Annotated in this window: 103 protein-coding genes and 1 tRNA gene (1 of these 104 running past the window's edge); 52 read left to right on the plus strand and 52 right to left on the minus strand. The window is 70.5% G+C overall.

Going from position 1 to position 111,637, the window contains the following annotated elements:
• The 7 genes from glyA to MKK52_RS25880 all read right to left on the minus strand — a co-directional run.
• Nucleotides 1-626 carry the start of a serine hydroxymethyltransferase gene (gene glyA, locus MKK52_RS25850; RefSeq protein WP_243959396.1) on the minus strand. 679 nt of this gene lie to the left of the window's left edge, so 626 of the gene's 1,305 nt are visible here — the first part of the coding sequence; it begins with the start codon at nucleotides 624-626; the stop codon falls past the left edge of the window.
• A gap of 138 nt (nucleotides 627-764) precedes the next feature.
• Nucleotides 765-1,550 (minus strand): DUF937 domain-containing protein, encoded by a 786-nt coding sequence (locus MKK52_RS25855; RefSeq protein WP_243959398.1) that lies wholly within the window; start codon nucleotides 1,548-1,550, stop codon nucleotides 765-767.
• A 43-nt stretch (nucleotides 1,551-1,593) separates the two neighbouring features.
• A complete protein-coding gene (locus MKK52_RS25860) occupies nucleotides 1,594-3,048 on the minus strand; it encodes an MATE family efflux transporter (RefSeq protein ID WP_243959400.1) in 1,455 nt (484 codons plus the stop codon).
• A complete protein-coding gene (locus MKK52_RS25865; protein ID WP_243959402.1) occupies nucleotides 3,041-5,053 on the minus strand; it encodes a monovalent cation:proton antiporter-2 (CPA2) family protein in 2,013 nt (670 codons plus the stop codon). Before MKK52_RS25865 ends, MKK52_RS25860 begins: the two co-directional genes overlap by 8 nt.
• An 89-nt stretch (nucleotides 5,054-5,142) precedes the next feature.
• Nucleotides 5,143-5,733: a GNAT family N-acetyltransferase gene (locus tag MKK52_RS25870; protein ID WP_243959404.1), complete on the minus strand. Its 591-nt coding sequence runs from the start codon at nucleotides 5,731-5,733 to the stop codon at nucleotides 5,143-5,145.
• Complete coding sequence (locus MKK52_RS25875) at nucleotides 5,733-8,075, minus strand: Orn/Lys/Arg decarboxylase N-terminal domain-containing protein (RefSeq protein WP_243959406.1); 2,343 nt, start codon at nucleotides 8,073-8,075, stop codon at nucleotides 5,733-5,735. The genes MKK52_RS25870 and MKK52_RS25875 overlap by 1 nt, the downstream gene beginning before the upstream one ends.
• Before the next feature lie 87 nt (nucleotides 8,076-8,162).
• Complete coding sequence (locus tag MKK52_RS25880; protein ID WP_243959408.1) at nucleotides 8,163-9,722, minus strand: formyl transferase; 1,560 nt, start codon at nucleotides 9,720-9,722, stop codon at nucleotides 8,163-8,165.
• Nucleotides 9,723-10,129: 407 nt separating this feature from the next.
• Between MKK52_RS25880 and ispH the strand changes: the two genes are divergently transcribed.
• From ispH to rnhA, 3 genes are all read left to right on the plus strand, one after another.
• Nucleotides 10,130-11,137: a 4-hydroxy-3-methylbut-2-enyl diphosphate reductase gene (gene ispH / locus MKK52_RS25885; RefSeq protein ID WP_243959410.1), complete on the plus strand. Its 1,008-nt coding sequence runs from the start codon at nucleotides 10,130-10,132 to the stop codon at nucleotides 11,135-11,137.
• Nucleotides 11,138-11,342: 205 nt separating this feature from the next.
• Nucleotides 11,343-12,308, plus strand: a complete 966-nt coding sequence (gene thrB / locus MKK52_RS25890; protein ID WP_243959413.1) for a homoserine kinase — start codon at nucleotides 11,343-11,345, stop codon at nucleotides 12,306-12,308.
• Entirely contained in the window at nucleotides 12,305-12,754 is a 450-nt protein-coding gene (gene rnhA, locus MKK52_RS25895) for a ribonuclease HI (protein ID WP_243959415.1), read from the plus strand. The genes thrB and rnhA overlap by 4 nt, the downstream gene beginning before the upstream one ends.
• 6 nt (nucleotides 12,755-12,760) lie before the next feature.
• On the opposite strand, the gene MKK52_RS25900 is transcribed toward rnhA, so the two are convergent.
• The 8 genes from MKK52_RS25900 to MKK52_RS25935 form a co-directional block, all read right to left on the minus strand.
• Nucleotides 12,761-13,039 (minus strand): type II toxin-antitoxin system RelE/ParE family toxin, encoded by a 279-nt coding sequence (locus MKK52_RS25900; RefSeq protein ID WP_243959417.1) that lies wholly within the window; start codon nucleotides 13,037-13,039, stop codon nucleotides 12,761-12,763.
• Nucleotides 13,036-13,323, minus strand: a complete 288-nt coding sequence (locus tag MKK52_RS25905; protein ID WP_243959419.1) for a CopG family ribbon-helix-helix protein — start codon at nucleotides 13,321-13,323, stop codon at nucleotides 13,036-13,038. The genes MKK52_RS25900 and MKK52_RS25905 overlap by 4 nt, the downstream gene beginning before the upstream one ends.
• Nucleotides 13,324-13,389: 66 nt before the next feature.
• Nucleotides 13,390-14,913 carry a glucose-6-phosphate dehydrogenase gene (zwf, locus tag MKK52_RS25910; protein WP_243959421.1) on the minus strand — a complete coding sequence of 508 codons (1,524 nt, stop codon included), beginning with the start codon at nucleotides 14,911-14,913 and terminating at the stop codon, nucleotides 13,390-13,392.
• 70 nt (nucleotides 14,914-14,983) lie between these two features.
• Nucleotides 14,984-16,501, minus strand: a complete 1,518-nt coding sequence (locus MKK52_RS25915) for an efflux transporter outer membrane subunit (protein ID WP_243959422.1) — start codon at nucleotides 16,499-16,501, stop codon at nucleotides 14,984-14,986.
• Nucleotides 16,502-16,503: 2 nt separating this feature from the next.
• The gene (locus MKK52_RS25920) at nucleotides 16,504-19,944 is read right to left on the minus strand and encodes an efflux RND transporter permease subunit (protein WP_243959424.1); all 3,441 of its coding nucleotides are present in this window, start codon (nucleotides 19,942-19,944) and stop codon (nucleotides 16,504-16,506) included.
• Between the two features lie 10 nt (nucleotides 19,945-19,954).
• Nucleotides 19,955-23,077, minus strand: coding sequence for an MdtB/MuxB family multidrug efflux RND transporter permease subunit (locus MKK52_RS25925; protein WP_243959426.1), 3,123 nt, complete (start codon nucleotides 23,075-23,077; stop codon nucleotides 19,955-19,957).
• Nucleotides 23,078-23,089: 12 nt separating this feature from the next.
• Nucleotides 23,090-24,469, minus strand: a complete 1,380-nt coding sequence (locus MKK52_RS25930; protein WP_243959429.1) for an MdtA/MuxA family multidrug efflux RND transporter periplasmic adaptor subunit — start codon at nucleotides 24,467-24,469, stop codon at nucleotides 23,090-23,092.
• Between the two features lie 133 nt (nucleotides 24,470-24,602).
• A complete protein-coding gene (locus tag MKK52_RS25935) occupies nucleotides 24,603-24,767 on the minus strand; it encodes a hypothetical protein (protein WP_243959815.1) in 165 nt (54 codons plus the stop codon).
• Between the two features lie 277 nt (nucleotides 24,768-25,044).
• Here MKK52_RS25935 and MKK52_RS25940 point away from each other — a divergent pair, with 277 nt between their 5' ends.
• From MKK52_RS25940 to MKK52_RS25955, 4 genes are all read left to right on the plus strand, one after another.
• Nucleotides 25,045-26,199 carry an aminotransferase gene (locus MKK52_RS25940; RefSeq protein ID WP_243959431.1) on the plus strand — a complete coding sequence of 385 codons (1,155 nt, stop codon included), beginning with the start codon at nucleotides 25,045-25,047 and terminating at the stop codon, nucleotides 26,197-26,199.
• 48 nt (nucleotides 26,200-26,247) lie between these two features.
• Nucleotides 26,248-26,724 (plus strand): DUF4112 domain-containing protein, encoded by a 477-nt coding sequence (locus tag MKK52_RS25945; RefSeq protein WP_409564742.1) that lies wholly within the window; start codon nucleotides 26,248-26,250, stop codon nucleotides 26,722-26,724.
• A 43-nt stretch (nucleotides 26,725-26,767) separates the two neighbouring features.
• Nucleotides 26,768-27,907, plus strand: a complete 1,140-nt coding sequence (locus tag MKK52_RS25950) for an ABC transporter permease (RefSeq protein ID WP_243959435.1) — start codon at nucleotides 26,768-26,770, stop codon at nucleotides 27,905-27,907.
• A 403-nt stretch (nucleotides 27,908-28,310) separates the two neighbouring features.
• On the plus strand, nucleotides 28,311-28,853 hold the full coding sequence (locus tag MKK52_RS25955) for a MucR family transcriptional regulator (RefSeq protein WP_243959437.1): 543 nt from the start codon (nucleotides 28,311-28,313) through the stop codon (nucleotides 28,851-28,853).
• A gap of 79 nt (nucleotides 28,854-28,932) precedes the next feature.
• On the opposite strand, the gene MKK52_RS25960 is transcribed toward MKK52_RS25955, so the two are convergent.
• Nucleotides 28,933-30,366 carry an FAD-linked oxidase C-terminal domain-containing protein gene (locus MKK52_RS25960; protein ID WP_243959439.1) on the minus strand — a complete coding sequence of 478 codons (1,434 nt, stop codon included), beginning with the start codon at nucleotides 30,364-30,366 and terminating at the stop codon, nucleotides 28,933-28,935.
• A 144-nt stretch (nucleotides 30,367-30,510) separates the two neighbouring features.
• Here MKK52_RS25960 and MKK52_RS25965 point away from each other — a divergent pair, with 144 nt between their 5' ends.
• Nucleotides 30,511-31,539: an SIS domain-containing protein gene (locus tag MKK52_RS25965; RefSeq protein WP_243959440.1), complete on the plus strand. Its 1,029-nt coding sequence runs from the start codon at nucleotides 30,511-30,513 to the stop codon at nucleotides 31,537-31,539.
• A gap of 6 nt (nucleotides 31,540-31,545) precedes the next feature.
• On the opposite strand, the gene MKK52_RS25970 is transcribed toward MKK52_RS25965, so the two are convergent.
• The 3 genes from MKK52_RS25970 to MKK52_RS25980 form a co-directional block, all read right to left on the minus strand.
• Complete coding sequence (locus MKK52_RS25970) at nucleotides 31,546-32,262, minus strand: SHOCT domain-containing protein (RefSeq protein ID WP_243959776.1); 717 nt, start codon at nucleotides 32,260-32,262, stop codon at nucleotides 31,546-31,548.
• An 83-nt stretch (nucleotides 32,263-32,345) separates the two neighbouring features.
• A complete protein-coding gene (locus MKK52_RS25975; protein WP_409564743.1) occupies nucleotides 32,346-32,948 on the minus strand; it encodes a nitroreductase family protein in 603 nt (200 codons plus the stop codon).
• A gap of 61 nt (nucleotides 32,949-33,009) precedes the next feature.
• Complete coding sequence (locus MKK52_RS25980; protein ID WP_409564744.1) at nucleotides 33,010-33,285, minus strand: GcrA family cell cycle regulator; 276 nt, start codon at nucleotides 33,283-33,285, stop codon at nucleotides 33,010-33,012.
• A 308-nt stretch (nucleotides 33,286-33,593) separates the two neighbouring features.
• Between MKK52_RS25980 and sseA the strand changes: the two genes are divergently transcribed.
• Both sseA and MKK52_RS25990 read left to right on the plus strand, forming a co-directional pair.
• Nucleotides 33,594-34,436 carry a 3-mercaptopyruvate sulfurtransferase gene (gene sseA, locus MKK52_RS25985; protein ID WP_243959446.1) on the plus strand — a complete coding sequence of 281 codons (843 nt, stop codon included), beginning with the start codon at nucleotides 33,594-33,596 and terminating at the stop codon, nucleotides 34,434-34,436.
• A 180-nt stretch (nucleotides 34,437-34,616) separates the two neighbouring features.
• A complete protein-coding gene (locus MKK52_RS25990) occupies nucleotides 34,617-35,573 on the plus strand; it encodes a nucleotidyltransferase and HEPN domain-containing protein (protein ID WP_243959448.1) in 957 nt (318 codons plus the stop codon).
• Nucleotides 35,574-35,667: 94 nt separating this feature from the next.
• Here MKK52_RS25990 and MKK52_RS25995 read toward each other — a convergent pair whose 3' ends face one another.
• The 4 genes from MKK52_RS25995 to MKK52_RS26010 are packed head-to-tail and all read right to left on the minus strand — an operon-like array spanning nucleotide 35,668 to nucleotide 38,831.
• A complete protein-coding gene (locus tag MKK52_RS25995) occupies nucleotides 35,668-36,492 on the minus strand; it encodes an FTR1 family protein (protein WP_243959450.1) in 825 nt (274 codons plus the stop codon).
• A gap of 34 nt (nucleotides 36,493-36,526) precedes the next feature.
• A complete protein-coding gene (locus MKK52_RS26000; protein ID WP_243959453.1) occupies nucleotides 36,527-37,930 on the minus strand; it encodes a 4Fe-4S binding protein in 1,404 nt (467 codons plus the stop codon).
• Entirely contained in the window at nucleotides 37,927-38,268 is a 342-nt protein-coding gene (locus MKK52_RS26005) for a cupredoxin domain-containing protein (RefSeq protein ID WP_243959455.1), read from the minus strand. Before MKK52_RS26005 ends, MKK52_RS26000 begins: the two co-directional genes overlap by 4 nt.
• Nucleotides 38,269-38,273: 5 nt before the next feature.
• Nucleotides 38,274-38,831 carry an iron transporter gene (locus MKK52_RS26010; protein WP_313898780.1) on the minus strand — a complete coding sequence of 186 codons (558 nt, stop codon included), beginning with the start codon at nucleotides 38,829-38,831 and terminating at the stop codon, nucleotides 38,274-38,276.
• 415 nt (nucleotides 38,832-39,246) lie between these two features.
• On the opposite strand from MKK52_RS26010, the gene MKK52_RS26015 reads away from it, so the two are divergent.
• Entirely contained in the window at nucleotides 39,247-41,283 is a 2,037-nt protein-coding gene (locus MKK52_RS26015) for a carbohydrate porin (RefSeq protein ID WP_243959778.1), read from the plus strand.
• A gap of 87 nt (nucleotides 41,284-41,370) precedes the next feature.
• Nucleotides 41,371-41,622 (plus strand): AbrB/MazE/SpoVT family DNA-binding domain-containing protein, encoded by a 252-nt coding sequence (locus tag MKK52_RS26020; RefSeq protein WP_243959456.1) that lies wholly within the window; start codon nucleotides 41,371-41,373, stop codon nucleotides 41,620-41,622.
• A 137-nt stretch (nucleotides 41,623-41,759) separates the two neighbouring features.
• On the opposite strand, the gene lipB is transcribed toward MKK52_RS26020, so the two are convergent.
• Nucleotides 41,760-42,473, minus strand: a complete 714-nt coding sequence (gene lipB / locus MKK52_RS26025) for a lipoyl(octanoyl) transferase LipB (RefSeq protein ID WP_243959458.1) — start codon at nucleotides 42,471-42,473, stop codon at nucleotides 41,760-41,762.
• Nucleotides 42,474-42,541: 68 nt separating this feature from the next.
• On the opposite strand from lipB, the gene MKK52_RS26030 reads away from it, so the two are divergent.
• The 4 genes from MKK52_RS26030 to MKK52_RS26045 all read left to right on the plus strand — a co-directional run bounded on the left by MKK52_RS26030 (nucleotide 42,542) and on the right by MKK52_RS26045 (nucleotide 45,167).
• Nucleotides 42,542-42,844, plus strand: a complete 303-nt coding sequence (locus tag MKK52_RS26030) for a FliM/FliN family flagellar motor switch protein (protein WP_243959780.1) — start codon at nucleotides 42,542-42,544, stop codon at nucleotides 42,842-42,844.
• Between the two features lie 128 nt (nucleotides 42,845-42,972).
• Nucleotides 42,973-43,057 (plus strand) — tRNA-Leu (locus MKK52_RS26035).
• A 396-nt stretch (nucleotides 43,058-43,453) separates the two neighbouring features.
• Complete coding sequence (locus MKK52_RS26040) at nucleotides 43,454-43,951, plus strand: hypothetical protein (RefSeq protein WP_243959460.1); 498 nt, start codon at nucleotides 43,454-43,456, stop codon at nucleotides 43,949-43,951.
• A 19-nt stretch (nucleotides 43,952-43,970) separates the two neighbouring features.
• Nucleotides 43,971-45,167 (plus strand): pyridoxal phosphate-dependent aminotransferase, encoded by a 1,197-nt coding sequence (locus tag MKK52_RS26045; protein ID WP_243959462.1) that lies wholly within the window; start codon nucleotides 43,971-43,973, stop codon nucleotides 45,165-45,167.
• 6 nt (nucleotides 45,168-45,173) lie between these two features.
• On the opposite strand, the gene MKK52_RS26050 is transcribed toward MKK52_RS26045, so the two are convergent.
• Nucleotides 45,174-45,656: a hypothetical protein gene (locus MKK52_RS26050; RefSeq protein ID WP_243959464.1), complete on the minus strand. Its 483-nt coding sequence runs from the start codon at nucleotides 45,654-45,656 to the stop codon at nucleotides 45,174-45,176.
• 90 nt (nucleotides 45,657-45,746) lie between these two features.
• Entirely contained in the window at nucleotides 45,747-48,353 is a 2,607-nt protein-coding gene (locus tag MKK52_RS26055) for a DNA translocase FtsK (RefSeq protein ID WP_243959466.1), read from the minus strand.
• Between the two features lie 154 nt (nucleotides 48,354-48,507).
• Between MKK52_RS26055 and mtnA the strand changes: the two genes are divergently transcribed.
• Together mtnA and MKK52_RS26065 are read left to right on the plus strand one after the other, a co-directional pair.
• Nucleotides 48,508-49,605, plus strand: coding sequence for an S-methyl-5-thioribose-1-phosphate isomerase (gene mtnA, locus MKK52_RS26060; RefSeq protein WP_243959468.1), 1,098 nt, complete (start codon nucleotides 48,508-48,510; stop codon nucleotides 49,603-49,605).
• An 84-nt stretch (nucleotides 49,606-49,689) separates the two neighbouring features.
• The gene (locus tag MKK52_RS26065) at nucleotides 49,690-50,025 is read left to right on the plus strand and encodes a DUF3140 domain-containing protein (protein WP_243959470.1); all 336 of its coding nucleotides are present in this window, start codon (nucleotides 49,690-49,692) and stop codon (nucleotides 50,023-50,025) included.
• A gap of 19 nt (nucleotides 50,026-50,044) precedes the next feature.
• On the opposite strand, the gene MKK52_RS26070 is transcribed toward MKK52_RS26065, so the two are convergent.
• From MKK52_RS26070 to MKK52_RS26085, 4 genes are all read right to left on the minus strand, one after another.
• On the minus strand, nucleotides 50,045-50,407 hold the full coding sequence (locus MKK52_RS26070; RefSeq protein ID WP_243959472.1) for a hypothetical protein: 363 nt from the start codon (nucleotides 50,405-50,407) through the stop codon (nucleotides 50,045-50,047).
• A gap of 65 nt (nucleotides 50,408-50,472) precedes the next feature.
• Nucleotides 50,473-50,685 carry a hypothetical protein gene (locus MKK52_RS26075; RefSeq protein ID WP_243959474.1) on the minus strand — a complete coding sequence of 71 codons (213 nt, stop codon included), beginning with the start codon at nucleotides 50,683-50,685 and terminating at the stop codon, nucleotides 50,473-50,475.
• Between the two features lie 146 nt (nucleotides 50,686-50,831).
• Nucleotides 50,832-52,049: an LL-diaminopimelate aminotransferase gene (locus tag MKK52_RS26080; protein ID WP_243959476.1), complete on the minus strand. Its 1,218-nt coding sequence runs from the start codon at nucleotides 52,047-52,049 to the stop codon at nucleotides 50,832-50,834.
• 99 nt (nucleotides 52,050-52,148) lie between these two features.
• Nucleotides 52,149-52,529 carry a hypothetical protein gene (locus tag MKK52_RS26085; protein ID WP_243959478.1) on the minus strand — a complete coding sequence of 127 codons (381 nt, stop codon included), beginning with the start codon at nucleotides 52,527-52,529 and terminating at the stop codon, nucleotides 52,149-52,151.
• A gap of 256 nt (nucleotides 52,530-52,785) precedes the next feature.
• Between MKK52_RS26085 and MKK52_RS26090 the strand changes: the two genes are divergently transcribed.
• The 3 genes from MKK52_RS26090 to bioB are packed head-to-tail and all read left to right on the plus strand — an operon-like array spanning nucleotide 52,786 to nucleotide 56,463.
• Nucleotides 52,786-54,522 (plus strand): PHA/PHB synthase family protein, encoded by a 1,737-nt coding sequence (locus MKK52_RS26090; RefSeq protein ID WP_243959782.1) that lies wholly within the window; start codon nucleotides 52,786-52,788, stop codon nucleotides 54,520-54,522.
• Nucleotides 54,523-54,557: 35 nt separating this feature from the next.
• Entirely contained in the window at nucleotides 54,558-55,433 is an 876-nt protein-coding gene (locus MKK52_RS26095) for a fumarylacetoacetate hydrolase family protein (RefSeq protein ID WP_243959479.1), read from the plus strand.
• A gap of 31 nt (nucleotides 55,434-55,464) precedes the next feature.
• Nucleotides 55,465-56,463, plus strand: a complete 999-nt coding sequence (gene bioB / locus MKK52_RS26100) for a biotin synthase BioB (RefSeq protein ID WP_243959481.1) — start codon at nucleotides 55,465-55,467, stop codon at nucleotides 56,461-56,463.
• Between the two features lie 13 nt (nucleotides 56,464-56,476).
• Here the strand turns inward: bioB and MKK52_RS26105 are convergent, their stop codons facing one another.
• From MKK52_RS26105 to mnmA, 4 genes are all read right to left on the minus strand, one after another.
• Nucleotides 56,477-57,886, minus strand: coding sequence for a sensor histidine kinase (locus MKK52_RS26105; RefSeq protein ID WP_243959483.1), 1,410 nt, complete (start codon nucleotides 57,884-57,886; stop codon nucleotides 56,477-56,479).
• A 182-nt stretch (nucleotides 57,887-58,068) separates the two neighbouring features.
• Nucleotides 58,069-58,845, minus strand: a complete 777-nt coding sequence (locus MKK52_RS26110; RefSeq protein ID WP_243959484.1) for a TVP38/TMEM64 family protein — start codon at nucleotides 58,843-58,845, stop codon at nucleotides 58,069-58,071.
• The gene (locus MKK52_RS26115) at nucleotides 58,842-59,495 is read right to left on the minus strand and encodes a class I SAM-dependent methyltransferase (RefSeq protein ID WP_243959486.1); all 654 of its coding nucleotides are present in this window, start codon (nucleotides 59,493-59,495) and stop codon (nucleotides 58,842-58,844) included. Before MKK52_RS26115 ends, MKK52_RS26110 begins: the two co-directional genes overlap by 4 nt.
• Nucleotides 59,496-59,525: 30 nt before the next feature.
• Nucleotides 59,526-60,677 (minus strand): tRNA 2-thiouridine(34) synthase MnmA, encoded by a 1,152-nt coding sequence (mnmA, locus tag MKK52_RS26120; RefSeq protein ID WP_243959488.1) that lies wholly within the window; start codon nucleotides 60,675-60,677, stop codon nucleotides 59,526-59,528.
• A gap of 242 nt (nucleotides 60,678-60,919) precedes the next feature.
• Between mnmA and MKK52_RS27040 the strand changes: the two genes are divergently transcribed.
• The 8 genes from MKK52_RS27040 (at nucleotide 60,920) to MKK52_RS26165 (ending at nucleotide 68,526) form a co-directional block, all read left to right on the plus strand.
• Nucleotides 60,920-62,137: a flagellar hook-length control protein FliK gene (locus MKK52_RS27040; protein ID WP_279598026.1), complete on the plus strand. Its 1,218-nt coding sequence runs from the start codon at nucleotides 60,920-60,922 to the stop codon at nucleotides 62,135-62,137.
• A 13-nt stretch (nucleotides 62,138-62,150) separates the two neighbouring features.
• A complete protein-coding gene (locus MKK52_RS26135) occupies nucleotides 62,151-62,840 on the plus strand; it encodes a flagellar hook assembly protein FlgD (RefSeq protein WP_243959490.1) in 690 nt (229 codons plus the stop codon).
• Between the two features lie 91 nt (nucleotides 62,841-62,931).
• On the plus strand, nucleotides 62,932-63,207 hold the full coding sequence (locus tag MKK52_RS26140) for a DUF1153 domain-containing protein (protein ID WP_238204121.1): 276 nt from the start codon (nucleotides 62,932-62,934) through the stop codon (nucleotides 63,205-63,207).
• A gap of 204 nt (nucleotides 63,208-63,411) precedes the next feature.
• Nucleotides 63,412-65,067 (plus strand): flagellar basal-body MS-ring/collar protein FliF, encoded by a 1,656-nt coding sequence (fliF, locus tag MKK52_RS26145; protein ID WP_243959492.1) that lies wholly within the window; start codon nucleotides 63,412-63,414, stop codon nucleotides 65,065-65,067.
• Nucleotides 65,068-65,084: 17 nt separating this feature from the next.
• Nucleotides 65,085-66,128, plus strand: coding sequence for a flagellar motor switch protein FliG (locus MKK52_RS26150; RefSeq protein ID WP_243959494.1), 1,044 nt, complete (start codon nucleotides 65,085-65,087; stop codon nucleotides 66,126-66,128).
• On the plus strand, nucleotides 66,125-66,730 hold the full coding sequence (locus MKK52_RS26155) for a FliH/SctL family protein (protein ID WP_243959496.1): 606 nt from the start codon (nucleotides 66,125-66,127) through the stop codon (nucleotides 66,728-66,730). The genes MKK52_RS26150 and MKK52_RS26155 overlap by 4 nt, the downstream gene beginning before the upstream one ends.
• Nucleotides 66,731-66,742: 12 nt before the next feature.
• On the plus strand, nucleotides 66,743-67,075 hold the full coding sequence (fliN, locus tag MKK52_RS26160) for a flagellar motor switch protein FliN (RefSeq protein WP_243959498.1): 333 nt from the start codon (nucleotides 66,743-66,745) through the stop codon (nucleotides 67,073-67,075).
• Between the two features lie 89 nt (nucleotides 67,076-67,164).
• A complete protein-coding gene (locus MKK52_RS26165) occupies nucleotides 67,165-68,526 on the plus strand; it encodes a sigma-54 interaction domain-containing protein (protein ID WP_243959500.1) in 1,362 nt (453 codons plus the stop codon).
• A 10-nt stretch (nucleotides 68,527-68,536) separates the two neighbouring features.
• Here the strand turns inward: MKK52_RS26165 and MKK52_RS26170 are convergent, their stop codons facing one another.
• Nucleotides 68,537-68,821 (minus strand): hypothetical protein, encoded by a 285-nt coding sequence (locus MKK52_RS26170; RefSeq protein ID WP_243959786.1) that lies wholly within the window; start codon nucleotides 68,819-68,821, stop codon nucleotides 68,537-68,539.
• An 83-nt stretch (nucleotides 68,822-68,904) separates the two neighbouring features.
• Nucleotides 68,905-70,221 (minus strand): capsule biosynthesis protein, encoded by a 1,317-nt coding sequence (locus tag MKK52_RS26175; RefSeq protein WP_243959502.1) that lies wholly within the window; start codon nucleotides 70,219-70,221, stop codon nucleotides 68,905-68,907.
• A gap of 177 nt (nucleotides 70,222-70,398) precedes the next feature.
• Between MKK52_RS26175 and MKK52_RS26180 the strand changes: the two genes are divergently transcribed.
• From MKK52_RS26180 to MKK52_RS26205, 6 genes are all read left to right on the plus strand, one after another.
• Nucleotides 70,399-70,809, plus strand: a complete 411-nt coding sequence (locus MKK52_RS26180; protein WP_243959504.1) for a hypothetical protein — start codon at nucleotides 70,399-70,401, stop codon at nucleotides 70,807-70,809.
• A gap of 26 nt (nucleotides 70,810-70,835) precedes the next feature.
• Nucleotides 70,836-71,894: a lysylphosphatidylglycerol synthase domain-containing protein gene (locus MKK52_RS26185; RefSeq protein ID WP_243959506.1), complete on the plus strand. Its 1,059-nt coding sequence runs from the start codon at nucleotides 70,836-70,838 to the stop codon at nucleotides 71,892-71,894.
• Entirely contained in the window at nucleotides 71,894-72,616 is a 723-nt protein-coding gene (gene fliP / locus MKK52_RS26190) for a flagellar type III secretion system pore protein FliP (RefSeq protein ID WP_243959508.1), read from the plus strand. The genes MKK52_RS26185 and fliP overlap by 1 nt, the downstream gene beginning before the upstream one ends.
• Before the next feature lie 108 nt (nucleotides 72,617-72,724).
• Nucleotides 72,725-73,270, plus strand: coding sequence for a TadE/TadG family type IV pilus assembly protein (locus tag MKK52_RS26195; RefSeq protein WP_243959510.1), 546 nt, complete (start codon nucleotides 72,725-72,727; stop codon nucleotides 73,268-73,270).
• Nucleotides 73,270-74,016: a TadE/TadG family type IV pilus assembly protein gene (locus MKK52_RS26200; RefSeq protein WP_243959511.1), complete on the plus strand. Its 747-nt coding sequence runs from the start codon at nucleotides 73,270-73,272 to the stop codon at nucleotides 74,014-74,016. Before MKK52_RS26195 ends, MKK52_RS26200 begins: the two co-directional genes overlap by 1 nt.
• On the plus strand, nucleotides 74,001-75,437 hold the full coding sequence (locus tag MKK52_RS26205) for a TadE/TadG family type IV pilus assembly protein (RefSeq protein ID WP_243959514.1): 1,437 nt from the start codon (nucleotides 74,001-74,003) through the stop codon (nucleotides 75,435-75,437). Before MKK52_RS26200 ends, MKK52_RS26205 begins: the two co-directional genes overlap by 16 nt.
• A 10-nt stretch (nucleotides 75,438-75,447) precedes the next feature.
• On the opposite strand, the gene MKK52_RS26210 is transcribed toward MKK52_RS26205, so the two are convergent.
• Together MKK52_RS26210 and MKK52_RS26215 are read right to left on the minus strand one after the other, a co-directional pair.
• The gene (locus tag MKK52_RS26210) at nucleotides 75,448-78,807 is read right to left on the minus strand and encodes a hypothetical protein (protein ID WP_279598027.1); all 3,360 of its coding nucleotides are present in this window, start codon (nucleotides 78,805-78,807) and stop codon (nucleotides 75,448-75,450) included.
• 93 nt (nucleotides 78,808-78,900) lie between these two features.
• On the minus strand, nucleotides 78,901-79,578 hold the full coding sequence (locus MKK52_RS26215; protein ID WP_243959518.1) for an invasion associated locus B family protein: 678 nt from the start codon (nucleotides 79,576-79,578) through the stop codon (nucleotides 78,901-78,903).
• 586 nt (nucleotides 79,579-80,164) lie between these two features.
• On the opposite strand from MKK52_RS26215, the gene MKK52_RS26220 reads away from it, so the two are divergent.
• A complete protein-coding gene (locus MKK52_RS26220; protein ID WP_243959520.1) occupies nucleotides 80,165-81,610 on the plus strand; it encodes a homospermidine synthase in 1,446 nt (481 codons plus the stop codon).
• A 38-nt stretch (nucleotides 81,611-81,648) separates the two neighbouring features.
• Here MKK52_RS26220 and MKK52_RS26225 read toward each other — a convergent pair whose 3' ends face one another.
• Nucleotides 81,649-82,491: a metallophosphoesterase gene (locus MKK52_RS26225; protein WP_243959522.1), complete on the minus strand. Its 843-nt coding sequence runs from the start codon at nucleotides 82,489-82,491 to the stop codon at nucleotides 81,649-81,651.
• 8 nt (nucleotides 82,492-82,499) lie between these two features.
• Nucleotides 82,500-83,102 carry a cation transporter gene (locus MKK52_RS26230; protein WP_243959524.1) on the minus strand — a complete coding sequence of 201 codons (603 nt, stop codon included), beginning with the start codon at nucleotides 83,100-83,102 and terminating at the stop codon, nucleotides 82,500-82,502.
• A 202-nt stretch (nucleotides 83,103-83,304) separates the two neighbouring features.
• Between MKK52_RS26230 and croR the strand changes: the two genes are divergently transcribed.
• The 6 genes from croR to MKK52_RS26260 all read left to right on the plus strand — a co-directional run bounded on the left by croR (nucleotide 83,305) and on the right by MKK52_RS26260 (nucleotide 88,986).
• Nucleotides 83,305-83,793 carry a 3-hydroxybutyryl-CoA dehydratase gene (gene croR / locus MKK52_RS26235; RefSeq protein WP_243959526.1) on the plus strand — a complete coding sequence of 163 codons (489 nt, stop codon included), beginning with the start codon at nucleotides 83,305-83,307 and terminating at the stop codon, nucleotides 83,791-83,793.
• A 62-nt stretch (nucleotides 83,794-83,855) separates the two neighbouring features.
• Complete coding sequence (locus MKK52_RS26240) at nucleotides 83,856-84,623, plus strand: TrmH family RNA methyltransferase (protein WP_243959788.1); 768 nt, start codon at nucleotides 83,856-83,858, stop codon at nucleotides 84,621-84,623.
• A 136-nt stretch (nucleotides 84,624-84,759) separates the two neighbouring features.
• Complete coding sequence (gene crtI, locus MKK52_RS26245; protein ID WP_243959790.1) at nucleotides 84,760-86,349, plus strand: phytoene desaturase family protein; 1,590 nt, start codon at nucleotides 84,760-84,762, stop codon at nucleotides 86,347-86,349.
• Nucleotides 86,346-86,783: a DUF2141 domain-containing protein gene (locus MKK52_RS26250; protein WP_243959528.1), complete on the plus strand. Its 438-nt coding sequence runs from the start codon at nucleotides 86,346-86,348 to the stop codon at nucleotides 86,781-86,783. Before crtI ends, MKK52_RS26250 begins: the two co-directional genes overlap by 4 nt.
• Nucleotides 86,784-86,788: 5 nt before the next feature.
• Nucleotides 86,789-87,781 (plus strand): ABC transporter ATP-binding protein, encoded by a 993-nt coding sequence (locus tag MKK52_RS26255; RefSeq protein ID WP_243959532.1) that lies wholly within the window; start codon nucleotides 86,789-86,791, stop codon nucleotides 87,779-87,781.
• Nucleotides 87,778-88,986: an ABC transporter permease gene (locus tag MKK52_RS26260; protein WP_243959534.1), complete on the plus strand. Its 1,209-nt coding sequence runs from the start codon at nucleotides 87,778-87,780 to the stop codon at nucleotides 88,984-88,986. The genes MKK52_RS26255 and MKK52_RS26260 overlap by 4 nt, the downstream gene beginning before the upstream one ends.
• 5 nt (nucleotides 88,987-88,991) lie before the next feature.
• Here MKK52_RS26260 and MKK52_RS26265 read toward each other — a convergent pair whose 3' ends face one another.
• Nucleotides 88,992-90,671, minus strand: a complete 1,680-nt coding sequence (locus tag MKK52_RS26265; protein ID WP_243959536.1) for a methyl-accepting chemotaxis protein — start codon at nucleotides 90,669-90,671, stop codon at nucleotides 88,992-88,994.
• A gap of 382 nt (nucleotides 90,672-91,053) precedes the next feature.
• Here MKK52_RS26265 and MKK52_RS26270 point away from each other — a divergent pair, with 382 nt between their 5' ends.
• The 3 genes from MKK52_RS26270 (at nucleotide 91,054) to MKK52_RS26280 (ending at nucleotide 94,549) form a co-directional block, all read left to right on the plus strand.
• A complete protein-coding gene (locus MKK52_RS26270; protein WP_243959538.1) occupies nucleotides 91,054-92,595 on the plus strand; it encodes a phytoene desaturase family protein in 1,542 nt (513 codons plus the stop codon).
• A 77-nt stretch (nucleotides 92,596-92,672) separates the two neighbouring features.
• Entirely contained in the window at nucleotides 92,673-93,416 is a 744-nt protein-coding gene (locus MKK52_RS26275) for a lysophospholipid acyltransferase family protein (protein ID WP_243959792.1), read from the plus strand.
• Between the two features lie 8 nt (nucleotides 93,417-93,424).
• A complete protein-coding gene (locus MKK52_RS26280; RefSeq protein WP_243959540.1) occupies nucleotides 93,425-94,549 on the plus strand; it encodes a glycosyltransferase family 2 protein in 1,125 nt (374 codons plus the stop codon).
• Here the strand turns inward: MKK52_RS26280 and cutA are convergent.
• Nucleotides 94,528-94,860 carry a divalent-cation tolerance protein CutA gene (cutA, locus tag MKK52_RS26285; protein WP_243959542.1) on the minus strand — a complete coding sequence of 111 codons (333 nt, stop codon included), beginning with the start codon at nucleotides 94,858-94,860 and terminating at the stop codon, nucleotides 94,528-94,530. The two genes, MKK52_RS26280 and cutA, sit on opposite strands and share 22 nt — an antisense overlap.
• Nucleotides 94,861-94,989: 129 nt before the next feature.
• Between cutA and MKK52_RS26290 the strand changes: the two genes are divergently transcribed.
• On the plus strand, nucleotides 94,990-95,754 hold the full coding sequence (locus MKK52_RS26290) for an NAD kinase (RefSeq protein ID WP_243959544.1): 765 nt from the start codon (nucleotides 94,990-94,992) through the stop codon (nucleotides 95,752-95,754).
• Here MKK52_RS26290 and MKK52_RS26295 read toward each other — a convergent pair.
• From MKK52_RS26295 to dnaK, 3 genes are all read right to left on the minus strand, one after another.
• The gene (locus MKK52_RS26295; RefSeq protein ID WP_409564745.1) at nucleotides 95,751-96,404 is read right to left on the minus strand and encodes a class I SAM-dependent methyltransferase; all 654 of its coding nucleotides are present in this window, start codon (nucleotides 96,402-96,404) and stop codon (nucleotides 95,751-95,753) included. The two genes, MKK52_RS26290 and MKK52_RS26295, sit on opposite strands and share 4 nt — an antisense overlap.
• 130 nt (nucleotides 96,405-96,534) lie before the next feature.
• On the minus strand, nucleotides 96,535-97,686 hold the full coding sequence (gene dnaJ, locus MKK52_RS26300) for a molecular chaperone DnaJ (RefSeq protein ID WP_243959547.1): 1,152 nt from the start codon (nucleotides 97,684-97,686) through the stop codon (nucleotides 96,535-96,537).
• 122 nt (nucleotides 97,687-97,808) lie between these two features.
• Nucleotides 97,809-99,731, minus strand: coding sequence for a molecular chaperone DnaK (dnaK, locus tag MKK52_RS26305; protein WP_243959549.1), 1,923 nt, complete (start codon nucleotides 99,729-99,731; stop codon nucleotides 97,809-97,811).
• 402 nt (nucleotides 99,732-100,133) lie between these two features.
• Here dnaK and MKK52_RS26310 point away from each other — a divergent pair, with 402 nt between their 5' ends.
• Entirely contained in the window at nucleotides 100,134-101,129 is a 996-nt protein-coding gene (locus MKK52_RS26310; protein WP_243959551.1) for a hypothetical protein, read from the plus strand.
• Between the two features lie 20 nt (nucleotides 101,130-101,149).
• On the opposite strand, the gene MKK52_RS26315 is transcribed toward MKK52_RS26310, so the two are convergent.
• Nucleotides 101,150-101,770 carry a YqgE/AlgH family protein gene (locus MKK52_RS26315; RefSeq protein WP_243959553.1) on the minus strand — a complete coding sequence of 207 codons (621 nt, stop codon included), beginning with the start codon at nucleotides 101,768-101,770 and terminating at the stop codon, nucleotides 101,150-101,152.
• A 159-nt stretch (nucleotides 101,771-101,929) separates the two neighbouring features.
• On the opposite strand from MKK52_RS26315, the gene MKK52_RS26320 reads away from it, so the two are divergent.
• The 4 genes from MKK52_RS26320 to MKK52_RS26335 all read left to right on the plus strand — a co-directional run bounded on the left by MKK52_RS26320 (nucleotide 101,930) and on the right by MKK52_RS26335 (nucleotide 103,796).
• On the plus strand, nucleotides 101,930-102,409 hold the full coding sequence (locus tag MKK52_RS26320; RefSeq protein WP_243959555.1) for a peroxiredoxin: 480 nt from the start codon (nucleotides 101,930-101,932) through the stop codon (nucleotides 102,407-102,409).
• Between the two features lie 90 nt (nucleotides 102,410-102,499).
• Complete coding sequence (locus tag MKK52_RS26325; RefSeq protein WP_243959557.1) at nucleotides 102,500-103,141, plus strand: DedA family protein; 642 nt, start codon at nucleotides 102,500-102,502, stop codon at nucleotides 103,139-103,141.
• 77 nt (nucleotides 103,142-103,218) lie between these two features.
• Nucleotides 103,219-103,449 carry a DUF4926 domain-containing protein gene (locus MKK52_RS26330; protein ID WP_243959558.1) on the plus strand — a complete coding sequence of 77 codons (231 nt, stop codon included), beginning with the start codon at nucleotides 103,219-103,221 and terminating at the stop codon, nucleotides 103,447-103,449.
• A gap of 32 nt (nucleotides 103,450-103,481) precedes the next feature.
• Nucleotides 103,482-103,796 (plus strand): DUF6883 domain-containing protein, encoded by a 315-nt coding sequence (locus tag MKK52_RS26335; protein WP_243959560.1) that lies wholly within the window; start codon nucleotides 103,482-103,484, stop codon nucleotides 103,794-103,796.
• Here the strand turns inward: MKK52_RS26335 and MKK52_RS26340 are convergent.
• Nucleotides 103,771-104,574: a restriction endonuclease gene (locus tag MKK52_RS26340; protein WP_243959796.1), complete on the minus strand. Its 804-nt coding sequence runs from the start codon at nucleotides 104,572-104,574 to the stop codon at nucleotides 103,771-103,773. The genes MKK52_RS26335 and MKK52_RS26340 overlap by 26 nt on opposite strands.
• Nucleotides 104,575-104,686: 112 nt before the next feature.
• On the opposite strand from MKK52_RS26340, the gene MKK52_RS26345 reads away from it, so the two are divergent.
• On the plus strand, nucleotides 104,687-107,401 hold the full coding sequence (locus tag MKK52_RS26345; protein WP_243959562.1) for a bifunctional acetate--CoA ligase family protein/GNAT family N-acetyltransferase: 2,715 nt from the start codon (nucleotides 104,687-104,689) through the stop codon (nucleotides 107,399-107,401).
• 12 nt (nucleotides 107,402-107,413) lie between these two features.
• On the opposite strand, the gene MKK52_RS26350 is transcribed toward MKK52_RS26345, so the two are convergent.
• The 5 genes from MKK52_RS26350 to MKK52_RS26370 form a co-directional block, all read right to left on the minus strand.
• Nucleotides 107,414-107,815, minus strand: coding sequence for a type II toxin-antitoxin system VapC family toxin (locus tag MKK52_RS26350; protein ID WP_243959565.1), 402 nt, complete (start codon nucleotides 107,813-107,815; stop codon nucleotides 107,414-107,416).
• The gene (locus tag MKK52_RS26355; RefSeq protein ID WP_243959567.1) at nucleotides 107,799-108,047 is read right to left on the minus strand and encodes an AbrB/MazE/SpoVT family DNA-binding domain-containing protein; all 249 of its coding nucleotides are present in this window, start codon (nucleotides 108,045-108,047) and stop codon (nucleotides 107,799-107,801) included. The genes MKK52_RS26350 and MKK52_RS26355 overlap by 17 nt, the downstream gene beginning before the upstream one ends.
• A 111-nt stretch (nucleotides 108,048-108,158) precedes the next feature.
• Nucleotides 108,159-108,692: a Dps family protein gene (locus MKK52_RS26360; RefSeq protein WP_243959569.1), complete on the minus strand. Its 534-nt coding sequence runs from the start codon at nucleotides 108,690-108,692 to the stop codon at nucleotides 108,159-108,161.
• Between the two features lie 136 nt (nucleotides 108,693-108,828).
• Nucleotides 108,829-110,337 (minus strand): murein L,D-transpeptidase, encoded by a 1,509-nt coding sequence (locus MKK52_RS26365; protein ID WP_243959571.1) that lies wholly within the window; start codon nucleotides 110,335-110,337, stop codon nucleotides 108,829-108,831.
• Between the two features lie 88 nt (nucleotides 110,338-110,425).
• Nucleotides 110,426-111,604: an endo-1,4-beta-xylanase gene (locus MKK52_RS26370; protein WP_243959574.1), complete on the minus strand. Its 1,179-nt coding sequence runs from the start codon at nucleotides 111,602-111,604 to the stop codon at nucleotides 110,426-110,428.
• Between the last annotated feature and the right edge of the window lie 33 nt (nucleotides 111,605-111,637).

Raw genomic sequence — 111,637 nt, forward strand, 5'->3', positions numbered from 1 at the left:
TAGGCGCCGACGGAATCGGCGATCTCACGGAACTTGGCGAAGTCCCAATGGCGCGGGTAGCCCGAGCCGCCGGCGATGATCACCTTCGGCTTGTGCTCCTGCGCGAGCTGGGCGACCTGCTCCATGTCGATGCGCTGGTCTTCCCGGCGCACGGTGTAGGAGACCGGCTTGAACCACTTGCCGGAGACGTTCGGCGGGGCGCCGTGCGTCAGGTGGCCGCCGGCCGCGAGATCGAGGCCGAGGAAGGTGTCGCCCGGCTGCATGAGGGCGAGGAACACGCCCTGGTTGGCCTGGGAGCCCGAGTTCGGCTGCACGTTGGCGAAGCCGCAATCGAACAGGCGCTTGGCGCGCTCGATGGCGAGGTCTTCGGCGATGTCCACGAACTGGCAGCCACCGTAGTAGCGACGGCCCGGATAGCCCTCGGCGTACTTGTTGGTGAGCACCGACCCCTGCGCTTCCAGCACCGCGCGGGACACGATGTTCTCGGACGCGATCAGCTCGATCTCGTGCTGCTGCCGGCCGAGTTCCTGCTCGACGGCGCGGGCGATCTCGGGATCGGCCTCCGTCAGCGGGGCGGCGAAGAAGCTGTTCGAGAAGTGCTTGTCTGCGGCGGTCCCGGCGCTCATGGCGTGCCTCTGTTCTGATTGGGTGCCGGGCCGTGGCGCGGCCGGGCGGCGTTTCTCACAGGAGTCCTACACGCCGGGCCGGGTGAGGCCAAGCGCAGGCATTTTTCGGAACGGCTGAGAAAAATTGAAAACGGGGCCTCAGCTGCCCTCGCCGGGCCGTCCCCGGCGGGGCCGCGACGCCGGCTTTTCACGGGGGCTCGCGCCGGGGATCGGGCCGGGGGCGGCCTCCTCCGGCGCCTGACCCGCGGCGGGCCAGAACGCCTCGAACAATTGCTGCATCGCCTTGAGATTCTGTTCCTGAACCTCCGCGCCGGTGCGCAGCATCTGGCTGATGACGTCGGCGCCGGGGCTCTCGCCCTGCGGCGGGCGGGGCGCCTCCACCTGCGGGGCGGGCCTCGGCGGCGGCGGGGGCGTCGGCGCGGGGGCGGCGGCCGGGGGCGTCATGAAGGCGCGGGCCATGTCCGACCACAGGGACACGAAGGCCATCGGCGCGGGCGTCGCCGCGGCGGCGGGCGCCGGCTTGCGGGACGCCTCCGCCTGAGGCTGGTTGAGTAGGACATGGACGATGCTCGCCACCACGGCGCCGGCCATCATCGGGAGCATCTGCCGCAGCACCTGCGACCCCACGCCGCTCGCGGTGGAAGCCTGCTGCAGCACCGCCTGCATCAATTGCGCGGACCCGAACATCTGGCCTAGGGCGTCGAGGCCCAGCGGCATCGCGGTGCGGGCCGTCTCCGGCGCGGAGAACATCCGCGCGAAGCCCGTCGGGTCGAGGCCGGCGCCGCGCTGGAGGCCGAGGGTCAGGGCCGGCATCAGCGCCTCGAAGGCACGCTGGGTCTGCTCGACCGTCAGGCCGAATTGCCGCGCCATCGCCTGCATCTCGGGTCCGCCGGCGGCCTGGACCATATCGAGGGGAGTGAACATGGGTCCTCGGTGTCCGCACGGCCCTGCGGCCCGTCGGGTCCGCTCATCTGTGCGGGGTATCGTGACCCGCCCCGGGCGGAAACGCCAGTTCCCCGGTGACAATCCCTGTCGATCCCGCGCCGGCGCGTGCGGTATTCGACCGTTCGGCGAGGCGGGCGACCGTGCGGCGGGCGAGGAGGAGCCCGGCCACGCCGAACACGAGGGAGCCGATGCCCATCCCCGCCACGATGCCGCGCGTGCCGAACAGGGCGCTGCCGAGATAGGCCGGCGGCACGGTGCCGAGCGTCGCCCGGCCCCAGTTGAGGAGCGACGAGCGCAGGGGGAAGCCGAGATTGTTGAAGGCCGCGTTCCCCAGGAAGAGCAGCCCGTTGAAGAACCAGATCGCCCCGCCGACGAGGCAGAAGAACGCGAACAGCTCCGCCGCGTCGCCCTTCAGCCCGAACAGCCCGGCCAGCGGCCAGCGCAGGGCGATGAGCAGCAGCCACACGGTGGCGGCGTAGACCAGCGTCGCCTTCACACAGGAGTGCAGGGTCTCGCCCATCCGGTCGAAGCGGGACGCCCCCCAGTTCTGCGCCAGGATCGGCCCGATGGCCCCCGACAGGGCGAAGAGCCCGCCGAAGGCCACGGGCGTCAGCCGGTCGATCACCGCCGCCGCCGCGATGGCATCCGACCCGTAGCCGGCGAAGAGATGCGTCAGGAAGGCGCTCGCCACCGAGGGGGCGAGGTTGGTCAGCACCGCCGGCCCGGCGATGGTCGCCATGCCGGGGGCGTCGGCGACGACCTCCGCCACGCGGGGCCGCCGCAGCAGGCCGTGGCGGGCGAGTGCCCGCCAGCCGATGACGACGAAGGTCGCGCGGGCGACGCAGACGGTGATCGCCGCGCCCTCGACGCCGAGCCCGGCCCCGAAGATCAGCAGCGGATCGAGGAAGGCGGTGACGATGGCCCCGCCGAGCGTCACCCACATGGCCCGCAGCGCGTCGCCCTGCGCCCGCAGCAGGCCGGTGAACAGCATGCCGAGGCCGAGGAGCACGTTCGACGGCAGGGTGATCGTGAGGAACAGGTGGGCGACGCGCAGCGCCTCGCCCTTTGCGCCGACGAGGCCGAGGAGCTGGCCCGCGAAGGGCAGCATCAGGGCCGCGAGCAGCCCCGAGACCAGCACGCCGATGGTCATGGAGGAGGCCGCGAGCCGCCGCGCGAGGGCCCGGTCGCCCGCGCCGAGCGCCCGCCCGACCTGCGCGCCGGCGGCGATCATCAGGCCGATGTTCACGGCGGTGGCGAAGAACTGCACCACGGAGGCGAGGCCCACCGCCGCCGTCAGGGCCGGGTCTCCCAGGCGCGAGACGTAGAGGAGGGACATCAGGTCCACGACGAAGATCGCCATCAGCCCCACCGAGCCGGTGGCGCTCATGACGAGGACGTGGCGCATGATCGAGCCGGCGACGAAGCGCCCCTGCTCCGAATGGCCCGCGCCCCTGGGCACGGGCAGTCCGTCAGCCATCGCGTCGGCCGCCTTCCGTCTCGAGTTCAGGTTCGCCCAGGCCCTCGTCGTCGTGACGGTCGTCCTGGGCTTCGTCCTGAACCTCGTCGGGCTCGTTTGGTTCGGCGACGGGCTTGGCGAGAACGCGCTCGGCGGCATCCCGCCGGTCCTGGCCGAGGAGATCGCGGGTCTGCGCGTTGAGGGCGCGGGCGGGGCGCACGGGCTGGGTCAGCGGCTCGGGCCGGACCTCCCCCGCTTCGGTGCCGCCGAGCCAGGTCGCGCCCTCGGGCAGGGCGCCGGCCTGTTGCAGCACGAGGCGGGCGATGTCGCGCTTGCGCACGTCCTCGGCCCGCGCGGCGGCGGCCTCGGCGGAGAGGCCGAGCCCTTCGAGCGCCGCCCAGCCGAAGGCCAGGGCCGATTCGGAGGTCTCGCGGATCTGGTAATCGACGTCGCGGTTCATCAGCTCGACCGCGTGCAGGCGGTCGTAGGCGCGCACGAAGGTCCGCACCGAGACGAATTCCTCGTGGACGATGTCCACGATCTTCAGCGCCGCCTCGCGGTCGTCCACGCAGATGCAGACGAGTTCGGCCTTGCCGATGCCGGCCGCGCGCAGCACGTCGAGGCGGGTGCCGTCGCCGTAATAGATGCGGAAGCCGAAGCGCGTGGCCGCGCGCAGCTGCGCCACGTCCTTGTCGATGACGGTGACGGGCACGCCCTCCGCGAGCAGCACCTGGGTCAGGATCTGCCCGAACCGGCCGAAGCCGATCACCAGCACCCGCGCGTCGGCGGCGCCCTCGGTGAGTTCGGTGGGGGAGTCCTCCGCCGCCGCCTGCGCCTCCCGCGAGAGCCGGGCGTCGATCAGCCGGTCGAGGCCCTTGGCCATGATCGGCCCGATCAGCATGGTCAGCGCCGCCAGCGCCACGGCGAAGCGCGTCGCGGTGGGGCCGGTGAGGCCGAGGTCGGCCGCCTGCGGCAGGAGCACGAAGGCGAATTCGCCGGCCGGCGCCAGCACCGCCGCGCCGCGCAGCGCACTCAGCGTATCCGAGCCGAACAGCCGGAACAGCCCTGCGACGAGGGCGACCTTCACGAGGATTGCCGCGAAGGTCGCGCCGAACAGGGCGGGCCAGACGGTCTTCACGAGGCCGCCGTCGATGGACATGCCGACGCTCATGAAGAACAGGCCAAGCAGCATCCCGCGGAACGGCTCGATGTCGGCTTCCAGCTGGTGGCGGAAGTTCGACTCGGCGAGCAGGATGCCGGCGAGGAAGGCGCCCATGGCCATGGAGAGGCCGACCTTCTCCATCAGCATCGCCGTGCCGAGCACCACGAGGAGGGCCGCCGCCGTCATCACCTCGCGGGCGCCGCTTGCCGCGAGCAGGCGGAAGAACGGGTTCAGGCCGTAGCGCCCCACGAGCACGGCGGCGGCGATGGCCGCCAGCACCCGCCCCGTGGAAAGGGCCGCCTCGCCGAGCCACGGCCCGCCCGTCCCATGCCCGGCCGAGGCCGCGAGTGGCATCAGCGCGAGGATGCCGACGACGCTGAGATCCTGGAACAGCAGCACCGCGAAGGCGCGCGAGCCATAGGGGCTGCCGAGGTCGCCCCGCTCCTCCAGGAGTTGCAGCGCCACCGCCGTGGCGGAGAGGGCGAGCGCGATGCCCACCACCGCCGCCGCCCCGAGGGGCTGGCCGGCAAGGACGCCCGCGCCGCCGAGCACGAGGGAACACAGCACGAGCTGCGCCGCGCCGAGACCGAAGATGTCCCGCCGCATGGAGACGAGCTGCGACAGGTGCAGTTCGAGCCCGACGATGAACAGCAGCAGCACCACGCCGATCTCGGCGACGCTGGCGGCGGTCTCCGGCTCGGCGATGAGCGACAGGCCGGAGGGCCCGATCAGCACGCCCGCCACGAGATAGCCGAGCACGGCGCTCTGCCCGAGCCAGCGGAACACCGGCACGCCGACGACGGCCGCGGCCAGGAAGGTCAGGACCGGGGGCAGAAAGCTCGCGTGTTCGGCGGGGGTCGCCATGCCGTTCCGAAGGAGACTTCAGAGAAGGGTGTCATCGCTTAACGCGGCCGGCCGGGGGAAGCGAGCGTGGCCGCGTGCCGTTCGACACGCTAGACGCCGCCCTGGGGTGGCACGGGCGCCACCACCCGCGGCTGCGGCTGGTCCTCCGCGCCGGTGCCCAGCGCGCATTGCACCATCACGCTGTCGGTCCACCGGCCGTACTTGTAGCCGACGAAGGGCAGGTAGCCGACGCGGCGGAAGCCGCAGGTCTCGTGCAGCCGCAGGCTCGCCTCGTTGGCGGCGTCGATGTAGCCGATCATCTGCCGGTAGCCCCCCGCCGCGCAGGCCTCGATCAGCGCCGGCAGCAGGCGCCGGCCGATGCCCGCGTTCAGGTGGGCGTGATGCACGTAGATCGAGTGCTTCAGCGTGTAGCGATAGGCGGGGCGCTTGCGGAACGGGACGGCGTAGGCATAGCCCGCCACCTCCCCGTTCCGTTCCGCCACGAGATGCGGCAGGCGCTTCTTGCGCATGGTCTTGCGGCGGCGCTTCAGGTCGTCGGGCAGCAGGCGCTCCTCCTCGAAGTCGCCCGCATCCCCGACCCCCTTGGCGATGTGGTGCTCGTAGATCGCGATCATCGCCGCCACGTCCGCATCGGAGGACGGCCGGATCACGATCTCCGGGCAGGGCTCGCCCGGCCCCATCAGGCGCCCTCGCGCAGGACGTAGGTGTGGAAGCGGATGCGCCCGTCCGGATCGACCTCGCGGTAGACGCCCTGGATCTCGGCCTCGAAGCCGGGGAACAGGTTGGCGGAGGCCTCGAACATCTTGAAGTAGTCGAGCATGGGCTTGGCCCGCTCGTCCAGGCGCTCGCCCGGCAGCACCGTGCCGATGCCCGGCGGGTAGACCAGCATCAGCGTCGTGGCGATCCGCCCCTCGGCTTCCGCGATGGGCACGTAATCGACCTTGTTGCGGGTCAGCATCTGCGAGGCGCGCTTCGGGGGCATCACCATCTCGGGCAGGTGCTGCAGCATGAACTGCTTGCGCTGGAGCGCGGAGGTGCCGTGCTCCCGGTGGAAGGTGTGGAAGTCCGCGCAGAGGTCGCGCAGGCGCACGCCCCGGTAGCGGTTCGGCCGGCGCTTCACGAATTCCGGCATGGCCTCCTCCAGGAGCACGTTGTCGTCGTGCAGCCGCTTGAAGGCGACGAGCCCCGAGATCAGCGTGCCGGCCTTGGACGATTCGACGCCCGGGGTCAGCAGGAAGAGCAGCGAGTTCAGATCGTTCTTCTCGGCGACGATCCGGTTCTCACGCAGGTATTGCGCCACGATGGGCGCGGGCACGCCGTGCTCGGCATAGGCGCCGGTCTTCCGGTCGAAGCCGGGGGTCAGCACCGTCAGCTTGTTCGGGTCGGTGATGGCGTAGCCCGGCGCGACATGGGTGAAGCCGTGCCACGCGGCGCCGGGCGCCAGCTCCCAGAAGCGGGCATCGGAGGCGAGCTGGTCTGTCGGCACGCTCTCCCAGGTCTGCTCGCCGTCCGGGCCGTTCACCCGGTCGGGCACGAAGGGGTCGAAGAACCAGCGGCGTGCGGGGTCGGCCTCGTTCTCCTCGAACTCGCGGCGGATGGCGCGGACCTTCTTGCGCCACTCGATGCCGAGCCGGATCGTGTCGTCCCACAGGATCATGCCCGAGCGGCCCTTCATCATCTGCGCGCCGACATCGAGCGAGGCGAAGAGCGGGTAGAAGGGCGAAGTCGAGGCGTGGACGAGGAAGCTCTCGTTGAGCCGCTTGTGCTCCACCCGGCGGGTCTGGCCGCGGATGTGGCTGTCCTTGGTGTGGATCTGCGAGGCCTGGCTGAAGCTCGCGAGCTGCTTGTGGGTCGATTGCGTGGCGACGATGCCCGGCGAGGTCTCGTCGAGCCCGGTCAGCCCCATGGCGTAGCGGCCTTGGAACAGAGGGTGGAACTTCATGAAGCCCGCCCAGGCCTCGTCGAACAGGATGTAGTCGCAGAGGTGGCCGATCTTCTGCACGATCATCCGCGCGTCGTAGATCGTGCCGTCGTAGGTGCATTGTTCGATCACCGCGACCCGGAACGGCCGCTCCCGGCGCCACGCCTCCCGGTCGGTCACGAGGGGGTTGGTGCGGATTTTTTCCCGAATCCGCCCTTCGTCCAGGGCCTCATGGCAGATCGGGCCGATCAGACCGAAGGCGTTGCGGTCGGTCTCCAAAAAGATCGGGATGCCGCCGCCGAGGAACAGGGCGCCGTGATGGGCGGCCTTGTGGTTGTTGCGGTCGAACAGGACGAGGTCGTCCTCGGCCACCAGGGACGAGAGCACGATCTTGTTGGAGGCCGAGGTGCCGTTGAGGACGAAGTAGGTCTTCTCCGCCCCGAAGATCGCGGCGGCCTCCTTCTGCGCCCTGAGGGCGGGGCCCTCGTGGGTCAGCAGGTCGCCGAGGTCGAGGACCGAGTTGTCGAGGTCGTCGCGAAAGATCGCCTCGCCCAGATGCTCCACGAAGATGCGGCCGATGGGCGAGCGGTTGTAGAAGATGCCGCCGTTATGGCCGGGGCAGGTCCAGAGCTGGTTGCCCTTCTCCGCGTAATCGACCAGCGCGCCAAAGAAGGGGGTCTTCAGCGTCTCGGCATATTGCGTCACCCGGCTGACGAGGCCGCGCGCGATGAATTCCGGCGTCTCCTCCGCGAGGAAGATGTAGCCGTCGATGAAGTCCAGCAACTCGACGGGGATGTCTTCCAGGCGCTTACGGCGGACCATGATGACGATGGGCATTTCGAGGCCGCGTCGGCGCATCATGTCGATGAGCGCGGCGGCCTTGCCGTCGAGCCCGCGCTTGCCCCAATCGACCACGAGGCAGCCCACCGCCGCGTCGGTCTGCACGGCGATGGCCGCGTCCTCGACGCGCCGGGCGCGCACGACCTCGAAGCCCCGCTGCTCGACCGCCGCCACGATCTGGTTGACGCGCGCGCCCTCGAGATCGTCCGGGTCGAAGGCCGGGGTGCACATCAGAACGGTAAAGCGGCGGTGGAAATCCATGCCGGGGCCCCTTTGGCGGAGAGTTCGCCCCGTGCCTTGTCGGACGCTCTGTGACCGTTCGATGACGAAACCGGTCCGACGCGGCGTTCAGCCCCTCCGAAGCCGCATCGGCGGGCGGCGGGAGCCGTCGATGAACTCCAATCCCCCGGCGGCGCTGTACATGTGCATGCGCGAGCCCGGCCAATCGGAGCCGGCGGCGAGCCGCGCCTCGACGCGCTGGGCATAGCCGTCCTCGTCGAGCCGTAGGATCCGCGCGAGGCCGAGCGCCGCGCCGTAGCCGCCCCGGCAATCCTGCACCGGGCGGATCAGCGCCCCGTCGCGCAGGACGATGGGCCCGGCAGGCCGCGCCGAGGCCACGTCGATCAGGACGGGGTTGCGGGGATGGGCGGTCCACGGCCCTCGGAAGTCCGCCGCGTGCCAGAGATGCAGCGAATCGGAGAACGAGCCGCCCCCCTCCCGCACGGTGGCGAAGAGCCACCAGCGCCCGCCATGCCGCAGGAGTGTCGCGTCGCTCGCGACCACGCCCTCGACCAGCACCGCCTCGTGGGCCCAGCCGCCGGGGAACTGCGTCGCCCGGTACAGGTCGATCGTCGCCGACCGGCTCGATTCGGGGATCATCCAGACCTCGCCCCCCGCCTCGAACACGAAGGGGTAGGAGAGGTGCGTGTCGCGCTCCAGAACCGGCTCCGGTCGCCCGACCGGCCCGCGCGGGCCGAAGCGCAAAGCCGAGATCACCCCCTTGCCGCGGCTATAGTCGAACTCCTCCATGAACAGCGTCACCGACCCGTTGCGGGCGATGGCGACGGGGTCGGCATAGAAGCGGCGCCCGTCGTCGGGCAGGTCGGTCCAGCCGCCGGGCGGGTGGCGGCGCAGGTCGATCAGGTCCGGCCCCTGCGTGCGGCGCCAGCCGACCCGCCAGCGCTCCCCGTGGAAGCACAGGCCGTAGAGCCGCCGGGCGATCCGCCGGCCGAGATTCTCCGCCGCCCGGCGCCGGACGGTCCACCCGGCGATGTCGAAGGCGCCCGCCGGGACGAGGGGCGCCAGCGCCCCCTCCGGCAGGTCGCGGGAGGCGCCCCCCGAGAGGGCCGCCTCGATGAGGGTGATGGTGCGGGCGAGGTAATCCTCGAAGGCGACGAGCATCACCGTCTGGGACTCGGCGCCGAGCCGCCCGGCGGCCACCGCCGCGCCCTGTCCGTCGCGCAGGGCCGCCACGGGGATGCGCCCCGCGAACAGCGAGGCGAGCAGCCCCGCCTCGCCCGGCACGCCATCGACGTCGAGGCGCCAGACCGCCCCGCCCTCGCCCGCCGGGCCGTCGCCGCTGAGGTCGATGACGAGGTCGGGCGCGCCCGCCTCCGCCGCCTCGTAGGGCGCGAGCGCCACGGGCGCGGCGGGGGTGGAGAGCCCCGGCCGGGGCAGGCCGTGGATCGTCGCCTCCAGGCGGAACAGCAATTCGGCGTTGGCGGGCAGGATGGGCGTCGTGCCCTCGACGGCCTCGATGCTGAGCCGGCAATCCTCCCGCTGGGCGAGGCGTTCGAGCAAGCGCAGGTGCCAGCCGCGCAGGGCGGCCCGGTCGAGCCGCACGCGCACGGCGCGGGCCGGCCGGGCCGGGATCGCGGGACGGGGCCCTGCGACCAGGACATGCGGCATGGCGGCCGTCATCGACACGCGATGCGGCGGGACACGCGGTCCGCCCTCTTCTTCTGCACGTACCGGCGAGAAACCGGACGCCTTCTCCCAATCATCGCAACCGGTCCCGGCCGCCTAGACTTGCGCTCGCCAAGACCTTCTGCGGCCGCATCGGTCCTGTCCGATGACACTATTGTGTATTCCTTGGCCGCGGTCCACCGGACGCGGACGGTGCCGGGGGGCGCAGACTGCCGGGATAACGGGGATACTGGCCCAATCCGATGACGATTCAGGCGGTTTATCCAAGCACGGCGTGGCAGAACAGGCCGCGGCAAACCAGTAACAGGGCGCGTCTCCGGCCGCGTTCCTGCCCGGTTCGCGAGCCATGACCGTTGACAGGATAGCCCTGCCCTCGCCACATCCATCCTATGAACGCCGAACCTACAACTCCCGCGTCCGGCCAAGCCGCCACCCAGGCGGCCAAGCCCCCGCTCGACATCCTCCTCTGCGCCCCGCGCGGCTTCTGCGCCGGCGTGGTGCGCGCCATCGACGTGGTCGAGCGGGCGCTCGCCATCCACGGCCCGCCCGTCTACGTCCGCCACGAGATCGTCCACAACAAGTATGTGGTCGAGAGTCTGAAGCGGAAGGGCGCCGTGTTCGTGCGCGAGCTCGACGAGGTGCCGGACGGGGACGCCCCGGTGATCTTCTCGGCCCACGGCGTCGCCAAGACGGTGCCGGCCAACGCCGATTCGCGCGGGCTCACCACCATCGACGCCACCTGCCCGCTGGTGACGAAGGTCCACCGCGAGGCGGAGATCCACCACAAGCGCGGGCGCCACGTGCTGCTCGTCGGCCATTCCGGGCACCCGGAGGTGGTGGGCACGATGGGCCAGTTGCCCAAGGGCTCGATCACCCTGGTCGAGGACGTCGACCAGATCGAGGCCCTGACGCCGGTCGATCCCGACAACCTCGCCTGGGTGACGCAGACCACCCTCTCGGTGGACGACACCCGCCACGTGGTCGAGGCCCTGAAGCGGAAGTTCCCGACCATCACCGGGCCGCACAAGGACGACATCTGCTACGCCACGACCAACCGCCAGGAAGCGGTGAAGCACGTGGCGCCGCTGGTGGACGCGCTGATCGTCGTCGGCTCCTCGAACTCCTCGAACTCGCAGCGCCTGCGCGAGGTCGCCGAGCGCGTTGGCTGCCCGATCACCCGGCTCCTGAACCGGGCCGAGGAGATCGACTGGCCGGCCTTCGAGGGCATCACCAAGCTCGGCCTCACGGCCGGCGCCTCGGCCCCCGAGGTGCTGGTGGAAGAGATCATCGACGCCTTCGCCGCCCGCTACGACGTGACGGTGGATACGGTCTCGACGGTGGTCGAGGACATGGTGTTCCCCCTGCCGCGCGAATTGCGCAGCGAGGCTGCCGAGTAGGCGGCCTCCGGGCCGCCGCCGGCGGCCCTTTTCCATCCTTGCCCTCATCCTGAGGTGCCCGCGCCCCGCGGGCCTCGAAGGAGCGCTCCAGGATCCGCAGCGATCCCTGGATCCCTCCTTCGAGGCCGCTTGCGCGGCGCCTCAGGATGAGGTGTGTGTCGGGGGACCCCGACTTCCTGACCGATCCCGAACCCGAGCGCACGACGTGGCCGTCTACACCGAGGTATCCGACGCGGCGCTCAGTGCGTTCCTGGCGGCCTACGACATCGGCACCCTGCTCTCCTGCAAGGGCATCGCGGAGGGGGTCGAGAACTCGAACTACTTCCTGCACACGACCGGCGGGTCGTTCATCCTCACCCTCTACGAGAAGCGCGTGCGGGAGGAGGACCTGCCGTTCTTCGTCGGGCTGATGGAGCATCTGGCAAGCCGCGGCCTCGCCTGCCCGCAGCCGATCCGCGACCGGAGCGGCACCGCCCTCGGGCGCCTGTGCGGGCGGCCTGCCGCCCTCGTCAGCTTCCTCGAAGGCGTCTCCCTGTCCTCGCCGGGACCGGAGCATTGCCGCGAGGTCGGCGTGGCGCTCGCCCGCCTGCACGCGGCCGGCCGAGACTTCCCGATGGTGCGGGAGAACAGCCTCTCCGTCGCCTCCTGGCGCCCGCTCTTTGCGCAGGCCGGCGATCAGGCCGATTCCGTCTCCCCCGGCCTCGCCGCGCGCACCCGCGACGACCTCGCCGTGCTGGAAGCCGCTTGGCCGAAGGATCTGCCGCGCGGCGTGATCCATGCCGACCTGTTCACGGACAACGTGTTCTTCATCGGCGACGACCTGTCGGGTCTGATCGACTTCTACTTCGCCTGCACCGACGCCTTCGCCTACGACCTCGCGGTCTGCCTGAACGCGTGGTGCTTCGATGCCCAGGGCCACTTCCACCGGGACATGGCGACGGCGATGATTGCCGGCTACGAATCCGAGCGTCCCCTGGAGGCCGCCGAGGTCGAGGCGCTGCCCGTCCTGTGCCGGGGCGCAGCCCTGCGCTTCATGCTGACCCGTCTGGTGGATTGGCTGAACGTGCCGCCGGGCGCGCTGGTGAAGCCGAAGGACCCACGCGAGTACGACCGGCGGCTCACCTTCCACCGGCAGGCCACCAGCGCGGCCGATTACGGGCGCGCGGCATGAGCGAGGACGGCAAGGTCAAGATCTACACGGACGGCGCCTGCTCTGGGAATCCGGGGCCGGGGGGCTGGGGCGCGATCCTCATCTTCGGCGAGACCCGCAAAGAGATCTCCGGCGGGGAGGCGCACACCACCAACAACCGGATGGAACTGCTCGCGGCCATCGAGGCCCTGGAGGCGTTGAAGCGACCCTGCCGGGTCGACCTGTTCACCGACTCCCAGTATCTGCGCCAAGGCGTGACCGCCTGGATCCACAATTGGAAGGCGCGCGGCTGGCGCACCGCCGACAAGAAGCCGGTGAAGAACGAGGACCTCTGGCGCCGCGTCGATGCCGCCCGCGAGCGCCACGAGGTGGAGTGGCACTGGGTGAAGGGCCACGCGAGCGATCCGTTGAACAACCGGGTCGACGCCCTGGCCGTAGCGGCCATGGCGCCGTTCAAGCGGCGGTAGAGTTTCTCACGGGGGCCATCGCCGCGCGGTATGCAGCACACGGAGAATGGTCACGGCATTGTCCGCCTGCTCATAGACAAGGATGTAGCGGCGGTGGACCACGAGTTCGCGTGTGCCGCCAACACGGCCAAGCCGTCCGATGCCGGGATGGGCCACGAGCGTTCCTGCACGCTCCGCGAAGAGGCCATCGAGGGCGATCGCCGCCTGAGGGTCATCACCTTCGACGTGATCGTAGATGGCTTCTCTGTCCCGGAGCGCCTCAGGCGTCCAGAACAGATGCCTCATTCGGTGCCGCCGAGCCGTCGCCGCGTCGCCTCACGTTTCGCGGCGAAATGCGCCTCGACCTCGGCGCTGGGGATGAGCCGGCCGGCACGGGCCGAAGCCAGCCCGTCCCGGACCTGATTGCGGAACCACGCATCGTCCTCGGCAGCCTCGCGCTGACGCTGAACGTAATCCCGCATGAGATCCCGCAAGACCTGAGCGTCCGACCGGTCGTCCGCCGCCGTGGCACGGACGAACTCGTCCCTAAGGGTCTCATCGACCTCGAATGTGACGACGGCCTCGCCCACGGCATCCGCTCCCGGCTTCGAATCCCGTCATCATATCATGCTGGCCGGGGCTCGTGGAACGAAGCCTCAATCCGTCGTCCCGTCGATTCTGAGCCAGTGGCGGCCGTCGCGGGCCAGCAGGTCGTCGGCCTCCTTCGGGCCGGCGCTGCCGGCGGCGTAGGGGGCAGGGTTCGCCTGCGGCCAGCCCTTGAGCAGCGGGTCCACCGCCGCCCAGCCCGCCTCGATGTTGTCGGCCCGCTGGAACAGCGTCGCGTCGCCGATCATGCAATCGTAGAGCAGGGTCTCGTAGCCCACGTTCGGTGTGTTCGCGAAGAAGTCGTCGTACTTGAACGCCGTACGCACCCGGCCGATCCTCATCTCCGGCCCCGGCACCTTCACGTTGTATTCCGTGCTGATCCCGTGATCCGGGTCGATGGTGATGCGCATCACCGTCGGGCTCAAGGAGTCGGTCGGCGTCTCCTCGAACATCTTGAACGGCGCGGGCTTGAACAGCACCGCGATCTCCGTCCGCCGGCCGGTCATCCGCTTGCCGGTGCGGATGTAGAACGGCACCCCCGCCCAGCGCCAGTTCTCGATGTGGAGCTTCAGGGCGATGTAGGTCTCGGTCGCCGAATCCTTGGCGACATGCGGCTCGTCCCGGTAGCCCGGCACCTGACGGCCCTCGCTGGTGCCCGCCGTGTACTGGCCCCGCACCGCGTCCTCCGCCGGGATCGGCTGCACGGCCTCGGCGAGCTTGGCCTTCTCCGTGCGCACCGCTTCCGCGTCGAACGAGTTCGGCGGCTCCATGCCGACCATGCAGAGCAACTGGAACATGTGGTTGGGCACCATGTCCCGCAGTGCGCCGGTCGGCTCGTAGAAGCCGCCGCGCTCCTCCACGCCCACCGTCTCCGCCGCCGTGATCTGCACGCTGTCGATGTATTCCCGCCGCCAGACCGGCTCTAGGAGTCCGTTGGCGAAGCGGAAGGCCATGATCGACTGCACCGTGTCCTTCCCCAGGAAGTGGTCGATCCGGTAGAACTGGCTCTCGTCACCCTGCTTCAGGATGCGGGCGTTGAGGTCCCGCGCCGAGGCGAGATCGGAGCCGAACGGCTTCTCGATCACCACCCGGCGGAAGCTGTCGCCCTCTTGGCGGAGCAGGTCCGCCTGCCCGAGCCCGTCGACGATGGTGCCGAAGAACCGTGCCGCCACGGCGCAGTAGAACACCGCGCTGCCCTGCACCTTCGCCTTCACGGCCTCGAAGGTCTCGGGCTTCTCGAAGTCGCCCTTCAGGTAGTGCAGCCGGTCGCGGATGAAGCCCCAGCTCTTCGCGTCGATGCTGGCGGCGTGGAACTCGGAGGACGGGTCCTTGCTGAACTCCTCCATCGTCTTGGTGAGGCCGTCGCGCAGGCTCTGGTCATCGCCGTCGCCATGGTCCACGCCGATGATCGAGAAGCCCTCCGGCAGCAGCCCCGCCCCCGCGAGGTTGTAGAGGGAGGGCATCAGCAGGCGCTTGGTCAGGTCGCCGCCTGCCCCGAAGATCACCAGGGTGCAGGGCGGAGCGGGCTTCGTCCCGCAGGCGGCCTTGTCCTTCAGGGGCGTGGTCTCGGGCATTTGCGATCCCTCTCGGTTGCGGCACCGCAACGAAATCGGCGGGACAACCCCTCGTGCCGAAGGGCGTTCCTCACTCATCGGGGCGCACCGCCTGCCCGCCGTAATCGATGGGAAGGCTCGGCCCCTTCAACTCGGAATCGCTCGGCAGGGCGCGGGCGTCCCAGCCGCCGCCGAGGCCGCGGATCAGGGTCACGGCCGCCGTGTAGCGGTTCAGCAGCACCTGCAGGGCGGTGATCTCGTTGTTCACGAGCAGCCCCTGCGCCGTCACCACGGTGGTGAAGTTCTGCGTGCCGGCCCGGTACTCGTTGAGCGTGATCTCCACCGCCTTGCGGGAGGAGTCCACCGCCGCGTCCTGGGCGCGCTGCTGCTGGCGCAGGATGCGCTGGGCGGCCATCTGGGTCTCGACCTCGGCGAAGGCGGCGAGCACCACCTGCCGGTAATTGGCCACCGCCGCGTCGTAGCCCGCCTGGGCCGCGCGCACGGCCGCGATGCGGGCGCCGCCCTCGAACAGGACCTCGCTGCCCGCCGCCGTCACCGCCCAGACCTGGTTGACGGGGGAGAGGATGCCGTTGCTCGTCAGCCCCGAGATGCCCCCCGAGGCGGAAATCGTCACGGTGGGGAAGAAGGCCGCCACCGCCACGCCGATCCGCTCGCTCTGCGCCTGCACGAGGCGTTCGGCCTGGGCGACGTCCGGGCGCCGCTCCAGCAGGTCGGCGGGGATGCCGGCGGGCACCTCCGGGGGAGTGCGCGGCAGGCTCGCGACGGCGATCGCCACCTCGGAGGGCGGGCGCCCGATCAGCGTGGCGATGGCGTTCACGAACTGCACGCGGGTGAGGCGCACCGCGATGGATTGCGCCTCGATCGTCTGCACCTGCGTCTGCGCGGTGATGACGTCCGAGCGCGCGGCGACGCCCGCCGCGTACTGGTTCTCGGTGATCTTCAGGGTCTTGCGGAAGTTCTCGATGTTCTCGTCGAGCACCTTCTGCAGGGCGTCGGCGTAGCGCACCGAGAAGTAGTCCGCAGCGACCTCGGCCTGGATCGACAGGCGGGTGAGCGCGATGGTGGCGGCGTCCGCCTGGGCCAGCGCCGTCTCGCTCTCGATGTTGCGGCGGGTGCCGCCGAACAGGTCGAGCTCCCAGCTCGCCTGCCCCTGGAGCGAGACGCTGGTCCGCTCCAAGCCCGACGTGCGCGAGCGGGTGATGGAGGGCGCGCCGATCACCGTGGGATAGAGCGCGGCCTGCGCCGAGGCGACCAGCGCGCGGGCCTGCCGGTAATTGGCCACCGACTGCCGGAGGGACTGGTTGTCCACGTCCACGAGGCGGATCAGCCGGTCGAGGGTGGCATCGTGGAACACCCGCCACCAGTCGCCGCGCTCGACGGAATCGGCGGGGCGCGCCTCGCGCCAGCCCCTCCTGCGGGCGGCGACGTAGCCGGGGCTGTCCTCGTGCACGCCGCTCTGCTTGTAGGCGAGAGGGGTCTCCACCGAGGGCCGGGAATAGTCGGGCCCGACCACGCAGCCGGCGAGCGCCGTCGCGAGGAGAAGGGCACCCGACAGGGCGCGCAGCGAACCGGCCAACACCACGGACATCCTCATTCGCCCGCCGGAACGGGGAGCGCCCCGCCGGCCCGGCCGCGGCGGTTCTGCCAGCGCTGCCGGAGGCGGTCGAGGGAGAGGTAGACGACGGGGGTGGTGTAGAGGGTCAGGATCTGGCTCACGATCAAGCCGCCGACGATGGCGATGCCCAGGGGCCGGCGCAACTCCGCGCCCTCCCCCATCGAGGCGATGAGGGGCACGGCGCCGAGCAGGGCGGCGAGCGTCGTCATCATGATCGGCCGGAAGCGCAGGAGACAGGCCTCGCGGATCGCGTCCACCGGATTCGCGGCGCGGGTACGCTGCGCGTCGAGGGCGACGTCGACCATCATGATCGCGTTCTTCTTCACGATGCCGATCAGCAGGAACACGGCGATGAGGGCGATGATGGTGAACTCCGTGCCCGTCACCAGCAGCGCCAGCACCGCGCCGACGCCGGCCGAGGGAAGGGTCGAGAGGATGGTGAGCGGGTGCACGAAGCTCTCGTAGAGGATCCCGAGCACCGCGTAGACGGCGAGGATCGCGGCGAGGATCAGGAGCGGCTGGCGCGACGCGGAGGACACGTAGTTCTTGGCCGCGCCGGCATACTCGCCGTGGATGCTCGCGGGCAAGCGTAGGTCCGCCATGGCCCGGTCGATCGCCTCGGTCGCGTCCGACAGGCTCTTGCCCGGGGCGAGGTTGAACGAGATCGTCGTGGCGACGAACAGGCCCTGGTGGCTGATCTGCACCGGGGCGTTCCCCGTCTCGAACCGGGCGAAGGCCGAGAGCGGCACCATCGTCTCCTTGGCGGACGAGACCGGCGCGCTCGACGAGGCGCCCCCCTTGCTGGCGGCGAGCGCGTTGGACGAGGCGTTGCGGGCCGAATCGGAGGCGATGGCCGCCGCGTTGGTGCTGGCATCGGTGCTGGCGGTGGAGGTCGCGGCCGTGGCGGCGGCGAGCGCGCCGGCCGTGCTGCTGCCGACCGCCCCCGTGCCCGAGGCCGCGCCGGACGTCGTCGTGGTGGCGGCGGTGGGGCTGCTCGTGCCGGTGGCGGCGTTGGTGTTCACCGTGCCCCCCGCCGCGACGGTGCCGGCGACGGCGTTGGTGGTGGCCGAGCCCTTGGCGTTGCCGCCGGAGGTCGAGACGTAGATCCGCTTGATGGTTTCCGGCGTCTCCAGGTAGCGCGGCGCGATCTCCATCACGACGTGGTACTGGTTCAGCGGGTTGTAGATGGTCGAGACCTGCCGCTGGCCGAAGGCGTCGTAGAGGGTCTGGTCGATCTTGTCGGGGGTGATGCCGTAGCGGAAGGCGGTGGCCCGGTCGATCACGACGCGGCTTTCCAGCCCGCCCTCCTGCTGGTCGGAGGTGACGTCGGCGAAGGTCGGATCCTTCTGCAGCGCGGCCAGGAGCTTGGGCGCGGCGGAGTAGAGGTCCTCCGGCGTGTCGCCCTGCAGCGTGTACTGGTACTGCGCGAAGCTCTGGCGCCCGCCCATCTGCAGGTCCTGCCGGGGGAAGACGTAGAGCCGGGCGCCCGCCACCTGCGCGAGCTTCGGGCGCAGGCGCGCGGTCACGGCGCTCATCGGCGCGCGCTCGGCGAGGGGCTTCAGCCCCACGAACACGTTGGCCGAGTTGGTGCCCCGCCCGCCCGTGAAGCCGACGACGCTCTCCACCGCCGGGTCCGCCCCGACGATCCGCGTCGCCTCGGTGAGCTTCTTCTCCATGGACTGGAACGAGATGCGCTGGTCGGCCTGGATGCCGCCCATCATCTGCCCGGTGTCCTGCTCGGGGAAGAAGCCCTTCGGCACGATGATGTAGAGGTAGACGTTGAGCCCCACCGTCGCGAGCAGCGTCAGCAGCACGAGACGGGGATGGCGCAGGGCGATCTCCAGGGTGCGGGCATAGCCCGCCAGCATCGCATCGAACCCGCCTTCGAGCGTGCGGACGAGGAGGTTGCGGCGTTCCTTGCCCTGCGGCCCGTGCCCCTCGCGCTTGAGCAGCCGCGAGCACATCATCGGCGTCGTGGTCAGCGACAGAACGAGGGAGATCAGGATCGCCAGCGACAGGGTGACGGCGAACTCTTGGAAGATGCGCCCGACGAGGCCGCCCATCAGCAGGATCGGCAGGAACACGGCGATGAGCGACAGGCTCATGGAGATGACGGTGAAGCCGACCTCCTGCGCACCGATCAGCGCCGCCTGGAACCGGGGCTTCCCCTCCTCGATGTGCCGCTGGATGTTCTCCAGGACGACGATGGCGTCGTCCACGACGAAGCCCGTGCCGATGATGAGCGCCATCAGCGACAGGATGTTGAGGGAGTAGTTCAAGAGGTACATCGCCGAGAAGGTGCCGACGATGGAGATCGGCACCGCCACGGCGGGGATGAGCGTCGCCCGGCCGGAGCGCAGGAAGGCGTAGACCACGAGGATCACGAGGCCGACCGCGACGAGGAGCGTCTCCTCCGTCGCCTCCAGCGAGGCGCGGATCGTGGCGCTGCGGTCGCCGGTGAGCTTGATGTCGATGCCGCCGGGCAGGGCCGCGATGATCTGCGGCAGGGCCTTCTTCACGCCGTTGATCGTGTCGATGACGTTGGCGCCGGGCTGCTTGTAGACGAAGAGCAGCACGCCGGGCTTGCCGTTGACGATGCCGAGGTTGCGCTTGTCCTCGACGCCGTCGAGCACTTGGCCGACGTCGGTGAGCTTCACCGCCGCGCCGTTGCGGTAGGCCACGACGATGTCGCGGTAATCCTGGGCCTTGCGGCCCTGGTCGTTGGCGTAGAGCTGGTAGCGCCGGTTGCCGACGTCGATGTCGCCTTTGGGCGAGTTGGCGTTGGCCGAGGCCAGCGCCGCCCGGATGCCCTCCAGGCCGATGCCGTAGTGGAACAGGGCGGTGGGATCGAGTTCCACCCGCACCGCCGGCAGGGACGAGCCGCCGACATCGACGTTGCCGACGCCGGGCAGCTGCGACAGCTTCTGCTGCACGACCGTGGCGGCGGAATCGTAGACCTGTCCGCGCGTGAGCGTGTCCGAGGTCATGCCGAGGATGATGATCGGCGTCTCGGCGGGGTTGAACTTGCGATAGGTCGGGTTCTGCCGGAGCGAGGTCGGCAGGTCGGCGCGGGCGGCGTTGATGGCGGCCTGCACGTCGCGGGCGGCGCCGTCGATGTCGCGGTTCAGGCCGAACAGCAGCACGATGCGCACCGTGCCGAGCGAACTCGTGGACGTCATCTCGTTGACGTCGGCGATGACGCCGAGCCGCCGTTCGAGGGGCGCGGCGACGGTGGTCGCCATGGTCTCGGGGCTGGCGCCGGCCATCTGCGCTTGGACGAGGATGACGGGGAAGTCGATCTGCGGCAGCGGCGCGACGGGCAGCTTCAGGAACGCGAACACGCCCGCCAGCAGCACGCCGATGGTGAGCAGCGTCGTGGCGATCGGCCGCCGGATGAACGGGGCGGAGATGTTCACGGAGCCGGCCTCACGGCACCGCCTCCCCGCCCTCCAGGCCGCGCCCGCGGCCGGCGATGCGGCGTTCGAGGCGGTCGAAGGCGAGGTAGATCACCGGGGTCGTGAACAGCGTCAGCACCTGGCTGACGATCAACCCGCCCGCGATGCAGATGCCGAGCGGCTGACGCAACTCCGAGCCGACGCCCGTGCCGAGGATCAGCGGCACCGCCGCGAACAGTGCCGCCAGCGTCGTCATCAGGATCGGCCGGAAGCGCAGAAGGCAGGCCTGCTCGATGGCGTCGCGGGGCGCCATCCCGTCCTCGCGCTCGGCCTGGAGCGCGAAGTCGATCATCATGATCGCGTTCTTCTTCACGATGCCGATCAGGAGCACGATGCCGATGATCGCGATGATGTCGAGGGACAGCCCGAACAGCATCAGCCCGAGCAACGCCCCGATCCCGGCCGAGGGCAGCGTCGAGAGGATCGTGATCGGGTGGATGAAGCTCTCGTAGAGCACGCCGAGCACGATGTAGACCGTGACGATGGCCGCGAGCACGAGGAACAGCTCGTTCCCCAGTGCTGCCTGGAAGGCGAAGACCGAGCCCTGCGGCACCACCCGGAAGGAGGGCGGCAGGTCGATCTTGGCTTTCGCCGCGTCGATCGCCTCAACCGCCTGCCCCAGGGCCGCACCCGGCGCGAGGTTGAACGACACGGTGGTGGCCGGGAACTGGCCGAGATGCGAAATCAGCAGCGGCGCCCGCTTCTCGGTGACCCGCGCCACGGAGGAGAGCGGCACCTGCCCGTTCGTCGCCGTCGAGGACGGCAGGTAGATGCCGTTCAGGCTCTCCAGCGTCTTGTGCAGGTCCGGGTCGGCTTCGAGGATCACCCGGTACTGGTTCGACTGGGTGAAGATCGTCGAGATGATGCGCTGGCCGAAGGCGTCGTAGAGGGCGTTGTCGATGGTCGCGGGGGTGATGCCGTAGCGGCCCGCCGTCGGCCGGTCGATGGTGACGTAGGCCGCGAGCCCCTTGCCCTGGTGGTCGCTCGTCACGTCCGCCACGACGGGCGAGGCGGCCAGCGCCTCGGTGAAGCGCGGCACCCAGGTCTCGAAATCCTCGAGGTTCGGGCTCTCCAGGATCACCTGGTACTGCGTCGCCGAGACGGCGGTGTCGATGGTCAGGTCCTGGACCGGCTGCATGTAGAGCCGGATGCCGGGCTCCGCGTTCGTCGCCGCGCCGATCCGCCGGATGATCTCGCTCGCGGTGGCGGTGCGCTCCTCGCGGGGCTTCAGGTTGATGAGCATCCGCCCGGAATTGAGCGTGACGTTCTGGCCATCGACGCCGATGAACGAGGACAGGTTCGCGACGTCCGGATCCTTCAGGATGATCGCGGCGAGCCGCTGCTGCCGCTCGGCCATGGCCGCGTAGGAGACCGATTGGTCGGCCTGGGTGATGCCCTGGATCACCCCCGTATCCTGCACCGGGAAGAAGCCCTTCGGGATCACCACGAACAGGTAGGCGGTGAGCGCCACCGTCCCGAGGGTGACGAGAAGCGTCAGCCCCTGGTGGTCGAGCACCACCCGCAGGGCCCGGCCGTAGGCGGCGATGGTGCCCTCCGTCGCCCGCCGGCCCATCCGCGCCAGGGGCCCCTCCCGCCGGACGGCCACGCCGGCCGGGACGTGCTTCAGGAGCCGCGCGCACAGCATCGGCACCAGGGTGAGCGAGACCACCGCCGAGATCACGATGGTGGCCGCGAGCGTGATCGCGAATTCGTGGAACAGGCGGCCGACCACGTCGCCCATGAACAGCAGCGGGATCAGCACCGCGATGAGCGAGACGGTGAGCGAGATGATGGTGAAGCCAATCTCGCGCGAGCCCTTCAGGGCCGCCTCCAGGGGCGAATCGCCGTCCTCGACGTGGCGGGCGATGTTCTCGATCACCACGATGGCGTCGTCCACGACGAAGCCGGTGGCGATGGTGAGCGCCATCAGCGACAGGTTGTCGAGGGAGAAGCCGTAGAGGTCCATCACCGAGAGGGCGCCGACCAGCGAGAGCGGCACCGACAGGCTCGGGATCAGCGTCGCCGACAGGCTGCGCAGGAACAGGAAGATCACCAGCACGACCAACGCGATGGCCAGCCCGAGTTCGAACTGCACGTCGTCCACCGAGGCGCGGATCGTCGTGGTGCGGTCGGTGAGCGGGGCGACGCTCACCGCTTGCGGCAGGCTCGCCTGCAACTGCGGCAGCAGCTGCTTGATCTTGTCGACGGTGGCGATGACGTTGGCGCCGGGCTGGCGCTGGATGTTGAGGATGACGGCGGGCGTCTCGTCGGCCCAGGCGCCGAGCTTGGTGTTCTCCGGCGCGTCCACCACGTCCGCGACGTCCGACAGGCGGACCGGCGCGCCGTTGCGATAGGCGATGATCGCCGAATCGTAGGCCTTCGGGTCGCGGATCTGGTCGTTGGCGTTGATGGCGTAGGATTGCCGGGGGCCGTCGATCGTGCCCTTCGGCGTGTTGACGTTCAGGTTGGTGATCGTCGTGCGCAGGTCATCGATGTTGAGGCCGTAGGCCGCGAGCTGCCGGGCGTTGAAGCGCACCCGCACCGCCGGGCGCTGGCCGCCGGAGATGCTGACGAGGCCGACGCCGGCCACCTGGCTGATCTTCTGCGCGAGGCGCGTCTCGGAGAGGTCGCGCACCTGCGTCAGCGGCAGGGTCTTCGAGGTGAGCGCCAGCGTCAGGATCGGCGCGTCGGCGGGGTTCACCTTCGCGTAGACCGGCGGCGCCGGCAGGTCCGAGGGCAGGAGGTTGCCCGCCGCGTTGATCGCGGCCTGGACCTGCTGCTCGGCGATGTCGAGGCCGAGATCGAGGTTGAACTGCAGCGTGATGACCGACGCCCCCGCCGAGGATTGCGAGGTCATCTGGTTGAGGTTGGCGAGCTGCCCGAACTGCCGCTCCAGTGGTGCGGTGACGGAGGAGGTCATCACCTCGGGCGAAGCGCCGGGATAGAAGGTCTGGACCTGGATCGTCGGGTAATCGACCGACGGCAGCGCCGAGACCGGCAGGTTCAGGTACGACACCCCGCCGACGATCAGGATCGCCAGCATCAGCAGCGTGGTGGTGACCGGGCGGAGGATGAAGAGGCGGGAGGGGTTCATGGGCGCGTGCCCTTACTGCCCCTGCTGCCGGTGCCGCCGACGGCCGCCCTGTTGCGGGGCGCCCTCGGCGGTGGCCTCCTTGGCCGCGTCGGCGGCAGGCGCCTGCGGCCCGGCGGAGGGGGTGGGGCTGGCGGCGGACGCCTGAGCCCCCTCCGTGATCCGCACCTTCGCCCCGTCCTTCAGGCGGTCGGTGCCGTCGGTCACGACCCGGTCGCCGGGTTTGAGGCCGGAGAGCACCACCGTGTGGATGCCGTCCGTCTCGCCGGTCTTGATCGGCCGGACCGACACCTTGTCGTCGCCGTCCATCAGGTAGACGTAGGCGCCGGGGCTGCCCTGGAGGATGCCGCCGTTCGGCACCAGGATGGCGTCGTGCAGCGTCTCGACGGTGAGGCGGGCATTCACGAACTGGTTCGGGAACAGCTCCTCGTCGCCGTTGTCGAACAGGGCGCGCAGCTTCACCGTGCCGGTGGTCGTGTCGATCTGGTTGTCCACCGTGTCGAGCTTGCCGGTGGCGATCTCGTGGGAATCGCCCCGGTCGAAGGCCTTCACCGCGAGGCTCGCCCCCACCCGCACCCGGCGCATCACGCGGGCGACGTCGTCCTCGGGGAGGGTGAACACCACCGAGATCGGGTGAAGCTGCGTCACCACCACGATCGCCGTCGAGGCGGCGGAGATGTAGTTGCCCTGGTCCACCTGCCGCAGGCCGACCCGCCCGTCCACGGGCGAAGTGATGTGCGTGTAGGCGATGTTCAGCTTCTGCTGGTCCACCAGCGCCTGGTCGGCGGCGACGGTGCCCTCGTTCTGCTTCACCAGCGCGGCCTGGGTGTCGACGTTCTGCTTCGAGATCGAATCCTGGCGGTTCAGGGTCTGGTAGCGCTGGAAATCGAGCTTCGAGTTCTGCAGGAGCGCCTGATCGCGGGCGAGCTGGCCCTGATACTGCGCGAGCAGCGCCTCGTAGGGGCGCGAATCGATCTGGGCGAGGGGATCGCCCGCCTTGACCATCTGGCCCTCGCGGAACTTCACCTCCGTGAGGTAGCCGCTGATCTGCGACTTCACCGTCACCGTGGCCAGCGGCGTCACCGTGCCGAGGCCCTGCAGCACGACCGGCATGTCGCCCGTCGTGATGGGGGCGATGCCGACCGCCTGGGGCAGGTCGGACCCGCCGCGCTTGCCGCCGTGACGGCCACCCGCCGCGCCGGCCGCCTGCTCCGTGCCCTTCTGGGCGCGGGAATCGTACCAGCGATGCGCGACGGCGCCGATGGCCGCGAGCGCGACGAGCAACACCAGCCAGCGGATGGGGCGGAAGCGACGGCGCGTGCGGACGGGGGCCTGGATCGGCCCCGGCTCGTAGGCACGAGCGGTCTCGGTACGGATCGGCGAACTCTCGTTCATTCCCGACTCAAGCACATTCCGGTTGCGACACCCATCGGCAGGATCGCCGCGCGACCCCAAGACCGGGCCGCGTCGCATCGGTGTCGCATGAAACCGGTGACGGACCCTGAACTAGGCGTCCAATGAGCCTGCACTAGGGCGACGACGTTTCAGCGGTATTGCTGACCGAGGCGCCATAGGAACGCAGAACATCGCGAAAGGCGCCATCGACCGGCAGCGGCGCGAGCGACATCCTGAGGACGAGCCCCAGGCCCGTGACCATCAGGGCGAAGAACAGACACCGCGTCATCACGACCAAGCCCGCTGCGAGCCCCGACCGATAGCCCCCGAACGCGGAAAGGGCCACCGGCCGACAAGCCGGTGGCCCTCTACACGCGGCCCAGGCGACGCACCGCGGGAAAGCGGAGCGAGGGGGCAGAGCCCCGCTGGAAACGGGCATCGCCCTGGCCGTGACGACAACCTATGCCCCGGGTGATGAATGTCAACAATCGTCAGCCGTCCCGGCGCGTTCGGATAGGTGCCCCGTGCGCGAGCGCACATTCGAAAGGGGCAACGCACCATGGTAAGGGCCCCCCATGAATCGCGTCTTCGCAGAGCTCCCCACCACCGTCTTCGAGACGATGTCGCGGCTCGCCCGCGAGCATGGGGCGGTGAATCTCGGGCAGGGCTTCCCGGACGATCCCGGCCCGGCCGACATCCGCGAGGCGGGCGCCCGCGCGCTGATCGACGGCCCGAACCAATACCCGCCGATGATGGGCCTGCCCGCCCTTCGCGAGGCCGTCGCCGCGCATTACGCCCGGCATCAGGGCCTTGCCCTCGACCCCGAGACCGAGGTGATGGTGACGTCGGGCGCCACCGAAGCCCTGGCCGGGGCGCTGCTGGCGCTGATCGAGCCGGGGGACGAGGTGGTCCTCTTCGCGCCGATGTACGACGCCTACCTGCCCCTGGTGCGCCGGGCCGGCGGCGTGGCGCGGATCGTCAACCTGACGCCGCCCGCCTTCCGCCTCGACGCGGCGGCCCTGGCGGAGGCCTTCTCCGACCGAACCAAGCTCGTTCTCCTCAACAACCCCCTGAACCCCTCCGCGACCCTGTTCGGGCCGGACGACCTCGCCCTGCTCGCTACACTCTGCTGTCGCCACGACGTCGTCGCCCTGTGCGACGAGGTGTGGGAGCATGTCGTGTTCGACGGCGCCCGCCACGTTCCGCTCATGGGCCTTCCGGGGATGCGCGAGCGGACGGTGAAGATCGGCTCGGCGGGCAAGATCTTCTCCCTGACCGGCTGGAAGGTCGGCTTCGTCACCGCCGACGCGCGGCTGATGCGGGTGCTCGCCAAGGCGCACCAGTTCCTCACCTTCACCACGCCGCCGAACCTCCAGGCCGCCGTGGCCCTCGGGCTCGGCAAGGAGGAGCCCTGGTTCGCGGCGATGCGCGCCGGCTATGCCCGCTCCCGCGACCGCCTCGCCTCGGGGCTGACCGAGCGCGGCTTCACCGTGCTGCCGGCGGCGGCGACGTGGTTCCTCAACATCGACATCGCGCCCCTCGGCCACCACGACGACGTAGCCTTCTGCGAAACCCTCGTGACCCGGCATGGAGTGGCGGCGATTCCCGTCAGCGCCTTCTATCCCGACGGGGCGGTGCGCCACGTGGTCCGCCTGTGCTTCGCCAAGGCCGACGCGACCCTCGATGCGGCCCTCGACCGCATGGGCGATCTGGCGCGCCTCGCCGCCTGAGACTCCTTGCGCGCAACCGGAGGCGCCGCCACATCGTTGCTCATGACGATGTCGAGCGCACGCATTCCCCCGCAGGATTTCCCGCCCCGGCGCGACATCCCGCATCAGGCCGGGCCGTTCCCCGGCGCCCTCGACCTCGGCCGCGAGGCGAGCCTCGCCCGGCTCGAAACCCTGGCGCACCTGATGGACAGCGCCTTCCTGATCCCCGGCATCAACCGGCGGGTCGGGTTCGATGCCCTGATCGGCCTCGTGCCCCTCGTCGGCGACGTGGCGGGCATGGTGATCTCGTCCTTCATCGTCTACGAGGCGCGCCGCCTCGGCGCCCCCCGCTGGCTGATCGGCCGGATGGCGCTGAACGTCGCCTTCGACGGCGTGGTCGGCGCGGTGCCGCTGGCCGGCGACATCTTCGACGCGGCCTTCAAGGCGAACCGGCGCAACGTCCGCCTGCTCCGCCGCTGGATGGAGCGCCACGGCGGCGTGCGCCCCAACGAGATCGAGGGCACCGCGACCCGGCTCCCCGACTGAGCCGCGCCTTGACAACGGCGCCCGTGACGGCAAGTCCGCGGGCATGACCGACGCCGTCCCGATGCCCGGCGCCCAGGCGCCCCTCGTCCGTGGGGGACTGTCGCCCCTCAACCGGCGGCGGCTCGCCAACTTCCGCGCGAACCGCCTCGGCTACTGGTCGTTCGTGGTCTTCGCCCTGCTGTTCGTCCTCAGCCTGTTCGCGGAGTTCATCGCCAACGACAAGCCGCTCCTCGCCTCCTACAAGGGCGAGTGGTTGGTGCCGGTGCTGGTCGATTACCCGGAAGAGAAGTTCGGCGGCTTCCTGGCCGTCACGGATTACCGCTCGCCGGAGATCCGCAAGGAGATCGCCGAGAACGGCTGGGCCATCTGGCCGCCGATCCCGTTCTCCTACGACACGATCAATGAGAACCTGCCGACCCCCTCCCCCTCCCCGCCGACCTGGATGCTCTCGGACGCGCAGTGCAAGCCCGTGGCCGAGCGCCTCGGCGGCACGGGCTGCGCCGACATTCCCTGGCACTGGCTCGGCACCGACAACACCACCCGCGACGTGCTGGCGCGCGTGATCTACGGCTTCCGCATCTCGGTGCTGTTCGGGCTGATCCTCGCCGCCGTCTCCTCGGCCATCGGCGTGCTGGCCGGCGCGGTGCAGGGCTATTTCGGCGGCTGGGTCGATCTCGCCTTCCAGCGCTTCATCGAGGTTTGGGGCGGCATCCCGACCCTCTACCTCATCATCATCATCTCGGCCTTCATCGCCCCCGGCTTCTTCGTGCTGCTCGGCATCATGCTGCTGTTCTCGTGGGTGGCGCTGGTGAGCGTGGTCCGCGCCGAATTCCTGCGGGCGCGCAACTTTGAGTATGTTCGCGCCGCGCGGGCGCTCGGCCTGTCGAATGTGCGGATCATGCGCGTCCACCTGCTGCCCAACGCCATGGTGGCGACGCTGACCTTCCTGCCGTTTATCCTGAACGGCTCGATCACCACCCTGACCTCCCTCGACTTCCTCGGCTTCGGCCTGCCCCCCGGCTCGCCCTCCCTCGGCGAGCTCCTGGCGCAGGGGAAGGACAATCTGACCGCCCCCTGGCTCGGCCTGACCGGGTTCGTCGTGATCGCTGCGATGCTGAGCCTGCTCGTCTTCGCGGGCGAGGCGGTGCGCGATGCGTTCGATCCCCGGAAAACCTTCGCCTGACCGCGTTCCCACCCAGCGAATGAGCCAGATTGTCGCAGGGTACGGAATGCCTATGCCGGCAGTCCGATTGCGCGCGATTGGTTGCGCACAGTTAATACAACTTTTAGTGGATTAAATTGGCTTGTTCCGGGCCTCCGCGGCTGGTTTCAGCAACGGGTAACGGTCTCTTTTCTCACGAGAAAATTCTTCTCGCTACGGCCGGATGATAAAGTCATTCCCCTGAGCGGTAAAACGCGCGATGTTTCATTCCGTAGCGTCCCTCGATCGCCGCAGCCAAAGGAACTGTGCGTAAACTATCAAGCCAGCACAGGTCACCTTCGGAAAACACCTTGCTTTTTCCGTCGATCCACATAACTCGACGCCGAGGGGCCATTTCATCAAAAAACCAATGAGGGTATCGAGGATGTCTGAAACCGCGCCGACATCGCAATTGGACTACATCGAACGCACCGTCGACGTCGTCGCGGCCTATGTCTCGAACAACTCAGTGCCCACCACGGAACTGCCCGCCCTGATCGCCAGCGTTCACGAGGCGCTGAACCGGGTCGCCTCCGGCCCCGTCGCCCAGGCGTCGGAATCCGTCGAGAAGCCGACCCCCGCCCAGATTCGCAAGTCGATCCGCCCCGATGGCCTGATCAGCTTCATCGACGGCAAGTCCTACAAGACGCTGAAGCGCCACCTGACCAAGCACGGGCTCGATCCGCACACCTATCGCGAGCGCTACGGCCTGCCCGCCGACTACCCCACGACTTCCGCGAACTATTCCGCCCAGCGCTCCGCCCTGGCGAAGAGCCTCGGCCTCGGCCAGCCCGGCCGGTCGGGACAGGGCGCCGACGCCGTCGACGAGATCGAGGAAGAGGCCGCCCCGGCCCCGCGCGGGCGCCGCAAGGCCGCCACCGCCGCCGCCAAGGGCCGGTCCAGCCGCAAGACGGCCGAAGCCGAGTAATACTTGAGAGAAACTTCCCCCGGCCCCATGGCGGCGCAACAATCTCTGGTTGCGTCGCCTGGGGTCGGCCCGGGCCGTCTCAGGCGGCGATGCGCCCGTCCAGGGGGAACACCTTGGCGGGGTTCATCATCCAGTCGGGATCGAACACCCCCTTTACCCGCATCTGCTGCTCCAGATCCTCCTGCGTGTACTGGAAGCGCATCAGGTCGCGCTTCTCGATGCCGACGCCGTGCTCGCCCGTGAGGCAGCCGCCGACCTCGACGCAGAGCTTCAGGATCTCGTCCCCCGCCGCCTCGGCCTTCTGCAATTCGCCGGGCGTGTTGATGTCGAACAGGATCAGCGGGTGCAGGTTGCCGTCGCCGGCATGGAACACGTTGGCGACCCGCAGGCCGTGGCCCGCGCAGATCGCCTCGATCCGCTCCAGCACCGGCCCGAGCTGCCCGGTGGGGATGGTGCCGTCCATGCAGATGTAGTCGGAGATGCGGCCCGTCGCGCCGAAGGCCGACTTGCGGCCCTTCCAGATGGCGGCCGATTCCGCCTCGGAGCGGGAGACGCGGATGCTGGTCGGTCGGAAGTCGGCGGCGATGGCCTCGATCCGCGCGAGCATCGCGTCGCACTCCGCCTGCGAGCCCTCGACCTCGATGATGAGCATGGCCTCGGCGTCGCGGGGATAACCGGCCTTGGCGAAATCCTCGGTGATGAGGATCGCGTTGCGGTCCATGTACTCGATGGCCACGGGGATGATGCCGGCGGCGATGATCGCGGCGACGCAATCCCCCGCATCCTCCACCTTCGAGAAGCCGACGAGGACCGGCCGTGCCCCCTCGGCGGCGCGCAGGATGCGCACGGTCGCCTCGGTGACGATGCCGAGCTGCCCCTCGGAGCCGCAGACGAGGCCGAGGAGATCGTAACCCGCCGCGTCGAGATGGTCGCCGCCCAGTTCGACCACGGTGCCGTCGTTCATCACCAGGGTGACGCCCATGAGGTTGTTGGTGGTCACGCCGTATTTCAGGCAATGGGCGCCGCCGGAATTCATGGCGATGTTGCCGGCGATGGTGCAGGCGAGCTGGCTCGACGGGTCGGGGGCGTAGAAGAACCCCTCGTGCGACACCGCCCCCGAGATGGCGAGGTTGGTGATGCCGCTCTGCACCCGGGCGAGCCGGTCGGCGAAGTCGATGTCGAGGATCTTCGTCATCTTGGCGGTGCCGAGGATGATCGCGTCCCCTTGCGCGATGGCCCCGCCCGCGAGGGAGGTGCCCGCCCCGCGCGGCACGACCCGCACGCCGTTGGCGTGACAATAGGCCATCACCTTCGACACCTCCTCGGTGGTCGAGGGCAGCACGACGGCCAGCGGCATCTGGCGGTAGGCGGTGAGCCCGTCCGTCTCGAAGGCGCGGCGCTCGTCCTCGGAGGTGATCAGCGCCTCGGGGGCGACGAGGGGCGCGAGGCCGGCGACGATCTCGTCCCGCCGCGCGAGGATGGCGGGGTCGGGCTCGGGGAAGCGAATGGTCATGGTGGTCCCTCGGTGCGCGAGGTGGTCTGGCGTGGGCCCCATCATGCACCCCCGCCGGGGGCTCCGGCAACGGTGGTAGCCGGGTCACAATCCGGCCATGGGGCGACCTTAAGCCTCGCAGCGACCGAACCGAACCGGAACGCCATGACGCCCTCGGCCGCGCCCGCCCTCTTCGACGAAGCCTTCGACCCCGCCGTCGCCCGCGACGCGGAGGGCGCGCGCGAACTCGGGCTGCGCAGTCTCACCCTCGGCATCAACGCCCTCCAGGAAGTGACCGCCGCCTTCGACGGCACGCTGGGCGAAGCCTTCGAGCGCGCGGTGGACCTGATCCTCGGCACCGGGGGCCGGGTGATCGTGAGCGGCATCGGCAAGAGCGGCCATGTCGGGCGCAAGCTCGCGGCGACGCTCGCCTCCACCGGCACGCATGCCTTCTTCGTCCACCCGACCGAGGCGAGCCACGGCGACCTCGGCATGATCGCCCGCAACGACGTGATCCTCGCCCTGTCGTGGTCCGGCGAGACGGCGGAACTCTCCGACCTCGTCGGCTTCTCCCGGCGCTACTCGATTCCCCTGATCGCGGTGACGCGCAACGCCGCGAGCACGCTGGGCAAGGCGGCCGACGTGGTGCTCGAATTACCGCGCGTGCGCGAATCCTGCCCGCACGACCTCGCCCCGACCTCGTCGAGCCTGATCCAGCTCGCCCTGGGCGACGCCCTCGCGGTGACGCTGCTGGAGCGGCGGGGCTTCACCTCGGCGCGGTTCCACACGCTCCATCCCGGCGGCACCCTCGCCGCCCGCCTGAAGACGGTGCAGCACCTGATGCACGGGGGCTCCGAGATGCCCCTGGTGCACGAGGACGCGCTGATGTCCGAGGTGCTGATCGAGATGGCCGCCCGCCGCTACGGCTGCGTCGGCGTCACCGGCCCGGACGGGCGGCTCGTGGGCATCGTCACGGACGGCGACCTGCGCCGCCACATGGGCCCGGCGATCCTCGCGACGCCGGCCCACCGGGTGATGACCCGCGACCCGATCACCCTGGAGCCGCACAAGCTCGCCCACGCGGCCCTCGAACTGATGAACCGCCGCCTCATCACGGCGGTCTTCGCCGTGTCGGATGGCAGGCCGGTCGGCATCCTGCACGTCCACGACCTGCTCCGCGCCGGCATCGCCTAAAGGGCGTCAGAGCCGCGCCAGCAACTCCGCCTTCTTGGCCTGGAACTCCTCCGCCGTGAGGACGCCGCGGGTGTGGAGATCCGCCAGCCGCTCGATCGTGGCGAGGATGTCGCCGCCGGAGCCCTGCGCGGCTTCCGGTGTCGCGGGCTTCGGCTCCGGGGCCTCCGCGCCGATGCGTTTCAGCGTGTCGAGGGCGATGGGCCCTGCCGACCCGGTGAAGCGCAGCAGGCCGTTCGCCTGCGAGACGCCCGAGATGGCGTGCTCCCCCGTGTCGTACACGACGACGCCCGCGGCTTCTTCCACCGCGAGCCGCCTGCTCGTCGGGAAATAGGCGTAGCGCATTCCGTTCTGCGAGCCCGTCGCGGACGGGTGTCCGAGATCGCCCGGCCACCACGTCTCCGGGGAACCCTGCGTCGCGAAGCCCTCCGCCGGCAGGGTGGCGGCGAGTTCGGTGCAGAGCGCGGCCACCCGCGCCCGCAGGCCGTCGTCGAACATGCGGCCGACCATGGTCATGCCGCCCGCGCTCCATTGGCCCATGCCGCCGAGATCCGGATGGTCGAACTGCGCCATCCGGCCGTGGCCACGCTCCAGCGCCTGCACGAGGTGGCGCACCGCGTCGAGGCTCACCCCGTGCCGGTCCGCGATCGTCTGCAGGCCGGTGACGTGATCGACCCCGCACCCGTCGATGAAGCCCGTCTCCGAGGCCGATTCGGTCTCGCCCATCCGCGCCATGGCCGCACCCAGTAGGTTGTTGAGGAAGGACAGAAGCGACACGAGACCGGCCCCACAGGACCGGGAAGCCTCGCTCAGCCGGCGTCGGCGGGAAAGGCCCCGGCGATCACGAAATCGGTGATCGGGCGGCGCCCGTTCGGCGCCTCGCGGGGGCGCTGCTCCTCGGTGAGGTCGGCGGTTGCCATCTTGCGGCCCACGGCGAAGGCCGCCTCGATCCGGTGATGCTCCGGCAGGCGCAGCACCTCCGGCGCGCGGGCATGGTCGAACCCGGTCATGCCGTGGGCGTGCCAGCCCTGGCGGACCGCCTGGAGCTGGAAGGCGAGCGAGGCCGCGCCGGTGTCGAAGGAATGGCTGTAGGAGGGCTTCAACTCGTCCCCTACCCGCATCCGGGCGTTCGAGACGAGGAACAGGATCGCTCCCGTATCGGCCACCCATTTCTGGTTGCCGGGCACGAGAAGGTCGAAGAAGGTCTGCCAGTGGGCGTCGCCGCGCAGGGCATAGAGGAAACGCCAGGGCTGGGAATTGTAGCCCGAGGGCGACCAGCGGGCCGCCTCGATCATCCGCATCAGCTCGGCTTCCGGCACCGCCTCTCCGGTGAAGGCCCGGGGCGAGTGCCGCTCGATGAAGAGGGGGTCGATCGCGTGGTCGGGCGTGCGGGGCTCGGTCAAGGTCGGCATCTCCGAAGTGATGGCCGACCATGCCCGAGGGATGCCCCGCGAGGCAATCGCTGCGCTGCGGTCAGCGGATGCGGCCGGGGCGGGCCGGCTCGAACACGATGCGGCGGTGGAACGCGCACCAGCTCTTGCCGTCCTGCACGGGCGCGCCGCAGCAGATCGCCTGATCGCTCGGCTCGCCGATGATGTACTTGCACACGAAGGCGCCCGACTGGGCGAACGGCACGCGAAGGTCCGCCGACGGCTCCTTGACGGTCTCGGCGTCCCCGATCTGCGACATGCGGACGAGTTGGTTCATCGGTCGTGTCCTGACGGCGACCGCCCGGGTCGCCTCCTTCAAGTGCGGAGTTGAAACGCCCTACCGCCGCGCGGGACGAGGCACCCGCTGACGGCAGCGTAGCACCCTAAAACCCGCGTAAAGCCGGTTCGCGACCGGCGCAGAGCTGTCATGGTACTGTCGTAGCTGGGGTCCAGAGCCTTGAAAACAAGTGCGTGATGCACTGCACGCAATTGACCACAGTGACGGATGCGTAGCTGATGGCCGGGGCGTGACGGATTCCGACCGTCGCGATGCCGGCCGCCACGGCCCCCCGTGCATCCGCCGCCGCCCTGTGGTTCATTCGCGCCGTTGATTCAGACGGAGCGACCATGACGCACCCGCCCCTCGTCCCGCCGGCCTGGCTGTTCGAGCGATTGTCGGCGCCGGACATCGTGGTGCTCGACGCCTCCTGGTATCTCCCGGCCGCCGGCCGCGACCCGGAGGCGGAATACCGCGCGGCCCACATTCCCAGCGCCATCCGCTTCGACCTCGACGCGATGAGCGACACCGAATCGCCCCTGCCGCACATGCTGCCCCGGCCGGAGGTCTTCGCCTCGCGGATGCGGGCGCTCGGCATCGGCGACGGGCAGCAGGTGGTGGTCTACGACGGGATGGGCCTGTTCTCGGCCCCGCGCGTCTGGTGGATGCTTAAGACCTTCGGGATGCGCGACGCGCTGGTCCTCGACGGCGGCCTGCCCGCCTGGACCGCCGCCGGCTACCCGACCGAGGACGGCGAGGGCCAGCCGCGCGAGCGGCGGCACTTCACCGCCCGCCTCGACCACGGCGCCGTGGCCGACGGATCGGACATCGCCCGCGCCCTGGAAGGCGGCACGGCCCAGGTGGTCGATGCCCGCTCCGGCACGCGCTTCCGGGGCGAGGAGGAGGAGCCGCGCCCCGGCGTGCGCCCCGGCCACATGCCGGGGGCGAAGAACCTGCACTACGCCGCCCTGCAGCGCGACGGCCGGATGAAGAGCCCGGACGAGTTGGCAGAGGTCTTCGCCGCCGCCGGGGTCGACCCGCGCCGGCCGGTGATGACCACCTGCGGCTCGGGGGTGACGGCGGCGATCATCAGCCTCGCCCTGGAGACGATGGGCCACCCGGCCCGCAGCCTCTACGACGGCTCGTGGTCCGAATGGGGCGCCGACCCGCAGCGCCCGGTGGAGAAGGGCTGAAACCCCTCTCGCTCGCGGGGGCGTTGCGACATTCAAGGGAAAGCCGCCGACCTCCCCCTCTCCCCGCAGGCGGGGAGAGGGGGAACCCGTGCCTTTCGGCCAGGCCTCATGGTACCCCCCGAAGCCGGCGCGCCATTGACGGAATGCAATCTTCTCGGCGGAATGAATGCCGACCCCGCCATGATTCTCGAAGACCGCCTCGCCCACCTTCCCGTCCGCAAGCGCCGCGACCTGATGCGGGCGATGACGATCCTGTTCGAGGAGTTCGAGGAATTCCAGAAGGGCAAGACTTCGCAGAAGAAGAAGCGCGGGCGCATCGTCCGGGTGGTGCTCTACGGCTCACACGCCCGTGGCGGCTGGGTCGAGGACCGGGCTTCCGGCTACTTCTCGGATTACGACGTTCTGGTCGTCGTGAACCACGAGAACCTCGTGGACGAAGTCGATCTTTGGGACCCGGTGCGCGACCGGATCATCCAGACCGAGATGCTGAAGCCGTGGCCGCACGCGACGACGAACATCATCGTCCACAGCCATGCCGACGTGAACGACCAGATGTCCCGGGGGCGCCCGTTCTTCACGGACATCGTTCGGGATGGGATCACGCTCTACGAATCGGAGGGCTTTCCGCTCGCCGAGCCGGGACCGCTCACGCCGGAAGCGCGCAACGAAGAGGCGTGGCTGCATTACGAGACGTGGTTTTCGAGCGCTGACCGTTCATTCATCACGGGTCAGGAACAGGCCGCCAAGGGTCTTCAGGATCTCGGTTGGCGGAAGAGCGCGGCCTTTTCGCTGCATCAAGCCACGGAAAGTTATTATCACTGCGCGCTCTTGGTGCTGACGCTCTACAGTCCCCAGCTCCATGCCCTGCGCCGGCTGCGCCCGATGGCCGAGGGCGTCGATCGGCGTTTGGTGGAGGCATGGCCGCGCAACACGCGCCTCGCCCGCCGCCGCTTCAACCTACTGCACGATGCCTACGTGAAGGCGCGCTATTCGCGCCATTACACGATTTCCCTGGAGGAGTTGGAATGGCTCGCCGAGCGCGTCGGCGTGCTTCAGCGGATCGTGCGTGAGGTCTGCGCCGAGCCTCTCGGCCCACGCCCGGACGCCTTCCTGGCGCCCTATACGCCTTCCGGCTAGCAGACTGCTGCAAGAGTCTCGCCGTCATTGCGAGACCACGATCAGGCGGCCCGGCAGGTCGGTCTGTAGCACTTTTTCAGCAGCTTGCTGGTCCTCACGCCGTCCGCACCGCCCGGCGCTTGTCGATGGCGACCCACTGCATCAGCACCACCATCACCACGATGGTGGCGATGTAGACGGCAAGTTGCAGGGCGGTCGGGCGGTCGGTGTAGCCGACGAGGGCGTGCAGCACGCGGCCCGTCCACGAGTTCTCGGCGATGATCGCGGAGCTGTTCCACACCGTGTGGCCGAGGATGTCGATCACGCCGGCATTGGCGAGGAACTGCGCCGCCTGCGAGGCGAGGCCCGCCGCCAGGAAGGTGATGAGCACGCTCGTGACTGAGAAGACGTAGCGCGCCGGGATCGAGGCGAGCCCGAGATAGCTCACCGCCGAGAGGAGCACGCCCGTGCCGACACCGGCCAGCGCGCCGAACTGGATGTCCGCCCCCGAGGTGCCCGAGGCGACGAGGCCGTAGAGGAACAGCACCAGCTCCGCGCCCTCGCGCAGGATCGCCGCGCCGACGACGATGGCGAGCGCCGCCGCCTCGCGCTGGCCGCTGCGGACCGCCTCGCCCGCCGCGCGCAATTCGCCGGCCATTTCGCGGCCGTGCTTGCTCATCCAGGTGTTGTGCCAGATCAGCAGCAGCACCGCGACGATCAGCACCGCCGCGTTGAGGATGTCCTGCCCGCTGCCCTCGAAGGCGTCGGAGATCCGCTCCGCGAACAGCGCGACCAGGGCCGCGCCCCCGAGCCCCCCGGCCACGCCGAGCAGCACCCAGCGCATCCGGCCGGGAATGCCCCGCGTCGCCGCAAGCACGATGGAGATGATGAGGCCCGCCTCGATGACCTCGCGGAAGGCGATGACGAAGGCACCGATCATGATGCGTAATCCCTGAAGATGCGCGGGACCCGCGCTACCAGACCCAGAACAGCAGCACCCAGTTGACGACGGAGACCGCCGCCGCCCCGGCGATGCAGGCGCAGGCGAGCGCCCGGCGGAAGCCCCCGGCCGAGAGGCCCGCGACCCGCCACGCGAGCCACGCGCTCCACAGGGCCGCCCCGGTCAGCAGCCCCGCCCGGATCTCCGCCACGTAGGGCACGATGATCCCGTCCCCGCGCAGGAAGGTGACCGTGAGCGCGGAGAGGCCGAGGAAGACGCCGCAGCCCGCGATGGGAATCAGCGTCTGCGTGAGGTGGTGGAAGCGCCGGAGGGAGAACGGCCCGAGCATCCGCGCGGCGAGCGCCACGAGGGCCGACAGGCCGAGGCCGAGCACCAGGGTCGCCGCGCCGATGTAGGCGAGCAGGATCGCCCCATCGAGGAGCGTCATGACGTCGTTCTTGTCGGGGTAGTTCGTCAGCACGAACCACGGCGCGGAGGCTTCGAGCGGCCAGGTCGTGCCGTGCTCGAGCAGCCACGTTGCCGCCGCCTGCTTCAGGTCGAGGAAATACGGGCTCGACGACCATTGGAATGCGCCGACCGCCAGCCCCAGCATCCCGAACAGGATCAGGCTCGTCTGCTCCCAGGAGGGCTCGTCGCCCGCCACATGGACGATCTCGTCGTTGGGCGAGCGCAGGGCGAGGCGCACCGCGCCGCGATGGCCGGAGCAGCGCCCGCACATGTGGCAGGCCCCGGCCCCGCGCATGGCCCTCACCGGCACCAGCGGCGCGCAGTTGAAGCTCGCCGTGCCCTGGGCCGGCTTCGGCGAGGCCGCCCAGGCCCCGCGATCGACCTGGAAGCTCAGGGGGGCGAGCTTCGACAGCACGGCGAACACGCCGTTCACCGGGCAGAGATAGCGGCACCAGACCCGCTTGTTGCGGCCGTAGAGCAGGCCGACCACGATGGCCGCCAGCGTCGAGCCCCCGAGCACGGCCAGCGCCGGCTTCGGATAGCCGTAAACGCTCGTCATCTGTCCGTAGACCGTGGTGCCGGCGAAGGCGATGAACGGCCAGCCGCTCCACGTGATCCAGCGCGGCACGGCGTAGCCCCGGCTCCACCGGCTCGCGATCTCGGACAGGGCGCCCTCGGGGCAGAACACGCCGCACCAGACCCGGCCGACGAGCACCATGCTCACCAGCACGAAAGGCCACCAGATGCCCCAGAAGGCGAACTGGGCGGCGAGCGTCAGGTTGGTCCAGATGTGCTGTGTGTTGTCGGGCAGGGGCAGGAAGGCCGGCACCGCCACGAGCAGCACGTAGACCGCCACCACGGCCCATTGCACCGCGCGGATGGCGCCGGCATGGGCGCGCAGCCAATCGCCGAGGCGGGCGATTCCGGCGTCGAGGTCGCCGGCTCTGAATCCACCCGCGCGCGCCGTCACTTGGCCACCAGCTTGGCCTTCGCGTCCGGATGGAAATCGTCGAACACGTCGTAGCTGCCCGCCTCGATGGTGCGGAACACGATGGAGGAGGTCGAGCCGGCGGCGAGCGCCTTCTCGCGCTTCAATTCCAGGCTCTCGAACTCCACGGGCGACTGCCCGGTGTTCGAGATCTCCAGCTTGAAGCGGGTGTTGGCCGGCACCTCGATGATGGCGGGCAGGATCACCCCGTCACGCATCTCCACCTTGATCACCGGCATGTCGTCGGCACGCGCCGACGCTCCCGCCGAGAGCAGGAGAAGGGCCGCGAGGGTGAGAGGCCGGATCACGGAAGCGCCCATCCTTGTCAGTAGGCCCCCTTCTTGCCGGTGCCGGCGAAGGTGAAGTCCTGCGTCATGTCGAAGGCCTCGAACCACGGGCCGACGCCGGTCTCCTTGTCGACGTGGCGGCCGAAATGGCTGTGCTTGCCGGGCGGCGCGACGGTGACGGTGATCCGGTAGCGGCCCGGCCCGAACAGCTTGACGTTGTCGCCGTAATGGGGGCCATCGTTGGCCACCATCGGCATCAGCGCGCCCTCGACCTTCTGGTCGGTGGGCTTGTCCCCATCGAGTTTCACCAGGGTGAAGCGCACCTCGAGGGCGGGCACGAAATCGCCCTCGGCGAAACCGTTGCGGTTGTCCTTGGCGGCGCGGATATCCGTTTCGAGGTGGATGTCCGATTGCGCGGCCGGGCGCATCATGTCCGGCGGGTCCATCTCGATGGGCTGGAGATAGACGGCGGCCACTTCGAGCCCGTTCTTGGTGAGATGCGGGCCGATCGGCACCTCCTTGGCAGAGGCCGTCGCGACAGCGAGCAGCAGGGCCGGAACGGCGAGGGCGAGTCGGATCGGGGCGGGGGCACGCATGGCTGCGCCACATAAGCCGAATGGAGCAAAGTTCAAAGAGCTTCCACCCACAATCAAATCATAACAGTTCTAAACAAGAGCGGTGGACAAAGACGTTCCGGTAAGCTTGTTGGGAGGCCTCGAATATTCACAAGGTCCGGAGGCGTGAATAGGCGTTCGGGGTAGCCTGTGGCATGCGGTCACCCAACGGTCCAGGACCGTCACGGCAGCGTCGCAGAGATTCGGCACCCCCCTTGCGAACCCTCCGCGGCACAGCTACGAACAACGATTATAGCAATTGCTATATTCAAGGGAACAGGTGATGGGCCAGCAGGGGGCGAGCGCATCGCGGACCGAGGCGACAGCGACCGCGCCCCGGCGGCTGCGTCGGACCTTAGCCCTTGCCGGCCTCGCCATCCTCAGTCCGGCCGCCGCGATGGCCGCCGACCTCGCGGCGCCCCTCCCCCCGGCGGCGCGCTACACCGATTGGTCCGGCCCGTATCTCGGCCTCGAGGGCAGCGCCAGCGGCTCCTACGGCGCCTACTCCTTCGGCCCCTCGACGGTGGGCGGGCGTAGCGTGCCGGCCTTCAAGAGCGGCGATTCCACCGGCCGCAGCGACCGGGGCCGCGACGCCACGACGGCGGTCGGCGGCGCCTATGCCGGCTGGAACTGGCAGGACGGGCCGTGGCTCTACGGCATCGAGGCCGCCCTCGACGCGGCGAACCTGAAGCGGCCCGTGCCCTCGACCATCGCCGGGTTCGGCTACCAGGGCGTGGACCCGGCCTTCGACGTGATCCGCGCCAAGACGGATGTCTACGGCACCTTGCGGGCGCGGCTCGGCTACAGCTTCGACCGCTATCTGGTCTACGCCACTTTCGGCCTCGCCGGGGCGAATGCGCGGGTGCTCGCCACCTATCCCGATCTCGGCACGGGCGCGGTGAGCACCGCGAAGGCCAACCTCGGCTATGTTGGCTTCACCCTCGGCGCGGGCGTCCAATACGCCATCTCCGACAGTCTCGCGCTGGGGATCGACTACCGCTACGTCGACCTCGGCGAGAGCGGACGCTTCTCCCTGGGCGCGGTGCCGGGCCTCGGGCCGGTGACGAGCCGGGCGAGCTTCACCTCGAACCAGATGTTTCTGCGGTTGATGTGGTTTCCGGGGGGCCTGAACGTGCCGCCGGACCCGGACGAGACCGCCCCGCACGATCCCGACAACGGCGACACCGGGCGATTCTCGCTCCACGGCCAGACCACGCTGATCGCGCAAGGGGTGCCGGGCTTCCGCTCGCCCTATCTCGGCGACCAGAGCCTGATCCCGCATCAGGCCCGCCAGACCACGACGGCGACGATCTTCCTGGGGCTCAAGCTCGCGGAGGGGACGGAGCTCTATTACAACCCGGAATTCAGCCAGGGCTTCGGCCTGTCGCGGACGCTCGGCGTCGCGGGCTTCGTCAACGGCGAGGCGCAGAAGGCCGGGGCGCCGTTCCCGAAGCTGCGCTCCAACCGCTACTACATCAAGCAGACGATCGGGCTCGGCGGCGAGACCGTCGAGGTGCCGGACGGCCCGAACCAGGTGGCGACCCGCTACGATGCCGAGCGCATCACCCTGATCGCCGGCAAGTTCGCGCTCGGCGACTTCTTCGACGGCAACGTCTACGCCCACGACCCGCGGGTGGACTTCTTCAACTGGTCCCTGTGGGGCGCCTCGGCCTGGGACTTTCCGGCCAACCTCCCCGGCTTCACCCAAGGCGTCTACGCCGAATACAACCGGCCGGAATTCGCGGTGCGGGCCGCCTATACCCAGGTGCCGAAGCAACCCTCCAGCGACGTCCTCGACCCGCGGGTGTTCGAGCGCGCCGGGCTCAACATCGAGTTCGAGGAGCGCCACGTCCTGCCGATCCTCGACCAGCCGGGCAAGGTGCGCGTCGGCCTGTTCTCGAACGAGGGCAACTCGGCCAACTATCGGGACATCGTCACCCTCACCCAGCTCGGCGCCTTCGGCGACATCAACGACGCCGCGGCGGCGACCCGCCGGCCCCGGCGCAAGAGCGGCGGCTACATCAACCTCGAACAGGCGCTCACGCCGGAACTCGGCCTGTTCGCCCGGGCGAGCCTCGGCGACGGGCGCAACGAGAACATCTCGTTCACCGACATCGACCAGAGCTTCTCCGGCGGCCTCTCCCTCAAGGGCAAGGCCTGGGACCGGCCGGACGACACGGTGGGCCTCGGCGCGGCGATGAACGGCCTCTCGCCCTCGCACCGCGCCGCCTTCGCCAACGGCTATTACGGCCTGCTGATCGGCGACGGGCAGCTCCGCTACGGCACCGAGCGGGCGATCGAGACCTATTACGCCCTGAACCTGACGAAGTTCGTGACCCTGACCTTCGACTATCAGTTCATCGATAACCCGGCCTACAACCGCGACCGCGGCCCGGCCCACTTCTTCGCCTCGCGGCTGCACGCGGATTTTTGACGAAAGAAACACCGCCGCCGTGACAGGCCGCGGTTCGACTCTCAGCACGAGGATGTTGTTGGACGAGTCACAGGGTTGAGGGCGGCGATGTCACAGCGCTGGACGATTCAGGTCGCGGAAGACGGAGGCATGAGGCTTCCTGCTGATATTTGCCAAAGTCTCGGCCTGAAGGGCGCCGGACGGATCGTCCTCACGCAGGATGACGCCGGCATCCATCTGACGATGGCCGAGAACGCCCTTGAGCGTGCGCGCGCGTCGGCCGCCCCCTACCGCAATGGCTCGGGATCGGTCGTGTACGACTTCATCGCGGAGCGTCGCGCCGCGGGTGCCGAGGTGTAGGGAAAGCTCCGTGCCCGGTCCCATGTTCGGCGACCGCTGTCTTGCGAGGCGCGATGGCCCTCAGTGCCGACAAGGCTTGGGCTTGCCTCCTTCGGAGCTGAGCGTAAGGATCGAGCTGGTGCGCTGAGCGCCGCCCCTCACTCCGCCCCCACCGTCGCCCCGAACACCGCCTCGAAGGCCGCGCGCAACTGCATGTCGACCTCCGCCATGCTCACGAGGTGGCCGAGATCCACGAGGCTCGTCACGCCGTACTCGCGCACGCCGCAGGGCACGATGCCGGCGAAGTGGGTGAGGTCCGGCTCGACGTTCAGGCTTATGCCGTGGAAGCTCACCCAGCGGCGCACCCGGATGCCGATGGCCGCGATCTTGTCCTCGACGGTCGCGCCCTTCTCCGGCCGGCGCACCCAGACGCCGACCCGGTCCTCCCGCCGCTCGGCGCGGACGTTGAACGCGTCGAGGGTCGCGATCAGCCACGCCTCCAGGCTCGCCACATAGGCCCGCAGGTCGGCCCGGCGGCGGGTGAGGTCGAGCATCACGTAGGCCACTCGCTGGCCGGGGCCGTGATAGGTGTATTGCCCGCCCCGCCCGCTCGGGAAGACCGGGAAACGCTCCGGCGCGACGAGGTCTTCGGCCCGGGCCGACGTGCCGGCCGTGTAGAGCGGCGGGTGCTCCAGCAGCCAGACGCATTCCGGCCCCCGCCCCGCCGCGATGGCGGCGGCCCGGGCCTCCATCCAGGCGACCGCCTCCTCGTAGCCGACGAGCCCGTCGCTCACCCGCCACGCGACGGGGGGCGAGCCGGGAGAGGGCAGGAAGGCGGCCGGAGAGACCGCGAGGCGGGCAGCGTTTACCAAGACTTCACCATCATGAAGGGATGGTCTCACAATCATTCCGGGTGAACGGTGGCAAGGTCGGTTTGGGCGTGGGCGTGTTCGAGACCCTCAAGGTCGATCTCACCGTCGTGCTCGGCCGGGCGCGGATGCCGCTGCACATGCTGCTGCGCATGGGGCGCGGTGCCGTCATCGCCCTCGATGCCTCGGATTCTGACATGGTGGAGATCCTCGCCAACGACCACCCCGTCGCGCGCGGCCAGATCGTCGTGACCGGCGACCGCATCTCCGTGGAGGTGACGGAGTTGATCCGCAAGGAAGCCGCGATCATCGATCCGACCGTCACCATCGGCGACGGGGCGGCCCCGTTCCTCGACGACCCGATGGGCGGCTGACGGGACGCGGGCAACATTCGCTTGTCGGCGCGGAAGCGATCTGTTATCGCCTGCCGCGCCGGACGAAACGGCGCCCCACGGGGCGCAGGACGACGGTGTTTCCGGACAGACTTTACCACCTGTCCGATGCGGCCATGGCGGAATTGGTAGACGCGCTAGCTTGAGGTGCTAGTCCCGCGAGGGGTGGAGGTTCGAGTCCTCTTGGCCGCACCAACTGTTCTTTCGAAACAGTGGTGCTCGTTTCTGGCGAAGACCGGCGCGCGACAGCGCCGAGAGCCACCGAACCTTCCCAGACCAAACCATCCTTCTCGAAGCACCCGTCGGCGCGTCCACGTACGCGCAGCATTCCCGTGCGCTCACGCGTGTCCCGGCGCGTGTAGCCGGCCGGATCATCATGCCGGTCCAGGCAGGAAGACGCCGGCACACGGTGAATAGCTGGTATGGCTGCGGCGAAAGCGGAAGATCGATTTATTGTGTGACAGAGAGAGTTGGACGGCTTGATTTTATCAAAGCACTTCTTCACTCTTCGTCTCGGCACCACGACGTTTGAGCGGTGCTCCGCGCCGCGAAAGCGCGGCTCGACCCTCTTTCATCGAGATTATCCTGTCCATGCGCCACCCTCGCGTGCGGCGTCCGTTCATCGTCGAATCCCGTGGCTCTTCCCGTGATGGCGGTTCCGTCGCGATCCCGAGGCGGGTTCAGCCGGCCCCGCAATCGCAGCAGGCCCTCCAGGCCGCGTCGCGCCCCCTCTTCGATCCCTGGGCGGCCGTGACGACGCCGGCTCCGGCCCATCCCACGGCCGAGCGGCGCATCCTCCCGAACATCATGGAAGCCCCCGAGCCGGCCCCCGCCGAGCCGGAGGTGGAGATCGCCGTCGAGGCGCCGCTGCCGCGCGTGCGCCGGGTGAAGCCCCGCGCCGCCGCCGCGCCGAGGCCGGCGGCCCCGGTGGTGGTCGAGGCGCCCGCCGCGCCGGCCCCGCTCCCGGTGGCCGCACCGAAGCCCCTCGCCGCCGCGCCGCGCCTGTCGCTGCGCGAGGAGCGCACGGGCCGGGCCGCCCTGCCCGCCGGGCAGCGCTGGAAGGCCCGCCTGCCCCGCGCCTGCTGGTAGCACACGGAATTCGCCACAGATGGATCGTCCGGCCCTTCGGCCGGAGGCGATGGACGTCTCCGACCTGCTGTCCCCCCGCGTGCGCGGCATCCGTACGAGCCAGATCGGCCTCGTGGCCGACCGGGGCCGCGACGATCCCGATGTGGTGAAGCTGTGGATCGGCGAAGGCGATTTGCCGACGCCGCCCTTCATCGTGGAGGCCGCCCACCGGGCGATGCAGGCGGGGCATACGCGCTACGCCACGTCGCTCGGCCTGCCGCGCCTGCGCGAGGCGCTAGGCGAATATCACGCGCGCCATTGGGGCGTGGCGATCCCGCCCGACCGCTTCGCCGTGACGGCGGGCGGCATGAACGCGGTGATGCAGGCCGCCCAGGCCCTGCTGGAACCCGGCGACGAGATCATCATCCCCTCCCCCGCCTGGCCGAATCTCGGCGAGGCGGTGCGGGTCACGGGCGGCGTGCCCGTGTCGGTGCCGTACCGGGTGGATGCGGAAGGCCGGTTCTCCCTGCCGCTCTCGGACATCGAGGCGGCGCTGACCCCGCGCACGCGGGTCATCATGGTGAACTCGCCCTCGAACCCCACCGGCTGGATCATGCCGGCCGACGAGATGGTGGCCCTGCGCGACCTCGCCCGGGAGCGGGGATTGTGGATCCTCGCGGACGAGGTCTACGCGCATTTCACCTATGACCGGCCGATCGCGCCGTCCTTCCTGCAGATCTGCACGGAGCAGGACCGGCTGATCGTCGCCAACACCTTCTCGAAGAACTGGGCGATGACCGGCTGGCGCGCCGGATGGCTGATCTTCCCGAAAGGTCTCGCCGAGACCTTCGCCAAGCTCGGCCAATACAACACCACCTCGATCCCGACCTTCGTGCAGCACGCGGCGGTCACGGCGCTCGACGAGGGCGACGGGTTCATCCGCACCATGGTGGGGCGCTGCGCCGAGGCCCGCGCCATCCTGATCGACGGCCTGTCGCGCCTGCCGGGGGCGTCCATCGCGCCGCCGGAGGGGGCCTTCTACCTCATGGCCCGCCTCGTGGAGGACGAGCCGAGCCTGCCCTTCGCCCTCCGGCTGCTGGAGCAGGCGAAGGTCGGCGTCGCGCCCGGCACCGCCTTCGGCCCCGAGGGCGAGGGCTTCGTGCGGCTCTGCTACGCGATCAGCCCGGAGCTGGCGCAGGAAGCCGTCCGCCGGATCACCGGCCTGCTCGGGCGCTGAGGCCCGTCAGGTCACGGGAAGCCGCAGCACCTTCGGGCGCCAGATGCCGAGCGCCACGTTGGCCGTCGCCACGGCGAGCAGCACCCAGAGGCTGTTGCGCTCCGGCCCGATGGTGGCGCCGAGGAGCAGGGGATCGAGCTTTCCGGCAAGCGCCGCCGCGCTCATGCCGGCCTCGCGCTGCATCGGCCCCTGGATGTAGACGAAGCCGCCCTCGAACATCAGCACGCCCGTGGCGAGCTTCAGCCACGCCCAGCCCGCGCCCCGGTAGACGGGGTGGATCGCCATGGCGAGCAGGCCGGCGATCAGTACGAGGGCGAGGGAGGGCAGGAAGATCCAGGTCGCCACCGCGCCCATGGCCCCACGGATCAGCGCGTAGCCGGCCAATTGCGAGGGCGGCGGCGCGACGGAGAACATCACGAGCAGCGCCGCCATGGCGCCCATGAGGCCGATGGATCCCATCGTGTGCAGGAACTTGAGCAGCCGCCGCATCGGACCCGTCACGGTTTCAAAAGGTCATGAGACCTTTTGCGGGTGCAGGGCGGCGCCCTGCAAGAGGCCGAGGCGACGCGCCCCGGCCCTTCAGACCGCCGCGCCTTCCACGAGGATCTCGCGCTTGCCGGCATGGTTGGCGGGGCCGACGAGCCCTTCCATCTCCATGCGCTCCATGAGCGAGGCGGCGCGGTTGTAGCCGATCTGCAGCCGGCGCTGGATGTAGCTGGTCGAGGCCTTCTGGTCGCGCAGCACGACCTGCACCGCCTGGTCGTACAGATCGCCCCCGCTCTCGCCGAAGGCGCCGGCATCGAACACTGCGCCATCGATCTCCAAATCGGCGGACGCCGCGCCCTTGCCCTTGCCGCCCTTCTCGGTGGCCGGATCCTCGTCGTCCGCCGTGACGGCTTCGAGGTAGCTCGGGCGGCCCTGGCGCTTCAAGTGCGCCACGACGCTCTCGACCTCGCTGTCCGAGCAGAACGGCCCATGGACGCGGGTCGTGCGCCCGCCACCGGCCATGAACAGCATGTCGCCCTGACCCAGAAGCTGCTCCGCGCCCATCTCGCCGAGGATCGTGCGCGAGTCGATCTTGCTCGTCACCTGGAAGCTGATCCGGGTCGGGAAGTTCGCCTTGATCGTGCCGGTGATGACATCGACCGACGGGCGCTGCGTCGCCATGATCAGGTGGATGCCGGCAGCGCGGGCCATCTGCGCAAGGCGCTGGATGGCGCCTTCGATGTCCTTACCCGCCACCATCATCAGGTCGGCCATCTCATCGACCACGATGACGATGTAGGGCAGCGGGGCGAGGTCCATCTCCTCGTCCTCGTAGACCGCCTCGCCGGTCTGCCGGTCGAAGCCCGTCTGGACGGTGCGCGTCAGGACCTCGCCACGCGCGGCGGCCTCGGCCACGCGGGCGTTGTAGCCGTCGATGTTGCGCACGGCGATCTTGGCCATCTTCTTGTAGCGCTCCTCCATCTCGCGCACGGCCCATTTGAGGGCGATGACCGCCTTCTTCGGGTCCGTCACGACGGGGGAGAGAAGATGCGGGATGCCGTCGTAGACCGACAGTTCCAGCATCTTGGGATCGACCATGATCAGCCGGCACTCCTCCGGCTTCAGCCGGTAGAGCAACGACAGGATCATCGTGTTGATGGCGACCGACTTGCCCGAGCCGGTGGTGCCGGCCACCAGCAGGTGGGGCATGCGGGCAAGGTCGGCGATGATCGGCTCGCCGCCGATGTTCTTGCCGAGGCACAAAGCGAGCTTGTGCTTGGTGTCCACGAAGTCTTCCGAGGCGAGGAGTTCACGCAGGAAGACCATTTCCCGCCGGGCATTCGGCAGTTCGATGCCGATGGCGTTGCGGCCGGGGACCACGGCGACGCGGGCCGAGACCGCCGACATGGAGCGGGCGATGTCATCGGCGAGCGCGATGACACGGCTCGACTTGGTGCCGGGGGCCGGCTCCAGCTCGTACAGGGTCACGACCGGGCCGGGGCGCACGGCGAGGATGTCACCGCGCACGCCGAAATCGCCCAGCGTCGCCTCCAGCAGGGTCGCGTTCTGTTCCAGCGAATCGGCCGAGACGAGGCTCGCCTGCGAAGGACCGCGCGCCTCGGCCAGGAGGTCGAGAGCCGGCAATTCATAATCCTGCGGCTCGCGCGCCGGCGCGGGACGCCGGGCGGGGGCCGGGCTCGCCACGGGGGCGGCGACCCGCGAGGGCGTCGCCACGGGCGTGGGGGCGGCGGGCACCGGCTCGGGCTCGTCCTCGTCCATCTCGTCGTGGAGGACGGGCTCGGCGCGGGGGGCCGGATCGAAGACCGGCTCGCGCCGCTTGGCCGCGCCGCGCTCGGCCTCGGGAATGTGGTCGGCCCAGGGGGCGTCGCCATCGGAGAAGGCGCGCTTGGCCGCCAGCACCGGGGAGGCGCTGTCGATCTCGTCGCCCCGGCCGGCGCGCAGGCCTTCGACGCGGTTCGCCACGGAGGCGCGGGCGCGCATCAGCCCCTGCGCCAGGGCGCCGATGCCCACCAGGCCGAGGCCGGGCTCGTCGGTGTCGCCGTCGCGCCCGTCGCGGTTCCGGTCGGGCAGGCGGCGGACGGGATAGGGCTCGTCGGGGCTCTCCTCCTCCGTCGGCACGAAGCGGCAGGCGCCCGTGAGGCAGACGATCGCCACCGCCGCGAAGCCGAAGCCGGACAGCGGCGCGAGGCCGGAGAACATGCTGCCGAGGATGCGGCGGACCATGTGGAGCAACCCGTCGCCGGCCACGCCGCCGAGGCCGGTGGGCAGGGGCCAGCGGGCGGTGGGCGGCAGGGCGCTCGCCACGGCGCTGGCGGCGCAGAAGCCGATGATCCAGAGGGCGATGCGCGCCCCGCCGCCGGGCAGGTCGCGCTCGCGCATCAGCCGCACGCCCCACAGGGCAGGCGGCAGGACGAAGGCCAGCGAACCCAGCCCGAGCAATTGCATGGCGAGGTCCGAGACCACCGCCCCCGCCTGCCCGAGGACGTTGTGGGCGGCGTGCTCGGTGGCATGGTTGAGGCTGGGGTCGTCCACCGACCATGTGGCCAGCGCCACCGTCATGGCGACGGCGGCCGTGAAGAGCACGAGGCCGCCGAGCTCCGTCAGGCGCTTGCCCATGAACGGGCGAAAGCCATCGACGAAGGTCTCGTAGGGCGACGCGGGGCGGCGAAGCGAGCGCATGCGGGACCGGACGCAGAACGAAGGACTCGTTCCAGACGCTGGCAGAGAGGGCTTAACGACCGGCTAAGGTTGAGGAAGGCTTGAGTGGACACGCAGCGCGTGGTCCCGTCTTCGGGCGCGTGCAAAGCCGGTCCCGTTGTGGCACATGCCGCGCATGAAGATCGACGGCCGCTCCTATCGCACCATCTTCGCCGACCCGGACGGCCTCAGCGTCCAGGTGATCGACCAGACGCGCCTGCCCTTCGCCTTCGAGCTGAAGCGCCTCGCCACCCTGGACGACGCGGCGGTGGCGATCCGCACCATGATCGTGCGCGGGGCGCCGCTGATCGGCGTCACCGCCGCCTACGGGCTGGCGCTCGCCCTGCGCGAGGATCCCTCGTTGGAGGGAATCGATCGGGCCTGCGCCACCCTCGCCGCCACGCGCCCCACCGCCATCAACCTGCGCTGGGCGCTGGACCGGGTCTCCGCCAACCTGCGCCAGGTCGAGCCGCACGAGCGCTTCGCCCGCGCCTTCGCCGAGGCCGGGCGGATCGCGGAAGAGGACGTGGCGAGCTGCCGCGCCATCGGTGCCCATGGCGGCCGGTTGATCGAGGATCTGCATAAGGCCAAGGGCCGGCCGATCACCGTGCTGACCCATTGCAACGCGGGCTGGCTCGCCACCGTCGATTGGGGCACCGCCCTGGCACCGATCTACGACGCCCATGAACGGGGCATTCCGGTGCATGTGTGGGTGGACGAGACGCGCCCCCGCAACCAGGGCGCGGCGCTTACCGCCTTCGAGCTTCACGGCCACGGGGTGCCGCACACGGTGATCGCCGACAATGCCGGCGGCCACCTGATGCAGCACGGCAAGGTCGACCTCTGCATCGTCGGGTCCGACCGCACCACCGCCGAGGGCGACGTGTGCAACAAGATCGGCACCTACCTGAAGGCCCTGGCGGCGCGGGACACCAACGTGCCCTTCTACGCCGCCCTGCCCTTCTCCACGATCGACTGGACCTTGCGCGACGGCGTCGCCGAGATCCCGATCGAGGAGCGCGACGCCCGCGAGGTCACGCATCTCACCGGGCGCACGGAGGACGGTGAATTCGCTACGGTGCAGGTGGTCTCGCCCGGCAGCCCCGTTGCCAACCCGGCCTTCGACGTGACGCCGAACCGGCTCGTGACCGGCATCATCACCGAGCGCGGCGTCTGCGAGGCGAGCGCGGAGGGGCTGCTCGGCCTCTATCCGGAGCGCCGTAAGGCCGCCTGAGCCTGCGGCGGCGCATCGCAGGGACCGCTCCGGGCGTCGGGCGTTGCCCGCTGGATTTCACTCTCCAGCGGACAGGGCAGGCCAATGTCGGACGATCACGCGGCGATCTGGGACGAGTTCAAGGACGCGGTCAACATGACCCCGGCCGCCCTGCGCAAGCATCTCGACAGCGAGGACAGCAAGGACGTCGGCCAGAAGAAGGGGGGCGGCGAATCCACTGGCCACGCGATGGGCCGGCGCATCCTGGAGATCAAGGACAAGAAGAAGGCCGACCTGACCGACGACGATTACGCCGCGATGAAGAAGGTGGTCGGCTACGTCCACCGCCATCTCAAGCAGGGCGGCGAGGCGCGCAAGGACCCGGATTCCGCGTGGCGCCTGTCCCTGATGAACTGGGGCCACGATCCGCAGAAGGATTGAGGCGGCCCCGCGCCCTCCCTCAGTAACGCGGCGGCACGATCCAGGAGGGGGCGATCACGTATTCCTTCGGCCGCTTGCGCTGGCCGAGGCGCCCCTCGGAATACTGGTCGTTGAAATAGTCGAAGCCGGTGAGGCCGAAGCCGCCGCCGTTCATCACCTGCGCCACCGGCACGGCGGGGCGGGCGAGGTCGGGCCGGGTCGCCGGGGCGACCGGGCCAAGGATCGTGCCGTCGAGCACGCTCGGCGCATCCGGCGCGGTGAACACGAAGCCCTCCGGGCGCACGGGCACTGGGACTTCCTGAGCCCAGGCGCTCCCGGCGCAGAGGGCCGGGGCGAGGAAGGCGGCGGCTGTCACCGCACGGCGCAGGGTCGAGGAACTCACGCGATGCTCCGTCACTGGCTTGGGCGGGAACCGTAGCAGATCCGCCGGCCCCGACAAACGCCGGCTCAGCCGCGGGACTGGAGAACCACCGGCGGCGTCGTCGGCACCGGGCGGCAATTCGAGCGGAAGGCGTTCAGCGGCATCGGGCGCGACTCGCAGGCATAGACGTCCGTCGGGCCGGGGGCCGGCACGGGATCCCGCGCGATGATCGGGTTGGGCGCGCAGGCCGAAGCGGCGGCGGCGAGCAGCAGGGCGGCGATGGTGGACAGACGGCGCATGCGGCTCTCGGGACGCGGGACGGGACACCCCCGCGCCGACCCTGCGCAGCCGGACGGCGCCTGACAAGCGCCGCCGCCGGGCGGGACGGCCCTTTGACGAGCCGTGTCGCCCGGCGGCAACATGCGGTGGCGGGGCCGGAGCCCCGTCAGACGGCCTGCGCCATCGGCACGACGTTGTGCAGGGACTTGTCGGCTGCGTCGAAGAACTTGCGCAGGTTGCGCGCGGCCTGCCGGATGCGCTGCTCGTTCTCGACCATGGCGATGCGGACGTAATCGTCGCCGTGCTCGCCGAAGCCGATGCCGGGGGCGACCGCCACGTCGGACTTCTCCAGCAGCAGCTTCGAGAATTCGAGGCTGCCCATGGAGCGGTAGCGCTCGGGGATCGGCACCCAGGCGAACATCGAGGCGGCCGGGGCCGGGATCTTCCAGCCGGCCTTGCCGAAGGAATCGACCAGGGCCTCGCGGCGCTTCTTGTAGATGGCGCGCATCTCGTGGATGCAATCGTCCGGCCCGTTCAGGGCGGCGGTGGCCGCCACCTGGATCGGCGTGAAGGCCCCGTAATCGAGGTAGGACTTCACCCGCGTGAGCGCCGCGAGCAGCCGCTCGTTGCCCACCGCGAAGCCCATGCGCCAGCCGGCCATGGAATAGGTCTTCGACAGGGAGGTGAACTCCACCGTGCAATCCATCGCGCCCGGCACCTGCAGCACCGAGGGCGGCGGCTCGCCGTCGAAATAGACCTCGGCATAGGCGAGGTCGGAGAGCAGGATCAGCTCGTGCTTCTTCGCGAAGGCGACGAGGTCCCGGTAGAAATCGAGCCCGGCGACATAGGCGGTCGGGTTCGAGGGGTAGCAGACGACCAACGCCACCGGCTTCGGGATCGAGTGCTGCATCGCCCGTTCCAGGGCCGGGAACATGGCCGGGGTCGGCTCGGCCGGCACGGAGCGGATCACGCCGCCGGCCATGAGGAAGCCGAAGGCGTGGATCGGGTAGCTCGGGTTCGGCACCAGCACCACGTCGCCCGGGGCGGTGATCGCCTGGGCCATGTTGGCGAAGCCTTCCTTCGAGCCGAGCGTCGCCACCACCTGGGTGTCGGGGTTCAGCTTCACGCCGAAGCGGCGCGCGTAATAGCCGGCCTGGGCGCGGCGCAGGCCGGCGATGCCCTTGGAGGCGGAATAGCGGTCGGTGCGCGGACGGCCCGCGGTCTCGCACAGCTTGGCGATGACGTGCCGGGGCGCATCGAGGTCCGGGTTGCCCATGCCGAGATCGATGATGTCGGCGCCGTTAGCTCGGGCGGCCGCCTTGATCCGGTTCACCTGCTCGAACACGTAGGGCGGGAGTCGCTTGATGCGGTGAAAGTCGGTCATCGGCGTTTCCATGGGCGCGCCCGTGTCGTCAGGTCCCTGTGGGGCGCGAACCGCTGCGTATAGCAGAGCCGGCCTCGCCCGCCGACCCTTAAAAATCCGTCACTGCGGCGGGGGCGTGGCGGGTTTCGGCGCGCCCGGGTCGGGCGGGGGCGCGATGCCCTTGGCGACGCTCTTGGCCGCGCTCTCGGCCGCCCGGCCCCGCGCCACGTTGCGCCCGCGGGCGTTCTCCAGCTCGGATTCGAGGGCCTTCTGGCTCTCGGCGTTCTTGGCGCGGATTGTCCGCTTGGGCGCATCGACCCCCACCGCCATGAAATCGGGCGTGTCCTTCGGACGGGTGCTCGTCACGAAATCCGGGGCATCGACCTTGCGAGGGCCGTAGCCGGCGTCGGCCGCGAGGGTGCGCACCGTGTCGCCCGAGCAGGCGCCCAGGGGTGTGACGAAGAGGGCGAGGGCAACGCAGCGTCGCAGGGCGGGCGTCATCAAGGATCCTCCCGCGCCGGTTAGCGGTTGCGCGATGAGAACATGGGTCGGTTGTCGCGGGGAAACCCGCGCCGGGGTGGCGAAACGTCCGGCTCGCTCCTTAATGTGTCGGAAACGAGGCTCGCCGGCACAAGCGGGCCGCGATGATCCAGGGAGGCAAGCCGTGACGAGCCCGCAGCACAGGCAGGCGGCGGAGAAAGCCGCGCCCACTCCGGCGGCCCCGGAGGCCTCTCCCGCCCTGCCCGATTTCGAGGCGATGTCGCGCAATGCCGGCCAACTGGTCGAGGCCCTGGGCCGCAGCGCCGCCCGCTACCTGACGCCCGAGACGCCGGCCGGCGCCTCCCCCGAGGTCGGCGAGATGGTGCGCACCCTCGGCAAGGTCGCGGAATCGTGGCTGACCGACCCGAGCCGCACCGTCGAGGCGCAGACGCGCCTGTCGCAGGACTTCCTCACCCTCTGGGGCTCGACCTACCAGAAGCTGCAGGGCCAGCAGACGCCGCCCGTGGCCGCGCCGGAGCCGCGCGACAACCGGTTCGCGCATCCCGACTGGTCGGAGAACCCGTATTTCGACTTCATCAAGCAGGGCTACCTGATCGCGACCCGCTGGGCGGAGGATCTGGTGGAGGATGCCGAGGGCATCGACGAGCACACGCGGCACAAGGCGCAGTTCTACCTGCGGCAGGTGACGAGCATGCTCTCGCCCTCGAACTTCCTGGCGACCAACCCGGAACTGATCCGCCACACGCTGGCGGAGAACGGCGCCAACCTCGTGCGCGGCCTCAAGATGTACGAGGAGGACATGCAGGCCGGGAACGGGGCGCTGCGCGTGCGCCAGACCGACCCGACCGGGTTCGAGGTCGGCCGCAACATGGCGGTGACGCCGGGTGAGGTCGTGTTCCGCAACGACCTGATCGAGCTGATCCAGTACGCGCCCACGACGGAGACGGTGTTCAAGCGCCCGCTCCTGATCGTGCCGCCGTGGATCAACAAGTTCTACATCCTCGACCTGAACCCCCAGAAGAGCTTCATCAAGTGGATGGTGGACCAGGGCCTGACGGTGTTCTGCATCTCGTGGGTGAACCCCGACGAGCGGCACGCCGAGAAGGACTTCGAGTCCTACATGAACGAGGGGATCGAGGCCGCCATCGACGCGGTCGGCGCCGCGACGGGCGAGACCGAGGTGGCGGCGGCGGGCTATTGCGTCGGCGGCACGCTGCTTGCGGTGACGCTCGCCATGCAGGCCGCCACCGGCCGCAAGCGCATCACCAGCGCGACGCTGCTGACCACGCAGGTGGACTTCACCCATGCCGGCGACCTGAAGGTCTTCGCGGACGAGGAGCAGATCAAGCAGGTCGAGAAGACCATGGGGGAGCGCGGCTACCTCGAGGGCGCGCGCATGGCCAACGCCTTCAACATGCTCCGGCCGAACGACCTGATCTGGCCCTACGTCGTCAACAACTACATCAAGGGCAAAGCACCCTCGGCCTTCGACCTTCTCTACTGGAATTCGGACGCGACCCGGATGCCGGCGGCGAACCATTCCTTCTACCTGCGCAACTGCTACCTGGAGAACAACCTCGCCAAGGGCCGGATGGTGCTCAGCAACGTGCGCCTCGACCTGAAGCGGGTGAAGATCCCGGTCTTCAACCTCGCCACCCGCGAGGACCACATCGCCCCCGCCCTGTCGGTGTTCAAGGGCTCGAAGCGCTTCGGCGGCACCGTGGATTACGTCCTGGCGGGGTCGGGCCACATCGCGGGGGTGGTCAACCCGCCGGCCAAGCCGAAATACGGGTTCTGGACCGGCGGTCCGGTGAAGGGCAAGTTCGAGGAATGGCTGGAGAAGGCCGCCGAGACTCCCGGCTCGTGGTGGCCCTACTGGCTGCGCTGGATGGAGGCGCAGGCCCCCGAGCGGGTGCCCGCCCGCAGCCCTGGCGGGGGCGCCCTGCCGTCCCTCGGCCCGGCGCCGGGCACCTATGTCCGCGTCCGGTCCTGACGGGCCCGGACGCCGCGTACAGAAAAGGTCGCAGGATGAAGCTGATTCGCCACGGCGCGCCCGGAGACGAGAAGCCCGGTCTCGTGGATGCGAAGGGGGGCCTTCGCGACCTCTCAGGCATGGCGAGGGACATCGCCGGCCCGGCGCTCTCGCCCGAATCCCTCGCGCGGCTGAAGCTGATCGACCCCGAACGCCTGCCGCTCCTGCCGCCGGACACGCGCCTCGGCCCCTGCGTCGGCGGCACCCGCAACGTGGTGGCGATCGGCCTGAACTACGCCGACCACGCCGCCGAGACCGGCGCGCCGATCCCCTCCGAGCCGATCGTGTTCAACAAGGCGCCGTCGAGCCTGTGCGGGCCCAACGACACGGTGATCCTGCCCAAGGGCTCCTCCTGCACCGATTGGGAGGTGGAGCTGGCGGTGGTGATCGGCCGCCCGGCGAGCTACGTCCACGCCAACGAGGCGCTGGACTACGTGGCCGGCGCCTGCATCTGCAACGACGTCTCCGAGCGGGACTGGCAGATGAACCGGGGTCCGACCTGGACCAAGGGCAAGAGCGCGCCGACCTTCGGGCCGCTGGGCCCCTGGCTCGTGACCCTCGACGAGGTCGGCGACCTCAAGAGCCTCGCCATGAGCCTCGACGTGAACGGCGAGCGCCGCCAGACCGGCTCGACCGCGACCATGATCTTCGACGTCCCGCAGATCGTCGCCTATTGCTCGCACTTCATGCTGCTGGAACCGGGCGACGTCATCACCACCGGCACGCCCCCCGGCGTCGGGCTCGGCATGAACCCGCCGACCTACCTGAAGGAGGGCGACGAGATGGTGCTGCGCATCGCCAAGCTCGGCGAGCAGCGCCAGAAGGTCGTCGCCTTCGATGCCTGGACCGCGAAGGCCGCCGCGGGGGCTTGATTTTTCCCGGCCAAGCCCGGCAAGAAACGGCATGAGCGAGCCTGCCGTGACCCTCCGGGACGACATCCGCCACGATTGGACCGTGGAGGAGATCCGCGCGATCCACGATGCCCCGTTGATGGACCTCGTGTTCCAGGCGGCGACGATCCATCGCCGCTACAACGACCCGGCGGACATCCAGCGGGCCTCGCTGCTCTCGATCAAGACCGGGGGCTGCCCCGAGGATTGCGCCTATTGCCCGCAATCGGCCCACCACAAGGAGGCCGGGGTGGAGCGCGAGCGGCTGATGAAGCCGGAGGCCGTGCTGGCCGAGGCCGCCGCCGCCAAGGCCGCCGGCGCCCACCGCTTCTGCATGGGCGCGGCGTGGCGCCAGCCGAAGGACGGGCCGGAATTCGACGCGGTGCTCACCATGGTGCGTGGCGTACGCGCCATGGGCATGGAAGCCTGCGTGACGCTGGGGATGCTCTCGCCCTCGCAGGCCGGGCGCCTCGCCGAGGCCGGTCTCACCGCCTACAACCACAACCTCGATACCGGGCCGGATTTCTACGGCGACATCATCTCCACCCGCACCTACGACGACCGGCTCCGCACCCTGGAGAACGTCCGCGCGGCGGGGATCGGCGTGTGCTGCGGCGGCATCGTCGGCATGGGCGAGGAGACGACCGACCGGGCCGCGATGCTGCAGGTCCTGGCGAACCACGCCCCCCACCCGGAGAGCGTGCCGATCAACGCCCTCGTGGCCGTGCCGGGCACGCCGCTCGCCGACCAGCCGGCGGTCGACCCGTTCGACCTCGTGCGGATGTGCGCCACCGCCCGCATCGTGATGCCCCGCGCCCGGGTGCGCCTGAGCGCCGGCCGCAAGAGCCTGACCCGCGAGGCACAGACCCTGTGCTTCCTGGCCGGCGCCAACTCGATCTTCTACGGCGAGCGCCTGCTGACGACGGCCAATGCCGACGAGGACGCGGACGTCGCCCTGCTGGCCGACCTCGGCATCCGCGTGCCGGTGGAGACCCGCGCCGCGGCGGAGTGATCCGCCGCCTCCCTCACGCCGCCGGCAGCACGATCCGGAAGCGGGTGCCGCCCGGCGTCTCGTCGAGGCAGAGGCTGCCGCCGTTCATCTCGATGAGTTCGGCCGCGATGGGCAGGCCGAGGCCGGTGCCGCCGGCCTTCACCGAGCCTTGGAACGGGGCGAACAGGTTCTCCCGCGCCCGCTGCGGCAGGCCCGGCCCGTTGTCCGAGACGAGGATCGTCACCTTCTCCTCCGGCCCGGCCTCCGCCGTCACCCGCACCGTCGGACCCGCCACGGCCGCTCCGTCGAGGGCCTGCACGGCGTTGCGCACGAGGTTGGCGAGCGCCCGCGACACCTGCTCGGAATCGGCCAGGACCGAGAGTCCGCCCCCATCGACCTTCACCGCGACCGGTTGCACGGCAAGGGCGGCGATGTCCGGCAGATCCGCCAGCAGCGGGGCCAGCGGCGTCGGCGCGAGGCGCGGTTCCGGTTCGATGGCCCGGCCATAGGCGAGGGTGCCCTCGCAGAAGCGGATGGCCCGCGCCAGGGTGCCGACGAGGCGCGGCGCGATGCGCTGCACCGAGGGGTCGGCGGCGGATTCGAGGCGGTCGCCGAGGAGTTGCGCCGCCGTGAGGAGGTTGCGCAACTCGTGGCTGATCTTGCTGACGGCGAGCCCGAGTTCCGCGAGGCGCCGCTTCTGGCGCAGCTGGTCCGCGAGGCCGCGCTGCATCTTCGCCAGGGCCGCCTCGGCCTGCCCGATCTCGTCGGCGCGGTCGGAGGGCGTGATGATCCGCGCGGCATCCTCCGGCGCGTCGGCGAAGGCGGTGATGTTGGTGGCGAGCCGGCGCACCGGGCGCACGATCAGCACCTGCAGCGTCACGAAGACGAGCCCCGCCGCCACCGCCGCGATGATGAGCGAGGAGACCGCGAGCCGGAGGGCGTAGTCGATCATCGCCGTGCGCAGGGGCGCCTCGTCGAGCAGGATCTCCACCCGCCCGAAGCCGGGCTTGCCCTCGCCGAGGACGCGGATCGGCTCCGTGACCGGCGAGACCAGGGTCCGCCACGCCCCGCGCAGGGCGCTCCAGGTCGTGACCTGCCCGAGATCGACCGTGTCCGCGACCCGCTCGGGGATCGGCTCGATGGCGAGGAGGCGCTGCGCCCCGCTGCCGCGCACGACGATGGCCCGCGCGTTGACGCCCTGGAGCAGCCGGCTCTCCAGATCCTCCGAGACGGGCTCCGCCGTGCGGCCGTCGAGGACCAGGGCCGCCACCTGCGCGGCGGCCAGCCGGTCGTCCATCCACTCGATGCGGTAATTGGCGACGGCGGGGACGAAGGTCAGGATCTCGGCCACCACCACGAAGGCGACGGTGACGAGGAACAGCCGCCCGGACAGGCCGAGCCCGCGCGGGCGCAGGTCGACACCGGCCACCGGGGTGGCCGACACCTCCCGAGCCGGTCCGACAAGGCTGTCGGTTTCCGCTTTCACGCGAACTCACACCCCCCCGCTTCCACCGGCTTCAGACGGCCAAACGATGGAGCAGCCCGCCGTCGATAGCGCTGGCTCGCCCCAGCGTCGAGGGCAGGATGGCGGGCTGCGTATGAATACCTCTGCAACGATGCCGCGCCTTAAACGCGGCGCCGCATCCGCCGGCTGAGGACGAGGGTCACGAGGCCGAAGACGCCCAGGGAGCCGAGGCCGGCGACCATCTTGGGCGTGACGAGGGCGGACAGGGCGATGGCGTCGTCGCAGCCAGTGCCGCCCTCCGCGAGGCAGGCGGCGCGGGCCGTCTCGTGGGCGGCGACCACGTCCTCGATCCCCGCGCCGGTGGTCGCGTAGACGAGGGCGCCGGGCAGGAGGCCGAGGAAGGTCGCGGCGACGAAGGTCCGCAGTGTCACGCCGCAGGCGGCCGGCGCGAGGTTCGTGACCCAGAACGGAAAGAGCGGCAGCACCCGGAAGGTGGCGATGTAGCCGAAGGCGTCCCGCCGGAAAGAAGCCGCGAACCGGTCGAGGCGCGGTCCGCCGAAGCGCTGCAACAGGTCCCGGCCGGGGCCGCGCCCGATGGAGAAGACGAGGGAGCCGCCGGTCGTGGCCGCGCAGACGGCGAGCAAGGCCCCCGGCACGATGCCGAACAGGAAGCCGCAGACCATGGTGAGGAACAGGGTCGCCGGCACGGAGACGATGACCGCGCCGAGATAGACGAGGAAGGCCACGACCATGGCTCGCCCGTAGCCCTCCCCCACGAAGGCCTTCAGCCAGGCGCGGGAGGCGAGCAGCCGGTCCAGGCTGAGGAGATGCGCCGCGCCGGAGACGAGCACCGCCACGGAGAGGCCGACGAGGAGGATCAGGGGCAGCCAGCGGCGCACCCGCCGCCAGCGGCTCTCCGGGGGCGCCTGCGCGCTCACCCGGCCTTGCGCATTCGCAGGATCTTGAAGAAGCCGCCGGGGAAGGTCGGCTTCAGGCCCAGCACCTCGACGCCGTTGCGCCGCGCCCAGGCCTCGATCCGCGCGGCCTTGAAGTCCGACGACCAGCCGATCTTCGTGCAGAGGGGTGCCACCACCTCCTCGACCTTGGCGAGCGGCCCGGAATCCTGGCCGAAATGGTTGGCGAGCACGATGCCGCCGCCCGGCTTCACCACCCGCAGGAATTCGGAGAGCGCGGCCTCCGGGTCCGGCACGAGGGTGATGAGGAACTGCGCCACCACCGCGTCGAAGCTCGCATCGGCATAGCCGAGGTGACACACATCCATCACCTGAAGGCCGCGCACATGCGACAGGCCCTTGCGATGCACCTTGCCCCGGGCGCGCTTCAGCATGTCCTCGGACAGGTCGACGCCGCAGACGAAGCTGCCCTTCGGGTAATAGCCCAGCGCCAAGCCGGTGCCGACGCCGGCTTCGAGGATGCGCGGCCCGTGGATGGAGGCCGCCTCCACCGCCGCCCGCGCGGCAGGCTCGGTGAGCTTGTCGTAGACCACGTCGTAGACGGGCGCCCAGCGGGCATAGGCCTTGCGCATCAGGGCCGTGCTCGGCCCGGCCACCTGCGGCTCGCTCAACATGGTTTTCGGATGGTCCTGGGTTGGGAGAAGCTAGGCCGCTTCCAGCGGCTTGGCCGAGAACGCATCGACGCGGCGAATGGTGCCGCCGCCGAGCACCCGCGCACGGGAATCGTCGTCGTCGTAGATGACGCAGGCCTGGCCGGGGGAGACGCCGTCCTCGGCTTCCGCGAGGACGATCTCCGCGCCCGCCTCGTCGAGGGTGAGGAGCGCCGGCCGGGGCGGACGGGTGGAGCGCACCCGCACCGCCACGGGGAGATCGCGCACCGCCTCACGGTCGCCGTCACCGAGCCAGTTCACTTCGGTGAGCCGGATGCGGCTGGTGGCCAGCGCCGCGCGGGGGCCGACGACCACGCGGGCGGTCTCGGCTTCCAGCCGCACGACGTAGAGCGGTTCGCGCCCCGAGAGGCCGAGCCCCCGGCGCTGGCCCACCGTGTAATGCAGGATGCCCTCGTGGCGCCCGAGCGCCCGGCCGGACAGGTCCACGATCTCGCCGGGGCGGGCGGCGTCCGGGCGCAGGCGCGCGATCACGTCGCTGTAGCGGCCCTGCGGGACGAAGCAGATGTCCTGGCTGTCCGGCTTCTCGGAGATGGCGAGCCCGAGGTCGCGGGCCAGCGCCCGCGTCTCGTCCTTGCCCATCTCCCCCAGCGGGAAGCGCAGGAAGGCGAGCTGCTCGGCCGTCGTCGCGTAGAGGAAGTAGCTCTGGTCGCGGGCCGGGTCCATCGCCCGGTGCAGCGCCCGCCCGCCGCCGGGCAGGGGGCGGCTCGCCACGTAATGGCCGGTGGCCAGCGCGTCGGCGCCGAGTTCCTTGGCCAGCCCGAGGAGGTCGCGGAACTTCACCGTGCGGTTGCACTCGACGCAGGGGATCGGTGTCTCGCCCGCGAGGTAGCTCTCGGCGAACTTGTCGATCACCGCGTCGCGGAAGCGGTCCTCGTAATCGAGGACGTAATGGGGAATGCCGAGATGGTCGGCCGCCGCGCGGGCGTCGTTGATGTCCTGCCCCGCGCAGCAGGCGCCCCGGCGATGGGTCGCCGCGCCGTGGTCGTAGAGCTGCAGGGTGACGCCCACCACATCGAACCCCTGCCGCTTGAGCAGGCCGGCGACGACGCTCGAATCCACGCCGCCTGACATGGCGACGACGACGCGCGTCTCGTGGGGAGGGTTCGGAAGGTCGAGGGTGTTCATCTCGGGCCGCGTCAGGCGGCCTTGCGCCCGAGGCTGCCGGTCCGCCGGCCCCGTCTATAGCGGGTGCGGGCGCGTGTGAAAACCGCCACCCGGCAGATCCTGCCGGCCGGACGGCAGGTTCCGCCGTCGCGGGCGCTTCAACGCCGGGGCGCTCTCGCGGCATTATCCCAGCTTTTCAATGGTTTAACAGATTTCCGGCCGTGGCTCGGCCCTTGCTCGCTCGGCAGGGAGGAGGCAGGTGCATGGCATTGGGCGGGACGGATCGGGTGGAGACGAAGGCGTGGCGCTCGCAAGGCCAGAGGGCCGAGCCGGCGTGGCGCGCGGCCGACTCACAGTCGTCGCGGTTCGACGCCATGCTCGCCAAGCCGGAGGCCGCGATCCCGCGCAAGGCCGAGGACACCCGGAGCCAGGACCGCGCCGCCGCCCGCCGGAACGACAAGTCCGCCGACACCCGCGAGACGGCCAAGGCCCGTTCGTCCGCCGACGACTCGCCCCGCGCGGCCCGTTCCGACGACAACAAGCCCCTCCGCGACAAGGCCCCGGCCAAGCAGGACGCGGGCGACGGCAAGGCGGCCGATGCCGACGCGACCCCGGAGACCGGGGCCAAGCCGGCGAAGGCCGCTGCCGCCACGACCGACAGCGTGGCCAAGGAGGAGGCTGCGGCGGCGACGCCCACGCCGAATCCGGTGCTGATCCCGATCCCGCCAAATCCGGCGGCGCCGTCCCCGACCGCCCAGGCCCAGGCCGTCGCGACGGCCACGGGGGAGGCCGCCGCCGTGGCGAGCGCCGCCGCATCCGTGCCCGGCGCCGTCGAGGCCTCCGGGACGGGCGAGGCCGCCGCGCCCACGGACGGCAAGGGCGCCGACGGCAAGGACTTCCTCGCCCTCCTCGGCGAAACCGGCGCGGCCCAGGCCGACGCGCCCGCCACGACCGCGCCGCAGGCCGCCGCCGCGACCCAGGGCGTCACGCAGACCGCGTCCAGCGCCCCGGCGACGGCGACGCAGCCCGCCCAGGCGCCCGCGCCGACGCCGGCCCCCGTGCCCCTCGGGCAGGTGCCGATGACCATCGGCCTGCGCTCGCTCGCCGGCTCCAGCGAGTTCCAGATCCGCCTCGATCCCGTCGAGCTCGGGCGGATCGACGTGAAGCTCGAGATCGACAAGGCCAAGGGCACCGTGGCGACCCACCTCGTCGTGGACCGGCCCGACACCCTCGCCCTCCTCCAGCGCGACGCCGGCCAGTTGCAGCAGGCCCTGACCCAGGCGGGGCTCGACCCCAGCGCGGGCGGGGTGAACGTCTCCCTGCGCGGCGACGGCGGCAACGCGGGCGGGCAGTCCAACGGCCAGCCCGGCGGCGACGGCCGTCAGGCCAGCCCCTGGTCGGCCGACCGAACCGACATGCCCACCGAGGCCGTGCCCCTGCGCATGCTGCGCGGCTACGGCGGCCTCGACATCCGAATCTGAGGAGACGACCCCCATGACCTCCGGCATCTCCAGTCTCGTCAACAGCACCACCACGTCCACGTCGAGCTCGTCGACCAGCACGAGCGACGCCACCGGCATCGCCAACAACTTCACCCAGTTCCTGACCCTGCTCACCACGCAGCTCAAGAACCAGAACCCCCTCGACCCGATGGACACCAACCAGTTCACGCAGCAGCTGGTGCAGTTCGCGGGCGTCGAGCAGCAGTTGAAGACGAACGACCGGCTCGACAGCATCCTCACCGCCTCGAAGACGGCGAGCACGGCCACGGCCACGAGCTATATCGGCAAGACCGTCACCACGGACGGCACCTCGGCCCAGCTGCAGGACAGCACCGCCACCTGGACCCTCGACCCCGCCCGCGCAGCGCCGAAGGCCGCCATCACCATCAGCGATGCCAAGGGGAACGTGGTCGCCACGCAGACCACCGCACTCACCGCCGGCAGCCAGGCCTTCACGTGGAACGGCAAGACCTCGGCGGGCCTCACGGCGCCGGACGGCACCTATTCCATCAAGATCGCGGCGCAGGACACCACGGGCGCCAACGTCGCCGTGGATACGAGCGTGACCGGCACGGTGACGGAAGTCGATCTCAGCGGCACCACGCCGATGCTGCTGGTGGGATCGCAGAAGGTTCCCCTGTCCAGCGTCCAGTTGATCGGGTTGTCCACAAGCGGCTCGTAACGAATCACATCCAAGCGATCCGCTTCACCATCTCTTAGGTGGGCGCAAGTAGCTTCATCCCTCGACGGGTTAGTCGAGTGTAGAGCGTATCATGACCGAACCCCACCGCCCGAGAGTGAAATACGTGATCGGGCCCGACGGCAGTCCCCTGACCATCGCGGACCTGCCTCCGCCGACCACCCGGCGTTGGGTGATCCGCCGGAAGGCGGAGGTCGTGGCCGCCGTGCGCGGCGGTCTCCTCAGCCTGGAGGAGGCCTGCAAGCGTTACACGCTGACCACCGAGGAATTCCTCAGCTGGCAGTTCTCCATCGACCAGCACGGCCTCGCTGGCCTGCGCACCACGCGCATCCAGCACTACCGGCACTGATGGCGGCCGGACGTGCCCGCCGGTCCCGGCAGCCGTCCACCCCCACGACCGCCTCGGCCTGGAGCCGCGCCCGGATCACCCCCGGCGCGGCTTTCGCACGTCCGGACATCCCGCACGGATCTTAACGGGTCGCTAACCACAAGCCGGGCAATTTCTGCCGAGTGGTCCCGATCCGGGGCCGCCCGCGTCCCGAGCGTCCCATCCGTGAAGCCGATCATCGATCTCGTTACGAAGCTCGGCCCGGCCCGGCTCGCCGCGATGGCGGCCGTGACGCTGACGCTCATCGGCTTCTTCGCGTTCATCATCCTGCGCGTCTCGCGCCCCGACATGGGCGTGCTGTTCTCCGACCTGTCGATGCAGGATTCGGCCGCCGTGATCCGCGACCTCGACGCCCGCGGCATCCGCTACGAGACCAAGGGCGACACCGGCCAGACCATCCTGGCCCCGCGCGCCGACCTGCCGCGCCTGCGCATGGACCTCGCCGGCAAGGGGCTGCCGACCCAGGCCGGCGTCGGCTACGAGATCTTCGACAAGGGCGACGCGTTCTCCTCCACGAACTTCGTGCAGAACGTGAACCACCTGCGGGCGCTCGAAGGGGAGCTCGCCCGCTCGATCCGCGCCATCGGCCGGGTCCAGGCGGCCCGCGTCCACCTCGTCCTGCCCGAGCGCCGCCTGTTCGAGCGCGACCGCGAGACGCCCTCGGCGGCGATCGTGCTCAAGCTGATGGGCGACCTCGATCCGGGTCAGGTGCGGGCGGTGCGCCACCTCGTCGCCTCGGCGGTCGAGGGGCTGCGGCCCGACCGGGTCTCCATCGTGGACGAGCGCGGCCGGCTCCTCGCCGACGGCGCACGCGGCGCCGACCAGGAGGGCGCGGCGGCCATGGAGGACCGGCAGCTCGTCCTGGAGAAGCGCCTGCGCTCGCAGATCGAGGACGTGGTGGCCGGCATCGTCGGCCCCGGCCGGGCGCGGGTGCAGGTGAACGCCGAACTCGACCTCAACCGGATCGAGAGCCGCTCCGAGACCTTCGACCCGGAAAGCCGGGTGGTGCGCTCCTCCCAGACGCGGACGGAATCCTCCCTGACCGGCGGCCCCGAGGGCGGGACGACCTCCGTCGGCAACGAGTTGCCGGGTGCCAACGGCGGCGACAAGCCCGCCGCCCAGAAGGACGCCACCAACAAGAACGAGGAGACGACGAACTACGAAATCTCCCGCGTCACCAAGACGGAGGTGGCCGAGGGCGGCCGGCTCAAGCGGCTCTCGGTGGCGGTGGTGGTGGACGGCGTCTACGCCGTCGGGCCGGACGGCAAGGCCACCTACAGCCCGCGCCAGCCCGCCGAGATCGAGCGCATCGCCGCCCTGGTGCGCAGCGCGGTCGGCTTCGACAAGGGGCGCGGCGACCAGATCGAGGTGGTGAACCTGCGCTTCGCGGAAGGCCCCGCCGGGACCCCGCAATTCGAAGACCCGTCGCTGATCCAGTCGCTGCTCTCGCCCTCCCGCGAGGACGTGATGCGCCTGGGCGAACTCGGCGTGCTCACGATCCTGACGCTGATCGTGCTGATGACGGTGGTGCGCCCGCTGGTGCGGCAGGTGCTGGCGCCCCCCGCCGAGGTGGCGGCCGGCGCGGCCGGCGGGCTGATCGAGGGCCTGCCCCCCGGCGCGACGATCACCGTGACCACCGGGAACGGCGGCGGCGGCGCGGTGACGATGGTGGAACGCGACAACCCCACCGCCCGGCTGATGGAATTCGCCAAGATCAACGGCCAAGTGCAGGCCGAAACGGTGCAACGCGTGGTGGACATGGTGCGCGCGAGCCCGGCCGAGACGGTCGAGGTGCTGCGCTCGTGGATCCACGAGGATTGAGGAGCTGAGGTCGAGCGATGGCGGCGGGTATCGGCAATCCCGAGAAGACTGGCGGCGGGGAATTGGTGCGGCTCGACGGCCCCCAGCGGGCGGCCGCGCTGCTGCTGATGCTCGGCGACGAGGAGGGCGCGCCGATCTGGCAGGCCCTCGAGGAGGAGGAGGTCAAGAAGGTCAGCGCCGCGATGGTGCAGCTCGGCGCCCTTGAGGTGCAGACCGTCGAGAAGCTGATCATCGAGTTCGTCACGAAGCTCGGCAACAGCGGCGGCATCTCCTCGAACTTCGAGCGCACCGAGGCGCTGCTGCTCAAGATCTTCCCGTCCGAGCAGGTCTCGCTGATCATGGCGGAGATCAAGGGCGCCTCGGGCAAGCGCGTCTGGGCGTCCATCGCCCAGGTCGATCCCGAGATCCTGGCCTCGTTCCTGCGCAACGAATACCCGCAGACCGTCGCGGTGGTGCTCTCGCGGGTGCGGGCGGATTACGCCGCCAAGGTCCTCACCATCCTGCCCGAGGATTTCGCCATCGACGTGCTCAACCGGATGTTGCGCATGGAGACCGTGCAGAAGGAGGCCCTGCGCCACATCGAGGAGACGCTGCGCGTCGAGTTCGTCTCGACCATCGCCCAGACCCAGCGGCGCGACGCCCACGAGATGATGGCGGACGTGTTCAACGCCTTCGACCGGCAGACCGAGGGCCGCTTCCTCGCCGCCCTCGACCAGGCGAACCGCGGCTCGGCCAAGCGCATCCGCGAGTTGATGTTCACCTTCGAGGATCTGCTGAAGCTCGATCCGGGCAGCGTGCAGACCCTGCTGCGCAAGATCGACAACGACACCCTGTGCCGCGCCCTGAAGGGTGCCAACGAGCGCACGCGGGCCTTCTTCCTGGCGCAGATGTCGACCCGCGCCGCCAAGAACCTGACGGACGAGATGCAGGCGCTGGGCCCCGTGCGCCTCAAGGAGGTCGATGAGGCCCAGGCCAAGATGACCGAGACGGCCAAGGACCTCGCCGAGAAGGGCGAGATCATGATCGCCAAGAACAGCGCCGAGGAGGAGTTGGTCTATTGAGCCCCGCGCGCCGGACGACGCCCTTCCTGTTCGACACCGACTTCCGCCGGCCCCAGCCGAGCGCCGAGGCCATGCGCGCCGCGGAGGAGGCTGTGCAGGCCGAGCAATCGGGCTTCGCGCGTGGGGTGCAGGAAGGCCGCCTCCAGGCCGAGGGGCAGGCTCAGGCCCGCCTCTCCGACGCGATGACCCGGCTCGCCCTCTCGGCCGCCGGGCTCCTGGCCTCCGCCGACGCGCGGGAGGCCGAGCGCGAGGCGCAGGCCGTGGAACTTGCCATGCTCATCGCCCGCAAGGTCGCGGGGGACGCCCTCGACGCGCAGCCGCTGATCGGCATCGGCGAGGCGGCCCGCACCGCCCTGCAGCACCTGCGCGGGGTGCCCCACCTCGTGGTGCGGGTCCATGACAGCCTCGTGGACGAGGCCGAGACCCTGGTGAAGCGCCTCGCCCGCGAGCGCGGCTTCGAGGGGCGCCTCGTGGTGCTGGGCGACCCCGAGACCCTGCCGGGCGATGCCCGGATCGAATGGGCCGACGGCGGCGTCGTGCGCGAGCGCGCCCGCATCGAGGCCGCCGTCGCGGAGGCCCTCGGCCTCCCCTCCTTCTCCTGACGCGGAGGACGCATGTCCGACGATTTCAGCCTGCCCCAGCTCGGCGACAACGACGGCGATTTCGCCCCGGAATCGATCCGCGACGCGCCGACCACGCCGAAGTCCGCCGCCGACCTCGAACAATTGTTCGACGTGCCGGTGATGGTCTCGGCGGTGCTCGGCGCCGCGCGGATGCCCATCGGCGACCTGCTGCGCCTCGGCCCCGGCACGGTGCTCGAACTCGACCGCAAGGTCGGCGAGGCCATCGACGTCTACGTGAACAACCGCTTGGTCGCCCGCGGCGAGGTGGTCCTCGTCGAGGACCGGCTCGGCGTGACGATGACCGAGATCGTCAAGGGCGAATGAACCGGGGTGGCCGGAGGGCGGGCCCTCCGGCGGGTGCAGGGCGGCGCCCTGCCTGACCCCGCAGATCAGTTGGTGAAAGGAACAGGCCCATGCGGCTCCTGATGATCGGCCGGCTCAACGGCGAGCTCATCACCGCCTCGAAGATCGCCATGTCGCGCGGCGCGTCCGTGACGCAGGCCGACGGCGTGCCGCAGGGCCTCAACGTCCTGCGGGCCAAGGGCGCGGACCTCGTGATGGTCGATGTCGGCCAGCCCATCGCCGGGCTGATCGGCGCCCTGGAGGCCGAGCGCATCCGCACGCCGGTCGTCGCCTGCGGCGTCTCGGCGGATGCCAACGCGGCGGTGGCGGCGATCCGGGCGGGGGCGCGGGAATACATCCCCCTGCCGCCGGACCCGGAGATGATCGCGGCGGTGCTGGAGGCGGTGGCCGCCGACCGCAGCCCGTTCGTGTGGCGCGACGGGGCGATGGAGCGGGTGGTGCGGCTGGCCGAGCAGGTCGCCCGCGCGGAGGCCTCCGTGCTGATCACCGGCGAGAGCGGCACCGGCAAGGAGGTGCTCGCCCGCTACCTGCACGCCAAGTCGAACCGGGCGGCCAAGCCCTTCGTCTCGGTGAACTGCGCCGCGATTCCCGAAGCCCTGCTGGAATCGGAATTGTTCGGCCACGAGAAGGGCGCCTTCACCGGAGCCATCGCCCGGCGCATCGGCCGGTTCGAGGAGGCCCATGGCGGCACCCTGCTCCTCGACGAGATCTCCGAGATGGACGTGCGGCTGCAGGCCAAGCTGCTGCGGGCGCTGCAGGAGCGGGTGATCGACCGGGTCGGCGGCACCGCGTCGGTGAAGGTCGACATCCGGGTGCTCGCCACCTCGAACCGCAACCTCGCGGAGGAGGTCCGCAAGGGCACGTTCCGCGAAGACCTGCTCTACCGGCTGAACGTCGTCTCCCTGCGCCTGCCGCCGCTGCGCGAGCGGCCCGGCGACATCCTCGAACTCGCCGCGCATTTCGCCCGGCGCTACGCCGAGTCGAACGGCCTGCCGATGCGCCCGCTCTCGGTGCAGGCGCAATCGCTGATGCTGAAGAACCCGTGGCGCGGCAACGTGCGCGAGTTGGAGAACACGCTGCACCGGGCGGTGCTGCTGGCCAACGGCCCGGAGATCGGGCCCGAGGCGCTGCTCACCCCGGAGGGCGACACCCTGGCGCCGGAGGGGCCGGCGGCCCGGGCCGCCCAGGCGGCCGAGGCGGTGACGCGGGGCCTCGTGGGGCGCACCGTGGCGCAGGTCGAGTGCGACCTGATCCTCGACACCCTGGACCATTGCCTCGGCAACCGCACCCATGCGGCCAAGATCCTCGGGATCTCGATCCGCACCCTGCGCAACAAGCTCAACGAGTACGTGGCCTCGGGCCTCGACGTGGCCGAGCCCGGTCAGGCGCGGGCGAGCGCGGCGATCGGCTGAGGGCCGGGGCCTACCGCCGCCCGGAGGATTGCGCCTTGTGCTCCTTCGCCTGGGCGGCGAAGGCCTCGTCCAGCTTGCGCATCGATTCGTAGCGCGCGACGTCGATCTCGATGTCGCGGATCGTCTCTTCCACGAGGTGGCGGCGATAGGCGGCGCGGGGATCGGACGGGTCGAGCCCGTCGCGCTCCTGGAGCTTCAGGACGGCCTCGCGCACCCGGGCATAGACCTCCTCCCGCTGCTCGCGCGACATGGAGGGATTGATCGCCTTCGCAACGAGGGCCGAGAAATCCGACATCGGTGGGGAGGTGGGGGACGAGGCGGCCATGGCCGCCTGCTCTAAATCAGCCGGCGCGAAAACGGTATCCGCTTCCGGCCCGATCAGCTTCGCTGATCCCTGATGCCTGCCTTGACCAGGGTGAACGAACTCCACAGCACCGTGAAGCAGAACAGCATCACGAAGACGGTGTGCCCCCGCTCGGGATACAGCGATTCCGTCGGCAGGACGGGGCGTTCGAAGGTCGCCAGGAAGATCTGCTGCTTCGAGGCTGAGATCCGCGCCTTGTCGTAGAGCGTGTGCGCGGATTCCTCGAGCTTCTCGGCGATGCTGCGCTCCACCAGCAGCCCCTCGTAGGCGAGGAGCGCCTCGGTGAGGTTCTGCCGGCCGTCCGCCGAGCCGCTGCTCGTCATCTCGTTCTGCAGGGTCGTCATCTGCTGATCGAGGGCGTTGGACTGGGCCGCGAGCGTCTGGATCGAGCGCGACCGCTCGTCGAGGTTCGAGGAGCGCAGGACCTGGAGGTCGCTGTCGAGCTTGATCTTCTCCTTGCGCAGGAGGGTCAGCGTCGTCAGCGTGCCCTCGGCGGTCTTCACCGGGTCGATCAGGCCCCACTGGTTGCGGAAGCTCTGGATGGCGAGGTGCGCCTTGCGCAGGCGTTCCTCGGCGGCGGTGGCGTCCGACTTCGCCTGGGCGACCATGTCGGCCTGGGCGCGCTTCGAGATGTCGTTGATCAGCACCTCGGCGCGGGTCACCACCTCGCGGGCGATGGTGACGGCGTCCTCCGGGGTGAAGGCGCGCACGTTCAGGCGGATCACGCCAGAGATGGCGTCGATCTCCGCGCTGGTCTGCTTGTGCCAGTATTTCGTCAGCTGCTCGATCGGATCGCGCGGGTCGTACCGTACCCAGAAATCCGCTTCCGGCCGGGAGTACATCTTCGAGATATGGATGCTCTTCTCCAGCTCCTCGACCATGGCCTGGCTCTGGATGTAGTCGCGGACGATGTAGCCGTCCTGGCTGTTGTGCTTCTGGATCAGCGCCGTGAACTGGCCGAGGCTGGCGTGCTCCATCGGCTCGACGTTGCCGCGCACCGCGAACTGGGCCGTGGCGGTGTACTGGTCCGAGGCGATGCCGAACATGTAGATGGCGACCACCGCCGTCGGCAGCAGCACGAACAGGCCGACCCGGCGCATGAGCATGCCGGCATAGCTGGCCTCCTCGGCGTCCGGCCGCGACGGGCGCAGGCCCGGCAGGCGCCGCCAGTCGAGCCGGGTGGAGGCCGAGCGCAGCAGCGCCAGCTTCCCGCGCTTCTCGGGGATGGGCCGGATCGTCTCCGCCTCGCGGCGAAGGTCGGTCATCGTCGGCTGGATCAGCGTGACGAGTTCGCCCTCGCGCTGGTCCTCCTTGACGTCGTCCAAGCTCATCCGCTCGCTGTTCCTGATCTGCGCCGGTTCCCTTGCGGGAAAGCCGGCCGAGGACGGCCGTGCGCCGCTCCGGAATCCCGTTCTTTTCGGCCCTTTTTAAGGCACCACCCGGCCGCGTTGCTGCGCCGCATCGCGGCGCCTACCGCTGTCCGCCCCTTCCTGCGATGGTCGCACCCGATGACGATTGAATTACGTTCCAGCGCCACAAAGCCTCGCAGCGCGAAATCCAAGTTCGGCGGCCTCGTCGTGGTGTGCGCCAAATGCGCCAAGCGGCAGGGCCTGCCGGCCAAGGCGATCCGCACGCTCCTGAAGGAGGCCCACGCGGACCTCGCCCCGGCTCCGGGGAGCAAGGGCAAGCGGCGCAAGCTCTGCGTGATCGAATCCGGCTGCCTCGGCCCCTGCCCCAAGCGGGCGGTGGCGGTGGCGACGGGGGCGAGTCTCGCGGAGGGCCGGGTGCTGCTCCTCGATCCGGCGGACGGCGTCGCGGGGGCCCGCGCCGCCCTGCTCCCCGAATTCGGCCCCATTGCCGGTCTAGCCGCTGGCGCGGATACTGGCGGCGCGGGGAACGACTCGCCCCGCTCTCCCTGAGACGCCCCGGCGAGGACGCCCCGCCCTTGGATTTCGCTTCGAACCGGTCGCACCGGGCTCGCATCGGGCGCGCGGTGCTGCGGCGGCTGCCGCTCGCCGGCACGCTCGTCGGGCTGGGTCTCGCCGCGTGGCTCGTGGCGACGAACGACCTCACCGCCGTGGCCACGGCCTTCGGAAAGATCGGCTTCCTCGGCCTCGCGGGCGTCGTGCTGGCGCGGGTGGTGGCGATCCTCGTCTGCGGCCTCGCCTGGGCGCGGCTCCTCGACGGGCTCGTCCCCGCCCCGGCCGGCGCCTGCCTCATCCTGCGCTTCGTGCGCGAGGGCATCAACGTGCTCCTGCCGGTGGCCTCGGTGGGCGGCGACGTGCTCGGCGCGCGGCTCCTCACCTTCTGGGGGGTGCCCGGCGCCCTGGCGGCGGCCTCGGTGCTGGCGGACATGATGTTCCAAGTCGGCACCCTCGCCCTGTTCGCCGGGCTCGGCGCCGCGTTCCTCAGCCGGGTCCCGAGCCCGGAGGCGGCGGAGCTGGCGGGCTGGACCCTCCGGTCGCTCGGCGTCGCGGCCCTGCTGCTCGGCGGGTTCTTCGCCCTCCAGCGCACCGGCCTCGTGCGGGTGCTCGAAGAGAGGATTGCCGCCCTCGGCCGCCGCTTCGTGCGCGAGGCCGAGGTGCAGCCGGAGCCCCGGCCGCAGGTGCAGGGCGCCCTGGATGCCGTGTGGGGCAAGGGCCGGCGCGGCCGTCTCGCCCAATCCTTCGGCCTGCACGCCCTGGCGTGGCTGTTCGGCGTCGCCGAGGTCGCCATCGTGCTCGCATGCATCGGCGACCATCCGTTCGGCCTGACGGAGGTGGTGGTGATCGAGGCCCTGGGGCAGGCGATCAAGGCGGTCGCGTTCCTCGTGCCGAGCGGGCTCGGGGTGCAGGAGGGCGGCTTCGTGCTGGTCTGCGGGCTGTTCGGGATCGACGGCGGGACGGCAATCGCCCTGTCGCTGGCCAAGCGCGTGCCGGATGTGGTGCTGGGCCTTCCGGCCCTGCTGGTGTGGCAGAACCTTGAGGCGCGGAGAACCGGCATCGGCCCGGCCGCGACGCCGTGATGACCCGTCTCCTGACCGCCCTTGCCGGGCTGCTGCTCCTCGCCGGACCAGCGGCGGCCCAGAGCCTCACCGTCGATCTCGGCGCGGGGGGCACGACCGAGCGCGCCCTGCAGCTCGTGGCGCTCATCACCGTGCTGGCGGTGGCGCCCTCGGTGCTGGTGATGGCCACCGCCTTCACCCGCATCGTCGTGGTGCTCTCGATCCTGCGCTCGGCGCTCGGCACCCAGACCGCCCCGCCCACGGCGGTGATCATCAGCCTCGCCCTGTTCCTCACCGCCTTCGTCATGGCCCCCACCGGCCGGGAGGCCTACACGGCCGGCATCGAGCCCCTGGTCGCGGGGCGGATCACCCAGGCGCAGGCCTTCGAGCGCGCCTCGGGACCGTTCAAGGCCTTCATGCTGAAGAACGTCCGCGAGAAGGACCTCAAGTTGTTCCTCGACCTCGCCAAGGCCCCCGTGCCCAAGGGGCCGGAGGATGTCGGGCTGGAGATCGTGACCCCCGCCTTCATGATCTCCGAGTTGCGGCGCGCCTTCGAGATCGGCTTCCTGCTGTTCATCCCCTTCCTGATCATCGACCTCGTCGTCGCCTCGGTGCTGATGGCGGTGGGCATGATGATGGTGCCCCCCGCCACCGTCGCCCTGCCCTTCAAGCTGATCTTCTTCGTCCTCGTGGACGGCTGGGGGCTGGTGGCCGGCTCGCTCGTTCAGAGTTACGGAAACTAAAGGTTACCGACGCCCGGCATCCGGGCTTGAGCGCTTCTCCCGCTAACGTGTGTGGGGATCGGCAATCCAATTATCTCTGATTTAAGCTGTCGCGGCTTAAATCCGCCCATGGTCAGGCTCCGAAATTTTCTCGGCGACCGGCGGGGTGCGGCGGCTGTTGAATTCGCCCTCGTCGGGACGCTGTTCATCATGACGACGCTGTTCGTCATGCTGGTCGGCGCGATCCTGTATATCACCCAGGCCATCGACTACGCGACGAACGCGGCCGCCCGCGACATCCTCACCGGCGCGGCGCAGGCCAATTCCGTCACCGCCAGCACCTTCACGCAGAGCCTGTGCGGCCGGCTGCCGCCGGGCATCACGTGCGCGAACCTGATCGTGAACCTGTACACGGTCACCGAAGCCTCGCAGCCGGGGGGCTACTACACCTACGTGAAGTCCGACACGAGCGGGTTGACGATCCCCGCCCTGACGCCGGGCATGGGGACGTTCAACCTCGGGAAACAGGGCGACTACCAGTACCTGCAGGTGATCTACCCGATCACCTTCCTGCCCTCCGGCTTCGCCTCCATCCTGAGCGGCGGCGCCACCTTCAACGGGCAGGCCGCCTACCTCGCGATCGCGACGGCGGCGTTCCGCAACGAGCAGTATTGATGCGGCCCGCACGCGCCCTCCCGGCGGCCCTGGGCCGCCCGATCCGCCGCTTCCTCGGCGCGGAGCGCGGGGTCGCGGCGATCGAGTTCGCGGTGATCCTGCCGATCCTGCTGATCCTGCTGCTCACGGGCACACAGGTGGTCATCTACATCAACGCCAGCCGCAAGGTCGGGCAGGTGGCGCGCTCGATCAGCCAGATGGTCTCCCAGGCCAAGCCGCCGTCGGACAATTCCACGACGACCGCGACCGTCAACGCCCTCGACCTGCATTTCAGCTTCGACGCGGCGATGGTGATCTTCCCCTACCTGCTGAACGACGCCAAGCGGCAGAACCTGTCGTGGTGGGGCGACATCTCGATCAACTATGCGAGCATCGCCTTCGTCAAGGGCAACGCCACCTGCAACGACCCGACCGACCAGAGCGCCTGCTACACGGCCAACGTGGTCTGGACGAGCACCGGCACGGCCCAGCCCTACGGGGCGAATTACCGGCCCTGCTCCACGCCGCAGCTGCCCGCCGACAACACGGCGGCGCCGAGCCGCACCGCCCTGCCGCGCTCGGTCTTCGGCCCGGCCACGCTCATCGTGATCGACGTGGTGTTCAACTTCACGCCGACGCTGGGCTCCAAGTTCTTTCCCGCGATCAAGATCGCCCGGAGCGCCTACGTGCAGCCCCGCTACGCGTCCCTGATCAACTACGACACCATCAACAGCGACGGCATCGCCACCAAATGTCCAGGCTATTGACCAGCGTGAGCCGGCTCGCCGGCCGGGGTGCCGCGCTCCCGCGTGCCCGCGAGGGCAACATCAGCATCATGTTCGGGCTGAGCCTGATCCCGCTTCTGGGCCTGATGGGCCTCGGGGTGGATTACGGCATGGCCATCACCACCAAGACGAAGCTCAACGCCGCCGCCGACGCCGCCGCCCTGGCCGGCGTGGTGACGGCGAAGGCCTATATCGCGGCCAACCCCACCGACGCCAACCTCAACCAGAACGCCATCGCGGCGGGGCAGCAGCAGGCGATCAACTCGTTCAACGTCAACGCCGGCAAGGTGCCCTACACCACCGTAAGCCTGACGACGAACACGGTGACGCGCAACGGCCAGACGCTCAAATCGACGATCCAGTACGCGGCCACGATCCAGAACAACTTCGGCAAGCTGTTCCGCACGCCGACGACGACGCTGGGCAACACGATCCAGGCCTCGGTGGACCTGCCGAGCTACCTCGACTTCTACCTGATGGTCGACGTGTCGGGCTCGATGGGCCTGCCCTCGACCACGACGGGCATGGCCCAGCTCGCCGCCCAGAACAACGACATGTACTCGGACTACAAGCAGGGCTGCCAGTTCGCCTGCCACTTCCCCGGCAACAATGGCTGGACGCTGGCGGCCGGCAAGATCCAGTTGCGCTCCGATGCGGTGAACAACGCGGTGTGCAACCTGCTCAAGCGGGCGGCGGCGCCCCTCGTGCCGAACCAGTACCGGGTGGGCCTCTATCCGTTCATCAACCAGCTCGGCACGCTGGCCGGGCTGACGAGCAGCATCGCGAGCCTCTCCACGGCGGCGCAATGCAGCCAGACCTGGCCGCTCGCCTTCACCAACCTCCTCGATACCGGCTCGACGCAGCTCTACACCAACAACGACCCGAGCACCGGGACGGGGTCGGGGGGCACGCATTTCGAGGTGGCGATGCCGCAGATGCAATCGACCGTCGCGGTCTACGGCGACGGCTCGACCGCCGCCAAGCCGAAACCGTTCGTGTTCCTGGTCACGGACGGGATGCAGAACGGCCAGCACTTCTTCACGTGGAACGGCAAGTACACCTATCCCGGCAACCCATCGAAGTTCTCAGGCTACAATGCGGCGTGGTGGGACGGCTCGCAGCCGTCGCAGATCGACCCGAACACGTGCGCGGCGCTCAAGAACGCCGGGGCGACGATCTCGGTCCTCTATATCCCGTACAACCAGATCTCGTATGTCGATCACGGCGGCACGGTCGCGTGGGAGAACGGCCGGGTCAACGGCTTCAGCCCGACCCTGGCGACGCCGCTGCAAGCCTGCGCCACGACGGGCTATTTCTACACGGCCAACACGCCGGACGACATCAACACCGCCCTCGACCAGATGTTCACCCAGGCGCTGAAGGTGGCGCGCATCATCAAGTGAGGCCGGCGCCTCACCCCGGCGGCGGTGCGGCCGGGGTGTCGGCGCGGGTCTGGCTGCTCTCGGCCGTCGGGGTGCCGCGATCCGGCACGGCGGCCTCGGGGTAGCGCTTGCGGTATTCCGTGAGGAAGGCCGACAGGGTCTCGGCCTTGGTCGCCCGCGCGGCGATGCTGCGGAAGCCCTGGGTGCGGGTCGCCCCGTCGCTGGTGAGGAGCGCGAAGGTCCGCGCATCCGGTCCCAGCGCCATCGGCCCGGAGAACTTTGCCTTCAGCCGTTCCAGGCCGAGCCGTTCGCCCGCGAGGTCGTAGGCGATGGCCGCGCGAATGCAATCGCCCCGCGCGCCCTCGTCGAGGGGGCCGCCCGCGCGCCAGGCCTCGCCGAGCAGCGCCTCGTGCGCCTCGCCCGCCTCGCGCCAGCGCCGGGCGCTCCACAGGATGTCGGCGCGCAGTCGCGCCACGTCCGGCCCGGTCTCGTCCTCGATGGCTTCGAGGGCGAGGTCGGTGCGGGTGAGGTCTGAGAGCGCCCGCGCCCGCACCAGGGACCGCGCCCGGCGCAGGTCCACCGGCAGTTCCGGCATGTCGGTCTTCTCGATCGCCGTGAGCGCCCGCATCGGCTTGCCGTCCATGAGCAGGACGGTGGCGAGCTTCGCCGCCACGGCCGAGCGCGCCGGGCCGCTGAGCCGGTTGTCGACCTGGTATTGCAGAAGGTCGGCGGCCGAATCGAGGAGGTCGAGCCCCACCAGCCTGTCCGCGAGGCGGCGGACCACCGCGTCGCCGCGCCGGCCGATGGGGGCGAGTTCCTTGAAGTCGAAATACAGGGCCACCGCCGCGACGCCGGGGAGCGAATCGCCCTTGCCCGCGAGATAGAGGTCCTCGAACGCGCCCTGCGCCTCGGAGGTGAGGGAGCGCGACAGCGACGAGGCCGGGGCCAGCATGTTGGCCCGGCGCACGGCGGCGAAAGCAGGGCGCCAGCGCCCATCCGCGAGGTAGAGCCGGGCAAGGCCGGCATTGATGGCTTCTTCGAGGGGGCCGCCGTGCCAGAGGAGCGCGAGGCGTTCCAGCTTGTCGATGGCGGCGGGCACGTCGATCTTGCCCATGGCGCGGGCGAGGAGCGCGCCGCGCAGGGCCGCGGCGGTGGCGACGGGCCGCTCGGCCTTGTCGGCGAGCTTGGCGTAGGCCTCCAGGGCAGCCGCATCCTGCCCCGTCGTCTCGGCGGCCCGCGCCCGCACCAGGGCGAGCCGGTCGCGCACCAGCGGGTGCAGGTCCCGCCCCTCGACGGCGCGGGCGGCGGCGGTCTCGGCATCGCCGGTCTCGATCGCCGCCTCGGCCGCCGTGGCCCGGATCTCCGAGGCCATGTCGGCGGGGTAGCGCTCGGCGAGCGACAGCACCTTCTGGAATCCCGATTCGGCGCTCGTCCAGTCGCCCAGCCCCGCCGCCGCCATGGCCCGCCACAGGGCGGCCTCCGGGTCGGCGGTCAGCAGCGGCACGGAGAGCGCCTTCATCGCCTCCGCGTGCCGGCCGATATGCTCCAGGATGATGCCGCGCAGCATCGCGGTGTCGCGCATGTCGGCCACGAGCGGATCGTCGGCGGCGGCGGCCTCCAGGGCGGTCAGGGCCTCCACGTCCAGGCCGTTGGCGAAGGAGGCGCGGGCCAGCGCCATGCGGGCGGGGCCGCGCTCGATGACGGGGCCCATCGCCGCGTCCATGAGGAGGCCGCGCAGGGTCTCGCGCACGTTGCCGAGGCGGACCTTCTCCCAGGCCCCCCGGTCGATGGTGGAGGTGCCGGCCTGATCGAGCACCGTCTCCGGCCTCTTCGGGGCGTTGGAGGTGGCGAGCCCCCCCTCGCGGGCGATGAGCACCCCGTCGAGGTCGGGCCGCACGGCGAGGTCGTCCGCCGCCGCCAGCACCGCGAGGCCGTGGCGGCTCGGCAGGATCTCGAAATCCACGAAGCGGCGGTTCTTGGGGTTGCCGACCGCGTCCAGCGCCGAGGACGGCACCACCGCGATCCGCTCGCCGTCGAGGTCGAGCCACCCGGCGGCGCCCGCGCGGGGCAGCGGCACGGAAACCGCCACCTGCCCGGACGGGCTCGGGCGGCGGACGGGATCGAGGCTGGCGCTCGGGTTGAGGCCGTCCCCCGCCGAGAGTTCCCAGGCGGGTCCGCCCGCGCTCACGACGGCGCCGAGGTCGAGGAGCTTCCCCGCCGGGATCTCGAAGCGCAGGACGGTGAGCGGGCCGGAGCGCAGGGGCTCGCCGAGGGCCCGCAGGCCCGTGGCGCCGGGGGGCGGCACGGAGACGGGGTCGGTCGTCTCGAAGGCGAGGAAGGCGATGCCGCCGCGCTCGAACAGCGCCGCCGCCGGCAGGCGGGCGAAGGGGAAGACGAGGCCGGAGCCGGCGGGCTTCGTCGGCACCGCCTCGGCGACGGGCGCGGGCTTCGGCAAGGCCGGCTTCGCGGGCGCCGGGCCGGCGGCGGCCTCCTTCGGGGCGGGCGCGTCCTTCGGCGCGGGCGCGGGCCCCTCCGGCACCGCGACCTCCGTGGTCTTGGGCGGCACGACCACTTTGCGGGCCACGTCGATCGTGTAGAGCCCGTCCTCGCGCTCGCCCCGGACGGCATAGCCCTCGGCGGGGGTGACGATCACGCTCGCCGAGCCTTCGTCGGCGTCGGTGGCCAGGGCGGCGACGCCCGGCCTCGGGCGGCCGCGCACGGCCCCCGCATCGATGGTGTAGCGGCCCGCGACGCGCAGGCGCGTGGCCGCGCCCTCCGTCGTCAGGGTCGCCGAGACGCCCTCGGGCAGGCGCAGGGAGAATCGCGTGAGCGTCGGCAGGTGGGCGAGGTCGAGGCCGAGCGCCTTCGGCGGCGGAACGGGCGCGCGCGCCTGCAGCGCCTCCTCGGCGGCCCGCGCCCGGCGGGCGAGGTCGGCCACGACGTCCTGCGGCAGGGCGGGCGGCAGGCCCTTCCAGCTCTCAGGGAGGAGATCCACGAAGACGCGCTCGCCCGCGAGCTGGACGTTGGCCCGCACCGGCTTCTGAAGGGCGAGGCGCAGGCCGGTCCCGTCGGGATCACGGCGGACGGCGGCGACGTAGCCCGCGAGTTCCTCGGAGAGCCGCTCCGGCCCCGCTGTGGCGCGCTCGCCGTAGCCGAGGATCAGGATGCCGCCGGAGACCGTCGCCTTGACGGTGACGGGCTTGTCGAAGGTGAGGACGAGGCGGCCGTAGCCGTCCGTGTCGGACCCCTTGGCCGAGACGAGCCGGGCGGCGAGCGCCGGATCGAGCCCGGCGGCCCAGAACAGCGTGGGCGCGAGGAGCGCGGCCACGAGCGGAACGGATCGGGCGCGAAGGCCGCGTCCTGTCCGGTTTCGCCCGCGCACCGTCGCCATCGCTTGCTAATGATCCGATCCCGGCGCGGGGGCGAAAGCCGCCACGCCTCGACGCCATGGGATGGACCCTGCACGAGCACGGCTAATAGCGGCTTAACCGCTGAGGGCGACCGCCCGGTCGAACGCCTGCGGGAAGCCCACCAGCGGCACCACGATGGTGGCGGGCTCGTTGTTGCCGGATTTCTGGGCGGCGATGGTGAGGCTCTTGGCGTTGCGCATCCCGTCCGTCGCGAGCGTCGGGAAGCTGATCGGCACGAGGCAGCCATCGCTCGTGCAGGTGGAGTAGGGCGCGCCCTTGCCCAGCGCCTGCTCGTCGAGCTTGAACGTCACGCCGGGCTCGATCGCCATGCCGAACGGCATCAGGATCACGCCCTCGGAACGGCCGTCCTTGGGTACGCTGAGCTCGAAGCCGAACTGGCGCCGGCCAGTCTTCGAATCACCCTGGGACTGGACCACGATACACGTCACCTTGGCGTCCGGGCGCACGCAGGAGACCGTCCAGTCGCCGTAGCTCTCGCTGACGGTCGTCGCCCCCGTGGGCCAGGCCGCGACGGGCGCGGCGGGGGTCGCCGCCGCCGGCGTCGGAGCCGGCTTGGCGGCGGGCTTCGGGGCAGGCTTGGGCTTCGGCCGCGCCTTGGGCGCCGCAGCCGATCCGGCGGCGGGCGGGCTCTCGGCGGCCGGGTCGGCGTCCTGCGCCCTGGCGGCCGTGGCGCTGAGCAGCACCGCGACGAGCAGGGCCGCGCGGCGGACAGGCAGACGGATCGGCGGCATGAAGACGGTTCCCCCGGAACGCGAATCGGACGCGAAGGCGCCTAACGCCTCACCGGGGCTTACGCAATCGGCCTGCTCAGAGAGGAAGCGGACCGCCAGCGCGGGCGATGAGATCGCAATGGCGGTTCAAAGCGGCGGCGCTTTCGCGACGGATCGCGCGCACCAAGGCGATGGCCAGGGTGAGAAAACCGGGATCCCCGACGGCGGATTCCTGGACCGGGGACGGGACGCGAGAGGCGATGAGAGCGAGCATTGACGACTCCATGTCGAAAGGCTCGGACGTTTCCGCGACGGCTTTTCCCGTCTGCTGCAGCGCAATATGAGCCTCCCCATTTTAGCAATCCATGGGCGGGAATGCCGCCGAGGCATGCGTGCAACACATGACGAGATGCGGAACACCTTAACCAAGCGTCAAGGTTTGTCCGCGCGCGGGGCGGTTGACCCTGCCGGGGCGAGACGCCATGGAGCGGGATGATCGCGATGGCGGCCCGGTGGCCCGACCGTCGCTGAACTGTCACCTGCGCGGCCTACCGCCGCCCGTGCGAAGTCGCGGCGTCCGCGCCGCCCACCAGACGAGGATTCCAGCATGACCGACGCGCCCACGCGCTGGCCGATCCACGGCCGCATCAGCGGCCCCATCGTAATGATCGGCTTCGGGTCGATCGGGCGCGGGACGCTCCCGCTGATCGAGCGCCATTTCGAGTACGACAAGGCCCGCTTCACGGTGATCGACCCGGTCGACACCCACAAGGCGCTCGCCGAAAAGCACGGGCTGCGCTTCGAGACCGTCGCGCTCACCCCCGAGAACTACCGGGACGTGCTCACCCCGCTCCTCACCGAGGGCGGCGGCCGGGGCTTCTGCGTGAACCTGTCGGTGGACACCTCCTCCCGCGCCATCATGGAGCTGTGCCGGGAACTCGGCGCGCTCTACGTCGACACCGTCGCCGAGCCGTGGCCGGGCTTCTACTTCGACAAGACCCGCAGCCAGGGCGACCGCACCAACTACGCGCTCCGCCAGGACATCCTCGACGCCCGCGCGCAGAAGCCGGGCGGGCCGACCGCCGTGTCCTGCTGCGGCGCCAACCCGGGCATGGTCTCGTGGTTCGTGAAGCAGGCGCTGCTCAACATCGCCAAGGACACCGGCGTCACCGATCCCGAGCCGAAGAGCCGGGAGGAGTGGGCGGCGCTGATGCACACCCTCGGCGTGAAGGGCGTCCACATCGCCGAGCGCGACACGCAGCGGGCCAAGAACCCGAAGCCGCGCGGCGTCTTCGTCAACACGTGGTCGGTCGAGGGCTTCGTCTCCGAGGGCAACCAGCCGGCCGAGCTTGGGTGGGGTACGAACGAGACCTGGATGCCGGAGAACGCCCGCGAGCAGGAGAAGGGGTCGCGCTGCGCGATCTACCTGCTCCAGCCCGGCGCCGACACCCGTGTCCGCACCTGGGTGCCCACCGCCGGCGCGCAGTTCGGCTTCCTCGTGACCCACAACGAGGCGATCTCTATCGCCGACTACTACACGGTGCGCGAGGGCGAGAAGGCGGTGTTCCGCCCGACCTGCCACTACGCCTACCACCCGGCCGACGACGCGGTGCTGTCGCTGCACGAGATGTGGGGCAATGCCGGCACGGTGCAGGAGAAGCACCACATCCTCGACGAGACCGAGATCGTCGACGGCATCGATGAACTCGGCGTGCTGGTCTACGGCCACGCCAAGAACGCCTATTGGTACGGCTCGCAGCTCTCCATCGAGGAGACCCGCCGCATCGCCCCCTACCAGAACGCCACCGGCCTTCAGGTGACGAGCGCCGTGCTGGCCGGCATGGTCTGGGCGATCGAGAACCCCGAGGCCGGCATCGTGGAGGCCGACGAGATCGACTTCCGCCGCTGCCTGGAAGTGCAGACGCCGTATCTCGGCCCGGTCGTCGGCGTGTACACCGACTGGACCCCGCTCACCGACCGCCCGGGCCTGTTCCCGGAGGATATCGACACCAGCGATCCCTGGCAGTTCCGCAACGTGCTGGTGCATCGCTGAAGGATTGCGGGCCGGTGCGCCGGCGCCGGCCCGCCCGCTCAGATTTCGACCACGAAATCCGCCCGGTAGGTCGCCCCCTCGACGGGGTTGGCGACCCAGCGGCAGCGGCCGATCCGCATGTCGTGCCCGGCGTGGAAATGGCCCGAGACCCACAGATCGGGCCTTGCTTCGTCGGCTAAATCATCGAGCAGCGTCGTCGCGTAGAAGGCCGGCACCCACCAGGGCACGCCGGGGGCATCCCGGAACCGGTCGGCCGCGAGCGGGCTCGCCGGGTGGTGGGTGATGACCACCGTCCTGCCCCCGTGCGGCACGGCGAGCGCCGCGAGCAGCCCCTCGCGCTCTGTCAGGTGCGCGGCCATCGCGTCGGCGGGTTGCCACGCGTGGCCGTCCGCCCGCTTGATCGAACCGCGATATTCCCGCGAGCCCGTCACCGGGTCGGTCATCCGCGCGGCGGCGTAGGCGGCCGGGTCCGCCGGGCGGTCGGGGGCATCGGGCGGCAGCCAGCGGCCGGCGAGGCGCCAATCGCTCCACAGGGTCGTGCCGAGAAAGCGCACGCCGTCGATCTCCACCGATTGCCCCTCCCGGAGAAGGTGGATCCCGGCGCCGAGGGTGTTCAGGTGCTCCACCTCCGCGACCAGGGCGGCGAGCAGTTCCGGCGCCGTGCGGGCGTCGCCGGTCGGCGCGTAATGCTCGTGGTTGCCCGGCACCAGCACCACCGGCCGCCCCTGCGCGAGGTGCAGCAGCGCCGCGAGCCCCCGCTCGGGATGGCCCTCGTACAGGTCCCCCGCGCAGGCGAGCACGTCGAAGTCGCGCGTTGGCGGCGCGATCAGGTCGAGGCGCCGCCGTTCGAGATGCAGGTCGGAGAGCGGAAAGATGCGCATGGGAGGTCTCACCCGGCGGCGCGCCGCTCGGCGGCGGCGGCGCGGAGGATGTCGATGGCCGAATCGGCATTGAGGATCGCGATCAGCCCGGCCGCGACGAGGTCCGGCCAGGGAGAGGGCACGAACACCGTCGTCAGCCCCGCCGCGACCACGGCGAGGTTGGCCACCGTGTCGTTGCGGGCCGAGAGGTAGGCGGCGCGGGTGAGGCTGCCGGACCCCGCGCGGTGCTTGGCGAGCATCGTCGCGCAGGCGAGGTTCACCGTGAAGGCCCCGAGCCCGGTGAGCATCAGCGGCAGCGGCGCGGGCGGCGTGAAATCCGAGAACTTGTCCCAGGCGGCATAGGCCCCGGCCAGCGCTGGCAGGATCAGCAGGAATGCGAGGCCGGTGCCGAGCCGCGCCCGGTTGCGGGCGCTCCAGCCGAGGCCGGCGAGGATCAGCAGGTTGATCGCCGCGTCTTCGAGAAAGTCGAGGCTGTCCATCACCAGGGCGACGGAGGCGATGGCGAGCGCCACCGCGATCTCCACGAAGAAGCAGGCCCCGTTCAGCGCGGCCACGCGCGCCACGACCGGGCGCAGGGCGGCGGGCGGGGTGGCGGCGGGATCGAGACTCATCCGGGTTCCGGGCGGGAGGGATGCGGCCCGCCTCTTGTCCCGGCGCGGCCCTCCTGTCGAGGCGCCGGCCGTCAGAAAAGTCTGCGGACGGGTCAAGAAAGTTGCGCCTTGGTCCGGGTGGATTCGCCGCCGCGCCTGTGCGACCCCCTAAGGGAGACGGCCGACATCCACGAGCGGCCGCAACCGGAGGTCCCGTCGAGCCATGCTGCCGGAACTGCGCGTCCTGTATTTCGAGGATCTGGAAGTCGGTCTGTCCGAGACCCTGACGAAGACCATCGCCTCGTCCGACGTGGTGGGCTTCGCCGAGATCACCGGCGACCGCAACCCGATCCACCTCTCCGAGCATTTTGCCGCGCGCACGCCCTTCGGCACGCGCATCGCCCACGGCCTCTACACCGCCGGGCTGATCTCCGCCGTGCTCGGCACTCGCCTGCCGGGCCCGGGGGCGGTCTACATCTCGCAGACCCTGAACTTCCGCGCCCCCGTGCGCATTGGTGACACCGTGGACGTGACGGTGACGGTGGCCGAGCTGATCCCGGAGCGCCGCCGCGCCCGGCTCGCCTGCCTCTGCGCCGTCTCCGGCGAGCCGGTGCTCGATGGCGAGGCCTGGGTGAAGGTGCCCAACCGCGCCGAGGCCGACCCGCTCGCCGCGCGGATGGAGAAGAGCCGCATCGCGCCGAGCGATGTCTGAGCTCCGTGACGCCTGAGCCGATCCACGATCCGGCCGACCCGCGCCTCGACCCCTACACGAGGATGCGCGAGCGCGACCTTGTCGGCCGCGCCGGGCGGTTCGTGGTGGAGGGCGAGGTGACGCTCCGGCTGCTCCTCGGCCCGCGCTCGCGCTTCCGGCCCGAATCGCTCCTTCTCGCCCCCGAGCGGCTCCCCGGCCTCGCGGGGGCGCTGGGGGCCTGCGGGGCGCCAGTCTACGTGGCCGACAAGCCGGTGATGAGCGCGGTGACGGGCTTCCCGATCCACCGGGGCGTGCTGGCGATCGGCCTGCGCGGAGACGAGCCCGTGCCGGAGGCGATCGTACCACCCGCGCCGGCCCCCGCCCTGGTGCTGGCGCTGGCGGGGCTGACGAACCACGACAATGTCGGCGCGGCCTTCCGCAACGCCGCCGCCTTCGGGGCGGATGCGGTGCTCCTCGATGCCACGACCTGCGACCCGCTCTACCGCAAGGCGATCCGCGTCTCGGCGGGGGCGGCCCTGGTCACGCCGTTCGCGCGGCTGTCGGAGGACGCCGACTGGCTGGCGATGGCCGACCGGCTCGGCCTCGAAGCCCTCGCGCTCAGCCCCGGCGCGGGGGAGGATCTGGGCGAGCGCCCCCTGCCGGCCCGCGCGCTTCTGCTGCTGGGCACCGAGGGGCCGGGGCTGGAGGCGGGTTTGATCCAGCGGGCGCGGGGTTTGCGCATCCCGATGGCGGGAGATTTCGATTCGCTCAACGTCGCCACGGCGGCCGGCATCGTCCTGCATGCGCTGGCGCGTGTACAGGGACGGTTGAACGCGGCCCCCGCACAATGATTCCGGGTTCGCATCAACGGGGGATACCTCCGTTCCATCCGCAATCCGGCGCGCGACAATGGGCTGCAATTGCCGTTCGACGCGCTATCTCTAGCTTGGCCCTACAAGACCAGGGGTTGAACGGGAGTTCGTGGCGTTGCTTCAGGCGCGGGAAGGGTTGAGGGCGCTCTCGGGGCGTCGGGTCGCCGTTGTCGGCGCCGGCCCGGGCGGATTGGCCACCGCGCTCCTGCTGGCGCGGGCGGGGATCCACGTCACGCTGTTCGAGAAGGACAGCCAGGTCGGCGGCCGCACCAAGACGGTGGAGGCGCCGGGCGGCTACAAATTCGACATCGGCCCGACCTTCTTCCTCTACCCACAGATCCTGGCCGACATCTTCAACAGCTGCGGCGAACGCCTCGAAGACCACGTGAAGCTGGAGCGGCTCGATCCGCAATACCACCTCGTCTTCGAGGGCGACGGCGGCATTTCCGGCGAGATCCGCGCCACCGGAGACCTCGACAGGCTGGAGGCGGAGATCGGCCGCCTCGCCCCGGACGATGCAAAGAACGTGAAGAAGTTCTTCACGGAGAACCGCAAGAAGCTCGACTATTTCAAGCCGGTCCTGGAACAGCCGTTCCACCGCTTCCTCAGCATGGCGAGCCCGGCCATGCTCGCCGCCCTGCCGCATCTCCACCCCGGCCGCAGCGTCGACAGGGACCTGAAGCGCTACTTCGCCGACCCGCGGGTGCGGCTCGCCTTCTCGTTCCAGACCAAATACCTCGGGATGAGCCCGTTCCGCTGCCCGAGCCTGTTCACGATCCTCTCGTTCCTCGAATACGAGCACGGGGTGTACCACCCGGTGGGCGGCTGCGGCGCCATCTCGGAGGCGATGGCGGGGCTGGCGCGGCGGATGGGCGTGGACGTGCGCCTCAACGCCGACGTCGAGCGCGTGACCTTCGACGGAACCCGCGCCAACGGCGTCGTGGTGGACGGCGAGACCTTCCGCTCGGACGCGGTGGTCATCAACGGCGACTTCGCCAAGGTGGTAAAGGCCCTGGTGCCCGAGCAGCGCCGCCCCCGCTGGCGCGACGCCAAGATCGCCGACGCCCGGCTCTCCTGCTCGACCTTCATGCTCTACCTCGGGATCGAGGGCAAAATGCCCGAGAGCCTGTCGCACCACACGATCCTGCTCGCGGAGAATTACGAGCAGAACATCCGCGAGATCACCGAGGGGACGCTGCCGATGCAGCCTTCCCTCTACGTCCAGCACGCGGGCTACACCGATGGCGGCATGGCGCCCCCCGGCCACACCGCCCTCTACGTGCTGGTGCCGGTGCCGAACCTGAAGGCCGGGATCGACTGGCCGGCGATCCGCGAATCCTACCGTGCCCTGGCGCTGGAGCGGCTGAAGCTCCTCGGACTCCACGACATCGAGGAGCGCATCCGCTACGAGCGGGTCATCGACCCGACCCAGTGGGAGAGCGATTTCGCCGTCTACGAGGGCGCGACCTTCAACCTCGCCCACGACCTGATGCAGATGCTGTGGTTCCGGCCGCACAACCGCTTCGGGCCGGGCCTCTACCTCGTCGGCGGCGGCACGCATCCGGGCTCCGGCCTGCCGGTGATCTACGAGGGCGCGCGCATCTCGGCCAAGCTCCTTATCGAGGAACTGGCCGGCGCCCGCGCCGCCGAGAATGCCGGCCTGCCCGAGACGGCGCCCCTGGCCGCGCCCGGCGAAGCCTCTTGACGCGCCCCGCCATCACCCGGCTCTGCGGCGTCGCCCTGCTCCTCGCCCTCACGGGCGCGGCGCGGGCGGCGGCGATCCAGGTGGAGGTCGATGGGGCGGAGCCCGGCGCCGGGCCCGTGCTCGTGGCGCTCTGCCAGGGCGGGCTGTCCGGCGACGCCTGCGGCCGGGGCGACCGGGGAAGCAGTGCCTCGGGCAGCGCCCGCTTCCTGTTCCGGGACGTCCCACCCGGCACCTACGCGGTGGCGGCCTTCCAGGACAGCAACGGCAACGGACAGCTCGACCGCACCGGCCTCGGCCTGCCGCTGGAGCCCTACGGCTTCTCCAACGAATCGGGACGGCGGGGGCGGCCGGATTTCCGCGAGGCGGCGTTCACCCTGCGCGAACCGGGCGTTTCACTGCGCGTGCGGCTCGTCCGCGCCCTGCCGAGGCGCTGATCGCCATGGGGCGCCCCTTGGGGCCTGTGGCGATCCTCGGCGGCGTCTCCCTCGCCCTGCGCGGCCGGACGGTGCTCGACGGGATCGACCTCGCCCTCGGGGCGGGGGAGACCCTGGCGCTGCTCGGCCCGAATGGCGCAGGCAAGACCTCCCTGATGCGCCTCGTGGCCGGGCGTCTGACGCCCGATGCCGGCAGCGTGCGCGTCGGGGGGGCCGATCCGCACCGCTCTGGCGAGGCCCGCCGGGCGGTGGGCTGGGTGCCGCAGGAGATCGCCCTCTACCCGCGCCTGACCGTGGCCGAGAACCTTTCGGTCTTCGCGCAACTCTCCGGCCTGCCCCGCCGGGACCGGCGGGAGGCCGTCGCGCGGGTGCTGGCGCTGGCGGACATCGCCGACGTGGCGGGGCGCGTGGTGGCGACCCTGTCGGGGGGCTATCAGCGCCGGGTCAACATCGCCGCCGGGCTGATCGGGCAACCCTCCCTCGTGCTGCTGGACGAGCCGACCAACGGCGTCGATCTCGCCGCCCGCGCCGCGATCCACGGCGTGCTGCAGCGCCTGCGCGAGCAGGGCACGGCAATCCTCATCGCGACCCACGATTTCCCGGAGGCCGAGCGCCTCGCCGACCGGGTGGCCTTCCTCGCGCAGGGGCGGATCGTCCGCGAGGGCCATCTGGCCGACCTCCTCGCACGCCTGCGCACCGGCACGCCGGAGCGGGAGCTGATCCTCGACACCGCGCCCGACGCCGCCGCCGAGGCCGTGCTGCGGCGGGCGGGCTTCGCCCCGGCCGGGGCCTCGGGCCTGCGCTGGCGCACGGGCGAGCGGGCGGGCCTCGATGGGGCAGCGCTCCTCGGGACGCTGCGCGCCCAGGGCGTGCCGGTGAGCGAGGTGCGGGTGCGCTCGCCGCGCCTCGAAACCCTCTATCTCGAAGCGCTGCGCCCCCGCGACGTGGGCGAGACCGGGGCCGCCGCGCGTCCCCTCACCGCCGGGCTGACCCGATGATCGGCGCCGCCTTCCGGGTGATGCTGCTCTCGCTGGTGCGGGACCGGGCGGCCCTCGTCATGGCCTTCGTGCTGCCGACGGTGATCTTCTCGATCTTCGCGGCGATCTTCTCCGGGGCGATCGGCGACCGGATCCGCATCCATCTCGGCCTTGCCGACCTCGTGGGCACGCCGGCCACCCACCGGCTGATGGACGCGCTGGCCGCCGACCCGTCGCTGCGCGTCACCCGCCTCGACGCGAAGAGCCTCGCGGAGGTGGCGCGGGAGGTGCGGGCGGGCGAGGTCGACGTGGCGCTCGCCCTGCGCGGCGACCTGATCGCCGGAACTTCCGGCGATGCCCCCGCCCCGGCGGACCAGCCCATCGTGCTGGTGGAGAACCCAGCCAAGGCGCTGGCGACGCCCATCGCGCTCGGCCAGTTGCAGCGGGTGCTGAACGAGGCACTGCCCGATGTGGTGCTTTCGCGGGTGATCGCGGACGTGGAGCGCACTGGCAAGATCGGCGCGGACGAGCGGCGCTTCCTCGACGACGCCTTCGCCGAGCAGCGGGCGAAGAAGGAGCCCTTCTCCTTCGCGAGCCTCGTGGAGCGGGTGAGCACGGCCTCCGGCACGGCCAACGCGCGGGTGAGCTACTATGCCGGGGCGATCACCGCCGTGTTCCTGCTCTTCGCGGCGATGCAGGGCGCCCTCTCACTGGTCGAGGAGCGCGAATCCGGCCTCAGCGACCGCCTGATGGCTGGGCCGGGCGGGTTGCCGGTGGTGGTGCTCGGCAAGTTCGGCTTCCTCACCGCCCAGGGCGTGATCCAGGCCGGGCTGATCTTCCTCGCGGCGGGGCTGCTCTACGGGGTCGAGATCGGCCCGCACTGGCCCGCCTTCCTCGCCGCCTGCCTGCTCGTCTCGGCCATGGCGGCGGGGCTGGCGCTCGCCGCCTGCGCGCTCGCCGCCTCGCGCCAGCAGGCGCATCTCGCGGCGACCTTCGGCGTGCTGCTCCTCTCGGCCATCGGCGGCTCGATGGTGCCGCGCTTCCTCATGCCACCCTGGCTGCAGCAGGCCGGCTGGCTGACCCCGAACGCCTGGGCGATCGAGGCCTATCAATCCGCCCTCGGCGAGGGCTTGCCCGCCGCCCTGCCGGCCCTGGCGGTGCTCGCCGCCGTGGCGCTCGCCGGCCTCGGCGTCGCCCTGACGGCGGTGTCGCGCCGGACGATCTGAGCCGCCTACGCCGCCCGCACGGTGGCGAGGAAGCGCCCGACCTCCTGGGCCAGATGCTCCGACTGGCGCGAGAGCTCGGAGGCCGCGCCGAGCACTTGGCTCGCCGCCGCGCCGGTCTCCTCGGCGGCGCTCGCCACCCCCGCGATGTTGGTCGTGACCTCCCCCGTGCCCATGGCCGCCTGGGAGACGTTGCGCACGATCTCCTGGGTCGCCGCACCCTGCTCCTCCACCGCCGCCGCGATGGAGGTGGCCACGTCGTTGATCTCGCGGATCCGCGCCGTGATGCCGGTGATCGAACCGACCGCATGGGTCGTGGAGGACTGGATCTGCGCGATCTGGCCGGAGATCTCGCTGGTGGCCTTGGCGGTCTGCTCGGCGAGGGTCTTCACCTCGGCGGCCACCACCGCGAAGCCCTTGCCGGCGGCCCCCGCGCGGGCCGCCTCGATCGTGGCGTTCAGAGCCAGCAGGTTCGTCTGGCCGGCGATGGTCGAGATCAGCCCGACCACGTCGCCGATGCGCGAGACGGCCGTGTTCAGTTCCAGCACCAGGGCGCCGGTCCGGTCGGCCTCGCCCACGGCGAGGCGGGCAAGTTCCGCCGAGCCGCTGACCTGCCGCCCGATCTCCTGCACCGACGAGCCCAGCTCCTCGGCCGCCGCCGCCACGGTGTTGACGTTCGAGCCCGCCTGCTCCGCCGCCGCCGCGACCGTGGTCGACTGGCTCGCCGTCTCGGTCGCCGTGGCGGTCATGGTCTGGGCGGTGGCCTGCAACTCCGTCGCGGAGGAGGACACCATGCCGATGATGCCGCCCACCGCCGCCTCGAACCCGTCCGCCATCTGGCGCATCCCGGCCTTGCGCTGCTCCTCGGCGGCGAGGCGGGCCAGGGCGGTCTCCTCCTCTAGCGCCCGCGTGCGGATCAGGTTGTCCTTGAACACCTGTACCGCCGAGGCCATCGCGCCGATCTCGCTGCGCTCGCCCGCATGGGGGATCTCGACCGTCGCGTCGCCCTCCGCGAGGCGCTCCATCCGCGCCGCCATGCGCCGGATCGGCAGGGAGATCGTCACCACCGACATCCAGGCCACCGCCAGCGTGATCGCCGCCGCGACGGCCACGACGATGGCGATGGCGAACTGGGCCCGGGCCCCGAGTTCGGCGGCGTCCTGGGCGCTCCGCTTGCCGAGGGCTTCGTTGAAGTCGAGGTCGGCCTTCAGCGCCGCCCGCGCCGCGTTGAGCGTCGGGAGCATCGCGTCGAGCAGGTAATCCCTGGCGCCGCTCGTGTCGCCGCCGTGGAGGAGTTGCAGGAACTCTTTCGTCATGCCGGAATAGACCGGCACCGTCGTCTTCACCGCCGCCCAGAGCGCATCCTCGCCGGGGCTCACGAGGGGGGCGTAATCCTGCAGATCCTTGTCGATCTCGGCGAGGCTCGCCTTCAGCCGCGTGAGGGATTGGGGACGGCGCTCCTCGCCGGAGACCAGATAGGCCAGCTGCCGGCTGCGGAGGGATTCGAAATCCGCCGCCGTCTTGCCGAGCACGCGGGTCGAGGGCAGCGCGTTGGCGCCGAGATCGTTCGTCGCGGCGCTCAGCGCCTGAAGCCGCAGGTAGCTGAACCCGCCGAGGCCGGAGACGAGAAGCAGCAGCACCAGGAGCGCACCGATCAGGCGGGCGCGGATGGTTACGTGGGCGAACATGGGAACGATCCTGCGACGACGGGTGGAAATTAGATCGTTCGTGCTAAGCAACGATTAAGGCACTTGACCTCTGCCGGTCTCATCGCGCGGCCTATAACACTCAGCCATTGAAATATAATTCTTGCTCCGTCGAGTGTAGTTTTTCTGACAGTCGATCGGATTCTCGATCCGATTTTCTCGCTGAGATTTCGCCCCCAATGCTGGCCCGAAGCCGGGACGGCGGCCGCAGGGCTATCCGGGCCGGAACGAATGCTGACGGCGGCGAAACCCGGTGGATGTGCCCTCCCGCGACGGCAGGGCACGTTGACCCACGCCGTGTCAGGTCTAGCTTCCCAGAGAGGGCCGGGCCGTTCGTCCCGCCCGTTCGGAGCGTGCCCAGTTCATGAGCCAGGATTCGAGGGTCGCGGTGATCGGCTCAGGCCTCGGGGGGCTTGCCGCCGCCTGCGTCGCCGCCGCCAGGGGCCATCGCGTCACCGTCTACGACAAGAACGGCTGGCTGGGGGGCAAGGCCGCCGTCCTGCACGAGGGCGGCTTCCGCTTCGACATGGGGCCGACCATCCTCACCGTGCCGCGGGTGCTGGAGCGCATCTTCGCCGAGGCCGGGCGCTCGGTGCACGATTACATGGACCTGCGCCGGCTCGACCCGCAATGGCGCTGCTTCTTCGACGACGGCACCCGCATCGACCTGATGCAGGACGTGGCCACCATGGCCACCGAGATGGACCGCTTCGCCCCCGGCACCGGGGAGGGCTATAAAAAATTCATCTCCATCTCCGAGCATCTGCACGGCGTCTCGGAAAAATTCTTCTTCTGGAAGCCGGTCGAAGACCTGTTCGACACGATCAACATCCGCGAGAACATGAACCCCGGCACCCTGCGGGACGTGCTCTCCCTGCGGATGCACGCCTCGGTGGCCTCCACCATCCGGGGCAAGGTCAAGGACGCGCGTCTGGCGCAGATGCTCGACCACTTCGTCCAGTATGTCGGCTCCTCGCCCTACGGCGCGCCGGCCGTGCTCTGCGCCATCGCCCACATGCAGACCTCCGAGGGGGTCTGGTACCCGATGGGCGGCACCCGCGCCGTGGCGGAGGGCCTCGCCAAGCTCGCCGAAGAGCTCGGCGCGACGCTGAAGCCCGGCATCGAGGTGACGGGGATCGACACCACGGGCGGCGCCGTGCGCGGCGTGCGCACTGCCGAGGGCTCCACGCCCTTCGACGCCGTGATTTCCAACATGGATTCGGTGCGCACCTACAAGGAGTTGATCGGCGGCGAACCAGGCAAGTCCTTCGAGAAGAAGAACCCCGAGCCGGCCTGTTCGGGCGTGGTGCTCTATCTCGGGCTGAAGGAGCGCTACGAGCACCTTGCCCACCACGACTTCGTCTTCTCCCGCGATCCCGAGGAGGAGTTCGAGTACATCTACCGCAAGGGCGAGCCCGCCCCGGACCCGACCGCCTACCTCGCGGCGCCCTCCTCCACCGATCCGTCCGTGGCGCCGGAGGGAGGCGAAGCGCTCTACGTCCTCGTCCACACGCCGTACCTGCGCCCGCACCACGATTGGCGCCCGGACGGGCCGCTGTTCCAGAACTACCGCCGCACCATCCTCGACAAGCTGAAGCGCACCGCCGGCCTCACCGACCTGGAGGACCGGATCGTCGTGGAGCGTCACCTGACGCCCCAGGACATCCACGAGCGCTACAAGGTGCTGAACGGCGCGATCTACGGGCTGGCCTCGCACGGCAAGGTCATGGGCGCGTTCAAGCCGGGCAACCGCTCGCGGCAGGTGCGTGGCCTCTACCTCGCGGGCGGCGCCGCCCATCCCGGCCCCGGCATGCCGATGGTGATGATGTCCGGCTGGATCGCCGCCGACGCCCTCGACGCGGATGCGCGTGGGCAAGGGGCGGCGCCCGAGCGCAAGTCGGCGTGAGCCGGGCCGTCGCGAGGCAGGGAGGGACGAGGGACCGGCGCCCCCTGCCCCGCACGTCCCCCGCCCTGTGGCGGTTCATGGTGGCGTGGTTCGACCGCTACCTGCGCCGCCATCTCGACGGGCTGAACCTGCCGCTGTGGAGTGCCCCGCCGGTGACGGGGCATCGCGGCCCGGTGGTGATCTATTGCAACCACCCGGCGTGGTGGGATGCGGCGGTGATCATCCTGCTCGCCGGAAAACTCTATCCCGGCCGTGACCACCGCGCGCCGTTCGATGCGGCGATGCTCGCCAAGTACCGCATCTTCGAGCGGATGGGTGCCTTCGGCGTCGATCTCGAGACCCCGCGGGGCGGGGCGCAGTTCCTCGCCGCCGCGCGGGACATCCTCGCCCGGCCCGGCGCCCTGATGTGGATCACCGCGCAGGGCCGCTTTCAGGACGTGCGGGTGCGCCCCCTCGGCCTGCGCCCCGGCGTCGCCCGGCTGGCGGAAATGGCGCCCGACGCCCTGTTCGTGCCCCTCGCCCTGGAATACGCCTTCTGGGAGGAGCGCGGCGCCGAGGCCTTCGCCGCCTTCGGCCCGGCGATGAGCGCGGCCGACCTCGCTGCCCTGCCGCGGGCGGACCGCCTCGCCCGGCTCGAAGGGGCGCTCACCGATACCCTCGACCGCCTCGGCGCCGACGTGACGACCCGCGACCCCGCCCGCTTCCGGCCGCTGCTGGCCGGGCGGAAGGGCGTCGGCGGCCTCTACGACCTGTGGCGGCGCGGAGCTGCCCGGCTGCGCGGCCGGCACTTCGACCCCGCCCATCGCAGCCCCAGCCCCTGAGCGAGGCCATGCTGACTGTCCTCGCCCTGCTCTGCCTGCTCGCCGCCCTCCTCCCGGCGGGTCTGGCGGTGGCGAACCTCCTCGTCCTCAGGAGCCCCGAACCGGAACCCGGCGGCGACCTCGTCTCGATCCTGATCCCCGCCCGCAACGAGGCCGGGAACATCGCGGGCACCGTGCGCGCGGCGCTGGCGAGCACGGGTGTCCCCGTCGAGGTGATCGTCGGCGACGACCATTCGACCGACGACACCGCCGCGATCGTCACCGGCCTCGGCGACCCGCGCCTGCGCCTCGCCCCCGTGCCCGACCTGCCCGAGGGCTGGACCGGCAAGAACCACGCCTGCGCCCACCTCGCGAGCCAGGCCCGGGGCCGGCGGCTCCTCTTCATCGATGCGGACGTCACCCTGGAGCCGCAGGCCGCCGCCGCCCTCTCGGCCCATGCCCGGGCGACGGGCGCGGCCCTGGTGAGCGCCGTGCCGCGCCAGCGCATGGACACGCTGGGCGAGCGGCTGACCGTGCCGATGATCAACTTTCTGCTCGTCGGCTACCTGCCGATGCCGCTGATGCGGCGGCTGCCGAACCCGTCGCTCGCCACCGCCTGCGGGCAGCTCGTGCTGTTCGACAGGGAGGCCTATGCCGCCACCGGGGGCCACGGCGCCGTGCGGGCCTTCCTCCATGACGGCGTGCGCCTCGCGCCGATCTTCCGGCGGGCCGGCTACCGCACCGATCTCGTGGCGGGCACCCGCATCGCCACCTGCCGGATGTATGACGGCTTCCCCGCCGCCTGGGCCGGGTTCTCGAAGAACGCCCACGAGGGTCTCGCCACGCCCCGCGCCCTGCCCCTCTGGACGGCGCTGCTCGGCCTCGGCCACCTGCTGCCGGTGCTCCTCGTCCTCGCCGGCCTGTTCGGCCTGCTGCCGCCGGAGGCCGCGTGGCTCGCCGCGCTGGCCCTCGCCCTCTCGCTCGCGACCCGCGCCGCGATCACCGTCGCGACCCGCGAGCCGGCGGCGACGATCCTCCTGCACCCGGCCTCCATCGCCGTGGCGCTGGCGATCCAGTGGAACGTGCTGCTGCGCCGGGAGCGCGCCGGGGCGGCGACGTGGAAGGGGCGCAGCTACCCGGTCGGTGGAGCCTGAGTCTCCTCCAGGATCCACGCCAGTGTACCGGGGTCGCCCCCGTCCACCGGCAGGGTCAGGAGGATCGGCGTCTCGTAGGGGTGGCGGGCCTTCACGGCGGCGAAGAGCGCGTCCTTCAGCCCCTCGCGGCTCTTGAGGATCGCGGCCACCTCGTTCGCCCGCTCGACCTTGCCCTTCCAGGCATAGACCGAACTCATCGCCGACAGGACGTTGACGCAGGCGACCAGCCTGTCGCGCACCAGGGCCTCGCCGATGTTCAGGGCGGAGGCCTCATCGGGAAAGGTCGTATAGACGAGGAGCGGGCGCTCCATGCTATGCCTCCATCGTGCGGTGCCCCTGAGTGGGTGCCGCGACGGCCGACGTCAACCGGGCGGGTCCGCTCGACAGTTTGGGAGCCCCGCCCGTGACCCCGATCCGCCGGCCCGTGTCCGTCTAGCGTCATGCGCAGCAAGACCATCGCCTTCGTGGCGAGCCCGACCCGCGACGCCCGCGAGGCCGCCGCCCTGCTGATGCGGCGCTACGACCACGTCTCGCCCGAGGAGGCCGACGTCGTCGTGGCGCTCGGCGGCGACGGCCTGATGCTGTCGGTGCTGCACCGATTCATGGACGCGCCGAAGCCCATCTACGGCATGAACCGGGGCACGGTCGGCTTCCTGATGAACGAGTTCGGGGAGGACGACCTGCGCGAGCGCCTGGACAACGCCCATCGCAGCGTCATCCATCCGCTCCTCATGCAGGCCACGGACACGGAGGGCCGCGCCCACACCGCGCGGGCGATCAACGAGGTCTACCTCCTGCGCCAGACGCACCAAACGGCGAAGCTGAAGATTTCCGTCGATGGGCAGGTGCGGCTCGAACAGCTCATCGCGGACGGCGTGCTCTGCGCCACCGCGGCCGGCTCGACGGCCTACAACCTCTCCGTGGGGGGGCCGATCCTGCCGCTGGACGCCAAGCTGCTGGCACTGACGCCGATCTCGGCCTTCCGGCCCCGGCGCTGGCGCGGGGCGCTGCTGCCGGATTACGCGCGAATCCGCATCGAGGTGCTGGATGCCGGCCACCGGCCCGTGGCGGCGGTGGCCGACCACACCGAGTTCCGCCGAGTCTGCACCGTGGAGACCTCGCTCGACCGCACCACGGACCTCGTGCTGCTGCACGATCCAGGGCACAGCCTGGACGAGCGGATCCTGCGGGAGCAGTTCGGCTAGGGCCGGCGATACACCCAGACCCGCGCGGGCGGCAGGTTCAGCCACACCCGGTTCGACGGCGCGGCGGTGTAGCTGCCGGCCTCGCACTTGGCGGGGATCGGCGGCACCACCGCGTAGGTGAACTGGATGAAGGGCGCGCCCGGCCGCATCAGGTCGTGGGCGGCGTTGAGCAGGTCGAGGCGCCGCTCCAACGGCTTGGTGAACAGCGGCAGGCTGGAGATCGTCGCCGCGCCGGGCTCCGCGAGCACCGAATCGAGCGTGGCGCGGATGTTGTAGGCATCGCCCCGAATCACCGTGACGCCGGGGAAGCGGCGGGCGAGGAGGCGGCAGAAATCCGGATTGAACTCCACGAGGATCAGCCGCTCCGGGGCGATGCCCCGGCGGATCAGCGCCTCCGTCACCGGGCCGGTGCCCGGTCCGAGCTCGATCACCGGGCCATCCTGCTGCGGATCGACGTAGGAGGCCATGGTCCGGGCCAGCATCCGGCCCGAGGGCGTCACCGCCCCGGTGACGAGGGGCCGTTCCAGCCACGAGCGCAGGAACCTCGCTTCGTCCTCCAGTGGATCGCGGCGGGGCTCGAGGAGGCGGCCCTCACGGAGACGGCCTTCGAGGCCGGGGACCTTTGCACTGGAGTGGCGCAGCGGCGGCAAGTCCTGGATTCCCGATGCCGTGGAGAGTCGAAAGTGTGTGGCAGGCTAACGTATCTATCGTCCGGTCAAGGCGCCGCCTAGGGTGTCTGCGCCACGGCAGGCCGCCGTCCGCGCATGACCGTTCGGAGGCTCATGCCTTCGCGGCGCCCCCGAAGAACTCGCGAACCTTGGAAAAGAACCCTGCCGATTCCGGATGATTTTCCGGTGAGGCGGATTGGTCGAACTCCAGCAGCAGCTCGCGCTGGCGCTTGGTCAGGCTCTGCGGGGTCTCGACGAAGACCTGGATGTAGAGGTCGCCGACCTCGCGGGAGCGCAGCACCGGCATGCCCTTGCCCTTGATGCGGAACTGCTTGGCCGTCTGGGTGCCGGCCGGGATGCGCACCTGGGTCTGCGACCCGTCGATCACCGGCACGGTGATCTCGCCCGCCAGCGCCGCCGTCACCATGGAGATCGGCACCCGGCAGAACAGGTCCGCCCCGTCCCGCTGGAAGAACTCGTGCGGCTTGATCGAGAGGAAGACGTAGAGGTCCCCCGAGGGGCCGCCGCGCAGGCCGCTCTCGCCCTCGCCCGCGAGGCGGATGCGCAACCCGTCGTCGACGCCCGCCGGCACGTTGATGGAGAGCGTCCGCTCCCGGTTGACCCGGCCCGCGCCCTGGCAGTTCGGGCAGGGGTCGTCCACGATCTCGCCGCGCCCGTGGCAGTTCGGGCAGGTCCGCTCGATGGCGAAGAACCCCTGGGCCGCCCGCACCCGGCCGAAGCCGCCGCAGGTCGCGCAGGGGCGCGGCTTCGAGCCGAGCTTGGCGCCCGAGCCCGAGCAGGTCTCGCAGGTGATCGAGGTCGGGATCTTGATGGTCTCGGCCTTCCCGGTGAAGGCCTCCTCCAGGGAGATTTCGAGGTTGTAGCGCAGGTCCGCGCCGCGCTCGCGCCCGGGAGTGCTGCTGCGCCGTGCGCCGCCGGCCCCGCCGGCGCCACGGCCGTCGCCGAAGAAATTGTCGAAGATGTCCGACATGAAGTCGCCGAACTCGTTGCCGAAGCCCGGCCCGCCGCCACCGCCCTGGCTGAAGGCGGCATGGCCGAACCGGTCGTAGGCGGCGCGCTTCTGACCGTCGGAGAGGCACTGATAGGCCTCGTTGATCTCCTTGAACTTGATCTCGGCTTCCTTGTCGCCGGGATTGCGGTCCGGGTGGTAGGACATCGCGAGCTTGCGGAAGGCGGTTTTCATCTCGCCGTCCGTGGCGGTCCTCGCGACCCCCAGCACCTCATAATAGTCCCGCTTCGACATCCCTGCCCTCAGGTGCCTTCCCGTCCGCGCCTTGCTTTCCGATGACGGAGAGCGTGCGCACGCACAAGCGAAGACGGGGCCGGATCGCTCCGGCCCCGTAAAGTTTCAGACGAGCGTGGCGATTAAGCCCGCTTCTTCTGGTCCTTCTCGTCGACTTCCTGGAAGTCGGCGTCGATGACGTCGTCCTTCTTCTCGGCCGACGCCTCGCCACCGGCCGCCGCGCCGTCCGGCCCGGCCGACTGGCTCGCGGCGTACATCGCCTCGCCGAGCTTCATGGACGCCTGCATCAGGTCCGTGGTGCGGGCCTTGATGGTCTCGACGTCCTCGCCTTCCAGGGCGGTCTTGAGGGCCGTGATGGCCGTCTCGATGGTGCCCTTGTCGGCGGCCGAGACCTTGTCGCCGTACTCCTTCACCGACTTCTCGGTGGAGTGCACGAGGCTCTCGCCCTGGTTCTTCACCTCGACCAGCTCACGGCGGCGCTTGTCCGCCTCGGCATTGGCCTCGGCGTCCTTCACCATCCGCTCGATGTCCGAGTCGGACAGGCCACCCGAGGCCTGGATGCGGATCTGGTGCTCCTTGTTCGTCGCCTTGTCCTTGGCCGTGACGTTCACGATGCCGTTGGCGTCGATGTCGAACGTCACCTCGATCTGCGGCATGCCGCGCGGGGCCGGCGGGATGCCGACGAGGTCGAACTGGCCGAGCAGCTTGTTGTCCGCCGCCATCTCGCGCTCGCCCTGGAAGACCCGGATCGTCACCGCGTTCTGGTTGTCCTCGGCGGTGGAGAAGGTCTGGGACTTCTTGGTCGGGATCGTGGTGTTGCGGTCGATCAGGCGGGTGAACACGCCGCCCAGCGTCTCGATGCCCAGCGACAGCGGGGTGACGTCGAGGAGCAGCACGTCCTTCACGTCGCCCTGGAGAACGCCGGCCTGCACCGCCGCGCCGATGGCCACGACCTCATCCGGGTTGACGCCCTTGTGGGGCTCCTTCCCGAAGAAGGACTTCACCACCTCCTGGATCTTCGGCATGCGGATCATGCCGCCCACGAGCACCACCTCGTCGATCTCGGCGGGGGTGACGCCGGCATCCTTGAGGGCCTTGCGGCAGGGCTCGATGGTCCGCTGGACGAGATCGTCCACCAGCGACTCGAACTTGGCGCGCGAGAGCTTGAGCGCGAGGTGCTTCGGGCCGGTCTGGTCGGCGGTGATGTAGGGCAGGTTGATCTCGGTCTGCGTCGAGGACGACAGCTCGATCTTGGCCTTCTCGGCGGCCTCCTTGAGGCGCTGGAGGGCAAGCTTGTCCTTGGTCAGGTCGATGCCCTGCTCCTTCTTGAACTCGGCGGTCAGGTACTCGACCACGCGGTTGTCGAAGTCCTCGCCGCCGAGGAAGGTGTCGCCGTTCGTGGACTTCACCTCGAACACGCCGTCGCCGATCTCGAGGATCGACACGTCGAAGGTGCCGCCGCCGAGGTCGTAGACCGCGATGGTGCCGGCCTTCTTCTTGTCGAGGCCGTAGGCGAGCGCCGCCGCCGTCGGCTCGTTGATGATGCGCAGGACCTCAAGGCCGGCGATCTTGCCGGCGTCCTTGGTCGCCTGACGCTGGGCGTCGTTGAAGTACGCCGGGACGGTGATGACCGCCTGCGTAACCGGCTGGCCGAGATGGGCCTCCGCCGTCTCCTTCATCTTCTGAAGGGTGAAGGCCGAGATCTGGGACGGCGAGTACTTCTTGCCGTCGGCCTCGACCCAGGCGTCGCCGTTGTCGCCACGCACGATCTTGTAGGGGACGAGACCCTTGTCCTTCTGGGTCATCGGGTCGTCGTAGGTGCGCCCGATCAGGCGCTTGATGGCGAAGAACGTCCGCTCGGGATTCGTCACCGCCTGCCGCTTGGCCGGCTGGCCGACGAGCCGCTCGCCGTCGTCGGTGAAAGCCACGATCGACGGGGTGGTGCGGGCGCCTTCCGAATTTTCGATGACCTTCGGCTGCGTGCCTTCCATGACGGCCACGCAGGAATTGGTGGTGCCGAGGTCGATACCGATTACTTTACCCATGGTGGGATCCCTCTTCTGTCGCGTTCAAGCAGACCGCCGAGCCCCGAAGCAGCTCGGCCCATGGCATTTCAGAACTCGCGATGGAGACTGACGCATCTGATGTGAGTACGGGACCCGGGCCGGATCAAGGGCCGCGAACGGCCGAAATCCAGCGGATAATCCCGCGTCGTCGGCGATATAAGAACCGCCGCCCGACGCCGCAAGAAGCCTTGGCATGAACGCGGTCTCCACGGCCACCGCCTTCGGCCGCCAGAGGTTTTCAACCCCCACCAGGGGCAAGGCCCTTCCGCACAGCTGCAATTTGTTGCTCCGCTGCCACGTCAGCGCCACCGATGGCGTGTTAACCCTGTCCCGTGGGATCGAGACCGGCCCCCGCAGGAAAATCACTCGACAGAGCCGTCCTTGCCCGCGCGCCAGCCCCGACCGACCCGCCTTCTCCTGCTCACCGCCCTGACGGCGGGCCTCGCCCTGGGGGCGCCTGTCCGCCCGGCGGAGGCGCAGAATTTTCTCGAACGGCTGTTCGGCATCAAGCCGGAGCGTCCGCCCGTGCCGCCCCAGCGCATCCCGGAGGGCGGCCCCGCCCCCGGCGCGCCGGAGGAGCCGGGCCAGCCGGGATCGGCGGCCCCCGAGGCGGCGCGCCCCGCTCCGGTGCCGCGCGCCCCGGTGGTGCTGAAGGCCCCGAGCGAGGAGGGAATCCTCAACCAGGACCTGCAACTCAACGGCGCGACCGGCGCCCTGAAGCTCGAACGGGCCGGCACGGGCCTCACGGCCACCGTGACCCTGCCGGGCACGAAGGTTTCGCAGCCGACCGAGACGTGCAGCGTCAAGCTCGGCGGCGGCAAGCCGATCGCCCTGACTGCCGCCGGCAAGCCGGAGGGCGTGCCGCGCTACGAGGCGCCGGCCGCCGAATGCCCGCTGCGGCTGGACGTGGCCGAGGGCGGCGTGATGGTGACGACCGTCGAGTCCGGCCAGACCTGCACCTTCTCGGCCGCCGATTGCGCGACGACGCCGGTCGGGCTGTGGGGGCCGCCGGCCGCCACGCTCATCCCCCGCGCGGGCGAGTTCGACACGGCCCGGGGCGTCGCCGACAAGTCGGTGCGCGACAATTACAAGCTGATGACCCAGCGGGCCCGGCGGGAGGATGTCCGCCCGATCGTGGCCGAGCAGGCTGCCTTCTCGGCGGACCGGGAGCAGTTCTGCCGGAGCTACGCCCGCGAGGGCACGCACGGCTTCTGCCACCTGCGCTTCACGGAGAACCGCTCGCTGGCGCTGGCGACGCGGCTCGGCGCCAACACCGCCGCGCCCACGACGACGGTCGCCGCCCCGCGCAAGCCGAAGCCGAAGCCCTCCGTCGAGGGCATGAACCCGGACGCGTTCGGCGGCCCCGAACCCGAGTAGCGGCTCTAGAGGGCGGCCCGTCAGGCCCGCCCGACGCTCGCGGAGAGCATGGCGGGATCGATCCCGTTGTCCCGCAGGGTCCGCTCGTACTTGGATTCGAGGTCCGGCGCGAAGATCAGGCTCGGATCCGCCTGGCAGTTGAGCCAGCCATTGGCCATGATCTCGCTTTCGAGCTGCCCGGCCTGCCAGCCGGCATAGCCGAGGGCGAGCACGGCGTTGGCCGGGCCCTCGCCGCTGGCGATGGCGCGCAGGATCTCGACCGTGGCGGTGAGGCAGATCCCGTCGTCGATGATGAGCGTCGATTGCGCGATGTGGAAATCGTCCGAGTGCAGGACGAACCCGCGCCGCCCCTCGACCGGCCCACCCATCAGCACCGGCATGTGGCCGACGCGCTCGCGCAGGCGGATCGCGTCCGCCTCGGGCGCCACGTCGAGCTGCACCAGCAGGTCCGGCATGCTGATGTCGGTGGCGGGCTTGTTGACGATGATTCCCATCGCCCCGTCGGAGGAATGGGCGCAGATGTAGATCACCGAGCGCGCGAACCGCTCGTCCGCCATCCCGGGCATCGCGACCAGGAACTGACCGTCGAGGAAATTCGTGCCGGAGAGCGCCGTCTGCCGGGGAGGAAGGGTGGTCGGCATGATCGTATGCTGGCCTTCAGGTGGCGTGTTGTCCAGCGGACAACGTGATTGTGCGGCTTCGATTTCCGCCCGCCGATGTCGGCCGCCTCGACAGGCCTAGTCCGCCACGCTACGTCAGCCCCGAGCCAGCGGGGAACCCCGCCCCAGCGGAGAGACCAGATGATCCAGGTCGGCGAACACCTGCCTCAGGCGACCTTCCGGGTGATCGGCCCCGAAGGCCCGATCGCGCGCACCACGGACGACGTGTTCAAGGGCCGTCGGATCGTGCTGATCGGCGTGCCCGGCGCCTTTACCCCGAGCTGCCACCGCAACCACCTGCCGGGCTTCGTGCAGCACCGGGAGGCCATCTTGGGCAAGGGTGTCGACGCCATCGCCGTGACCAGCGTCAACGACGTGTTCGTCCTGGACGCCTGGGCCAAGGCGAGCGCGGCCGAGGGCATTGAGTTCCTGGCGGACGGCAACGCCGATTTCGCCAAGGCGATCGGCCTCGAGATGGACGGCACGGGCTTCGGCCTCGGCACCCGCTCCAAGCGCTATTCCATGCTCGTCGAGGACGGCGTGGTGCGGATCCTCAACGTCGAGGAATCGCCCTCGAAGGCCGAGGCGTCCGGCGCCGAGGCCCTCTTGAAGGTACTCTGACGAAGGGGCCCTGACGGGCGCGCCCTCGTGAGGCCATGTTCTGCGGGCTAAGGCAGCGGGCGATTACCCGCAGCCGGCCCCCGAGGACCCATGGCCTTCCTGCACGATCTGCCCATTGCCGACCTGATCGCGAATTACGGCTACATCGCCATCTTCGTGATCATCACGCTGGAGAGCGCGGGCGTGCCCTGCCCCGGCGAGACGGTGCTGATCTCGTCCGCCGTCTATGCCGGCAGCACCGGCAATCTCGACATTGCCGGCGTGATCGCCGCCGCGGCGACGGCCGCGATCCTCGGCGACAACCTGGGCTATTGGGCCGGGCGGCGCTGGGGGATGCCTCTGCTCCTCCGCTACGGCCACCTGATCGCCCTCGACCATGGCCGGCTGAAGCTGGGGCAGTACCTGTTCCGGCGGCATGGCGGGAAGATCGTGTTCTTCGGCCGCTTCACCGCGATGCTGCGCGCCTACGCGGCCCTGCTCGCCGGGGTGAACCGCCTGGATGCCCGCCGCTTCTTCGTCTTCAACGCGCTGGGCGGCGTGACCTGGGCCGCGAGCATGGGCCTCGGCTCGTATTATTGCGGCCGCTCCATCGAGAAGGTCGCCGGGCCGGTGGGCCTCACCCTCCTCGCCCTGGTGATCTTCGGCGGCATCGCCCTCTGGGCCTTCGTGCGCCGCCACGAGGCGCGCCTGCTCGTAAAGGCCGAGAGCGCGATCCCCGGGCCGCTCGCCTGAAAGACTTGCCCCTGAGAGACTTGCCGAGGACGGGGCCGCACGTCACACTGTCCTCTATGTCCGTCGATTTTTCTTACTTGCTGCGGAAGGACGAGCCCGGAACCCAGTTCCGGGAACTCGACGACGTCGTCGTGCTCGCGCCCGTCGTCAGCGACGACGGGGACACGATCCCGGTCGGGCGGGAAGGGACCATCCTGGGCGTGTGGCGGGAGGGCGAGGCGTTCTTCGTGGAATTCGCCGAGCCGGAAGGCGCCATCGCGACCGTTCGGCCGCAGGACCTGAGACGCCTCGGCCGCCATGCGCCGTGAGTCGTGATCGTCCGACGCTCCTCGGCCTACATGTGGGCCGGGAGAAGCTGGTCGGTTACCTCCTCGATCCGACGCATCCGAAGGGCCGTTCGAAGGCGATCTTCCTCTTGCGATTCGGCTTTTCCGCATCCGATCCAGCCGTCCTGGCCGACGCACTGGTCGATCATTTCGGTCGCGCGCCCTACATCCACGCGACGACCGACGCGTTCGGCGCGACACGAATCGTCTGCGAGGGGCCACTGCGCGGCCCGGATGGGCGTGAGCCCACGATCCGGTCGGTCTGGGTGCTGGAGCCGGATCGATTCGCCCGGCTGCTGACGATCATTCCCAAGCCTCGTCCGCGGTGACCTCCAGCTCCTCTAGATCCCCATGGTGGAGCAGCAGCACGCCCGTGGCCCCCGCGAGGCGGCGGGCGGCGGGGGTGAAGCCGGCATTCGAGACCACCGCCGCGCGGTCCCCCTCCCAATAGCGCAGGGCGGCGGCGGCCTCCTGCACGGCGGCGTTGCCCACCGGGCGCCCGAGCCGCTTGCATTGCACGATGAGCCGGATCCCCTCCCGCTCGGCCACGACATCCGCCCCCTGGTCGCCGCTCGGCGGAGTCCGGTGGGTGCGCCAGCCCGCCCGCGTCAGAAGGCCGGCGCAGAAGCGCTCGTAATCGATGCCGTCCTCCGGCGCCTCGTCCTCGTCGGGCAGGTCGATGTCGGCCGCCGCCGCCTCGATCACCGCGAGCATCCGGGGGCGCTCCCGGTCGAACAGATCCGCGTCGCGGCTGCCCAGTTGCGGCAGGACCGTGCGGTCGAGGAAATAGTCGCACTCGCGCAGCCAGCCGTCGTCGATCAGGTTGCCGTAGGCATCCTCGAACCGCTCCTGACGGCGGCGGAGCGCCAGGGTCTCGCCGTGGCGCCGGGCGATGCGGCGGACGCGGGCGCGCAGGCGGCGCGGCCTGTCCAAGTGGCGGGCGAGCACGGCGGCGAGCGCCAGCCCCGTGCCGGCGAAGGCCGCCGGCCCGTACCAGAAGGCGATGGACGCGCCCGTCACCCCCGTCCAGAACAGGCGGGCGACGAGGTTCGGCGGGCGGGCGGGCGCCTCGCCCGCGCCGGGGGACGCGGGGCGCGCGGACGGCATCGACATCGGCAACTCGATCGGTGGTGGCGGCGATGAGCCTCGCAAGCCCCCCTTGCCCGATCCTGAAGCAGCGGGGAAAACCTGTGGATCGCCCGCCACGCCCGGGGACGGCATGAGCACCTATCGCTTCGACAGGCTACTCGCCCCCCGCGCGGTGGCTTTCGTTGGCGCCGGCGCCCGCGAGGGCAGCGTGGGCCGCAGCGTGCTCGCGAACCTTCGCCGCTCGGGCTATCCGGGTCGCATCCTGCCCGTACATCCGGCGGAAGCCGAGATCGAGGGGCTCGCCACGGCCCCAAGCCTCTCGGCCCTGCCCTCGGCTCCTGATCTCGTCGTCGTCGCGGTGCCGCCTGACGGTGTGCCGGAGGTGGTGGAGGAGGCGGGGCGGATCGGCGCGGCGGCGGCGATCATCCTCACCGCCGGGCTCGGCACCGGGCCGGAGGATCCCGGCCCCCGCGCGCGGATCGCCGCCCGCGCCCATGGACTGCGCCTGCTCGGGCCCAGCAGTGCCGGCCTGTGCGTGCCATCGCGACAACTCGATGCGGGCCTGTTCGCCCACGCGCCCTCGGCGGGGGACCTCGCGCTGGTCTCGCAATCGGGCACGGTGGCGGCGGCCATCGTGGAATGGGCGAGCCGGCGGGGGAACGGCTTCTCCGCGGTGATGGCGCTGGGCAACGCCCTCGACATCGACGCCTCCGATTGCCTCGACCATTTCGCCGCCGACATCCGCACCCGCGCGATCCTGCTCTGCCTCGACCGGGTCGAGGATGCCCGCCGCTTCATGTCCGCCGCCCGCGCGGCGGCACGGGCGAAGCCGGTGGTGGTCCTGCGCGCGGGACGCCGCCGGCCCGACGCGCCGGGCTGGGCCGGCTCCGCCGTGACCCATACCGGCGCACTGGCCCGGCCGGACGCGGTCTACGCCGCCGCCTTCCGCCGGGCGGGCCTGCTCGCCGTGCAGGATCTCGACGAGATGTTCGCCGCCGTCGAGACGCTCGGCCGGCAGCGGCCCTTCCCCGGCAAGCGCCTGTCGATCCTCACCAACGGCCTCGGCATCGGCTGGCTCGCCGCCGACAAGCTCGCCGACCGCTCCGGCCTCCTCGCCGCGATTCCCGCCGGCAACCCCGTGAATCTCGGCATGGATGCGGGCGGCCCCGCCTTCGCGGAGGCGCTGGCACCGCTACTCACCGATGCCACCGGCGACGCGGTGTTGGCGATCCATGTGCCGACGATCCGCTCCGATGCGAAGGCCGTGGCCGGCGCCATCGCCGAGACGGTGACGCAGGCGCGCAAGGGCCAATCGCGCAAGAAGCCGGTCTTCGCCGTCTCCCTCGGGGAGGCCGAGGCCGTGCGCGAGACCTTCGCGGGCGCCGGCATCCCGCACTTCTCCTCCGATTCGGAGGCGATCGAAGGGTTCCTGCACCTCGTCCGCTACCGGGAGGCGCAGGACGACCTGATGCGCACGCCCGATTCGCTCCCGCGCGATTTCTCCCCCGACACCGAGGCGGCACGGCGGATCGTGGCCGACGCCCTGCGCCAGGGGGCGTCCTGGCTCGACCCGATTGCGGTGAGCGCCCTGCTCTCGGCCTACCGCATCCCGGCGGTGCCGCTGACGCTGGCCCCCGACATCGACGCCGCCGCCGCCGCCGCGTGGCCGCTGATCGCGGCGGGGCAGACGGTGGCGCTCAAGGTCGTCTCGCCGGACATCGTGCACAAATCCGACATCGGCGGCGTCCATCTCGACCTGACGAGCGAGGCCGACGTGCGCGAGGCGGCGCGCAGCATCCTCACCCGGGCGCGGCGGGAGCGGCCGGATGCCCGCGTCACCGGCTTCGCCGTGCAACCGATGGTGCGCCGGGGCCGCCGCCGGGAGTTGATCGCCGGGCTTGCGGAGGATCCGGTCTTCGGACCCGTGGTGGTGTTCGGCCGGGGCGGCACCGCCGTCGAGGTGATCGACGACCGGGCGCTGGGCCTGCCGCCGCTCGACATGATCCTCGCCCGCGACCTCATCGGCCGCACGCGGGTGGCGCGGCGCCTCGATGCCTACCGTGACGTGCCCGCCGCCGACCTGTCGGCCATCGCCCTCACGCTGGTGAAGATCGCCCAGCTCGCCGCCGACCTGCCGCAGGTGCGCGAACTCGACATCAACCCCCTGCTCGCCGACGAGACGGGGGTGCTCGCCCTCGACGCGCGGGTGCGGATCGGCCGGGTGCCGCAGAGCCGCTTCGGCACGCGCGACCGGCGCGGCGGCGGGCATCCGGGCTTCGCGATCCGCCCCTATCCGGTGGAATGGGTGCGCATCCTCAACCTGAAGGACCGGACCGTGCGGGTGCGTCCCGTGCGCCCGGAGGACGAGGACCTGTTCCGGGTGTTCTTCGAGAACCTCGATCCGGAGAGCCTGCGCCTGCGCTTCTTCGGCCCGGTGCGGGCCTTCAGCCACGCCTTCCTCACCCGGCTGACGCAGCTCGACTACGCCCGCGCCATCGCCTTCGTGGCGGTGGAGATCGGCCCGGACGGCCGCGAGCGGATGCTCGGCGCGGTGCGCCTCCACGCCGATGCCAACAACGACAGCGGCGAATACGCGATCGGCGTCGGCCAGGACGTGCGCGGCACGGGCCTCGCCTTCGCGCTGATGCGGCTCATGATCGACTGGGCGCGCTCGGAGGGGATCGGCCGGGTGGAGGGCACGGTGCTTTCGGAGAATCGCCCGATGCTCGCCGTCTGCCGCCGCCTCGGCTTCACCCAGAAGCGCGACCCGGAGGATCCGGGGGTGATGAAGGTGCGGCTGGATCTCGGGCAAGGCGCCGACAGCGAGCGCGATACCTCGGGCTGACCGGCCTTCGCGTCAGCGGACGACCTGGATCGGGACGCCGATCTGATTCGGAAGGTTACCCCATGCCCGATCGGTCGTAACCGCAACGGCAGCGCGTTGGCGGGCGAGGGCGAGGCAGGCCCTGTCGCCGAGCGATAATCCGAGGGGGCGCGTCGCCGTCCGCATCAGCCCCGCGAGGCGCGCCTGTTCGTCATCGAACGGCTCGACCCTGAGGCGCAGCACACCGAGTGCCCGCGATATCTCCGCCTCCGTTCCCCCCGTATCCGCGAGCTTGGCGACGACTTCTGACAGGTTGACCGCACCGATCACCGACCGATCCAGGATATCCGTCACCTGTTCCGCGCCGGCCTCGGCCTGCAGCAGGCACAACAGAGCGGACGCATCCAGAACGTAAGTCTCACTCACGTTCGGCATTCGCTCGCCGTTCGGCGATCAGCTCGTCGGACAGGCTTCGCTCGGCGGGTGCGAAGCCGCGCACGATGGCCTGCGCGGTGCGGATGGCGGCGGACAGGGAGCGCACCCGCAACCCATCCTCCGTCAGCTCGACCGTCACGGTGTCGCCGGCGTCCAGACCGAGTTCCCGGCGGAAGTCGTTCGGGATCAGCAACTTGCCGTCGTCGCCGATCTTCACCGCATGCGAAGGCATCGCGATTCCCCTCCTGGACGCATCGGATCCGAGAAGGATGCCTCACAAGGCGGCACAAAGAAAAGCCCCGCGCATCGCTGCGCAGGGCTTCCTCATCTCACCGGAGTCGGCTCAGTGGCCGCTGTCGGTCGCGTTGCGGGTAGCCTCGTAGAGGAACCACGTGCGCTCCTCGGACTGGTCGATCCACTCTTCCAGCAGCGAGGTGGTCGAGACGTCATTCGCCTCGTCCGTGACCTCATGGAGCTCGCGCATGTGCGCGGTGAGCGCCTTGTTGTCGTCGCGCAGCTCCTTGAGCATGTCGAGCGGGCTGACATACTCGGCGTCGTTATCGGCGACGCGGGTCAGGCTCTTGGCCTGGCCGAGGGAGCGCAGCACCGTGCCACCGATCTTGCGGGCGCGCTCGCCCACGGCGTCGATGATCGCGAAGATCTGCTGGGACTGCTCGTCCATCAGCAAGTGGTAATCGCGAAAGTTCGGGCCGCTCACGTGCCAGTGGAAGTTCTTCGTCTTGATGTAGAGGGCGAAGAGGTCCGACAGCAGGACGGTGAGCCCCTCGGCGATCTTCTTGGTGTCGTTCGGATCGAGGTCGGTCGGGGTGTTGAGGCGATCGCTCTCGATGCGGCTGACCGGATTGGCCTTGGCCATCGTTCAGGCTCCCATATGCAGGTGGTGTCACGGGTAGGGTCGGCCCCTGACGGGGGGTCCGACCGCGTTCTCACCTGCAATCGCACCGCGCCTTGTTGGTTCCGATCTTTCCCCTCACCGCATGGCTGGGTCCCCTTCAGCGGACGGTGGAGGGCGCCTCGCCGTTGCGGCGCTCGGCCGCGGCGGCCTGGGGCACCGGCCGGAGACTCGCCGGGCGGGCGCCAACGGAGCCGGTGGCGGCAGGCTCGGCGGGCTTCGGCGCGGTGGCGGTCGCCGGTGCGGGCACGGGCGCCGGCTTGGGGCTGTCGAGGCCGTAGATGTCGTCCCGGAACTGGGCGCGCCCGTCCGGCCCGGCATAGCCGGTGAGATAGACGAAGGCGACGGGGACCGGCTTCGGCAACTTGATGTCCCGGCGCTCGCCGTCGGCGATGCCGGTCTCGATCTCCATCGGCCCCCAGGTCGAGCCCGGCCCGTTCGGCCCCTCGACGCCTTGGAGCAGCCAGCCCACGAGTTCCTTTACCTGCCCCACGCGGACGCAGCCGTGGCTGTGGAAGCGCACCGAGCGCGCGAACAAGGACTTGGCCGGCGTATCGTGCATGTAGACGGCAAAACGGTTGGGCATGTCGATGCGGACCTGCCCGAGCGAATTGTCGAGGCCGGAATCCTGGCGCAGCGTGTAGTTCGCCGCCTTCTCCGTCGCCCAATCGACCTTGGTCGGATCGACCTCGGTCCCGCCCGGGCCGAGGATGCGGATCCGGTTCTTGGCGAGGTAGCCGGGGTTCTTCCGCATCTGCGGAATGATCTCGTTCTTCACCACCGAGACCGGCACCGTCCAGGTCGGGTTGAAGTTGATGTCGGTGATGCGTGTTTCGATGGTGGGCGTCGCCTTGTCGGGGGAGCCGACCACGGCGACGTAGCGGCGGACCACCTGCCCGTTCTCCACCGCCTCGACGGTGGCCGAGGGGATGTTCACCGCGACGTAGCGCTCACCGAAGGCGAATTTGGCGCCCATCAGCCGCGCGGCCGAGGCGGCGAGCTGCTTCTGGCGCGTCTCGGCCGGTATGTTCAGCGCATTGATGGTAAGCCGGCCAAGTATCCCGCTGTCGGGCAGGCCGTGCCGGGCCTGGAACGCCGAGATCGCCGCCACGAGGGGCGGGTCGAGGCGATCGCTCGGCGGGGCGTCGGCGGGAAGGTCGCCTTCCAGGGTCAGATGGTGGCGCAGGGCCGGGATCGCCGGATGGCGCTCGCTGGGCTTCAGGGTAATGAGGCTGTCCGGCACCTTCTCCCAGCCGCCGGCCTCCACGAAGGCGGCGTATCGCTCGGCGGCGCGCAGGGTGTTCAGGAAGGTCTGCGGCGAGAGCGCCGGCACGGGATCGGTCGAGACCTTGGCATAGACTAGGGGCGCCGGCTCACGGCTCTTGCGCGCCGCCTCGGCGGCGGGTTGGGCCGATGCCGGGGCAACGTCGACCGGCTTGACCGCGATATCCTTTGCCGGCTCTAATTTAGGCGCCTCGGGGGCGGGCTGCTCCTTCGGCGGGGCGGCGGCCAGGTCCTGGGCGCTGAGGGGACCGGCTCCGGTCAGCAGGGCGGACAGGCAGAGGCCGGCCGCGAGGGCGGCACGGGGGCGGCTCTGGGTCGGGACCATACGCAAAACTCCCGACGGCGCCGGGGACGGCGCGGTCGCTCGGGAGAATGGGGGGCCGATGGTTACCAATCCCCTCCGGCACACCCGCTCACGCTGTACCGCGCAGGCGCGCCCGCAACGCGGAGTGGTCCGGCGCGTGACGGAAGGCCGCGATCAGCGCCTCGCGGAACGGCTTCGGCCGCATCGCCTCGTCGAAGGGCAACGGGCGCTGCCGGAGCCCATCCCGGCGGCGGTGGTCCGGGTGGTCGTTGAGCCACGTATCGCCGTCGAACAGGCCCCAGGTAACGACATCGAGGAGCGCCGGCTCGTCCAGGGCGACGCCGAGGAAGCGACGGGCGAAATCCGCCACCGCGCGGTCGCGCGCCTTTGGGTCGCCGGGATAGGCCTTGTCGTCGATATCGAGCTCGGTGATCTCGATGCCGAGCCCCATCTGGCCGATCTCGCGCAGGAAGCGCCGGAACGTCTCTGGGTTGAACGGCTGGTCGCTGACGAGATGCGCCTGGATGCCGAACCGGCGGATCGGTACGCCCTTCGCGCGCATCGCCTCCAACCGCTTCAGGACGCGCGTCCGCTTGGCCTCCGCCCAGGGGAAGTCGTGTTCGAGGGAATCCTCGTTCCAGGCGAGCGCCGCGCGCGGATCGGCCTCGTGGGCGATGCGGAAGGCGAGGTCGATGTAATCCGGCCCCAGGGCCGTCAGCCAGGGCGAGGGGCGCAGCCCGTCCGCCCGCGTCACAGGGCCGTAGCCGGCCATGACCTCGTTGACCACGTCCCACGAGGCGATGAGCCCCCGGTAGCGCCCCATCACCGTCTCGGCCCAGCGGCGCAGGAAATCCTCGGCCTTCACCGGCCCCGCCCCGGCGAGGAGCGGCGCGACCCAGTCCGGCAGGGCCTCGTGCCAGACCAAAGCATGCCCGCGCAGGCGCTGCCCATGGGCGCGGGCGAAGCGCACCACCGAATCGGCCGGGGCGAAATCGGTGCGGCCGGGCTCCGGCAGCACGACGGCCATCTTCATCTCGTTGTTGCCGAGGAGGAGCCCGCATTCCCGCGCGAGGAGGGTGCGGAACTCCGCACTGCGGTTCAGGAGGTTCGAGGGCACCGCCGCGCCGAAGCCGAGGCCCTTGCGCGCCGCCGCGCCCTGCGGCCCTTCCGGCGACCATGACGGTTTGCCGAGAGGCCCGAAATCCGGCGGGGCCGCGACCGCAGGCTGGATCAAGCCGGATGCCGCAACCCCCAGGAGCAGGTTCCGGCGGTTCAGGGGGATCGACATGCGCTTCCTTGCCGCCGCCGGCCTTGCGGGGCG

Origin of the sequence: Methylobacterium sp. J-067, from assembly GCF_022829465.1 — a bacterium.
Lineage (GTDB): Bacteria > Pseudomonadota > Alphaproteobacteria > Rhizobiales > Beijerinckiaceae > Methylobacterium > Methylobacterium litchii.

Bases quoted from the DNA above. Each gene is read 5' to 3' on its own strand.
- MKK52_RS25855 (WP_243959398.1), bottom strand. From the start codon at position 1,550: ATGTTCACTCCCCTCGATATGGTCCAGGCCGCCGGCGGACCCGAGATG.
- MKK52_RS25860 (WP_243959400.1), bottom strand. From the start codon at position 3,048: ATGGCTGACGGACTGCCCGTGCCCAGGGGCGCGGGCCATTCGGAGCAG.
- MKK52_RS25865 (WP_243959402.1), bottom strand. From the start codon at position 5,053: ATGGCGACCCCCGCCGAACACGCGAGCTTTCTGCCCCCGGTCCTGACC.
- MKK52_RS25870 (WP_243959404.1), bottom strand. From the start codon at position 5,733: ATGGGGCCGGGCGAGCCCTGCCCGGAGATCGTGATCCGGCCGTCCTCC.
- MKK52_RS25875 (WP_243959406.1), bottom strand. From the start codon at position 8,075: ATGGATTTCCACCGCCGCTTTACCGTTCTGATGTGCACCCCGGCCTTC.
- MKK52_RS25880 (WP_243959408.1), bottom strand. From the start codon at position 9,722: ATGCCGCATGTCCTGGTCGCAGGGCCCCGTCCCGCGATCCCGGCCCGG.
- ispH (WP_243959410.1), top strand. From the start codon at position 10,130: ATGAACGCCGAACCTACAACTCCCGCGTCCGGCCAAGCCGCCACCCAG.
- rnhA (WP_243959415.1), top strand. From the start codon at position 12,305: ATGAGCGAGGACGGCAAGGTCAAGATCTACACGGACGGCGCCTGCTCT.
- MKK52_RS25900 (WP_243959417.1), bottom strand. From the start codon at position 13,039: ATGAGGCATCTGTTCTGGACGCCTGAGGCGCTCCGGGACAGAGAAGCC.
- zwf (WP_243959421.1), bottom strand. From the start codon at position 14,913: ATGCCCGAGACCACGCCCCTGAAGGACAAGGCCGCCTGCGGGACGAAG.
- MKK52_RS25915 (WP_243959422.1), bottom strand. From the start codon at position 16,501: ATGTCCGTGGTGTTGGCCGGTTCGCTGCGCGCCCTGTCGGGTGCCCTT.
- MKK52_RS25925 (WP_243959426.1), bottom strand. From the start codon at position 23,077: ATGAACCCCTCCCGCCTCTTCATCCTCCGCCCGGTCACCACCACGCTG.
- MKK52_RS25930 (WP_243959429.1), bottom strand. From the start codon at position 24,469: ATGAACGAGAGTTCGCCGATCCGTACCGAGACCGCTCGTGCCTACGAG.
- MKK52_RS25940 (WP_243959431.1), top strand. From the start codon at position 25,045: ATGAATCGCGTCTTCGCAGAGCTCCCCACCACCGTCTTCGAGACGATG.
- MKK52_RS25945 (WP_409564742.1), top strand. From the start codon at position 26,248: ATGTCGAGCGCACGCATTCCCCCGCAGGATTTCCCGCCCCGGCGCGAC.
- MKK52_RS25950 (WP_243959435.1), top strand. From the start codon at position 26,768: ATGACCGACGCCGTCCCGATGCCCGGCGCCCAGGCGCCCCTCGTCCGT.
- MKK52_RS25955 (WP_243959437.1), top strand. From the start codon at position 28,311: ATGTCTGAAACCGCGCCGACATCGCAATTGGACTACATCGAACGCACC.
- MKK52_RS25960 (WP_243959439.1), bottom strand. From the start codon at position 30,366: ATGACCATTCGCTTCCCCGAGCCCGACCCCGCCATCCTCGCGCGGCGG.
- MKK52_RS25965 (WP_243959440.1), top strand. From the start codon at position 30,511: ATGACGCCCTCGGCCGCGCCCGCCCTCTTCGACGAAGCCTTCGACCCC.
- MKK52_RS25970 (WP_243959776.1), bottom strand. From the start codon at position 32,262: ATGGGCGAGACCGAATCGGCCTCGGAGACGGGCTTCATCGACGGGTGC.
- MKK52_RS25975 (WP_409564743.1), bottom strand. From the start codon at position 32,948: ATGCCGACCTTGACCGAGCCCCGCACGCCCGACCACGCGATCGACCCC.
- sseA (WP_243959446.1), top strand. From the start codon at position 33,594: ATGACGCACCCGCCCCTCGTCCCGCCGGCCTGGCTGTTCGAGCGATTG.
- MKK52_RS25990 (WP_243959448.1), top strand. From the start codon at position 34,617: ATGATTCTCGAAGACCGCCTCGCCCACCTTCCCGTCCGCAAGCGCCGC.
- MKK52_RS25995 (WP_243959450.1), bottom strand. From the start codon at position 36,492: ATGATCGGTGCCTTCGTCATCGCCTTCCGCGAGGTCATCGAGGCGGGC.
- MKK52_RS26005 (WP_243959455.1), bottom strand. From the start codon at position 38,268: ATGGGCGCTTCCGTGATCCGGCCTCTCACCCTCGCGGCCCTTCTCCTG.
- MKK52_RS26010 (WP_313898780.1), bottom strand. From the start codon at position 38,831: ATGCGTGCCCCCGCCCCGATCCGACTCGCCCTCGCCGTTCCGGCCCTG.
- MKK52_RS26015 (WP_243959778.1), top strand. From the start codon at position 39,247: ATGGCCGCCGACCTCGCGGCGCCCCTCCCCCCGGCGGCGCGCTACACC.
- MKK52_RS26020 (WP_243959456.1), top strand. From the start codon at position 41,371: ATGTCACAGCGCTGGACGATTCAGGTCGCGGAAGACGGAGGCATGAGG.
- MKK52_RS26040 (WP_243959460.1), top strand. From the start codon at position 43,454: ATGCGCCACCCTCGCGTGCGGCGTCCGTTCATCGTCGAATCCCGTGGC.
- MKK52_RS26045 (WP_243959462.1), top strand. From the start codon at position 43,971: ATGGATCGTCCGGCCCTTCGGCCGGAGGCGATGGACGTCTCCGACCTG.
- MKK52_RS26050 (WP_243959464.1), bottom strand. From the start codon at position 45,656: ATGCGGCGGCTGCTCAAGTTCCTGCACACGATGGGATCCATCGGCCTC.
- MKK52_RS26055 (WP_243959466.1), bottom strand. From the start codon at position 48,353: ATGCGCTCGCTTCGCCGCCCCGCGTCGCCCTACGAGACCTTCGTCGAT.
- mtnA (WP_243959468.1), top strand. From the start codon at position 48,508: ATGAAGATCGACGGCCGCTCCTATCGCACCATCTTCGCCGACCCGGAC.
- MKK52_RS26065 (WP_243959470.1), top strand. From the start codon at position 49,690: ATGTCGGACGATCACGCGGCGATCTGGGACGAGTTCAAGGACGCGGTC.
- MKK52_RS26075 (WP_243959474.1), bottom strand. From the start codon at position 50,685: ATGCGCCGTCTGTCCACCATCGCCGCCCTGCTGCTCGCCGCCGCCGCT.
- MKK52_RS26080 (WP_243959476.1), bottom strand. From the start codon at position 52,049: ATGACCGACTTTCACCGCATCAAGCGACTCCCGCCCTACGTGTTCGAG.
- MKK52_RS26085 (WP_243959478.1), bottom strand. From the start codon at position 52,529: ATGACGCCCGCCCTGCGACGCTGCGTTGCCCTCGCCCTCTTCGTCACA.
- MKK52_RS26090 (WP_243959782.1), top strand. From the start codon at position 52,786: ATGTCGCGCAATGCCGGCCAACTGGTCGAGGCCCTGGGCCGCAGCGCC.
- MKK52_RS26095 (WP_243959479.1), top strand. From the start codon at position 54,558: ATGAAGCTGATTCGCCACGGCGCGCCCGGAGACGAGAAGCCCGGTCTC.
- bioB (WP_243959481.1), top strand. From the start codon at position 55,465: ATGAGCGAGCCTGCCGTGACCCTCCGGGACGACATCCGCCACGATTGG.
- MKK52_RS26115 (WP_243959486.1), bottom strand. From the start codon at position 59,495: ATGTTGAGCGAGCCGCAGGTGGCCGGGCCGAGCACGGCCCTGATGCGC.
- mnmA (WP_243959488.1), bottom strand. From the start codon at position 60,677: ATGAACACCCTCGACCTTCCGAACCCTCCCCACGAGACGCGCGTCGTC.
- MKK52_RS27040 (WP_279598026.1), top strand. From the start codon at position 60,920: ATGGCATTGGGCGGGACGGATCGGGTGGAGACGAAGGCGTGGCGCTCG.
- MKK52_RS26135 (WP_243959490.1), top strand. From the start codon at position 62,151: ATGACCTCCGGCATCTCCAGTCTCGTCAACAGCACCACCACGTCCACG.
- MKK52_RS26140 (WP_238204121.1), top strand. From the start codon at position 62,932: ATGACCGAACCCCACCGCCCGAGAGTGAAATACGTGATCGGGCCCGAC.
- MKK52_RS26150 (WP_243959494.1), top strand. From the start codon at position 65,085: ATGGCGGCGGGTATCGGCAATCCCGAGAAGACTGGCGGCGGGGAATTG.
- fliN (WP_243959498.1), top strand. From the start codon at position 66,743: ATGTCCGACGATTTCAGCCTGCCCCAGCTCGGCGACAACGACGGCGAT.
- MKK52_RS26165 (WP_243959500.1), top strand. From the start codon at position 67,165: ATGCGGCTCCTGATGATCGGCCGGCTCAACGGCGAGCTCATCACCGCC.
- MKK52_RS26170 (WP_243959786.1), bottom strand. From the start codon at position 68,821: ATGTCGGATTTCTCGGCCCTCGTTGCGAAGGCGATCAATCCCTCCATG.
- MKK52_RS26175 (WP_243959502.1), bottom strand. From the start codon at position 70,221: ATGAGCTTGGACGACGTCAAGGAGGACCAGCGCGAGGGCGAACTCGTC.
- MKK52_RS26180 (WP_243959504.1), top strand. From the start codon at position 70,399: ATGACGATTGAATTACGTTCCAGCGCCACAAAGCCTCGCAGCGCGAAA.
- fliP (WP_243959508.1), top strand. From the start codon at position 71,894: ATGACCCGTCTCCTGACCGCCCTTGCCGGGCTGCTGCTCCTCGCCGGA.
- MKK52_RS26195 (WP_243959510.1), top strand. From the start codon at position 72,725: ATGGTCAGGCTCCGAAATTTTCTCGGCGACCGGCGGGGTGCGGCGGCT.
- MKK52_RS26200 (WP_243959511.1), top strand. From the start codon at position 73,270: ATGCGGCCCGCACGCGCCCTCCCGGCGGCCCTGGGCCGCCCGATCCGC.
- MKK52_RS26205 (WP_243959514.1), top strand. From the start codon at position 74,001: ATGTCCAGGCTATTGACCAGCGTGAGCCGGCTCGCCGGCCGGGGTGCC.
- MKK52_RS26210 (WP_279598027.1), bottom strand. From the start codon at position 78,807: ATGGCGACGGTGCGCGGGCGAAACCGGACAGGACGCGGCCTTCGCGCC.
- MKK52_RS26215 (WP_243959518.1), bottom strand. From the start codon at position 79,578: ATGCCGCCGATCCGTCTGCCTGTCCGCCGCGCGGCCCTGCTCGTCGCG.
- MKK52_RS26220 (WP_243959520.1), top strand. From the start codon at position 80,165: ATGACCGACGCGCCCACGCGCTGGCCGATCCACGGCCGCATCAGCGGC.
- MKK52_RS26225 (WP_243959522.1), bottom strand. From the start codon at position 82,491: ATGCGCATCTTTCCGCTCTCCGACCTGCATCTCGAACGGCGGCGCCTC.
- MKK52_RS26230 (WP_243959524.1), bottom strand. From the start codon at position 83,102: ATGAGTCTCGATCCCGCCGCCACCCCGCCCGCCGCCCTGCGCCCGGTC.
- croR (WP_243959526.1), top strand. From the start codon at position 83,305: ATGCTGCCGGAACTGCGCGTCCTGTATTTCGAGGATCTGGAAGTCGGT.
- MKK52_RS26240 (WP_243959788.1), top strand. From the start codon at position 83,856: ATGCGCGAGCGCGACCTTGTCGGCCGCGCCGGGCGGTTCGTGGTGGAG.
- MKK52_RS26255 (WP_243959532.1), top strand. From the start codon at position 86,789: ATGGGGCGCCCCTTGGGGCCTGTGGCGATCCTCGGCGGCGTCTCCCTC.
- MKK52_RS26260 (WP_243959534.1), top strand. From the start codon at position 87,778: ATGATCGGCGCCGCCTTCCGGGTGATGCTGCTCTCGCTGGTGCGGGAC.
- MKK52_RS26265 (WP_243959536.1), bottom strand. From the start codon at position 90,671: ATGTTCGCCCACGTAACCATCCGCGCCCGCCTGATCGGTGCGCTCCTG.
- MKK52_RS26270 (WP_243959538.1), top strand. From the start codon at position 91,054: ATGAGCCAGGATTCGAGGGTCGCGGTGATCGGCTCAGGCCTCGGGGGG.
- MKK52_RS26275 (WP_243959792.1), top strand. From the start codon at position 92,673: ATGGTGGCGTGGTTCGACCGCTACCTGCGCCGCCATCTCGACGGGCTG.
- MKK52_RS26280 (WP_243959540.1), top strand. From the start codon at position 93,425: ATGCTGACTGTCCTCGCCCTGCTCTGCCTGCTCGCCGCCCTCCTCCCG.
- cutA (WP_243959542.1), bottom strand. From the start codon at position 94,860: ATGGAGCGCCCGCTCCTCGTCTATACGACCTTTCCCGATGAGGCCTCC.
- MKK52_RS26290 (WP_243959544.1), top strand. From the start codon at position 94,990: ATGCGCAGCAAGACCATCGCCTTCGTGGCGAGCCCGACCCGCGACGCC.
- dnaJ (WP_243959547.1), bottom strand. From the start codon at position 97,686: ATGTCGAAGCGGGACTATTATGAGGTGCTGGGGGTCGCGAGGACCGCC.
- dnaK (WP_243959549.1), bottom strand. From the start codon at position 99,731: ATGGGTAAAGTAATCGGTATCGACCTCGGCACCACCAATTCCTGCGTG.
- MKK52_RS26315 (WP_243959553.1), bottom strand. From the start codon at position 101,770: ATGCCGACCACCCTTCCTCCCCGGCAGACGGCGCTCTCCGGCACGAAT.
- MKK52_RS26320 (WP_243959555.1), top strand. From the start codon at position 101,930: ATGATCCAGGTCGGCGAACACCTGCCTCAGGCGACCTTCCGGGTGATC.
- MKK52_RS26325 (WP_243959557.1), top strand. From the start codon at position 102,500: ATGGCCTTCCTGCACGATCTGCCCATTGCCGACCTGATCGCGAATTAC.
- MKK52_RS26340 (WP_243959796.1), bottom strand. From the start codon at position 104,574: ATGCCGTCCGCGCGCCCCGCGTCCCCCGGCGCGGGCGAGGCGCCCGCC.
- MKK52_RS26345 (WP_243959562.1), top strand. From the start codon at position 104,687: ATGAGCACCTATCGCTTCGACAGGCTACTCGCCCCCCGCGCGGTGGCT.
- MKK52_RS26350 (WP_243959565.1), bottom strand. From the start codon at position 107,815: ATGCCGAACGTGAGTGAGACTTACGTTCTGGATGCGTCCGCTCTGTTG.
- MKK52_RS26355 (WP_243959567.1), bottom strand. From the start codon at position 108,047: ATGCCTTCGCATGCGGTGAAGATCGGCGACGACGGCAAGTTGCTGATC.
- MKK52_RS26360 (WP_243959569.1), bottom strand. From the start codon at position 108,692: ATGGCCAAGGCCAATCCGGTCAGCCGCATCGAGAGCGATCGCCTCAAC.
- MKK52_RS26365 (WP_243959571.1), bottom strand. From the start codon at position 110,337: ATGGTCCCGACCCAGAGCCGCCCCCGTGCCGCCCTCGCGGCCGGCCTC.
- MKK52_RS26370 (WP_243959574.1), bottom strand. From the start codon at position 111,604: ATGTCGATCCCCCTGAACCGCCGGAACCTGCTCCTGGGGGTTGCGGCA.